Origin of the sequence: Rhodovulum adriaticum (genome assembly GCF_004345735.1) — a bacterium.
Taxonomy (GTDB): Bacteria; Pseudomonadota; Alphaproteobacteria; order Rhodobacterales; family Rhodobacteraceae; genus Rhodovulum; species Rhodovulum adriaticum.
Window position 1 is genome coordinate 1 of sequence record NZ_SLXL01000007.1, and the last position, 113,521, is coordinate 113,521.

The window sequence follows — 113,521 nt, forward strand, 5'->3', positions numbered from 1 at the left end:
AAGAGTGGCACAGCTTCCTCGAAGACTTCGTCGCCGAACCCGACATCATCGCCCGCGTCAAGGACCAGCCGCTGCGGTAAAAACCGGGGGCTTACGGCCCAAGCCTGTTTGCGCATGGGCAATGTCGCCTCGGCCTGCGCGCGAAATCTCTCGGCTTGGGCATGATGACCGTTCAACGGTAGAACTACAGCCACGGGCGTGAAGGCGGGCCCGAGCACCATGACGGGCACTTGCCGCGCTGCAAGTTCGGACAGGGCGGTGTTAGACCACATCAACCCAGGGCTAGCGGCCAGCACCGCCTCAATGTCCGCAAGGCCGATGCGTCCCGCTTCGGTTCCGCCTTCATCGACCGCGAGAAACCCGCGGCGCTTGTGCACGGCAAGCCCCGTGCGGCTCAGTTCCACAATGCGTCCAACCATGACGACCTCCTTTTGGTGGAGCCCGACAGGCTGGCCTGATGATCAGATCACTCCGTGCGGCACGATCCTCACCCGCCCCAATTCATCAACGCGTACCCGTCGCGCACGGCGTTTCCGCAAAACATCATAGGCCACAGCTTCCCATCCTTGTTCTCCGTCGCGTTGCTTGTCGCGATCGCTGAAGGGGATAGCAAGGTTTGCGCCGACCAAACGCACATTCTTGTTGGTGGGGCTGTCTGGAATGGAGCGAACAACCTTGATCGTGTTCGTGCCAGGGATCACCGCCTTTTCCTTGGGATCCCACTGGAACAACTGCAAAGTGTCGTACTTGTAGAGTCGCATTATTAGGCGGGCTTCTGGGTAGACTTCTTTCCATTGCCTATCTTTGCAAGACGCGGCCTCCCAGACCCGCGTTCCATGGTGAAACCACCGCCCGTCCGGGCTTTCCAGAATGTCGACAAAGGCGTTCTCTCCGGGAATCAACCACTTGTAAGGTTCATTCTCGCGGGGGTGGCCCATCCTGCCATCAACCGGCATTGCTGTATTGTCCATAACTAGAAGTCGGATGCGCTGATGGCCCGTACGATCACTCCACTCCCTCAAAGCAGCTTCGCGCGCCTTTTTGTCATCGCGTTTGCCTTCAGTGGCATTCAGGAGCTCTTGTCGAAGCCGTTCGTCTCGGACTTGTCCGATTTCGTCCTTTGAGAGATCGATCACGGGCTTGCGTTTAACCAGGTTCCCTATTGTCCGAGCCGCTTGGTTCTCGGGATTGTCTTGGACAATCCCATAAGCGTTGTCTTCGTGAAGGCGTCCATTCACTGTGCTAGGAATGTGCTTCTCACCCCTCTCCCGTCGGGCCATTGCCTCGCGTTTCGTGATGGGCCGGTCCGGACGGTGGCTGACATTGAGCTTGGCAACCCTCGCCAGCACTTGATCGCGATATTCGGGGAACGGCTCGGGTGGGTCAGGAAGGAGGCGGTCTAGTTCTTCTGTCCCGTGCCGGCGCGCCTGGGTCTGTAACATCTGGATCGTGCGCCGGTCGATTACGCCAACTACAGCGGCATCGAGGGCGTGGTGGCGGTGATCGTCACGGGTTTTCGCGTTGTGGCCTGGAAGGTTTCGGAACCACCGTCGTCGCAGCATTGCTGTCATTCGCCCTGTAGGCATCCAGATGTTCGAGGTTCCGTCCTTCGGGAACAGCGCCTCGGCATAGGCGCGCACCACCTTTGCCAGATATCCGGTCGCGTGCAGTTGCCGGTCTTCGAAGCCCCTTTGCTCCTGCCACTTGTGCAGGGCTCCGGGCAGGAAACGCCACAGTTTCCTCGCCATCCCCGGCGCCCCCTTCACACGCTCGATGATAGCGTTAAGTTCCTCGCCTGACCAGGCGTCGCCGGGCGCGCGCTTGCGCTTAATCCGGTTTGCGGCACGGAAGCAGACGGTTTTGTTGGCAGGGCTGTCGTCGAACGTATCCTCGAAAGGCAGGATATGGTCAATCTCGACCTCGTCGGAGTGGAGTTGTGTAAGGCTGATGGGTTTGCCCGAATAAGGGCAAAGGCGGTCGGCAGGCGTCTTGCCCAACTCCTCCCAGAGGCGCATCCGCATGAACCGGTCGCCCGCTCGCGCCCGCGGGGCGAGGATGCCACCTTCCTCCAGCTCCTCGCGCCACGCGTCGTTGCGCTTTGTGTTCTTCCTGATCTCGGCGTCAATCTCGTTCAGTTCGCGCGCGGATTTTGCCATGTCGCGTGTGGTCTCGATCACGACCTGATCCGGCTTGCCGTAGCGGTCAATGAGAGCGTTCATGACCCGCCGAAACTGGCCTAGTGCGATGTGGACCGTCGGGTTTGCGATCTTACCGAACCTGATTTCGGGCGGATCGTCGGGATTTCCGGTACCTGTGCCGAGCATTCGCTGAAGAGCCGTTAGCTCGTAATATCGTGGCAGGCGCAGCAGCCCGGGATCGCCTTCCGATCGCAGGTCAGAATGGTGCAGGGCGACGCCATCGCCGAACAGACCACGCTCGCTAGCTCGCTCTATCGCAGCGCTGTAGACGATGACCTCCTCGCGCATTGCCTGAACAATCGCACGCGTGGCCCGCAGCCCGAGCATGAGGTGGCCGGGCGGGAGGGTGACCTTTTCAACATTTGCGGCGGCATCAGGAGCCAGCCCAACCCAGTTTTCCAGCCTGCCGCGCGTGCGCTCGGGATTTGCAGTGACCGCCAAGATCTTGAGCAATAGCAACCGGCGTCGTGGATCGATCTTGTGCCAGCTATCGGCCAGAGGAGCAGGGTTCTTTTTCGTGCCGACGGCGAGACGCGCTGCAGTGGCGTTGTGGGCAATCTCCTTCAGCCCGCCCTTTTCAAGATTGATCTCAGTTCCCGCGGGAATCTTCAATGTCCTTCGCAAGCCGGCCCACGTCAGCTTCTCGCCTGCCATCAGGTGGTTCATCAGAAGATCGCGCTTTTCCTGATCAAGAGGGAGCTCTCCCCTCTCGTCCAGAAACCGCATCATATTGAGTTGCTGGAGAATCAGGAATTCCTGCGCCAGCGGATGCCATTTCGGGAGGCGTTCATCGTCTGGAAAGAAGGTGCAGCGGCCTGGCTTTACGGGTTTCAGGGGCCGTTGGAAAAACAACGTGTCCCGAATCTTTTCTCGTGCCTCTTTGGTCAGATTGGGATGGTGCCGGGCCTGCATGCGCCAGATATGATCGAACTCGGCTTCAAGCATGGCGCGCGTCGGGTAGAAGTCATAGCTGATCTTGGCGCCCTCGCCTGCGGGCCTGATCCGAACGGGGTCGCCATTTCCATGACGCTCTGCGAGCCATGCGCCGTACGTTGGCGCGCCAGTGTCGGCCAGCTTCTCACGAAGTGCCTTTGCCGCATCCGCGATCTTGCCTGCGTCGTCCTCGTTCGTCCGATTGGCCTTGCGATTGCTCTTGAACCCTCTGTGCTTAGACATGTGCCAGATGGCTCGCCCGAGATCGTGCAGCTCTGCTCGGTCTCGGGCGACGCGATCGCGTGCGCGGTAGGGATCGATCCGGAAGAAGCGGGCGCGCCCTTCGACGTCGTCCGCTGGCGGCATCAGCCCGTGCGCCACGAGCCGCCCTTCCAGTTCGACTCCCCGCTTCTTTCTGCGGTCGATCTGCCGTCGTTGCTGGCGCGGATACCGACGTCCAAGCGCATTGGACTCGCGCGACTGAGGATCTCGGCCTGTTGGGAAGATGCGTGCTCCGAGGTCGAGCAGCTCAGTTGGGGTTCGGCCTTTGTCGTCTATGCGGAAGACTGCCCACCCGAGAGAACCAGAACCAATATCAAATGCAAAACGCTTCATAACGCACACACGATCACTTTAGACTTGTCATGGCATGTTACACTGAATTATTCTATAGCCCTAGCAGAAGAAGCGGCGTGGTCTTTCTCGCGATAAGGTTTAGACCACACCATAGGGGCAGGCTGCGGCCTGCCCCAATTCTTGAGATATTTAAAGAATGACAGGCTGTTAGCGCCGCTCGAGCGGGAATGCCATCTGGATCTGGACCTGGTCAGGCCGTGGCGGATGCTGATCTCTAAGAGCTTCTTGTATGCAATTCGGGGATTCCTCATGGGTCGGGAGCAGGGCTCCGAGACAACCTTGAGATGCTAAATCAGGCTGCCCGCGATGGGCCGCACTTGAAACCTTTCAATGGCGAACGGCCTTGCCGACCTCCACGACGTTCGTGGTTATCCTCAACAAGGTTGGCGCGAGTGACCCCAATCTACACCCGCGCCTCGTCCTGACACGCCGCAGGGCCATCCCGGTCCCTCCCGCTACCTTTTGTGCCCCTGCGACCGCCTGACACAGTTTTTTGCATTGTCAGCGTGTTGAAGGCCGCCTTTCGATGACCCATGTGGTTCGGCATGAAGTTGATCCTGAATACCACGCCCACCGCCCTGCGGTTGATAGGCACGCCGATACGCTGATCCGTTCCGGATCGGGTATCGGCTGCGCGGGATCACGACTCCCACACAGAAAATCGATCGAACCGAGTCGGGGGCAAAGCCCTGCGGGCGGTCTTGGAGCCGAGTGATTCTCGGGCCGGATGCGTCATGCGCGGTGAGATTTCTTGACGCCGATCCGGCTGGGACGCGTTTTCGCATCTTTTTTGCCGTGTGCGTCAGAAGGCGTTTGGGGCCGCAGATCCGGGAGTGGTTGTGGGGTGAGAAAAAGCGGGGGGCTATATCTATGGCTATCGGCACGTCCTTCCAAGAGCGAAGAGGTAAAGAATAGGCTATTTTCGCAAACATATGAAAAATATGGCGAAAAACTTTAAATGCCGAACATTTGGCGCTAAGTCCCGACAGCCGGTCGTGAAGGGACCCGGCGATCTGGACCAAGGCGCAGGCAAGCGCGCGAAAGGAGGATATCGATGACGAGTTAGAGCCGAAAAAGAAAACACTCGATCCGCTCCAACGGACCGAGTGCTTCAAAACCAGGGCAGGTCGGAACCAACCCCACTAAGCTGTTCGGGATATAGCAAATCCGGCTCCGGATTTCAACGCCGACTGCCCTCACAGACCGTTCACCCAGGTCCCGGATGCAACCGGGATCCGGGTGGCGTGTGCCGGATCACCGGCCTGCCGGATCGCGTCGCGGTCGGCTGCCACACGTCATCATTCCGGCGCGCTGACGATTTTTGCCGCCGCCCAATCCCGGGCGGCAGGCGGATTAATCTGATGAGGAGAACACCATGTCTCACAATCTGATCGAGGGCATTCAGCTGCCCGATCCCAGTCTCGCACAGCGGAAGGTGCCGTGGGGCACGCGGTTCCACTTCACCGGCCAGATCGTTCTCGGGGACGGTCCCGGCCGGGTCGTGCGGACCGAAAGCCATACCGAGTTCACTTGCTGCCTGTGCCTGGCGTCCCGCCCGGAAACTGCGAAGATCCATGAGCAGGTCGCGTTCGAGTGGCATGACGCCGATGGTGTTGTTCGGACCCATTACATCGACTTCCTCGTCGAGCAGACCGACGGGCAGCGGGTCGCCTATACCGTCCGGCCCGAAGCACGGGTTTCGGAGCGGTTTCTCGACGAGGTACGCCAGGTGGCACGGCAGATCCGTGCGAGCGGGTTCGCAAACGACCTTCGCCTGCTCACCGACAAGGATTTCGACCAGACCGAGCGGTTCAACGCCAAGCTTCTCCACTCGGTGCGGCAGCCCGACCCCGAGGCGGATGCAGCTGCACGGAAGATCGTCGGCGACCTGCGCGGGATCGCCCCGCTGGCGCGGCTCGCCGACGAAATCGCCCTGGAGGCGCGTGGCTTCCGCGCCCTCGTGCGCCTCATCCGGTCGGGCCATCTGCGGTTGGTGAACCATGAACGGATCCGCCCGGCTGCGCAGGTCTTCAAGGGAGGGCTTGTCTGATGGATATCGAATTCAACCCGGAAGGCGCGCGCTATGCCTTCGGTGCGTTCGACCGCATCACCATCAATGGCGAGGCCTGGCGCATGACCTACGAGAAGGAGGACGGCTATGTTCTCACGATGGTGGATGGCGCGCAGTTGTCCCAGGACTTCTCGCATGAACAGCTCAGCCGCCTGGGTAACATGGGGCGCATTCGCGTCGATCACCGCTACTATCACCCGGATTCTGCGGCTCGTCGCCTGAGGGTGGCCGCGCCGCTGATCGCGACGCTCGGCGAGATGCAGCGCGCGCGTCTGGTCAAGCGGAGCGCCTATGTGCAGGCGTTTCTCGAGCTGGAGCGGAAAGGTCTGCTCAAGCGCACCGATGCGTCCATCACGGCCAGCACGCTTGCCCTGAAAGGGACCGCGATGGGCTACGCGGCCCGGAACCTCAACCCTTCGGGCAAGGACAAGCCCGGTTGGTCCGCCAATCTCGCCAATGCGCCTTCGGCCCGTACCCTGCGTGCCTGGGTCAAGGCCTACGAGGAATTTGGTGAAGGCGGTCTTGTCGACGCCATGCACCGGAAGGGTAATCGCGGACGTCAGCTGGCCCCCGAGGAGCAGGGGCTGATGATGAAGGAGGTTCGCCGGTACCTCGGCGAAGAACGCCTGAGCCAGAAACAGGTCCATGAAAACGTTATCGGCGCCTTCACGGTGCACAATGCCGAGCGGCAGAAAGAGGGGCGTCCGCCCCTGACCATTCCCAGCCGGGAAACCGTGCGCCGTGCGATCCACAGCCTCGATGCCTACGCGGTCGAGCGGGCGCGGAAGGGGGAAGGTGCAGCGCGCAAAAAGTTCCGCCCAGTTGGTGCCGGGATCGAGTTGACCCGTCCCCTCGAGCGCGTCGAAATCGACGAGTGGACGATCGACCTGATCTCCCTCATGCACTCGACCGGGCTGGTCGACCTGCTGTCGGAGGAGGAGCTTCAGGCCCTGGGGCTGGACGGGAAGAAGAGCCGCTGGTTCCTGACCGTTGCGATGTGCGCGACGACCCGGTGCATCGTCGGGATGACGATGAGCCGTACTCCTGGCGCGGAGGCCGCGCTCCAGACCCTCGAGATGGTCGTCTCGGACAAGGGACGCTGGTCCGACGCCGTCGGGGCCCTTGGGTTCTGGAGCATGTCGGGGCTGCCCGAACTGATCGTTACCGATGCCGGCCGCGCCTTCAATTCGGAGCTCTTCAGGTTCGCCTGCAGTGATTTGGGTATCGCGTCGGAAATCACCGTGGCCGGCTTTCCCGAACTCCGGGGGCGGATCGAGCGCGTGTTCAACACCATGTCGATGCATCTGCTTCCGCGTCTCAGTGGCCGGACCTTCTCGGATGTCGCCACCAAGGGGGACAGCGACCCGGCCAAGCGGGCCGCGTTGACGGTCGAGGATCTGACCTTCGCCCTGGTCCGCTGGGTGGTCGATATCTATCACAACATGCCGCATGATGGCCTCGGCGGGGAAACCCCGGCCGCATGCTGGAAGCGTCTCGAAAAGCAATGGGGCGTTCAGCCGCCGCCGGACATGCGCCGCATGCGCCTGGTCTTCGGGCGCCGCATGGCCCGCGTTCTCGACAAGGAGGGCATCACCATCCTTGGGGTCCGGTACCATTCCGAACGCCTGGGGCAGGCCATGATCGCCAAGGGCCCGCACACCGTGCCGGTCCGCTGGCATCCCAAGGATATCGGGACGATCGAGGTCTGCCTTGGCAAGGAGTGGTTCGGGGTGCCCGCCGTCGAAGACGGGCTGGACGGTGTTCCGGCGCAGACCTGGATGACGGCCTGCCGCACCGCGCGCAGCCGCAAGCCGAAGGGCAAGCTGATCGAGCGTGAGATCGTGCACGCGGCGATCAAGGACATCACCCGGCGCAACGAAGGCGCGATGGCGCTGACCGGCCTTCTGGTCGAGGACTGGAGCCACGAGCGGATCGAGCGGGAGGAAAAGCGCCTGTTCATCGGCTTCGAGGTCGGCGACAGCCCCAAGCCCCGCAAGGCGGAAAACGGCGTTGGCAGCATCCTCCCCGACCCGGTGGAGCCCGCAGCTCCCGCCAAGGCAAAGGCCAAGCGGCCGGCGCCCCGCAAGCGCCGCAAGGGCGGTGAGACCGGTTTCTCGATCGAGGAGGACTGAGCGTGAAGACCCCTCGCGAAATCGAGCAAATCCTCGCCACCCTGCGGAACCTGCACATCAAGACCTCTCGGGACGCGGAATTCGCGTCCCACCTCGACCGGCTGCTGAAGCGCGATGTGGACGGCAATCTCCTGCCTGAGGCACGCCGTTTCACGCGGACCGGCGAAACCCGCGGCATCATGGTCGTCGATGGACCCGGGGGTGGAAAATCCACCCTCGTGGACCGCAGCCTGGCCCGCCATCCGGTGCTGGCGGGCACCGGGCGCGAGGCGCCGTTCTATCTTTCCGGCATCGTGCCCAGCCCTGCCACGTTCAAGTGCATGACCCTCGAACTGCTCGAGCGGAGCGGCTACCCGGAGGTGTCGGGGCGCCGGGAAGCCTGGAACATGTGGCAGGTTCTGCGCAACCGGCTGCGGATGCTGGGGGTATCGGTGCTCTGGATCGACGAGGCGCATGACCTCTTCTGCGCGGACCGGAACCTGATCTTGCGGGCCATCAAGACCCTGATGCAGGGCGAGCATGCCGTGATCGTGATCCTCTCGGGCACCGAGCAGCTGTCCGAGATCATCCGCAGCGACCCCCAGGTCAAGCGCCGGTTCTCCGCAATCCACCTGCCGCCCATCGCGTCCGAAGTTGATCGGGACCTCTTCACCTCGGTGCTGGAGGACTATTGCCGCCGCGCCGATCTGGAGCCCCCGGAAGAGGACGACATCATGGATCGGCTGTTTCACGGGGCGCGGTACCGGTTCGGCCGCTGCGTGGAATTGATCGTCGCGGCGATCGAACGGGCGCTCGAGGACGGGGCACCGCAGGTCGACGTGCAGGCCTTCGCGCAGGCCTGGGCCATGCAGGAAGGGTGCCCGCCAGACCGCAACATCTTCCTCGTGGAGGACTGGCGGGCGATCACGCTCGACGGTGAAGAGTCCCCCGCTGGGGTCCACAATCGCAAGCGGCGGGGGTGACCATGGCCCGGCTTTCCCCCTTCCTGCCTTTCGCCGAGGACGAGACCCCGCTTTCCTGGGCGGCGCGCCTGGCGGCGTTCCACACCGGGGGCCGGCTGGTCCCCTTTCTCAATGACCTCGGGATCGACCTCATGGCGCTCCGGGGCGGGGCCGATGACGCGATCACCCGCCTGTGCGAGATCGTCGGGCAGGACCCCGAACCGGTCCGTCGCAACAGCATCACCCGTCTTGGTAACCGTCGCTTCGGCCTGCGTGGCGAAGAATTCTACGCGGATATCACCGTGGGAAAGGCGACCCGCTTCTGCCCGGCCTGCCTGGCCGAGGACGAGGCGTCGGACCTGCCGCCGCACGCTGCCCGACGCTTGCGGCTGGCCTGGATGCTCGCGCCGGTGCGGACCTGCCCCCGGCATGGCCTGGCCCTGGTGGAGCGCAAGGCCGGGGCTTGGGACGACGTCACCCACGAGCTGCAGGCGCTGGTCCCCGAAACCGGCGCCGCCCTTGCCTCCCTGGCGAAATCCCGCCCGCCGCGCGCCCCGTCCGAACTCCAGTCCTATGTCCTCGCGCGCCTGGAAGGCGATGCTGGTCCTGCATGGCTTGATCGGCAGGGGATCGATCAGGTCGCCCGCGCCACCGAGATGCTGGGTCTTGTCTGCGCTTACGGCCCGAGACGGAAACCCGCGGACATGACACCCGATGACCGCGAGGCGGCGATCGCCGTAGCGTGGCCCCACATGCGGGACGGAGAGGAAGGGGTCTGCGCGGCGTTCCAGGACCTCCTGGATAATGCGATCGCCCGGGGCACGGCGCTGTCGTCGCGGCGGGCCGTGTTCGGCGGGCTCTACCTCTGGCTTTCCAGCAGCAACTTGCGCAACGATCCCGGCCCCATTCGGGACCTGCTGCGCGCATTCATTATCGAAAACATGGACTTGATGCCCGGCCAGAACCTGCTTGGCGAGGTGATCCTGCAGCCACGCAAATCGAGCATTGCAAGCATTGCCAAGACTGAGCTCGTCGATACGCGCACGCTTCGGAACCTGTTGGTTTCCAAAGGACTCATCAAGCCGGAAATGAAAGACGTCCCGGCCTGCTCGATCGTCCTCGACCATGATGTTGCCGTGCGGGTCGCCAAAGAGATTAAGGACGCGGTACCGGTGTCCGCCCTGCCGGATTATCTACGCGCATCACGGCCCATCGTGAGTTGTCTGGTTTCAATGCGCATTCTCGTGCCTCTCAGCGAGGCCGATGCCCGGGCGGTTGGGCGACTTGGAAAGGCGGTACACCTTCACGACGTCGAGGCGCTGATGGCGCGTCTTGCGCGGATCGGCCCGGAAGTCGAGGTTGCGCCCCCGGGGATGCTAACCCTCGCGAAATGTGCCGAAAGAATCCACAAGGAACTCAGGTTCATCCTGCCCGATCTGCTCGATGGCTATCTCCGGCGCGTCGTGCGACTGGCTGGCACCCGCGGGTTCGAGGGCATTCTCGTGGATCCGGAAGAGGTGAAAGCCGCCGCGGGCAATCTCAACTGGCCCGGCATGCTGGAGGCGGGGCCGTCGGAGACCGATCTTCCGAAAGACACGGCGATTTCTGCCTACCGGAACAGATATAGGGGAATCACCTCGGCTTTATAGGGGAATCACCTCGGCTTTGCTGAGCCGCCCGAACCCGCGCCTGACCCTTTCCCAGGCCCATATCTTTGCCGCCGCCATCTGGCGGCAATTTTTTTGAGAAAATCGATGGCAGACAACCGCGTGTAAAATGGAAGTTCTGATGGGTTCTGCGGGCTGGATTGATAAATAATCCATATAAATCAATTCCCTGTGCGCCGCCCTCTGGTGTGGATGGCAGCGTTTTCGTGGGTCGGACACTGTCTGTCCCACCCACCGAAAATCTGCCATTTCGGGGGTTATCTGCCATTTTGACACACGATTGCTTGCCACTGGCGCGCGTGCTTTCGAAAATATAACCTAAAAACAATGCCTTGCTGAATCGTGGCCTCGGGGCGCCCTTGGGCGCCCACCAGCCGGGCCGGGGCATTGACGGGCCGCCCCGCTCCTGCTTCCTCTCTGCCCAAGACCCGGGTCCTTTCACGAAACCACCGGCCGCCCCCAAGGCGGTCGCGCGGTGCCGTCGCGCTGGCGGCGGCACCGCGCTGCTGGAAAGGACATACCATGGCCCGAATTCCCTTCGTCGACGCCCGCCCGGGCAGAGAGATCCCCACCGCCCGCGAGGTGCGCGGCATGACGCCGATGGTGTTGTTCGGACCCATTACATCGACCTCCTCGTCGAACAGACCGATGGGCAGCGGGTCGCCTATACCGTCCGGCCCGAAGCCCGGGTGATCACGTCTTTCGTCAGGTGACTCTTCGTTCTTGCTCCGCCGCCTGTGCGACATAGAGCAGGGCGCGGCCCGCCCCGCTTTCCCCTGCTGGCTGTGATGCGCAGGGTGGGAATCTGGGCTTGGATGACCGGATCGCTGCACGGAAATCCCGGAACCGCCCACAAAGCAGGCGCCGTGTGCATTTTCTGTGCACGAGTGTCTGTGCTGATCCCGCCGGCGCAAGAAGCGCTTGCCGCCATGCGGATTTCGTCGCTACGGTTGGTTCAAACGTGATGACGGCAATTGGGCCCCTAGCCTCCTTCGGTGAGGCAAGGGGCCTTTTTTGTTGATCGGGTCGGGGGCAAGATGCACAAAGCTTCTCTACATCGGATCGGTCTACTCTTCTCGACCACGGGCCCCTACGCGGCGCTGGGCCGGTCCGCATGGGACGGCGCCTCGATGGCGATCGAGGAGATCAATGCCGAGGGCAGCGTTTTCATAGAGCCGGTGATACGCGATCCCAAGGGCGTTCCGAATCTCTATGAACAATGTGCGCTGGACCTGCTGCGCGAAAGCGGGGTGCGGCATATCGTGGGCGGGATCACCTCGTGGTCGCGCAAGGACATGATCCCGGTGCTGGAGCGGCACGGGGCGATGCTGTGGTATCCTTGCCCCTATGAAGGGTTCGAGTGCAACGACCATGTCGTCTATCTAGGCGCCTGTCCAAATCAGCATCTGGTGCCGCTCGTCGATCACGTTCTGCAGGACCGGCCCCGCCGTGCGGTGCTGGTCGGGTCGAACTATGTCTGGGGCTGGGAAACGCTGCGCGTCGCCCGCGAAAGGCTGGCCGCGGCCGGTGTGGACATCGCGGCAGAGCGGTTCGTTCCCTTGGGCGAAACCGAGTGCGCGCATCTGATACAGGAAATCGAGGCGTGCCGGCCGGATGTCATCGTCAACAGCCTGATCGGGCCCTCCAACCATGCCTTCATGCATCGGCTGGCCGCTTTGGGCCTGTCGGGGGCCGACTGCCAGGTGGTCAGCGCCAACCAGACCGAAGCGGATCTGGACGAACTGGGTGATGCCGCCGACGGCATGCTGTCGATTTCCGCGTGGTTCGAGGGGATCGAAACCCCTGAGAACATCGCTTTCCGCAGCCGGATCGCCCAGACCTTCGGGCCGGATTACCGGGCGTCTTGCAATTTCGCGACCGCCTACATGGCTATTCGGCTGCTGGCGCAAGGGATCGCTGAGGTCGGGAATGACGACCCGCGGGCGGTTTTCGACGCCGTATCCGGGCGCGAGCTGAACACGGTCCTGGGGCCAACCCGGATCGACCCCGTAACGCGTCACACCAGTCTTGTGCCGCGCATGGCAAGGCTACGCAACGGGACGTTCGAAATCATTCCCGGCAGCACGATCCAGGTGGATCCGGACCCCTACCTGACCCGCGTGCCCCCGCCCGGACCGAGGGAACGCAAACCCGACCTGAGGATCGTGTCATGACAGCTATGCTTGATCTGAACTTCACCGGTCGCCGCGCGGTGGTGCTGCACCCGACCGAAACCGTGCGCGCGCGGTTGGCCGCCCGCCTGGATGTGTTGGGTCTGACGGTCCAGGGCCATTGGCCGGACCTGCCAGAGGCCCCCATGGATGTCCTCTTCGTGGACATCGACATGGGGCATGACGCGCAATTGCCCTGGGAACCGGGACACGCGCCGACGCCGGTGATCGGCGTGGTCCGTTCCGAAAGCCCCGGGCGGCTGGCCTGGGCGCTGCGTCAGAACCTGGATGCCTTCCTGTCCGAGGCCGCGCCGGAACTGGTCTATTCGTCGCTGGTCATCGCCGCGGCCAAGTGGGCCGAGCGCCAGCGACAGCGCGAGCGCGATGCAGAGACCGCCCGCCGGGCCGGCATGCGCCATGTACTGGTGCAGGCGGTGATCGAAATCATGGCCTCCCACGATGTGGACGAGATGGGCGCGCTGAAGAAACTGCGGACCCTGGCCATGGTCGAACGCGTCGCCCTGGAAGACGCGGCCCTGCTGGTGCTGAACGCCCGCGGTGACCGTATGTCGGAAGGCCGGGCATGAGCGACGCAAGCATACCGGTTAAATCCGACCCGTCGCGCGGCGGCCGCGGTTCAGTCCTGGTCCGGCTGCTGCGCCGGCCGCGCTCGGCCTTTGCGCTGATCGTCATCCTGACGATGGTGGGGGCGGCCGTCCTGGCGCCGTGGATCATGCCCTATAATCCAAACAACCAGATGTTCGACGGCCTCAGCCTGGAGGGCGCGCCGTTGCCGCCCTCGTCGGAATTCTGGCTGGGTACGGACCTGTTGGGGCGCGATCTGTTTTCGCGGTTGATCCTGGGCACCCAGACCTCTCTGATCATCGGGGTTCTGGCGAATGGCATCGCCGTCCTGCTGGGCGCGACCGTGGGGATTACCGCAGGCTATTTCGGTGGTTGGATCGGCGGCATTCTGATGCGGTTCACCGACCTGATGATGGCCTTTCCCGCGCTGCTGCTGGCCATCGTTTTGGCCGCGATCTTCAAGCCCTCGCTGCTGATCGTGGCGCTGGTGATCGCGATGGTGAACTGGGTGCAGATGGCGCGCGTCATCTACACCGAGACCCGCAGTCTGGCACAACGCGAATTCATCGACGTGCAGCGTGCCATGGGTGCCTCGACCTTCCGCATCCTGGGCCGGCATATCCTGCCGCATCTGGTGTATTCGATCATCGTGTTCGGCACGCTGGGGATTTCCACCACCGTGCTCTTGGAGGCCACGCTCAGCTATCTCGGCGTCGGCGTGCAGCCCCCCACCCCCTCCTGGGGCAACATCATCTTCGAGAACCAGACCTATTTCGCGAACGCGCCCTGGCTGGTGTTCTTTCCCGGCATCGCCATCGTCCTGCTGGCGTTGTCGTTCAACCTGCTGGGGGACGCCTTGCGCGATACCCTCGATCCCAGACTGAAAGGGCGGCACTGATGTGGGCCTATGTCATCCGCCGCCTCGGGGAATCCCTGCTGATCCTGCTGGGGATCAGCCTGGTCACCTTCGCCCTGCTGTATCTGGTCCCGGCCGATCCAGCGCGCCAGATTGCCGGGCGCTCGGCCACCGCCGAAACGGTCGCGAATATCCGCGCGCAACTGGGCCTGGATCAGCCATTCCACATCCAGTATCTGCGCTATCTGGGCAATCTCCTGCAGGGTGATCTGGGTCGGTCCTACCTGCAACGCACAGAGGTTTCGGAACTGATCGCCGCGCGGATGCCGGCAACGCTGCTCTTGATGCTGGCGGCCATCGTGGTTGAACTGATCATCGGGCTGACCATCGGGGCCGTCGCAGCGCTGAAGCGCAATTCCGCAGTCGACCAGTCGCTGATGGTGTTTTCCTTCGTCACCATCTCGGCCCCGCAATTCGTGGTGGGCATCCTGCTGCTCTATGTCTTTGCGGTGCAGTTGGGCTGGTTCCCGATCGGGGGCTACGGCACCTTCGGCCACCTGGTGCTGCCGGCGATTACCATCGGGCTCTTGGGGACCGGCTGGTATTCGCGCATGATGCGCAGCTCGATGATCGACGTTCTGGCACAGGACTATGTGCGCACGGCGCGCGCCAAGGGGCTGGGCCGGTTGCGCATCATCCTGCGCCATGTCGCGCCCAACGCGATCCTGCCCATCATCGCCATGATCGGCATTGATATCGGGCTGTTCATGTCCGGCATCGTCGTCGTGGAAAGCGTTTTCGGCTGGCCCGGTATCGGCCAGCTGGCCTGGCAGGCGATCCAGCGCGTGGACATTCCCATCATCATGGGGGTCACGCTGGTGTCGGCCTGTTTCATCGTTCTCGGGAACCTGCTGGCGGACCTTATCGCGCCGCTGGTGGACCCGCGGATCAAACTGAAATGACCAACAGGAGAGGAAGACCCATGAGAAAGACGCTTGCCACAAGTTTCCTTGCACTGACCGTGGCCGCAGGCCCGGCCCTGGCCCAGGACTTCACCGAGGCCAAGCAGGGCGGCTCGATGATCGTCACCTACAAGGACGACGTCTCCACGCTGGACCCGGCCATCGGCTATGACTGGCAGAACTGGTCGATGATCAAGTCGCTGTTCGACGGGCTGATGGACTATGAACCCGGCACGACCGAGCTGAAGAAGGATCTGGCCGAGGATTACACGATTTCCGACGACGGGATGACCTACACCTTCAAGCTGCGCGAGGGCGTCACCTTCCACAATGGCCGCGAGATGACGGCCGAGGATGTGAAATACTCGCTGGACCGGGTGACCAACCCCGAAACCCAAAGCCCCGGCGCAGGCTTCTTCGGTTCGATCGAAGGGTATGACGCGATGGCCGCGGGCGAGGTCGACAGCCTGTCGGGCGTGACCGTGATCGACCCCTACACCGTCGAAATCAAGCTATCGCGTCCCGACGCCACCTTCCTGCACGTGATGGCGATCAACTTCTCCTCCATCGTGCCCAAAGAGGTGGTCGAGGATTACGGCCCCGATTTCGGCAAGAACCCCGTGGGCACCGGCGCGTTCTATCTGGAGGACTGGACGCTGGGCCAGTCGCTGACCTTCGCCCGCAACACCGACTACTGGAACGAGGGGCTGCCCAAGCTGGACCAGATCACCTTCGAGATCGGGCTGGAACCCATCGTCGCGCTGCTGCGCCTGCAACAGGGTCAGGCCGACATTCCCGGCGACGGCATCCCGCCCGCCAAGTTCCTGGAGGTCACCTCGGACCCCGCCTACACGGATTTCGTGATCGAGGGCGGGCAACTGCACACCGGTTACATCACCATGAACGTCAACATGGCCCCCTTCGACAACGTCAAGGTGCGCCAGGCGGTGAACATGGCGATCAACAAGGACCGCGCTGTGCGCATCATCAACGGCCGCGCGGTGCCCGCCAACCAGCCGCTGCCGCCCACCATGCCCGGCTATGCGCCCGACTACGAGGGCTATGCCTACGACCCCGAGGCGGCCAAGGCGCTGCTGGCCGAGGCCGGCTTCCCCGACGGGTTCGAGACCGAGCTTTACGTCTACAACACCGACCCCAACCCGCGGCTGGCGCAAAGCTTCCAGCAGGATCTGGCGGCCATCGGGATCGACGCGGAAATCCGCAGCCTGGCCCAGGCCAACGTCATCGCCGCCGGTGGCGAGCCGGATCAGGCGCCGATGATCTGGTCGGGCGGCATGGCGTGGATCGCGGACTTCCCCGATCCGTCCAACTTCTACGGGCCGATCCTGGGTTGCGACGGCGCGGTGCCGGGCGGCTGGAACTGGTCGTGGTACTGCAACAAGGAACTGGATGCCCTGGCGGTCGAGGCCGACGCGATGACCGACCCGGCCATGGCAGAAGAGCGCGAGGCCAAGTGGCGCGATATCTACCTCGCGATCATGGAGGACGCGCCCTGGGTGCCGGTCTTCAACGAGCAGCGCTTCACCATGCGTTCGGCCAAGCTGGGCGGCCCGGACTCGATCTTCGTCGATCCGGTACACGTGCCGGTCAACTACGACTATGTGTATTCGACCGATGTGCAATAACTGCGACTACACCATCCATGGTCGCAACCATCATTGCGGGTGGGATCGTTCGATCCCGCCCGTGGCGACCATCGCGCCGGGCGAAAGCGTGCATTTCGAATGCCTCGACAGCTCGGGCGGGCAATTGTCGAAGAACAGCACCACGGCCGATCTGGCCACCCTGTCTTTCGACAAGATCAACCCGGTCACGGGCCCCGTCTATGTGGACGGGGCCGAACCGGGGGACATCCTGAAGGTGCAGATCGACGGGTTCACCCCGTCGGGCTGGGGCTGGACGGCCAACATCCCGGGTTTCGGCCTGCTGGCCGACCAGTTTCAGGATCCGGCGCTGAATGTCTGGAACTACGACCCCGATACGCTGGCGCCCGCGCTTTACTGCGGGATCGCAAGGGTTCCGCTGAAACCCTTTGCGGGCACCGTCGGACTGGCCCCGGCCGAACCCGGGGCGCATTCCGTGATCCCGCCCCGGCGCATCGGCGGAAACATGGATATCCGTGATCTGGCCGCCGGCAGCACGCTTTACCTGCCGGTCGAGGTTGCGGGGGCGCTGTTCTCCATCGGGGACACACACGCCGCGCAGGGCGACGGAGAGGTCTGCGGCACCGCCATCGAAAGCCCGATGAACGTGTCGCTGACCATCGACCTGATCAAGGACCAGCCGCTGAAATTCCCGCGCTTCACCACGCCGGGGCCGGTAACGCGGCATCTGGATTCCAAGGGCTACGAGGTGACGACGGGGATCGGGCCGGACCTGATGGCCGGGGCGCGCGACGCGCTGTCGGGCATGATCGACCTGCTGTGCGCCACGCAAAAGCTGAGCGCGGTGGAGGCCTATATGCTGTGCTCGGTCTGTGGCGATCTCCGGATTTCCGAGATCGTGGACCAGCCCAACTGGGTGGTCTCGTTCTACATGCCAAGGGTTGTGTTCGAATGACGGCTGACAGGGACAACGCCGGGCGCGAAGAGACATCGCGCCCGGTTCTCAGCGTTCAAGGGCTGACCATTCAGGTGGCCACCCCCGAAGGCCCGAAACCCGTGGTGCAGGATCTCAGCTTTGATCTGCGGCGCGGGGAAACCCTGTGCCTTGCGGGCGAAAGCGGTTCAGGCAAGTCGATGACGGCGCTGGCGATCATGGGGCTGTTGCCCCAGCCGATGGCCCGGATCGCCAGCGGCTCCATCCGGTTGGCCGATGGCAGCGAACTGGCCGGGCGGGGCGAACGCGATTTCCGCGATATCCGCGCCAATCGCATCTCGATGATCTTTCAGGAGCCGATGACCTCGCTCAACCCGGTGATGACCATCGGCCGACAACTGACCGAGGTCTTGCTGGAACACCGTGCCTGCACCCCGGCCGAGGCACCGTCCCGCGCCCTGGACCTGCTGCGCGATGTGCGTATCACCGATGCCGAGACGCGGCTGAAACAATACCCGCACGAATTGTCCGGCGGCATGCGCCAGCGCGTGATGATCGCCATTGCGCTGGCCTGCAACCCCGAGATCCTGATCGCGGACGAACCCACCACCGCGCTGGACGTCACCGTTCAGGCCGAGGTGCTGGAACTGATCCGCGTGTTGCAGCGCGAACATGGCACGACGGTCCTGATGATCACCCACGACATGGGCGTCGTTGCCGAAATGGCCGACCGGGTCATTGTCTTGCGTCACGGTCGGCAAGAAGAAACCGCCCCGGTGCGCAACCTATTCGCCGCGCCGCAGACTGAATATTCGCAAGAGCTGCTGGATGCCGTGCCTCGCCTTGGCCAGGCGCCCGCGCGCCCGGCACCCGAGCGCAGCCGCGATGTTGTGGACGTGGCCGAACTCTGCGTGCGGTTCCCGATGCGCGGCGGCCTCCTCAATCGTGTCACGGCCCAGGTCCACGCGGTCGAGGGCGTCAGTTTCCGCATCAGCCCCGGCGAAACGCTGGCGCTGGTGGGCGAATCCGGCTGCGGGAAATCGACCATCGGACGGGCGCTGCTGGGGCTGGTGCCCTGGCAAGGCAGCATCCGGATCGACGGGCAGCAAACGGCCGGCTTGTCGCCCAAGGGGCTGAAGCCGATCCGGCGCGATATTCAGATGGTGTTCCAGGATCCGGGCGCCTCGCTGGACGCCCGCATGACCGTTGGGCACCAGGTGGCAGAGCCGCTGGTGATCCACGGGCTGGCCTCGGGCAGCGAGTTGTGGGACCGGGTCGAAATGTTGTTCCGGCGTGTGGGGCTGACGCCCGACCAGATGGACCGCTACCCGCACGAGTTTTCCGGAGGTCAGCGCCAGCGGATCTGCATCGCCCGCGCGCTGGCGCTGGGCCCCAAGGTGATCGTCGCCGATGAAAGCGTGTCGGCGCTGGACGTATCCGTACAGGCCCAGGTGCTGGACCTGCTGCGCGAGTTGCAAGAGGAGGAGGGCCTGGCCTATCTGTTCATCAGCCACGACATGGCGGTGATCGATCAGGTCGCCGACCGCGTTGCCGTGATGAACCTGGGCCAGATCGTCGAGACGGGCAGCCGCGACCAGGTGCTGCGCGATCCCGCGCATGGCTACACCCGCCGTCTGCTGTCGGCGGTGCCGATCCCCGATCCCGAACATACGCGCCCGCCCGTGCTGCCCCGCGAGGGCGAAGTGGGCTCGCCCGTCTGGCCGCTGGGGCAGGGCCCCGCGCGTCTGCCGATGGCGGAAATCGCACCGGGCCACTGGGTTGCGCAGGGCGCGCCCCTGAAGGTTGCCTGAGACACGACCGGAGAGAACGATGACCTGGAAAACCGCCTACCGATCCTTCTACTACGAAACTGCGCCGGAGCCCGAGGATATCGTCCTGCCGCCCGCCGAAACCGCGCTGTTGGTGATCGACATCCAGAACACCTATCTGGAACCCAAGGACACGCCCGAGGAAAACACCCGCTGGCAGCCGTTTTTCGACCGGATGAACAGCATCGTCATCCCCAACACACGCGCCTTGCAGGACTGGGCGCGGGGCAAGGGGATTGAGGTCATCCACGCCCGCATCGCCTGCCTGAAAGAGGATGGCCGCGACCGCTCGCTGTCGCAGAAGAAGCCTGGGTTCAACTACCTGCTGCTGCCCAAGGACCGCGCGGACAGCCAGATCGTGGATGCCGTCGCCCCGATGGATGACGAGATCGTGGTGACCAAGACCACCGACAGCGCGCTGACCGGCACCAACCTGCGGATGGTCCTGCACAATATGGGGATCAGGAACGTCATCGTGGCGGGCATCTTCACCGATCAGTGCATCTCGTCCAGCGTGCGCAGCCTGGCCGACGAAAGCTTCAATTTGGTGGTGGTCGAGGATTGCTGCGCGGCGGCGACGGACGCCCTGCACCGGCACGAGCTGGAGGTCATCAACATGATCTACTGCCACGTCGTCAGCAGCGAAGAGGTGAAGGAATTTGTCGCGGGGCAACTCTGAGAGTTCCCGCATCCGGCGGTGTGCGGACATATTGATCCTGCATGCTGGATCGGTCTATCGCTTCAACTTAGATGCCCTTCCGCCCCGGTCGGAGGTGTTGCTTGACGCAAGAGGGGCCCCGCCCCTGGTCAGACAGACGGAGAGACCAATGCTGAGAAAACCCATATTGGCGACACTGATTTTTGCCGGCGGCGCAACCGCCGCGATGGCCGAAGAGGTCAAGCTGGGCCTGCAACCCTGGCTGGGCTACGGTCCGCTCTGGGTGGCCGAGGAAAAGGGCTTTTTCGACGCCCATGGTGTGGACGTGGCCCTGTCGAACTTCAACTGGGACCAGGACATGACCGCGGCGCTGGCCTCGGGTAATCTCGACGTGGTGGCCGCCGCCACCAATACCGCGATTGCCAGCTTCAACCAGGGCGTCGACCAGAAGGGGTTCCTGGTCATGGACCTCTCGTTCGAGGCCGACGCGATCATGGCCGGCGAGGCCGTGGAATCGATCGCCGACATGAAGGGCATGAAGGTCGCGTTCGAGACCGGGGCGACCTCTGACCTGCTGATGAACTACGCACTCAAGGTCAACGGGATGAGCATGGACGACATCGAACACGTCCCGATGGGGGCATCCGAGGCCGGGCTTGCCCTGCTCTCGGGGCGGGTCGGTGCCGCGGTAACCTACGAGCCCTACATCTCGGCCGCGCTGAACAAGGTCGAGGGCTACAAGGTGGTCTATACGGCGGCCGAGAAACCGGGGCTGATTTCCGACGTTCTGACCGCGCGCGGCGACTGGATCGCGGACAACCCGGAAACCGTCGAGGGCATCATCCGCGCCTGGAACGACGCGGTGACCTTCATCCGCGAGAACCCCGAAGAGGGCGGCGCGATGATCGCCAGGGCCGTGGGCAGCCCGATGGAGGAATTCACCCCCGCCTTCGAGGGCGTGCGCCTCTACAACGTGGCCGAGAACGCGGCCTTTGTCGCGGGCGATTTCGGCGACACGGTACGCGAGATCGCGGAGATCATGAAGGCGACCAACCCCGACGAGATCACCACGATCCCGTCGCTCGATGACATCATGATCACCGGCCCGCTGATGAATGTAGCCGGCGAGTAAACCCTCCGGGGTCCGTGGCAGCTGTCGCGGGCCCCTCCCCTTTGCGCGACAGAGACATGCCGATCCAAGACCAACGCAAGGCCGGCGCGGGCCGCTACCTGCGCCTGCGCCGTGACATTCCCGACTGGCTGTTCACTTCGGCAGGCGTGATCTTTCCCGCCCTGCTGATCCTTGTGTGGTGGGCTGTGACGGAATTGGGCCTTGTCCGCCCGCTGTTCCTGCCGGGGCCGGGCGACGTTCTGGCCGAGGGGGTACGCCAGGCACGCGAAGGCATCCTGTGGGCCGATGCCTCGGTCAGCATCTACCGCATCCTCGCCGGATGGCTGACGGCGACCGTCCTGGCCGTGCCCATCGGCATCTTGATGGGCAATTTCCGCCTGATCGAGGGCGCGCTTGAGCCGCTGATTTCCACCATCCGCTACATGCCGGTGGTGGCGCTGATCCCGCTGTCGATCCTCTGGGCCGGGATCGGGGACGGGCAGAAGATCCTGATCCTGTTTCTGGGCACCTTCTTTCAGCAGGTGTTGATGGTGATGGACAACGTGAAGACCATCGACATGAACCTGATCAAGGCAGGTCAGACGCTGGGCTTTTCCAACCGGGAAATCCTGGTGCGCATCATCCTGCCCGCCGCCGCGCCGGGTATCTGGGACACGCTCAGGATCACCATCGGCTGGACCTGGACCTATCTGGTGGTGGCCGAACTGGTCGCCGCGAACGAGGGTCTGGGCCGGCGGATCATGGATGCCCAGCGGTACCTTGCAACCGAAACCATCCTGTTCGGCACACTCTTCATCGGGTTCCTGGGTTTCCTGACCGACTATTTCTTCAAGCGCACCGGGCGGGTTCTCTTCGCCTGGAACCGGCAGAGGGGCTGATGGGCGCGCTTTTGACACTCGACGGGGTTGGCAAGACCTTCGATGTCGACGGCAAGCCCGTCGCTGCCGTGGACAGTGTGGATCTGGCCATCGCCGAGAACGAATTTGTTTCGATTGTCGGCAGTTCGGGCTGCGGGAAATCGACCCTGTTGAACATCGTCGGCGGACTGGAAGAGGCAACCGCCGGCGAGGTGCGCATCGCGGGCAAGCCCGTCACCGGGCCGGGGCGCGACCGGGGCTTTGTCTTTCAGGGCTATTCGCTGTTCGAGTGGAAGACGGTCGCGGGCAATATCCGCTTCGCGCTTGAGAAGAGCCGCCTGAGCCGCGCCGAAAAGGCCGAGAGGGTCGAGCATTTCATCGACGCGGTCGGCCTGCGCGGGTTCGAGAATGCCTATCCGGGACAGTTGTCGGGCGGCATGCGCCAGCGGGTAGCGATTGCGCGCGCCTTGGTCTACCGGCCACGTATCCTGTTGATGGACGAACCCTTCGGCGCGCTGGATGCCCAGACGCGGGGGATGATGCAGGAATTGCTGCTGCGGGTCTGGGGCGATCACAAGGTCACAGTGCTGTTCGTGACCCATGACGTGGACGAGGCCGTGTTCCTGGCCGACCGGGTCGTTGTGTTGGCCAGCCGCCCGGGCCGGATCAAGCGCGAAATCCGCGTCCCGCTTGCGCGCCCGCGCCCCTATGACATCGTCGCCGATCCCGGCTTTGTCGCAATCAAGCGCGAAATCCTGTCCGATATCCGCGAGGAAACTCTGAAATCGATGCAGCTGGCACTAGGTTCTACAGAAAGGTCGCTCTACTGACCTGTTTCGGGGGCCTTCCGGCTCGCCAGCGTGATCGCCAGGTCGGCCAGCGCGCCCTCCAGCGCCGGGACAAGGTCGGTGCTGTCGTCCACGGTGCCCGCGTCCGTGTTGATCTGGAAGGCGACCGTCACGCCGTGATCGGCATAGTGGCGCAGGCTGGCGACATAGCCGGGGATCCAGCCGCCATGGCCATAGACCGGCCCGCGCGGCGTCTTTGCATAGATCGCGACGCCGGCCCCGTATCGGATGCTCGGCGTCTCTGGCGCGACCAGCACGCCGTCCAACAACCGGTCGAGATAGGGGGCCTCTAGCGCCGTTCCACCGAACAGCGCCTGCCCCCAGCGTGCCAGATCTGGCGCGGTAGAGGCCAGGCCGCCCCCGGTCCATTCCACTGCTGGATCCCAAACCAGCCACCCCGCCGCATCCGCCGTCCGAACCGGCAGGCCGAACGGGTTGCCCGGGACGGTGTAGCCGACGGCCAGCCCGGGAATGTCCGGCCGGTCCGAGGGACGTGTTTCCCGCAGCGCCAGCGGGTCGAGCAGCCTTTCGTGCAACACATCGTAATAGGGCCGCCCGGTCACCCGCTCGATCACCAGGCCCAGCAGGATGTAGCCGGTGTCGCTATAGGCCCAGCCGGTTCCGGCCTCGAATAGCGGCGCGCGCCTCAGGACGAAGGCCAAAACCTCCTCTGCGGTGAAGGCCGATCCTTTGTCCGCGATCCGCGCCGCAAGGGCGGTCTGGAACTCGGGCAGATGCGGATGGTCGGGCAGGCCTGATTGGTGACGCAGCAGGTGCCCGATCGTGATCGTCGCGGCATTCGGCAAATCGTCGAACCACGGCCGGTCGCCCATGTGATCGGCCAATAGATCGGCCCGCGACAGGTGCCCCTCGGCCTCCAACGCCAGAACCGTGGCGGCGACGAAGCTCTTGCCGATACTCGCCGCCAGCATGGGCGTTTGGGGTGTCATCGCGCGGCCCGCCTCGACATCGGCCAGCCCGCTGGCGGCCGTGATCAACCGCGCGCCCGGCAAGGCAATCGCGGCCGTCGCGCCGGGGAAACCATAGCGATCCCGGAAGCCGTCAAGGATCGCCGCCAGCTCGGCCGCCGGATCCTGCGCCGCCGCCGGGGCCACCGTGAGCAGGCAAAGGCCAATCGCGGTCAGCAGGCGTCGCACACGCATCTCCGTCACCCTGCGGCAGGGCGCGGCACGACCTCGGTCGCCGCGCCCGTGCGGGAAAACAGGCTGTCGCGGCGCCACCAGACGATCCCCGCCGCAACGGCCAGCAGGATCCAGGTGTCCCAGGGCTGGGCGTCGGGCCAGAACGGGTTGATCAATTGCCAGTGGAACAGCATCGGCAACAGCAGGCTGCCCCGCGCGCTGTTAAAGATTGGCGTGACCAGGATCGCCAGCGTCACGTTGCCAATGAAGAACGGCAGGAAGGCCCAGTCCGCGAACACCACGCCGGCGAGGTAAAAGGCCGGCAGGTGCCAGATCCCCCAGGTCGCCCCGATCAGCGCACCAGCCCAGATCGGGGCCATGTGCCGTTGCAGGATCGGCTGGGCCAGGCCGCGCCAGCCCAATTCCTCGACCGGGCCGAGGAACAACATCATCCCCATCAGCGCCAGCATCGGCCCGGCGCCCTCGGGCGGCAGGGGCGCCAGCACTGGCCCGCCCTTGATCAGCGACCCGGCGACAAAGACCAGCGGCACCCCGACAAGGATGATCAGCCACCAGACCGGGGCACAACGCCACAGCAGCAGCCGCGACAGAAAGGCCCGCAGCCCGCGCCACCCGGTCCGGACAACGATCAGCGTGACCGCGGAAATGGCCGGTGCCCAGGTGGCCAGGAAAAACAACGGGTGCGCGCCGCTGATCTGGCCAAAGGTCGCGGCCATGGTTTCGGGAAACAGGATGTAGCTGCCGACGATACCCCAGGTCAGGGCGAAGGTTCCCAATACGAAGGGCAACAAGACCCAGCTCGGCATGTCCTGGGGGATTGCCTGCGATGGTCGCGTCATGTCCGTTACTCGCGTGAATGCTCTTGCCTGCATCCTAAACGGTCCGGTGGGCCGGGTCGCGCGGTTTCGCCGGGTCAGCGGCTCTGGGTCGCTGCCCGGACGAACGGGGACATGTTGCGGGCGCCCCTACTGTCGCACCGCCGATCTGGCCGCCACCCTAGTCCTGCATGGCAGCCGCGTCATGCCAGGCTCCGCCGTTTGCGCAGCAGCTTGAACGCGGGCAGGAAGATCAGGATCAGCGCGATCACCGTGATCGGCCCGGCAATCGGCCGGGTAAAGAAGATCGACGGATCGCCCGACGACAGCAGCAGCGACTGGCGCAGGGTCGGCTCGGCAATCGGGCCCAGGACGATGGCCAGAACGGCGGGGGCCAGCGGATAGTCGAACTTGCGCAGGAAGAACGCGCCAAGCCCGAAGATCACCATCAGCCAGACATCGAACATGTCCCGCGTGGCCGCGTAGCCGCCCGCGATGGACAACACGAAGATCATCGGCGCGAGGATCGTGAAGGGCATCCGCAGCATCCAGATGAACAGCGGAATGAAGGCCAGGTTGATCAGCACCGCCGCCACGTTCGATACGTAGAACGACCCGATCAGGCCCCAAACGAATTCTGTCTCTTCGACGAACAGGCGCGGCCCGGGCACAAGGCCCCAGATGACCATGCCACCCAGCAGGATCGCGGTGGTGGGCGAGCCGGGAATGCCAAGCGTCAGCATCGGCAGCATCGCCCCGGTGGAGGCAGAGTTGTTGGCGGCCTCGGGCGCGGCCACGCCGCCGGGGTGGCCCTTGCCGAAATCCTGCGGCTTGCGCGAGACCATCTTGGTCACGCCATAGGCCATCAGCGACCCGGGCGTGGCGCCCGCCGCAGGCAGCACCCCCACGAAAAAGCCCAGGAACGACCCGATTGTTGTGCCCTTCCACCCGCGGCGCACCGCGTCCTTGGTATCGGCGGCCACGCCCTTGGCGGTAATCTTGGGCGTGGTGGCCGTGACCTCGCCGCGGGTCTGTTCGATCGTCCAGAGCATCTCGCCGATGCCGTAGACGCCGATGGCCAGCACAAGAAAACCGATCCCCTGCAGAAAGCCGGTGTGGTCGAACAGCACCAGGCGCGGCGCGCCCGAGATCGCGTCGAACCCGATCGACCCCAGAACAAGGCCCAGACAGATCGAGAAGATCGTCTTGGGGATATCGTCGCCGCCCAGGCCCACAAAGGTCGCAAAGGCCAGCAGCATCAGCGCAAAAATCTCGGGCGGGCCAAAGGACAGCGCGACACTGGCCAAAAGCGGGGCGAACAGCGTGAACAGAATGTTGGCGACGGTGCCCCCGACGAAAGAGGCCAGCGCCGCGGTCACCAGTGCAAGGCTGGCCCGCCCCTGCATCGCCAGCGGCCGCCCGTCAAAGGTTGTCGCCACCGCAGTCGATGCGCCCGGAATACCCAGCGTCACCGAGGATATCGCCCCCCCGTACATCGCCCCGTAATAAAGCGCGGCCAGAAAGATGATCGCCGATCCCGGCGGCACCAGAAAGGTCACCGGCAGCAGGATCGCCACCCCGTTGACCGAGCCGAGACCCGGCATCGCACCGATGAACAGCCCAAGCGCGACCCCGACCAGGATCAGGAACAGATTCAGCGGCTGGACCGCAACGAACATACCATCGGCAAGAAGGCCCAGAACTTCCATGTCACACGTCTTCCCTGATCGAACCGGCCGAAAGGCTCAGTAGATGATTTCGTAAAGGACGTTGAAAACGGGGTCGGTGAAGGGCATCCCCTTGGGCATCGTGATCTGCATCGCGCCTTCGAAGAAGAAGAACAGCGTGACCGGCGTGATCAGCGCGATCGGCAGCGATACCCGCCAGCGATGCCGGCCCAGATATCGCATGTAATACAACAGGAACGCGGCGATGGCCCCGTACATCGAGATGACGTTCACCAGCCCGACAAAGGCGACGATCCCCCCGCCCACCAGCAACACCATACGCCAGCCGACCGCATCCAGCAGCGGTTCGTCCGAACGCGAGGCCGGGCTTGTCTGCCGCCACCAGTTGAAAGCGATGGCACCGCAGCAGATCAGCATGATCCCCGAAAGCCAGAACGGCCATGCCCCGCCGCCCGGCCCCTCGCCCGCGATATAGCCGATCGGCAGTTCCGTACTCTTCCACATCAGATACAGCGACAGGAGGGCCAGAAGGCCCGCGGTCACGATTTCGCCCTTGCGCATCTGCCCCTCCCCTTGTCAGCCGTGACGATGCCGCCCGGGTCTTACTCGCCCATCGCGGCCAGCAGCGCCTTGTGGTTTTCGACCTGCGTGGTCCAGTAGGCGCGCTGCTCATCCGCATCCATCCACAGCGGCGAAAGGCTTTCCGAGGTCAGGTAGCCCTGCCATTCCTCGCTTTCGTAGATCGCGGTGAACAGATCGCCGTAGTAGGCCGCCGCAGCGTCGGACATGCCGGGGGCGCCGACCACCGCGCGCTGGTTGTAGTAAGAGAAGTCGTGGCCCTTCTCCTTCAGCGTAGGCACGTCGGGATAGGCCGGCATCCGTTCGTCCGAGAAGGCCAGCAGCGGAACGAAATCCCCAGCCTCATAGAAGCCCTTGGCCTCGGCCGGGTTGTTCACGGTGGCCATGATCTGCTGGCCGGCCAGATCCTTGGCCACGGCCCCGCCGCCATCATAGGGGATGTACTTGATGTCCAGGCCATAGGCGTTGGACATGTAGGCGATGACGATGGAATCCTCTTGCCCCTTGCCGGTGCCGCCCATCACGTAGTCGCCATCGGCGGCCTTCACCGTTTCGACCCACTGTTCGAAGCTGGTGATGCCGCTGTCCTTGTGCACCCACAGAACGAAGGGATCGACCCCCATCATCGCCACGGGCGTAAAGGTCTGGATGTCGATCCCCAGGTTCGGCTGCCGCAGCGGCGTCGTGAAGAACGAGTTGAGCGTCACCAGGATCGTGTAGTCGGGGTCGTTCGTCCCGCTGACATGGATCAGCGCTTCGGCGCCCGACCCGCCGCCCTTGTTGTTGGGCACCAGCGGACGCGTGGTCATGTCCTTCTTCTCGGCGACCGACTGGATGAACCGCGCGATCTGGTCCGCGCCGCCACCGGGCCCGGCCATGATCACGAAGTCGATCGGTTTTCGGGGCTTCCACTCCTGCGCAAGCGCGGACAGGGGCGAAAACGCCACAAGGCCGGCAAGTGCCAGGCCGACGAAATTACGTTTCGTAATCGACATCGAAGTCCTCCTCCACTTTTTGTGCCCGCCGTTTCCTATCCGCCTCCCCAGACAGACCTCCCTTTGGCGGGCCAGTTGGTAACTAAATTTCACCAATCCCTTTTCAAGAAAAATTTACTGTCGCAGTGCAGCATCCCGCCGCAAGAAACCGTTTCAATGAACCAGAACGACCGGGATTTCAGCTTTGTCCACAACCGTTTGGGTATTCCCCCCGAACAGCGTTTCGCGTTCGTGGCTCTGGCCGTAGGCGCCCATCACCAGCAGGTTCGCGCCCAGGTCGACGGTCTTTTCCAGTAGGGCCGCGCCGGGATTGCGCCCCTCGAAGCGGAGAGCCTGGGCGGTAATGCCGCGCAGGGCGTAATACTCGACCAGTTCCTCGGTCGTCGCACCGTGGGGTTCGCCCTTGCCGCCGGTCAGGATCGTGACCGCATCGGCGGCCTTGGCGAAATCCAGGGTCAGCGCCACCGCGCGCGCGGCCTCTAGCGACCCGTTCCAGCCGATCGCGATACGCGCGCCGAAATCCTTGGGCACCTCGCCCGCGCGCGGGCACATCAGCACCGGGCGCCCGGTCCGAAAAAGCCCTGATTTCAAAGAGTTGCTGCCGACATTGCGATCCCTGTCAGGCTTGGCCACCACGACCAGATCGGCCAGGCGCCCGTTATGCTTGATGACATCGGCCATCCGCCCGTCCTCCTCGACGAATTCGACCGTCGCGGTATCGCCGTGCGGGGGGTCGGTTTCCGACAGGCCAAGTTCCAGCGCAAGCTGGTGCAATTCTTCGCGCACGTGCTGTTCCTGTTGGTCGGCCAGTTCCTGCGCCTGCTTCAGAAACGTATCGCGGGCAAAACTGGGCAACGGCACGCCATAGGGCAGCATATCCTCTGGCTGTGCCCGGCAATGGACGACCACCACATGTGACCGATGCCGCCTGGCCAGCTCCGCCGCGTGGCCCAGGACCGTTCCCGACATGCCGTCCCCGCGCACAGGAACCAGAATCTTGCTCAGCATTATGACGCTTCCCCCCTGTTGCACGCCCTTCAGGGGCGCGCCCGTGATGTCCGCCGGATCCGGGCCGATCCTCCCTATCGGCCCAGCCCTAAGATCATGCCGCCCGCGCCAACGGGCACGGCGCCTAGCCGTACAGCCCCGCGACGCGCGCGCGCAGTTGCACCAGCGCAAGCACCGTGTCGATGGTGGGCGTCGGCGTGCCCGTCACCCGCCCCAGTTCCTGAACCGAGCCGACCAGCGCGTCGATTTCCATCGGGCGGCCCATATCCAGATCCTGCAGCATAGAGGTCCGGTGCGCCCCCACAGCCGCGCCGCCGTCGATCCGGCGGTCCACGTCGATGGGGAATTTCACACCCAGCTTTTCGGCGATTTCCTGGGCCTCCAGCATCATGTTGCGGGCCACCGCGCGCGTGCCGCCATCGGTGCACAGCACGTCCAGCGTAGCATGGGTCAGCGCCGAGATCGGGTTGAAGGACAGGTTCCCCCACAATTTCACCCAGATCTCATCGCGCAGCTTGGGCCGGACAGGCGCCTTCAGCCCCGCCGACGCCAGCGCCTTGGACAGTGCCATCGCACGATCCGATTTCGACCCGTCCGGTTCACCCAGCGAAAAGCGGTTGCCCTCGATATGCTTGACGACGCCCGGCTCGATCACCTCGGCCGCCGGATAGACCACGCAGCCCAGCACCCGGTCGGGGCCAAAACCGTTCCATTGCGCATCGCCCGGATCGACCGAATGCAGGCGCGTGCCTTCGTAGTCGCCGCCGATCTTGTGGAAATACCACCACGGCACACCGTTCACGCCGCTGACGATGGTCGTGTTCTCACCGATCAGCGGCTGCATCTTGTCCACCACCGGCGGCACCGAATGCGCCTTGAGCGTGACGATCACGTAATCCTGCGGCCCCAGGTCCGCCGCGTTGTCCGAGGCAGTGACAGGCACGGTGACCTCGCCCTCTTCCTCGATCAGACGCAGGCCGTTTTCCTTCATCGCGGCCAGGTGCGGCCCCCGCGCCACCAGCGAGACATCCGCCCCCGCCTGTGCCAGCTTGGCGCCCATATAGCCGCCGATGGCCCCGGCGCCGAAAATGCAGATCTTCATCTAGACCCCTCCCTTCGTCCTGCGGGAGAGCCCCGCAGGCCGGTCCGGTTTCCCTTGTCGCGGCGTCGGTCAGCCGGTCTTTTCGACAAGGCCCAGTTTCTCTGCCAGGCCGATACGTTGCAGCTTGCCCGTCGCGCCCTTGGGGATTTCCTCAAGGATCACCACCTTGCGCGGCACCTTGAAATCGGCCAGCCGCTCGGCCGCGAAATCGCGGATCTCGCGTTCGCTCGCCTCGGCGCCCTCGCGCAGGACGATGGCCGCGGCGATTTCCTCGCCCAGCTTGGCATGGGGCAGCGCAAAGGTCAGCGCCTGCGCCACCGCCGGGTGATCGGACAGAACGCCGTCAACCTCCAGCGGGCTGACCTTTTCGCCGCCGCGGTTGATGATCTCTTTCAGGCGGCCGGTGAGGGTCAGATACCCCTCTTCGTCGAAACTGCCCTGGTCGCCCGTGCGGAACCAGCGCTTGCCCTCGGCCTCGAAGAAGCTCTTGGCGTTGGCGTCCGGGTTGCCCTCATAGCCCGGCGTGACGTTCGGGCCGGAAATCACCACCTCGCCGATGGCATCGCCCGGCAGCAGGGTCGGCGCGACCTCGTCGGCGACGCGCACCTCGGGCCCGGCGGGCACGCCCACCGCACCGGGTTTCTGGGCGCGCGGCGGCAGCGGGTTGGAACACATCTGGTGCGCGGCCTCGGTCATGCCGTACCCCTCGATCACCGGCGCGCCGAAGGTTTCGGCCAGCTTGGTCATCACCGGCCCCGGCAGCGAGGCCGAGGAGGAGCGCAGGAACCGCAGGCGCGCGCCCTCGATGATTTTGGCATTGCGGCCCGCGCGCGCCAGGATCGCCTGATGCATCGTCGGCACGGCGGTATACCAGGTCGGGTCGGAATCGCGCAGCCAGCCAAAGAATTTCAGCGCGTCGAACCCCGGCGCGCACCACACCTGCCCGCCTGCACCCAACGAGGAAATCACCGCCGCGACCAGCCCGTGGATGTGGAACAGCGGCATCACGTTCATGCACCGATCCTGGGGCGTCAGCGCCAGCGAGGCCGCGATGTTGTGCGCCGAGGCCGCGACGTTCGACTGCAACAGCGGCACGATCTTGGGGCGCGAGGTCGTGCCCGAGGTATGCAGGATCAGCGCCACGTCGTCCGGGCCCGGCGCGCCCTCGGGCGCGGCGGCGCCGGTGTCGCCTTCGGCGCTCAGCGTAAAGCTGCCGGCCGGTGCGGCGGGATCGAAGGACAGGCGCAGCACGGTCAGGCCGAACCGCTTGGCCGCCGCAAGCGCGGGGCCGTCATACCCCTCGGCCAGGATGATGGCCTTGGCTTTCAAATCTTCGAGGTAGAAGGCGAACTCATCCTCGCGATAGGCCGGGTTCAGCGGCGCGGTCGTCGCCGCCTGCGCCACGGTGACGAAGGCCGTGGCCATTTCCGGCCCGTTCGGCAGCACGATCGCCACACGGTCCGCGGCCCCCACGCCCGCCGCGCGCAGGGCCGCGCGCGTATCATCGGCAAGGCTGCGCAGCCCCCCATAGCTAAGCCATTCCCGGTCCGGCGCGCCGATGGCCTGCGCCGCGTCGGGATGGGACGCGATCAGGCCCTTGATAGTGTCCGACATGTCTTTTCTCTCCTCCCTCTGTTCCCACGCGCCGCCCTCTTCCCGGGCAGGCCCGCAAGTCCCGGCATTTCTGCCGCCGTTTCCCCCTGTACCGGGGCGCGCCTGCGCGCTTGCGCAGCCTCCTCCGCGTTCAACTTTCGTTGATATAGCGGCAAGACAGGTCAGAGCAAATTCCATCGCAACCGCGCCCTGTGCGGGGCGGGCGCATCGTCGCCCGGCGGCTGACGACACGCGCCGGGCCTGGGCCGGTTTCCATTGGCACGCCCGGACCTGCACTGTATCGTTTCAGGCGGAGGACAGATGGCCGACGAAATAACCACAGGTCTGGTTGCCGAAACCGCCGAATTCTCTGACGCGGCATGGTCGGATGTGCTGTCGGCCGTCGATCGGACCTATACGGAACTCGTCGGCTATCAGGAACGCCTGGAACGGCAAAACGCCGAGCTGGAAAAGATGCGCTCGTTCCTGGCGTCTATCCTGGCCTCGGTTTCGGACGTTCTGGTCGTCGTGTCCCGGCATGGCGATATCGAGAAGGTTTCCCAGTCGGTCGCGGCAATGACCGGGCGGGACCGCGCCACGCTGGCCGGGCAGACGGTGGTCGGACTGTTTGCCCAGGCGGACCGTGCCGCGTTGATCGAGGGCATGCAGCGCGCCGCCGTGAATCGGGCGCCCGAGACCATCGAAATCGCCCTGAATGCCAAGGACGGAACCAGCCCGCTGGAATTGTCGATCAGCCCGCGCCTGGATGAACGCGGGCGGGTCAGCGGCCATGTGCTAACCGGCCGTCCGCTGGGCGAATTGCGGCAGGCCTATGCAGACCTTGCGCACAGCCATGACGAGCTGAAAGCCGCCCAGACCCTGTTGGTGCGGAACGAGAAACTGGCCTCGCTCGGTCGTCTGCTGGCCGGTGTCGCGCATGAGCTGAACAACCCGATCAGCTTCGTCTATGCCAATGTCCACGCGCTGGAACGCTATGCGGCCAAGCTGGAAAACTACTTTGACAAGGTTCAGGCCGGGGCGCCCCGGGCCGACCTGGTCAAGCTGCGCGAAGAACTGCGCCTGGACCGCGAAATCGGCAACATGCGCGAGGCCGTCGCCGGTGCCCGCGACGGGGCCGAGCGGGTGCGCGACATCGTCGAGGATCTGCGCCGCCTGTCCTCCGAAGGAACGGGCGAGGTGATCGCCTTCGACCTGGTGGAAACCGCCAGTGTCGCGGCCAGCTGGGTGCTGCGCGGGACCAAACGCGATGTGCAGGTCACCTTTTCCGGCGAATCCAACCTGATTGTCGAGGGCCGGCCGGGTCATATCCAGCAGGTCGTGATGAACCTGGTGCAGAACGCCCTGGACGCGCTGGAAACCGAGGAACAGGGCCATATCGAACTGTCCGCGGCGCGCGCGGGGGGATTTGCCGTGCTTTCGGTTGCCGATAACGGCCCCGGCGTGCCCGAGCCGTTGCGCCAATCCATCTTCGACCCGTTCTTCACCACCAAGGCGGTGGGCAAGGGCACGGGGCTGGGCCTGTCGATCAGCCACAAGATCGCGCAGGAACATGGCGGCGATCTGCGGCTTTGCCCCGAACAGGATGGAACCTGTTTCCAGATCGCCCTGCCCCTGCCAAAGGATCCGGCATGAACATTCTGTGGCTACAGGCATCGGGCTGCGGCGGGTGCACGATGTCGCTGCTCTGCGCAGAGGATCCCAATGTCATTGACCTGCTGGAGGGGGCGGGCCTGCGCTTTCTCTGGCATCCCGCGCTGAGCCTGGAGACCGGCGGCGAGGTGCGCGCCTTGCTGGACCGGATCGCGATGGGCGAGGTGGCGCTGGATATCCTTTGCGTGGAGGGCGCGATCGCCCGGGGGCCGCGTGGCACGGGGCGGTTCCAGATGCTGTCGGGCACCGGGCGGTCGGTTCTGGACTGGGTCCGGCAACTTGCGCCCCTGGCCCGGCACGTGGTCGCGGTGGGCAGTTGCGCGGCCTTCGGCGGGGTCACCAGCGCGGGCGAAAACCCCTCGGACGCGGCGGGCCTGCAATACGAGGGCACGCATCGCGGCGGGGTGCTGCCCGCCGCCTTTCGCCCAGGCGGCGGCTTGCCGGTCATCAACATCGCGGGATGCCCCACGCATCCCGACTGGGTGACCGAAACCCTGATGCTGCTGGCGCAGGACGCGTTGGGCGCGGACGATCTGGACGCGCTGGCCCGGCCGCTGTTCTTTGCACAGCACCTTGTCCACCACGGCTGCCCGAAGAATGAGTTCTACGAATACAAGGCCTCAGCCACCCAGCTCTGCGAAATGGGCTGCATGATGGAGCATCTGGGCTGCGTCGGCACCCAAGCGGTGGGCGATTGCAACATCCGGCCCTGGAACGGATCGGGCAGTTGCACGCGCGGCGGCTACCCTTGCATTTCCTGCACCGCGCCCGAGTTCGAGGAACCCAAGCACGCCTTTACCGAGACCCCCAAGGTTGCGGGCATCCCCGTGGGCCTGCCCTCGGACATGCCCAAGGCGTGGTTCATGGCGCTGGCCTCGCTGTCCAAGGCGGCAACGCCAGAGCGTTTGTCGAAGAACGCGGTTGCCGACCGGGTTGAGGTCGTCCCCTCACCGAGGAAACCGAACGGATGACGCAAGGCCGCCTGATCGTTGGGCCGTTCAACCGGGTCGAAGGCGATCTGGAGGTGCATCTGGATCTGGCCGATGGCGCGGTTGCCCGCGCCCGGGTCAACGCGCCGCTCTATCGCGGGTTCGAACGAATGCTGATGGGCCGCCCGCCATCGGACGCGCTGACGCTGACACCGCGGATCTGCGGGATCTGCTCGATCAGCCAGTCCGCCGCCGCCGCCCGCGCGCTGGCCGATGCGGGCGGGCACGCCCCCGCACCACAGGGCGCGGCGATGGCGGCGCTGATCCACGCGGTGGAAAATGTCTCGGACCACCTGTTCCATTTCAACCTGTTCTTCATGCCCGATTTCACCCGGCCCGTTTACGCGGATCGCCCCTGGCACGGGCAGGCGGTCGAACGCTTCACCGCGCAGACCGGCGGCGCGCAGCGCGCCGCGATAGGGGCCCGCGCGGCCCTGATGCATATCCTGGGGCTGATGGCGGGCAAATGGCCCCACACGCTGGCGATCCAACCCGGCGGCGTCACCCGCGCCCCCGGCGCCAGCGACAAGGTCCGCATCCTGGCCAGCCTGACCGCGTTTCGCCGTTACCTGGAGGGCACGGTATTCGGCGGCCCGCTGGAAGACTTCGCCGCGCTGTCCACCCGCGACGCCCTGCTGGGCTGGGACCGGGGCGATGCGGGCCTGTTCCTGCGCATCGCGGCCGATCTGGACCTGGACCGATTGGGCCGCGGCGCGGGGCGCTATCTGTCCTTCGGGGCCTATCCGGATGCGGGCGGCCATGCCTTTGCACCGGGTATCTGGCGCGATGGGGCCCGCGCGCCGCTGGATCTGGCCGACATGGTCGAGGATCTGTCCCATGCCTGGATGCTGGGTCCGGCCAGCCATCCCGCCGACGGGCAGACCCTGCCCGACGAGGACATGCGCGCGGACGCCTATAGCTGGTGCAAGGCGCCCCGGCTGGCGGGCGCGCCCATGGAAACCGGGGCGCTGGCGCGGCAGGTGATCGACGGCCACCCGCTGGCCCGCGATCTGGCGGGCGGCGGCGTTCTGGCGCGGGTGGCCGGGCGGCTGCTGGAACTGGCCCGCAGCCAAGCGGTGATGGAGGATCTCGCCCGCGGGATCGATCCCGCAGCCCCCTTCATGGACCCCGCGCCAGAGGTTCAGGACGGGCACGGCGTGGGGCTGGTCGAAGCCGCGCGCGGCGCCCTGGGCCATTGGGTGCGGATAGAGAAGGGGCGCATCGCAAGCTATCAGATCGTGGCGCCGACCACCTGGAACTTCAGCCCCCGCGATGCGCAGGGCCAGCCCGGCCCGCTGGAGGCCGCCCTGGTCGGGGCCCCGGTGCAGCCCGGCGAAACCACGCCGGTCAGCGTTCAGCATATCGTGCGCTCTTTCGATCCCTGCATGGTCTGCACGGTGCATTAGGCGATGCAGGGCCTAGAAATCCGGGTGCGGGGCCAGGTGCAGGGCGTGGGGTTTCGCCCCTTCGTCTGGCAACTGGCCCAGGCCCATGGCGTGCGCGGCGCGGTCTGCAACGACGCCCATGGGGTGCTGATCCACGCAACCGGCGCCGATCTGGGGGCGTTTCAGACGGCCCTGTCGGACAGGGCGCCGGCGCTGGCCCGGGTCGATGCGGTAGAGGCACGGCCCTACACCTTTGATACGGCACCCGAGGGTTTCACGATCACCCCCAGCCGCGGCCAGGGGGCCGAAACCCGTGTCACCCCCGATGCCGCAACCTGCCCGGCCTGCCTGGCCGAAATCCGCGCGCCCGGGCGGCGGCAGGGCTATGCCTTTACCAACTGCACCCATTGCGGGCCACGCTTCACGATCCTGCAACGGCTGCCTTACGACCGGGGGCAGACCACGATGGCGCCGTTTACGATGTGCCCGGCCTGCCGCGCGGAATACGAAAACCCCGCCGACCGCAGGTTCCACGCCCAGCCCATTGCCTGCCCCGCCTGCGGCCCGCGCCTGTGGGTGGAGGTGGACGCAGCGGAACAGCCGGGCGACCCGATTGCCGGGGCAGCACAGGTACTGGCCAGCGGGGGCATCGTCGCGATCAAGGGGCTGGGCGGGTTCCATCTGGCCTGCGACGCGACGAACGAGGCCGCCGTCCAGACCCTGCGCACGCGCAAGCGCCGCCCGGCCAAGCCCTTTGCCCTGATGGCGCGCGAGGGGGATCTGACCGATTTCTGCGCCCCCACCCCGGCCGATCTGGCGCTGATGCGGGACGCCGCCGCGCCCATCGTGCTGGTGCGCGGCACGGGCGCGTTGCCCGACGCCGTCGCGCCGGGGATGAACCGGCTGGGCGTGATGCTGCCCTATACCCCGCTGCATCACCTGTTGCTGGATGCGGTGGAACGCCCCCTTGTGATGACCAGCGGGAATCTGTCGGGCGAACCGCAGGTCATCGGCAATGCCGAGGCGCGGGAAAAACTGTCCGCCTTTGCCGATGCCTTCGTGATGCATGACCGCGCCATCGCCCGGCGGCTGGACGACAGCGTGGAACGCGCCGAGCCGCCGATGGTGCTGCGCCGCGCGCGGGGGCGGGTGCCGGGCACGTTGCCCTTGCCCCCGGGGTTTGAGGATGCACCACAGATCGTCGCCTATGGCGGGCAGATGAAGGCCGCGATCTGCCTGATCAAGAACGGGCAGGCGCTGTTGGGCCACCATCTGGGCGAGCTGGACGAGGCGCTGACATGGGAGGCCTTCGTGCAAGCGGACCGCGATTATGCGGCGCTGTTCGATCACCGGCCCGAAATCGCGGCCTGCGACCTGCACCCCGATTTCCGCGCAACGCAACATGCCCAGACGACCGGCCTGTCGGTCGCGCGGGTGCAGCACCATCACGCGCATCTGGCCGCCTGCCTGGGCGAAAACGGCTGGCCGCTGGACGGCGGCCCGGTGGCGGGGATCATCCTTGACGGGTCGGGCCTTGGCCCCGACGGCACGGTCTGGGGCGGCGAGGTGTTGCTGGGCGACTACAGGGATTTCACGCGGTGCGCATCGCTGACACCCGCCCCCCTGATCGGTGGCGACCGCGCACAGGCGGACCCCTGGCGGAACGCGCTGGTCCGTCTGGACGCGGCGGGCCTGGGGGATGCGGCAGAGCGTCTGTTCCCCGATGCGCCGCTGGCACTGGCCCGGCAGGCGGCGGCGGCGGGGTTGAACGCGCCCTCATCCTCCTCGGCCGGGCGGCTGTTCGATGCGGTGGCGGCCTGCCTGGGGCTGTGTCCGATGGGGCAGAGTTTCGAGGGCGAGGCCGCGATGCGGCTGGAGGCGCTGGCAGAACAGGCATTGGGGGAAACCGGCTATGGTTTTGCGGTGACGCAGCGCGAACTCGACCCCGCCCCGGTGTTCCGGGCGATCCTTGCCGATCTGGACGACGGCACCGCCCCGGCCCGGATCGCGGCGCGGTTTCATGCCGGGCTTGCCCAGACCTTTGCCGATGCGGCCCGCAAGCTGGTCGAACGCAGAGAGGCCCGTGCCGTCGCCCTGTCGGGGGGGTGTTTCCAGAACGCGCTGCTGCTGGAACAGGTGACCGCGGCACTGGGCGACATCCCGGTCCTGACCCACCGCCTGACCCCCGCGAACGATGGCGGGCTGGCGCTGGGGCAGGCGCTGGTCGCCGCAGCCCGGCACATCGCGCCCCCGGAAAGCGGCTGACCGCTGCCTTGTGCTGCTGACAATCGAAAAACCGGCGGCACAGATTCGAGATTTCCCGATATCGGACCTAAACCTCTGCCAGATAATGACTTTACGCCAGTTTGACCGCGCTGGCCTTTTCCTTTGCGCGGCATATGCGGCATCTGCTTGCATACTCTGGGATACTGAATCCGCCCGCGCGCCAAGGGTGCCCGGGCCATGCCAGGGAGGACCGTCTTGTCCGAAATCGAAACCTTCTACGAGGTCATGCGCCGACAGGGGATCACCCGGCGCAGCTTCATGAAATACTGTTCGCTCACGGCGGCGGCGCTGGGTCTTGGCCCCAGCTTCGTGCCGAAGATCGCCCATGCGATGGAAACCAAGCCGCGCACGCCGGTGATCTGGGTGCACGGGCTGGAATGCACCTGCTGTTCGGAGAGCTTTATCCGCTCGGCCCATCCGCTGGCCAAGGATGTCGTTCTATCGATGATCAGCCTCGATTATGACGACACGCTGATGGCCGCCGCCGGGCATCAGGCAGAGGCCGCGCTGGAAGATACGATCCAGAAATACCGGGGCAACTACATCCTGGCCGTCGAGGGCAACCCGCCGCTGAACGAGGACGGGATGTTCTGCATCGTCGGCGGCAAGCCCTTCGTGGAACAGCTGCGCCACGCGGCCAAGGACGCCAAGGCGATCATCAGTTGGGGCGCCTGCGCGTCTTATGGCTGCGTGCAGGCCGCCGCGCCCAACCCGACGCAGGCCACACCCGTGCACAAGGTCATCACCGACAAGCCGATCATCAAGGTGCCCGGCTGCCCGCCGATTGCCGAGGTGATGACCGGCGTCATCACCTACATGCTGACCTTTGACCGGCTGCCAGAACTGGACCGCCAGGGCCGGCCCAAGATGTTCTATTCCCAGCGCATCCACGACAAATGCTATCGCCGCCCGCATTTCGACGCGGGCCAGTTCGTGGAAAACTGGGACGACGATTACGCGCGCAAGGGCTATTGCCTGTACAAGATGGGCTGCAAGGGCCCGACCACCTACAACGCCTGTTCGACCGTGCGCTGGAACGAGGGCGTCAGCTTTCCGATCCAGTCGGGCCATGGCTGCATCGGCTGTTCCGAGGATGGCTTCTGGGATCAGGGCGGGTTCTATGACCGGCTGACCAGCATCAATGCCTTCGGGGTAGAGGCGAATGCCGACAAGGTCGGCTTTGCCGCCGCGGGCGCGGTGGGCGCGGGCATCGCCGCCCATATCGCCGCCAGCGCCCTGAAAAGCGCCCAGCGCAAGAAACAAGAAAACGAGGAGGTCTGATCCATGACCGTGACTCCGAACGGCTTCGACCTCGACAATACCGGCCAGCGCATCGTCGTGGACCCGGTGACCCGCATCGAAGGCCACATGCGCTGCGAGGTGAACGTGGACGACGAGGGCGTCATCCGCAACGCAGTCAGCACCGGCACGATGTGGCGGGGGCTGGAGGTGATCCTGAAAGGCCGCGATCCGCGCGACGCCTGGGCCTTTACCGAGCGCATCTGCGGCGTCTGCACCGGCACGCACGCGCTGACATCGGTGCGGGCGGTGGAGGACGCGCTGGGGATCACCATCCCCGACAACGCGAATTCCATCCGCAACATCATGCAACTGAACCTGCAGGTGCATGACCACATCGTGCATTTCTACCACCTGCACGCGCTGGACTGGGTGAACCCGGTCAACGCGCTGCGCGCCGACCCCAAGGCCACCAGCGAGTTGCAGCAGGCGGTTTCACCCTCTCACCCGCTGTCCAGCCCCGGCTATTTCCGCGACGTGCAGAACCGGCTGAAAAAGTTCGTGGAATCCGGCCAGCTGGGCCTGTTCAAAAACGGGTACTGGGACAACCCGGCCTATAAACTGCCGCCAGAGGCGGACCTGATGGCCACCACCCACTACCTGGAGGCACTGGATCTGCAAAAAGAGATCGTGAAGATCCACACGATCTTCGGCGGCAAGAACCCGCACCCGAACTGGCTGGTCGGCGGCGTGCCCTGCCCGATCAATATCGACGGCACGGGGGCGGTCGGCGCAATCAACATGGAGCGGCTGAACATGGTCAGCTCCATCATCGACCTGTGCACCGAGTTCGTGAACAACGTCTACCTGCCCGATCTTGTCGCCATCGGCGGCTTCTACAAGGACTGGCTGTATGGCGGCGGGCTGTCGGGGCAATCGGTGCTGGCCTATGGCGACATCCCCGAGAATCCCAACGACTTTTCGGCCGATCAGTTGCACCTGCCGCGCGGCGCGATCATCAATGGCAACCTCAACGAGGTGTTCGATGTCGACGTGCGCGACCCTGAACAGGTGCAGGAATTCGTCGATCATTCCTGGTATTCCTATGGCGAACCCGGCAAGGGTCTGCATCCCTGGGACGGCGTGACCGAGGCGAACTTCGAGCTGGGCCCGAACACCAAGGGCACGAAGACCAATATCGAAGAGCTCGACGAGGCGGCGAAATATTCCTGGATCAAGGCGCCGCGCTGGAAGGGCCACGCGATGGAGGTGGGGCCGCTGGCGCGCTACATCATCGGCTATGCCAAGGGGCACGAGGACATCAAGACCCAGGTCGAGGGGCTGCTGCGCACCATGGACCTGCCGGTGTCGGCGCTGTTCTCGACCCTGGGCCGCACCGCCGCCCGCGCGCTGGAGGCGGAATATTGCGCCCGGCTGCAAAAGCACTTCTTCGACAAGCTGATCACCAATATCCGCAACGGCGACAGTGCGACCGCCAATGTCGAAAAGTGGGAGCCGAAGACCTGGCCGAAAGAGTGCAAGGGCGTCGGCATGACCGAGGCCCCGCGCGGCGCACTGGGGCACTGGGTGCAGATCAAGGACGGACGCATCGACAATTACCAATGCGTCGTGCCCACCACCTGGAACGGCAGTCCGCGTGACAGCGCCGGCAATATTGGCGCCTTCGAGGCGGCGCTGATGAACACCAAGATGGAGCGGCCCGAAGAGCCGGTCGAAATCCTGCGCACCCTGCACAGCTTCGACCCGTGTCTTGCGTGCTCGACCCATGTCATGTCGCCCGACGGTCAGGAAATGACCTCGGTCAAGGTCCGCTGAGGGAGGAAATAGCGATGAAGAAACTGATCCTTGCCGCGGCGCTGGCCGCGAGTGCCGCGCCCGCGCTGGCCCATACCGGGCACGGGGCCACCTCGGGGCTGGTGCACGGCCTGATGCACCCGATCTTTGGGCTGGACCACCTGCTGGCGATGCTGGCGGTGGGCCTGTGGTCCGGCTTCGTGTTCTCGCGCAATGTCTGGGCGGGGGCGGCGGCCTTTATGGGGGCGATGGTGGCCGGGGCCGCCATGTCCTGGTCCGGCGTGCCGATCCCGGGGGTTGAGGGGCTGATCGCCGCCTCTGTCCTGGTCTTCGGGGCGTTGACGATCTTTGCCCATGCCGGGCAGGCGCGCGTGATGACCGGGCTGTCGCTGGCCGCGATCGCGGGCTTTGGCCTGTGCCATGGCCACGCCCATGCAACCGAGGCCAGCGGCGCGGCGATGGCCTATCTTGCCGGTTTCCTGCTGTCGACCGGCGCCCTGCACCTGGCGGGCATCCTGATTGCCCGTGGCGTTGCCGGGGCGCGGGGGGCACGCGCGATGCGCGGGGCGGCGGGCGCTGCCATCGCCGCGTCGGGCGCCTGGCTGGTTTCGGGCTGAGGGCGGTGCCATGACCGACACCCGCACAAGCATCCACATCCCCAACCCGGATGCGCCCACCCCGCTGGAGGCCGCGCGCCTGACCGGCGGGGCCCGCCCCGAGGACATCGAAAGCCTGCGCATGCAGGCCGCCGTCTATGTCTACGAGGCGCCGGTGCGCATCTGGCATTGGGTGAACGCGGCGGCGATCACCGTGCTGATCGTGACCGGCTACCTGATCGGCTCGCCCCCGCCCACGATGGAAATCGCCGAGGCCACCCACCAGTTCTATTTCGGCTATATCCGCTTTGCCCATTTCGCGGCGGGCATGATCCTGACGGTGGCCTTCCTGGGGCGGATCTACTTCGCCTTCATCGGCAACCGGCATTCGCGGCAGTTGTTCTACCTGCCGGTCTGGCGCCTGCGCTGGTGGCGTGAGTTGCTGTTCGAGGCGCGCTGGTACGCGTTTCTGGAGAAAGAGCCGAAGAAATACATCGGCCATAACCCGCTGGCCCATTTCGCGATGTTCACCTTCATCACGCTGGGCATGACCTTCATGATCATTACCGGCTTTGCGCTTTATGCCGAGGGGGCAGGTCAGGACTCGATCTACTATGCGCTGTTCGGCTGGGTGATCGAGATGGTTCAGAACACCCAGCGGCTGCACACGCTGCATCACCTTGGGATGTGGGCGATAACCATCTTTGCGATCATCCACATCTACGCCGCCATCCGAGAGGACATCATGTCCCGCCAGTCGATGATTACCACGATCATTTCGGGCTGGCGCACCTTCAAGGACGACCGGGTGGAATAAGGTGCCGATTTCGACTGCCGGAAGGGGGCGTGGCCGCAGGCTGCGCCCTTTTTCGTTTCGGACAAAGGGAAACCGATTCCGAGGGATACCGGAAAGAAAGCTTCCGATTTGGCGCCCTTTGTATGCCGCGGAATGCGATAATTTCAAAGCAAAACCAATGTCTTATAGATTTTTACCGCCGCAGGCAGGTTCTTCGCTTACAGACCCGAATGCAAATCTTACTGTCGAGTCACTAGGGATACGAAAACAACGCTGCCAGCAGCGGTTCAGGGAGGGACCATGCCAGCCGCGCGAATGGACTCTGTGCTCGTTCTGGGAATCGGGAACGTCTTGTGGGCGGATGAGGGGTTCGGCCCCCGCTGCGTCGAGGCGCTTGCCGCGAGCCATGCCTTGCCGCCCTCGGTGCGCCTGCTTGATGGCGGGACGCAAGGGCTTTACCTGCTGCCCTTCATCGAGGCGGCCGACGCGCTGCTGATCTTTGACGCGGTGGATTACGGGCTGGCGCCCGGCACCCTGAAGATCGTGCGCGACGACGAGGTGCCCGCCTTCATGGGCGCCAAGAAGATGAGCCTGCACCAGACCGGGTTCCAGGACGTGCTGGCCACGGCGGCCTTCAAGGGCTGTTCCCCGGCCCGCATGACCCTGATCGGCTGTCAGCCCGAGGAGTTGGAGGATTACGGCGGCGGCCTGCGCGACAGCGTGGCCGCCCAGATCGCCCCGGCGCTGACCGCTGGCATCGCGGAACTGGCGGGCTGGGGGATCGAGGTGCGCCCCGGCCGGACCGAAACCGGCGATCTGGCCGACCCATCGATCCGGCGCGGGGCCTACGAATCCGGCCGACCGTCCGAAGAGGTCGCCTGCCGCCTGGGCGACGCGCGGTTCTTTCCGGGGGGAAGCGACTGATGTGCGTCGGGCTGCCCCTGCGGATCACCGCCATCGACGGCATCGCCGCGCGCGCGACCGATGGCGAAACCGAAACGGTGATCGACCTGTCGCTGACCCCCGATGCGCGGGCGGGCGACTGGGTTCTGACCTTCCTTGGCGCCGCGCGCGAGGTGATCGACGCGGACGAGGCCGAAAAGATCGCCGCCGCGCTGGAGGGCCTGCGCGCGGTGATGGCCGGTGGCAGCGCTGGCGATGCCTTCGCCGATCTCGACGCCCGCGAACCGCGCCTTCCCCCCCACCTGCAGACCGCGCTCGACGCCGGCCAGACCCAAGGGTAACGCCATGACCCATCCCCTGATCGACAGACTGGAAACAGAGTTCGGCTGGCCGCGCCTGTCCACGATGGCGGGCGCCCGTGCCTTCATCGCCCGACCCGGCGCCCATTGCCTGTTCGTGCCCGGCGATCCCGCGCGCAACCTGGAAACCGCCGATGCGGCGGTGATCCTGCCGGAATTGCGGGCCGCGTTCCAGAACGCCTTTGACTGCGCCATCGTGGACAACGCGATAGAGGCCGAAGTGCGCGAAACCTGGCGCGCCCTGAAAACCCCCGGCTTCCTGTTTTTCCGCGAGGGCGCCTATCTGGGCGACATCCAGAAAATCCGCGACTGGGACGACTACCTGGCCCGCGTGTCGCACATCCTGTCGCTGGCCGCCGCCTGAGGAGGGCACCATGGTTTCCAACTTCCACCTGCCCCCCACCGGCTTTGGCCCCGGCTCGCAACCGTCAGAGGAGGAAGCGGGTTACCTGCCGCTGCCCTCGGGGATGCGCACCTATTCCCCCACCCTGCCCGAGGTGACCGAGGCCGAGGCCCAGGCCGTTGCACCCGCGCTGGCCCTGCTGGAACGGATCGCGGCGGCGTGCGAGGCCAGCGCCACGGGGCAGGACGGCGCAAGCCTGCAACTGGCCGACCTCGCGCCCGATGTCCGCCGCCTGGTGGCCGAAACGCTGGGACAGGGCGAGGTGTCGATGAAGATCGGCGGGCGGCCCGCCGTCGCGGTGCAGGAAAGTGTTTTCGCCGGGGTCTGGCAGGTGCTGGGCAGCGGCGTGGATCGGGTGGAAATCGGCCCTGTGCCCGCCCGCGCGCTGGCCGCGTTCGACCCGGTGCGCGCGCCGCAGGGGCCAAACGCACCGCAATTTCCCGGCGTGGTCAACGCCCCGGCCCTGCTGGTGGAGCTGATGGACAAATCGGCCAGCTACCGGCCCGGTCAGGCGCCCCATGTAATCAACCTCACCCTACTGCCCCATACCGAGGCTGATCTGGCATGGCTGGATACCGCGCTTGGGCAGGGATCGGTGACGATCCTGTCGCGCGGCTATGGCAATTGCCGGGTGACAGCAACGGCCACGCCCCATGTCTGGCGGGTGCAGTTCTTCAACTCGATGGACACGCTGATCCTGGACACGTTCGAGGTGACCGAGATGCCCGAGGTCGCCCTTGCCGCGCCCGAGGATCTGGCCGACAGCGCCGCGCGCCTGCGCGAGGTGATGGAGGCGATCCGATGACCGCGCCGCGTTTCGAGGGCAGCTATCTGGGCGCGGCCGACCGGATCAGCCCCGCCGCGATCATGGAATGCAAGATCTGCTGGACGGTCTACGACCCCGCCGAGGGCGATGACTTCCGCCAGATCCTGCCCGGCACGCCCTTTGCCGCCCTGCCCGGCGACTGGACCTGCCCCACCTGCGACGCGCCCCGCGACCAGTTCATGGTGCGCGAGGATCCCGGCGCGCAGGACGGCTGTTCGCCCGCCCATATCGCGCACCTGACCGAGGCGCTGACCGCCGATTTCCGCGAAATCTGGCACGCCAAGATGCGCGACGTGCCGCTGGTCAACAAGTCCCTGCATGTCGAGGCCGTGGGCTTTGCCCCCCATCAGGGCCGCCCGCTGGGCGTGCTGGTGGCGCCGTGGTTCATGAACCTGATCCTGCTGCCCGCCGAGGGCGAGGATTGGTCGGACCTGGTGCCGGGCGCGAAAGAGGCGATCGACTTTCCCTCGGGCAGCTATGAATTCATCCACAACGTCCGGCCGATGGTGGGGGGGTACAAGGCGTGCTCGCTGTTTTCGCCGATGTCGGATTTCGCCAGCCAGATGCAGGCGGTCGAGGTTGCCCGTGCGGTGATGGCAGAGCTGTTCAAGGCAGAGAACCGCGCTGAAACCGACCGCACCGCCGAAATCCGCGCCACCCGCGAGGCAGAGCTGGCCGCCGCCGAGGCCGCCGAGGCGGCGCCGCCCGCCGAACCGACCCGGCGCGCGGTGATCTCGGCGGGCCTTGCCCAGGGGCCGGGGCGCGCATCGGACGAATGACCCTGGCCGCGCTGCATATCGCCCTGACACCGGACGGCGCGCGGATCACCCCGCCCGCGGCCCTGGGGGTCGAGGCCATGCTGCTGGGCCGCCGGGCCGAGGACGCCGCCGCGCTGTTGCCCCGGCTGTTCAACCTGTGCCGGGTGGCGCAGGAAACCGGCGCGCGGATGGCCCTGGACCTGCCCGTGCCCGCCGATACGGCACAGGCCCTGACCCGGGAAATCCTGCGCGAACACCTGATACGGGTCTGCGTGCTGTGGCCCCGGCGGCTGGGCCTGCCCCCTGCCCCGTTACCCGCCCCGGCGGATGTGCCCGGTGCGGTCTTCGGCCCCGCGGGGCGCCTGCCCGACCCGGACGGGCTGAAGGACTGGATGGCCTCGGGCGGCGGGGTTGCGCCCGTGTTCGACGCCATCGCGCGGGCCTTTGGACCGGGCGAGGCGGTGGCCGACCTGCCTGCCCCCACGCCAGAAACGCTGTGCCGTGGCGTTGCACAGGAAAACACCCCGTGGAACCGGCACCGGGACAGCGCCTTGCTGCACACAGCCGAACGCCGGTTCGGGCGCGGCCCCCTCTGGCGCGCGCTGGCCCGCCTTGTCGATCTGGACGCCTGCGCGCGCGGGGCGCTGGATCTGGCCCCCTCCCACATCAACGGTGTCGCCTATGTCCCCGCGGCGCGGGGCACCTATGCGGTATCGGCGCGGGTGACCGGCGGCCACATCGCGGCGTTCACCCGGCACACGCCCACAGACCAACTGCTAGCCCCGGGCGGCGCGCTGGAACAATCCCTCGCCACCCTGCCGCCGGCCAAGACGCACCTGGCCCCGCTGATGGTCGATATCCTGGATCCCTGCCTGCCGGTGCAGATCGCGGAGGCCGCCGATGCATGAGATGTCACTGTGCGAGGGGATCCGCGGGATCGTCGAGGATCAGGCCCGCGCCCATGGCTTTGCCCGCGTAAACACCCTGCGGCTGGAAATCGGCCGCTTTGCCGGGGTGGAAAAGGACGCGCTGGCCTTTGCCTTCGACGTGGTGATGCGCGGCAGCCCGGCCGAGGGCGCGCGGCTGGAGATGATCGACCTGCCCGGACGGGCCATGTGCTACGATTGCATGGTCGAGGTGGAAATCGAAGAGCGGCTTGCCCCCTGCCCGCGCTGCGGCGGCGGCAAGCTGATGCCCGTGGCGGGCGACGAAATGCGGATCAAGGACATGGAGGTTGTGTGATGTGCACGGTTTGCGGATGCGGAACGGCGACAGTCGAGGGCCACAAGCACGGCGAGGGGGACGCGCATTCCCACAGCCATGACCACGCGCACGGGCATGGGCATGGGCACCACCACCATCACCACGGCCCGAACGGCGATCTGCATTTCGGCACCGGCGCGGCGGGGACCGCGGTGGCGGGCGTCAGCCAGTCGCGTCTGTTGGAGATCGAGACCGACATCCTGTCCAAGAACGACGCCTATGCCGATGGCAACCGGCGGGTGCTGCGGGCACTGGGGGGGTATGCGGTCAACCTTGTGTCCTCGCCCGGCTCGGGCAAGACCACGCTTCTGTGCAAGACGATTGAAATGCTGGGCGAACACCCCCTTGCGGTGATCGAGGGCGACCAGCAGACCAGCAACGACGCCGACCGCATCCGCGCCACGGGTGCCAAGGCAATCCAGGTCAACACCGGCAAGGGCTGCCATCTGGACGGCCACATGGTCGGCCACGCGATGGACCATCTGGACCTGCCGCGCGGCGCCCTGCTGTTCATCGAAAACGTGGGCAATCTGGTCTGTCCCGCCGCATTCGATCTGGGCGAGGACGCCAAGGTTGCGATCCTGTCGGTGACCGAGGGCGAGGACAAGCCGTTGAAATACCCCGACATGTTCACCGCCGCGCGGCTGGCGATCCTGAACAAGGTGGACCTTGCCCCCCATTGCGACGCCGATCTGGACGCGTATGAGGCCAACCTGCGTCGCATCAACCCGCAGATAGAGGTGCTGCGCGTTTCCGCCCGAACGGGCGAGGGCATGGCCGACTGGCTGGACTGGCTGCGCGCGCAGCTTGCCGCCAAGGCCGGCGGGGCGGCCGCGTAATGGCGGGGGCCGCCTCTCAGCCCGCTGTCCTGCTTGTCGATGACGAGCCGCATTCGCTGTCGGCGATGCGGATGGCGCTGGAGGATGATTTCGAGATCCTGACCGCACCCGATGCGGGCGCGGCCCGCCGCGTGCTGGAACAGGAATGGGTGCAGGTGGTGATCTGCGACCAGCGCATGCCAGGCCAAAGCGGCGTGGATTTCCTGGCAGAGGTGCGCGAAAGCTGGCCGGAAACCGTTCGCCTGCTAATCACCGGCTATACCGACACCTCGGCGATGATCGCGGCGATCAACGATGCCGGCATCCACCAGTTCCTGACCAAGCCCTGGCACCCGGACCAGTTGCTGATCGCCACACGCAATGCCGCCCGGCTGTTCAGCCTCGCCCGCGAGAACGAGCGGCTGGCGCTGGAAATGCGGCTGTTGGCCTCTACCGCCGAGTCGCGCATCGAAAAACGGCGCAAGAAGCTGCGTGAGGGGATGGGCTTCGAAACGGTGCTGCGCGCGCCTGCCTCGCCGATGAACGCGGTGGTGCAGGTCGCCCGTCAATTCGCCAGTTTCGACGTGCCCGTTCTGTTGAGTGGCGAGCCGGGCACAGGCAAGGCCCAGATCGCGCGGGCAATGCATTTCGGCTCTCTCCGGTCGGACAAACCGTTCTATGAGCTGGGCCTTGCCGGCATGCCAGAGGATCTGGCCACGCTTGAGCTGATGGGCGCAAAGCGGGGCGTTTTGCCCGGCGCGGTGGCGCGGGCCGGGCTGTTCCAAAAAGCCGATCGCGGCACGCTGTACCTGGGCGGGATCGAAACCGCCACGCCCGGGCTGCAACTGGCGCTGCTGCGGGTGTTGAAAGAGGGCACCTTTGCCCCCTTGGGCGGGCAGGAAAAACTGACAACGAACCTGCGGCTGATCTGCGGCGCGGGGCGCGATCTGCGCGACCTCGTGGCCGAGGGCAGTTTCCGCTCGGATCTGTTCTTTGCGCTGGCGGCGGGCGAGATTGCGGTGCCGCCCTTGCGCGCCCGCCGCGGCGACGTGGCGATCCTGGTCGAACTGGGATCGCAGCATGGCAAGCCGGTGCACGGGCTGGACGAACCGGCGCTGGAATTCCTTGAAAACTATGACTGGCCCGGCAACCTGCGCGAATTGCGCAACGAGGTGACGCGCATGCTGATCTTTGCCCAGGACAGCGTGCTGGGGGCGGATCTGATTTCCCGCCACATCCTGCAAGCCCCCCCGTCGGAGGAGGGCGCAGACCGTTCCGCCGAGGCGGCGCTGACCGCAGAGGGCACGCTGAAGGACCGGGTCGAACTGATGGAAATGCGCATCCTGCGCGAAACCCTGACCCGCCACCGCTGGAACAAAAGCCGCGCGGCGGCGGAACTGGGCCTGTCGCGCGTGGGCCTGCGCGCCAAGCTGGACCGCTACGGCATCGCAGACCCCGCGACGAAGGCCGAACAGGAGGACTGAACGATGTGCCTTGGCATTCCCGGCCAGATCGTGGCCATCACCGACGAGGCGCGCATGATGGCGCTGGCAGAGGTGTCCGGCGTCCGGCGCGAGGTCAACGTGGCCTGCATCCTTGACCGCCCCATCGCCGACCTGGTGGGCGAATGGGCGCTGATCCATGTCGGCTTTGCCATGGCGCGGATCGACGCGGACGAGGCCGCCAAGACCCTGCAGGCCCTGCACGATCTGGGCGAGGCGCAAGAGGCGCTGGAGGCCATGGAAGAGGGCGCCAAGGCGCTGGAGGTCGGGCAATGAAATACGCAACCGAATTTCGCGACCCCAAGGCCGCCCGCGCCGTGCTGGCCCGCATCGCAGCACTGGCCGACCGGATCGGTGCGACCCGCGAAAACCCCGTGCACATCATGGAAATCTGCGGCGGGCATACCCACGCGATCTTTCGCTATGGCCTCGACAAGCTGGTGCATGAGGGGGTGGAGTTCATTCACGGCCCCGGCTGCCCGGTCTGCGTGTTGCCGATGGCCCGCGTGGACGAATGCGTTGAAATCGCCGAGCGGTCCGAGGTGATCTTTACCACCTTTGGCGACGCCATGCGGGTGCCCGGAACGCGGAAATCGCTGATGCAGGCCAAGGCCGACGGCGCCGATATCCGCATGGTCTATTCGCCGCTCGACGCGCTGGAACTGGCCCGCCGCGATCCCGGGCGCGAGGTAGTATTCTTCGGGCTGGGGTTCGAGACCACCACGCCATCGACCGCCCTGGCGATTCAGCAGGCCGCGCGTGAGGGGCTGACCAATTTCAGCGTGTTCTGCAACCACATCACGGTACCCGAGCCGATCAAGGCGCTGCTGGACGATCCCCACATGGTGCTGGACGGGTTCATCGGGCCCGGCCATGTCAGCATGGTGATCGGCACGCACCCCTACGATTTCATTGCACAGGACTATGGCAAGCCCATCGTGGTTGCCGGGTTCGAACCGCTGGACCTGCTGCAATCGGTGCTGATGGTCCTGACCCAGATCGCCGAGGGCCGGGCAGAGGTCGAAAACCAGTATGCCCGCGTGGTGCCCGAGCACGGCAATCCGGTCAGCATCGCCGCGATGGCCGATGTCTATGAACGCCGCCCAAGTTTCGAGTGGCGGGGACTGGGGGAAATCGACGCCTCGGGCCTGCGCATCCGCCCGGCCTATGCCGCCTATGACGCCGAGGAAAAATTCGGCGTGGGCTATGCCGCCGGGCCGCGCCAAGTGCCCGAGCCCGAGGGCTGCGCCTGCGGGCAGGTTATGACCGGCCGGATCAAGCCCACCGCCTGCCCGCAATTCGGCAAGGGCTGCACGCCAGAAATGCCCCTGGGCGCGCTGATGGTCAGTTCCGAAGGGGCCTGTGCGGCCTATTGGCAATATGGCGGTGCCCGCGCGACGGAGGCGGCGGAATGAACGACATGGCCAGACCCGCCCGCCTGCGCGATACCCGCGTGACCCTGTCCCATGGCGGCGGCGGGCGTGCGATGCGCGACCTGATCGACGAGGTCTTCGCCAGCGCCTTTCGCCCCGACGGGATGGAGGATCAGGCCCGCCTGACCAACGCCGCCCTGGCCGAACCCGGCGCGCGGCTGGCGATGACCACCGACAGTTTCGTCGTCACGCCGCTGGAATTTCCCGGCGGCGATATCGGCACACTGGCGGTTTGCGGCACAGTGAACGACCTGGCCGTGGGGGGCGCAAAACCGCTGTGGCTGTCGGCGGCCTTCATCATCGAAGAGGGGACCGAGATCGCGCTGCTGCGCCGTGTGGTCGCCTCTATGGTGGCAGAGGCCGAAAGGACGGGCGTCCGCATCGTCACCGGCGATACCAAGGTGGTCGGGCGCGGCGCGGCCGATGGCCTGTTCATCACCACAACCGGCGTGGGCGTCATCCCGCCCGGCCGCGATCTGGGCGCCAACCTGATCCGCCCCGGCGACGTGGCCATCGTCAACGGTGTCTTGGGCGATCATGGCGCGACGATCCTGGCAGCACGGGGCGATCTGGCGCTGTCCACCGATCTGCAATCGGATTGCCAGGGGCTGGGCCACCTGATGGAGGCGGTGATCGCCGCCGCCCCCGACACCCGCGCCGCCCGCGACGCCACCCGCGGCGGCCTGGCCTCTGCCCTGAACGAAATGGCCCAGGCCGCTAGCGTCGGGATCGAGATCGAAGAAACCGCCCTGCCGCAACGGGCCGAGGTCGCGGGCATGTGCGAAATCCTTGGGCTCGACCCGCTGTACCTGGCCAACGAGGGCACGCTGGTGCTGTTCGTCCCCGAGGACCAGGCCCAGGCGGCGCTGGCTGCGATGCGCGCCCGCCCCGAGGGCGCAGAGGCTGCCATCATCGGCCGCGCCCTGGGCGATCACCCCGGACAGGTCCGCATGCGCACGGCCTTTGGCGGCAGCCGTATCGTCGATATGTTGGTCGGGGAACAGTTGCCGCGGATCTGCTGACCCAGGCAGCTGCACCTTGTCGCCGCATCGATTCCGCCGACCTGTGGCCTGCCCTTGCCAAATTGTTTCCGCGAACCTGACGATCGCCCCGGCCTGCGCCCATCGTGACGGCAAAACCCCGAAACAGTCTGTTTCCCGGGCGCCAAAAGCAACTGTGGCATTTGTGTGGCATTCTCTTGTCAGCACCCCGGCGCTGCCGGGATCGGGTCGCAGCACGTCCAGGGGGAAGCAGGATGAGCGACAAGATCGCACCGAGGCGCATGATCCCGCGGCCCACGGATGGGGGGCCGTGTTCCCCGCGGGCGGACCAGCCCGGGATATCACCCGCCAAATTGCTGTTCGACAAGCTGTTCGCCGCCCTCGCCCTGCTGGCGTTGGCCCCTGCCATGGCGGTGATCGCCATCCTGCTGCGCCTGAGCGCCCCCGGCCCCGTGCTGTGCCCCCATACCCGCATCGGCAAGGATGGCCGCGCCTTTCGCTGTTTCAAGTTTCGCACGATGCGCAAGGGTGGCAATGCCCGCTTGGCCTGGCAGGCAGAGTTCCGGGCAGAGGGACCAAAGAACCCGACACTTGACCAGCCCGCCCGCGCGCACCGCATCGGACGCTTTCTGCGCCGCACCGGACTGGACGAGCTGCCGCAATTCTGGAACGTGCTGATCGGCGACATGTCGGTGGTCGGTCCGCGCCCGATCTTTGCCGAAGAGGCGGTTAAATACGGCCGCCATTTCACCGAGTATTGTGCTGTTCGCCCGGGCATCACCGGGGCCTGGCAGGTCAGCGGGCGCCGTGGTGACGGCTATGCCGAACGCATCGCGCTGGACAGCGACTACGTGCGCAATGCCAGCTTTCTCGACGATCTCCGCATCATGCTCAGGACCGTTGGCGTGGTCCTTGGCCAGCGCGGCGCCATGTAGGACCGATCCATGCCCCAACTGACCACATCGGGCGATGCCGCCGACAAGATCGCGGCCCTGCGCCGGAAAAGCCACCTGGTCGCCGAGGTCTACACTGCCCCGCGGCCATCACGTGCCGATCGCGCCCCCCGCGCGAACCGGCCTGGCAAACTGCGCATCGTGGTTGCGATCCCCTCGGCGCAGCGGCCCGGCATCCTGTCAGATACCGTGCGCGCCATCGCCCGGCAGGACCGGCTGCCCGACCGCGTGGTCCTCAGCCTGGGGGCAAGCGAGGATCTCGGCGATCTGAACCCGTCCACCCTGCCCTTTCCGCTGGAAATCGTGCGGGGCAGGGGCGGCGCAACGGCCCGGCGCAACCAGATCATCCGCATCCTGCGCCGCGACGAAATCATGGTGCTGCTGAGCGACGATTTCCTGATGGCCCCCGACTATCTGCGGCGCACCCTGGACGTGTTCGAGCGTTATCCCGACATCGCCATGACCACGGGCACAGTTCTGGCCGACGGCATGCACGGCCCCGGTTTCAGCCATGAAAAGGGTCAGGCCCTGCTGGCAAGGCGTCTGCAAAGCCCCGCCGCGGACCGTTTGCAGCCTGTCTTTTCCGGCCACGGGTGCAACTCTGCGATGCGGGCGTCGGTCATCCTCGACCGGGGCCTGCGCTTTGACGAAAGTTTCCCGCTTTACGGCGGGCTGGAGGATCTGGATTTCTCACGCCGCATCGCCGCCCATGGCCGGTTGGTCAAGGACAATGCCGCACGTGGCGTGCATCTGGGCACCAAGACCGGCCGCCCCCCCGGCATGCTGCTGGGCTATTCGCAGGTCATCGCCCCGCTTCACCTGCTGAAAAAGGGGACCATGACACGGCGCCAGGCCGTGGCGATGATCGCACGCGATGCGCTGTCGAACCTTTTCCGCGCGATCCACCCGCCCGCCTGGGCCGATTTCCGCGGGCGCCTGCGGGGAAACCTGCGCGCGGTCAGGGATCTATTGCAAGGGCGCGCATCCCCCCAACGGATGCTGGACCTCAAGCCCTGAACGGGCCGGCGCGCATCCCGCGCACCGGCCCGTCCGTTCCGATGGGACACGGCGCCCACCCTGCCAATCGTTGCGCGCCCGCCTTACCAGGCCCGGTGGCGCGACAAGTCCTCCGCGATCTCTGCGGCGAAATCCAACGCGCCCGCGCGCGGGCGGGTGATCAGGCTGACCCCCACGAACAGCGCAGTGCTGACCCCGCCGACCGTGAAGGGCAGCAGCGGGTTGAACACGCTGACCCCTTGCAGGATCGCCATCCAGACCGCAACGGCCGCCCCGCCCAGGATACCGGCCAGCGCCCCCGCCGCGGTGCCCCGCGACCAGAAGAACGCCCCGATGATCGGGGGCACCGTGACCAGCAGACCCGCCGCCGACAGCGCCGCCAGCTGATCCACGATTTGCGCCTTTTGCAGGGCGAAATAGCTGGCAAACAGGATCACACCCACGATCACGATACGCCCGGCCAGGATTTGCAGCCCGTCATTGGACACGCCCTCGCGCCGGATGAAATCGCGGGCGATCATCGCCCCCACCGCCAGCGCGATGGAATCCAGCGTCGAAACCGCCGCCGACAGGATGCCCAGGATCAGCAACAGCGCCACCCAGACCGGCACCACCCCCGAGGTCAACAACGCAGGCGTCGCCATCGAGCTGTTTTCCAGCCCCGGCACCAGTTGCAGCGCGGCAAAGCCCCAGGCCACCGCGATCAGCGTAAACACAAAGCCAAAGCCCAGCACCCACAGGATCATCCGCCGCATCGCGCGGAAATCGCGCAGAACGAACAGCCGCTGGCTGACCTGCGGGTTGGACAGCGCGAAAAAGAACCACGGCACCGCCAGCGCGACGAAGGTCGGCAAGCTCCACAATCCCGATCCGGGCACGCCCAGCCAGGCGCCGTGATCGGTCGCCAGCCCCTGCGCAAAGGTCGACCAGCCGCCAAGCGCCGACACGGCAAACCCGACCGCCAGCACACCAGAGACCAGCATCACAACCGACAGCACCGCGTCGGTCCACGCGACCGAACGCAGCCCGGCCAACACTGCCCAGAACATCGCCAGCGCCGCGCCCGTGGCCACCGCGCCGAATAGGCTGATGCCGCCATCCGTGACCCCCGACAACAACAGGCCGATCCCCGCCATCTGCGTCGTGCAGTAGGGCAGCAGGAACACCAGGCTGACCACGGCCATGAGACGCGCCACCATCCGGCACCCGTAACGCGCGCCGATCATCTCGGCCGGGGAAATGAACCCCCAGCGGCGCGCCACCAGCCAGAAGCGCGGCGCAAAGATCACCAGCAGCGACAGCCCGGCGAAATAGATCAACTCGAACCCGAGGGCGCCCGCGCCGCCGCGATAGGTCAGCCCGGTCAGCACCACCAGCATGAAGGCCGAATAGGTGGTCGCGGCATAGGACAGGCCCGCGACCATCCCGCCGACATCGCGCCCGGCGATGTAGTAATCGCCCGCGGTGCCCGTGTTGGCGCGGGCCGCGCGCAGCGCGATGGCAAAGCCCAGGGCGGTGAACAGGCCGATCGCGGCCCAGACAAGCAGCGGCGCGATCATGGCTCTGCCCTCCAGCGCAGGACGGCCAGCGCGATCAGGGCGATCACGGCCAGCCCGAAGCCCGCCCAGAACAGCAGAACGGCAAAGCCCGGCGCGGCCCCGGCCAGGGCGCCATAGGGCACAGCGATTCCGGCCAGGATCAGGACGGCCATCGCCACGATCCAGAAACGCCGCCCCGCGGGCGGGCGGGTAACCTCTTCACGCATCCGGGTGTCCTCCCTCGATCTCTACAGATACAAGCGACGGTCCATAGACCTTTTGCGACATCCGCTCAAGGTTGACTGACCGTGAGGCGGCGCTTTGTCCCGCCCCGTCTGGCGCGGGCAGCGGGACCGCACCGTCCGCGCATCGCTGTAGGGGGGCGGGCGGCGCCGTGCTATCCTGACAGACAGGAGGGCCCGCCGATGATCAGTGCCGACGATATAGAGGACATGACCGACCTGACGACCGAAGAGATCGCCGCCATCGCCGAACACGACCACATCCCGCCGCTGGATGCGGCACTGCTGGGGGATTACCTGATGCACCTGCACCACGGGGGACAAAAGGTGCAGGCGATGATCTGCGAAGATATCCGCACGGCGCTGCACGCCGATGACGTGCCCCATGCGCGGGCGCTGTACGCCGTGCTGCACGGGTTTCTGAAGGCACACCCAGAGGCGGTGCGGGGGTCGGAGTAGCCCGCCCCCGGTGCCTCAGACCTCGGGCAGGCCGCGCATGCCCTGGGTGCGGGCGCGGGTCTGGAACGGGTCGTCGCCCTTGATCTTGCGCGAAACGATATAGGCCGCCGGCCAGGCCAGGATAGCACCGATCACGGCGCCAGTGCCCACCGCGGCCCAGTTGTAAAAGCCCAGCGAGAACAGGGCGATGACGATAAAGCCGGTGATGACGGCGCCGGTGACCGGGGTCAGCATGATGCTCAGTCGGTCCATAGGATCCTCCCTTGGTTTCATGAAGCAGGGAGGATACGTGCGGCGGGATGTCGTGGATCAAATGGGGGCATAACGAGGGCGTGAGGCGGCCGACGCTTGGTGATTTTACGAAGGGCAGCGCCCGGCCCGACGGGGAGGGCGCTGCCCGGCGTGAACGCCGGGCGGGAAATATGTGCCATAGGGTGGGTGAAACCCACCATGATGGTTTGGAAAACGGATCGGTGGGTTGCACCCATCCTACGGGTGCTGAGGCATACCCCACTATTTTTCATTTTTCGCGCGCGCCGGACCTAGCTTTCTCTCCTAGCGCTCTGAGCGCATGACGTTCCACAGCGATTTCCTCCCGGCGCGAACGCAACTCGTCCAGCTCTGATATCAGACGCGCGTTCTCATGCTCAAGATATTGAAGCTTCTCTGACCTGTTTCTAAGGGCCCTTTCAAGAATGAGGCCTTGATCGGAGTCAAAACCTCCGCGCGCAAGCCTTCTATCCATTGCAGCAAGCTGAGCTTGAAGTGATGAGACTGCATCAAATAGGCGAGAAATATAGACGCTCTCTTTATCTTCGCTTGCCGCAAATGAGGTCATATCGACACTGAAGCTTAGCGGCGTTACAAGCTTAAAATTTTCTCCTTCAATAGCATCTACTTGGTTGCCGATCTCTTTCCGCGCTTCATCAGCACTATCCAAGTCAGTATGATCTAAATGGATGGTACGAAACCCGGCGATATCAAAAGGAATTTGCTCTCCACTTTCAATAATCTGAATGAATGGCTTATTCAATGCGTGTCGCACCGCCAGCTCATAAAAAACATTTGGATTATGACCTGACAGGTCCGCAACAACCAAATCAGCCTCGCGAATCTTGTCGATCACTTGAGTGGTAATCATGCCCGGATCCGCGATATGATCCGCTCTTACCACCGAATAGCCACGCTCCTCTAGTGGCGGCCTTATAACATGCTTTAAGACCTTATCGGCCCGCCTTCTAATATCACCGCCTTCCGCTCCGATTGGCGATATAATAAAACAACTTTTCTTTGAGGGCGCGTGTTTTATCCGCTTGTCTGTCATCGATTTAGCCCCTCGCTATAGACATAACATAGGGACGCTACCATAAGAGCCAAAAAGTTCTAGCCGCTTCCGTGCTCGGAGGTTGCCTCGGGCGTTCGTCGCTGAAATCGCTTCACCGGGGCGATTTCACCTCGGCCAAGGCCGGGGTTGCGCCTCAATCATCCATCTTCAACGCATTGATAAACGCCGCCTGCGGGATCTCCACCTTCCCGAACTGGCGCATCTTCTTCTTGCCCGCCTTCTGCTTTTCCAACAGCTTCTTCTTCCGCGTGGCGTCGCCGCCATAGCATTTGGCGGTCACGTCCTTGCGCAGGGCGGCCAGGGTTTCGCGCGCGATCACGCGGCCGCCGATGGCCGCCTGGATCGGGATCTTGAACATGTGGCGGGGGATCAGATCCTTCAGCTTTTCGCACATGGCCCGGCCGCGCATTTCCGCCCGGTCGCGGTGAACCATGGTCGACAGCGCGTCCACGGGTTCGTCATTCACCAGGATCTGCATCTTGACCAGGTAATCCTGGCGATAGCCCGACATCTGATAGTCAAAGCTGGCATAACCCTTGGTCACCGATTTCAGCCGGTCGTAGAAATCGAACACCACCTCGTTCAGCGGCAGGTCATAGACCACCATCGCCCGCGTGCCCGCATAGGTCAGGTCCAGCTGTTCGCCCCGGCGATCCTGGCACAGTTTCAGCACGTCGCCCAGGTATTCGTCGGGCACCAGGATCGTGGCCTTGATCCGCGGTTCCTCGATATGGTCGATATGGGTCAGATCGGGCATGTCGGCGGGGTTGTGCAATTCCTGCATCTCCCCGTCCTTCATGTAGACGTGGTAAATCACGCTGGGCGCGGTGGTGATCAGGTCGATCCCGTATTCCCGTTCCAGACGGTCGCGGATCACCTCCAGGTGCAGCAGGCCCAGAAACCCGCAGCGGAAACCGAAACCCAACGCGGCCGAGGTTTCCATCTCAAAGCTGAAGCTGGCGTCGTTCAGGGCCAATTTCTCGATCGCGTCGCGCAGATCCTCGAATTCATTAGAATCCACCGGGAACAGGCCGCAGAACACCACCGGCTGCGCGGGTTTGAAGCCCGGCAGAGGCGTTTCCACCCCCTTCTTCTCGGTCGTGATCGTGTCGCCGACGCGGGTGTCGCGCACCTGTTTGATCGACGCGGTCAGGAACCCGATCTCGCCCGGGCCCAGTTCGGCGATGTCCTGCATGGCGGGGCGGAAGACACCGATACGGTCCACCGGATAAACCCCGCCGGTTTTCATCATCCGAATGCGCATGCCCTTTTTCAGCACGCCGTCGATGATGCGAACCAGCACGACAACGCCCAGGTAGGAATCGTAATAGCTGTCCACCAGCATCGCCTTCAGCGGCGCGTCGCGATCGCCCTCGTGCGGGGGCGGCAGACGTTTTACGATGGCCTCCAGCACGTCGGGGATGCCGATGCCGGTCTTGGCGCTGATCTGTACCGCGTCGGTCGCATCGATGCCGATCACGTCCTCGATCTGCTCGGCCACACGGTCGCAATCGGCGGCGGGCAGGTCGATCTTGTTCAGGACCGGCACAATTTCGTGGTCGGCCTCAATGGCGGTATAGACGTTCGCCAGCGTCTGCGCCTCTACCCCCTGGGTGGCGTCCACAACCAGCAGCGAGCCCTCTACCGCACGCATGCTGCGCGACACCTCATAGGCAAAGTCGACGTGACCGGGCGTGTCAATCAGGTTCAGCACATAGGTCTGGCCGTCCTTCGCCGGATACTCGATCCGGACGGTGTTGGCCTTGATGGTGATGCCCCGCTCCCGCTCGATATCCATCGCGTCGAGAAGCTGTTCCTTCATGTCCCGCTCTGCCACCGTTCCGGTCAACTGGATCAGCCGGTCGGCCAGCGTGGATTTACCGTGGTCGATATGCGCCACGATGGAGAAGTTGCGGATATACTTGAGCTCGGTCATGGGCGGGATATGCGGCGGTTTTGGGGGCCGGTCAATGGGTGTTTGGCGTGTAGGGTGGGTGACAACCCACCGCCCGTGCCACAGATCCAGCCTGCCCTTCCGACGCAGAACCGAGGGGGGCCGCCTACCGCGCCCCTACTCCCGCACGATCAGCACGGAAATCTTGGCATAGCGCGCCACCCGGGCCGAATTCGGCCCCTGAAAGCGGTCGATGATGTCGGGCTTGTGCGCGCCCATCACCACCAGATCGGCATGGGACCGATCCGCCGCGTCCAGCACCATTTCATAGACGCTGCCCACCTCGACGATGTGCTGCACCTTGCCGAAATCGGGCAGCACACGCGCGACAAAGGCATGCAACTGGTCGTTGGCGGCGCGCACCGCCTTTTTCATCGTGCCCTCTTCGAAATAAGATCCCACGATGGACATCCCGTAATCGGGGATCACGGTCACCACGCTGAGGGTGGCGCCGTAGAACCCGGCCAGTTCGGCGGCGCGTTTCAGCACCTTGGCATCTGCCTCGGCGTGTTGCAGGTCGACGGCGCAAAGGATGTGCCGGGTCATGCGGGGGCCTCCTGGGGCTGGCGGCGCTTGCGCCGCATTTGCAGGGCAAAGACCCCGCCCACCAACAGGAAGGCGGGCAGGTAGAACACTTCCTTGGGCATGCGGTCGGCGGCAATCTCGATCTCCACCACCTGCCAGTCGAAATCGATGCCCAGCTGTTCGGACGGGCCGCCAAAGGCCAGGTTGTCGACGTAAAGCGCGCCGTCCTCTTCGCGGAACTCGATCCCGGCATTCTGCTGCAAGCGGGCCGCCCCATCCCCGCCCGCCGCCCCAAGCGGCAGCAGATAACGGGCATCCACTGCGTTCCCCATCAGATCCTCGCCCACGAAACGCACGCGCAGCGATTCCTCTGCCGGGACGGTGGCGGCCAGATCATAAAGCGCCGATCCGGGCCGGGTTTCAAACTCTGGCGAGATCTGGTTCAGGAAATACCCCGGCTGGAACAGGGTAAAGGCCGCCAGCAGCAGCGCCGCGCTTTCCCACAGCCGCGATTTCACCATGAAATAGTTCATCGTCCCCGCCGCGAACAGCAGCATCGCGATCAGCGCCACGATAAAGACGAACACCGCCTGCACCGGCCCCACGTCGATCAGCAGCAGGTCGGTGTTGAAGATGAACAGGAACGGCAACAGCGCCGTGCGGATCGAGTAGAAGAACGCCTGGAACCCGGTGCGCAGCGGATCGCCCTTGGAAATCGCCGCCGCGGCAAAGGACGCCAACCCCACGGGTGGCGTCACGTCCGCCATGATCCCGAAGTAGAAGACGAACATGTGCACCGCGACCAGCGGCACGATCAGCCCGGATTGCGCCCCCAGTTCCACCACGACCCCCGCCATCAGCGAGGACACGACGATATAATTGGCGGTCGTCGGCAGCCCCATCCCGAGGATGATCGAGATCACCGCAACGAAGAACAGCATCGCCAGCAGGTTTCCGCCCGACAGGAATTCAACGAATTCCGCCATGACCTGGCCGATGCCCGTCAGCGTCACCGCGCCCACGATGATGCCCGCAACGCCCATGGCCGCGGCCAGGCCGATCATGTTGCGCGCCCCGATCACCAGCCCGTGGGCGATGTCTGAAACGCCCTCGCGGACATGTCTTGCGAACTCTCCTTCGCGGCGGAAGAACGCCTTGAGCGGGTTCTGCGTCAGCAGGATCACCAGCATGAACACCGTCGACCAAAAGGCGGACAGCCCGGGCGATTTCCGCTCGATCATCAGCATGTACATCAACAGCAGGATCGGCATCAGGTAATGCAGCCCGGTTTTCAGGATCTCGCGCGCGGGGGGCAGATGCTGCATGGAATCCAGGTCCATCGGCAGATCGGGCTGTTGCGCGGCGAAACGGACGGCGGCCACATAGGCAACCGCCATCAGCGCCAGAATCCCCCAGATCGACGCCCCGCCCAAGAGGGCCCGGGCCGCATCGACCGTCAGACCGCACAGCCACAACAGACCGCCGGCCAGGACGATGGAAATCGCAATGATGAAGATCGCGCCGAGGATGAACTTGACCGGGTTCATCCGCGAGGTGCCGGTCATCCCCATCTTCAGCGCCTCAAGATGGACGATATAGACCAGTGCGACATAGGAAATAGCGGCCGGAACAATCGCCGTCTTGACCACCTCGACATAGGAAATGCCGACATATTCCGTCATCAGGAACGCCACGGCCCCCATCACCGGCGGCGTCAGCACCCCGTTGATCGAAGAGGACACTTCGACCGCGCCGGCCTTGTGCGAGGGAAAGCCGACCTTCTTCATCAGCGGGATGGTGAAGGTGCCGGTCGTCACGACATTGGCGATGGACGACCCCGAAATCAGCCCGGTCGCGGCCGACCCGATCACCGCCGCCTTGGCCGGGCCGCCGCGCAGGTGCCCTAGGGCGGCAAAGGCGAGTTTGAGGAAATAGTTGCCCGCGCCCGCCTGGTTCAAAAGCGCGCCGAACAGCACGAACAGAAAGACAAAGCCCGAGGAAACCCCCAGCGCGACGCCGAAAACACCCTCTGTCGTCAGCCACATGTGGCTCATCGCCTTGGACAGCGACGCGCCTTTCCATTGCACGACATCGGGCAGGCCGGACCAACTGCCGAAGAAGACATAGGCCAGGAAGAACAGAGCCACCGCCATCAGCGGAATGCCAAGCGAGCGGCGCGCCGCCTCCAGCAGCAGGACCAGGCCCGCAACGGCAACCGTGATATCCAGCGTATTGGGCAGGCCTGAGCGTGCGGCCACCCCGTCATAGGCATACCATTGGTACGAGGCCGCAGCGGCCCCGATCAGCGCGATGCCCCATGTAAACCAGGGGATGCGCGTCCGCGGCGATGACTTGAACGCCGGAAAGGCGAGAAAAGCCAGCAACACCGCAAAGCCCAGGTGAATGGCCCGGGTCTGGGTATCGTTCCAGACGCCAACCCCCAGCGCGAAGGGCAGCGGAGAGGCAATCCACAGTTGGTATAGCGACCAGAAGAGCGGGATATACCACAGCGCGTTGCGCCCGAAGGCATCCCGCGGCTGGCGTCCCCCGGTATCGGCATCCGCGACGAAATCCTCCAGCGACTCGTCGGTCACCGCCTGGCTTTTCTCGGACATGCTGCCCCCGGTGTTGCAATCAAAGGGAAAATGCCCCCGGCACCACTACGGGCGCCGGGGGTTGAATGCGTTTAGCAGGGGCCGGGTTATTTCCAGCCGCGCTCTTGGTAGTATTTCATCGCGCCGGGGTGGATCTCGGCGCTCAGCGCGTCCTTGATCATCTCTTCCTCGGTCAGGCGCGAGAAGGCCGGGTGCAGCTTCTTGAAGTCCTCGAAGTTTTCGAAGACGGCGCTGACAACGGCATAGACCACCTCATCCGGCGTCTCGGCCGAGGTCACGAAGGTCGCCTTGGGGCCCCAGGACGGGATGTCGTCGGGGTTGCCGGGATACATGCCGCCCGGGATCGTCGCCTTGGCATAGGCCGGGTTGTCGGCCAGCAGCGCGTCGATCGCCTCGCCTTCCAGCGGCAGGATACTGATGTCGCAGGACGAGGTCGCCTCTTGGCTGGAGCCGTTGGGCAGGCCCGCGGCCCAGATCGCGGCATCGATCTTGCCGTCGCACAGCGCAGCCGACTGTTCCGAGGATTTCAGCTCGGCCGCCAGGGCGAAATCGTCGGCGGACAGCCCGGTGTATTCCATCAGCGTTTCGGCCAGAACACGGGTGCCCGAGCCGGGGTTGCCGATATTGATCTTCTTGCCCTTCATGTCATCCGGGCCAGCGATGTCCGCATCGGCACGGGCCATCACATGCAGCGGCTCGGGGTGGACCGAGAACAGCGCGCGCAGCCCTTCATAGGCCCCGTCATCGGCAAACGCGCCGGTACCGGCGATCGCGGCGGCCTGCACGTCCGACTGCACCACGCCAAAGTCCAGCTCGCCCGCGCGGATGGTGCGGGTGTTGTAGACCGACCCGCCGGTCGATTCGACCGAGCAGCGGATGCCGTGATCCTTGCGGTCCTTGTTCACCAGACGGCAGATCGCGCCCCCGGTGGGGTAGTACACGCCGGTCACGCCGCCGGTGCCGATGGTGATGAACTGGTTGGCCCATGCGGACCCCGCAGTCGCCACGCTCAGCGCCAGAACGGCACCGCCCAGTTTCAGCTTGTTCATCATGGTTTGTTTACTCCCTGTGCTTTTATGGGGTCTTGACTGACCACGGGAAACCTAGCCCCCGCAACCGCGTCGAACAGCCCCCTTTGTCAGGACCGCACGCAGACGCGCCGCCCCCGACGAGTGGCGGCAAGTCTTTCGGCTGCGATTGTCATTGTCAACGTGCCAGGGCGGTGCTTTAGTTTTCGGATCAACGCGCGCAGGCCAGAGTGATACCAAACCCCGACCACCCGAACGGACCGCACCGTTGCCCCCACGGCGCAACGGACGCCCGGGTTCCTGCGCGCCCAACGCCCTGCCCCCTTTAAGAAAGCCCATGCCATGGCGGCCTCTCATGTCTTTCCGCGCAACTGCCACGCCCCCCTGCCCGTCGCGACCAGCGGCGAGGGCTGCTTCCTGATCGATGCCACGGGCAAACGCTATTTCGACGGTTCGGGCGGCGCGGCGGTGTCCTGCCTGGGGCATTCGAATCAGCGGGTGACCGACGCGATCAAGGCACAGCTTGACCAGTTGGCCTTTGCCCATACCGGCTTTTTCACCTCCGATCCGGCCGAGGCGTTGGCGGATTTCCTGATCGCCCGCGCGCCGGGGGATCTGGACCGCGTCTATCTGGTCTCTGGCGGGTCAGAGGCAACAGAGGCCGCGATCAAGCTGGCCCGCCAATACCATGTCGAACGGGGCGAACCGCAGCGCCGCCACCTGATCGCCCGGCGGCAAAGCTATCACGGCAACACCCTGGGCGCGCTGGCCGCAGGCGGCAACGCCTGGCGGCGCGCGCAGTTCGCGCCGCTGCTGACCGACATGCACCACATCGCGCCCTGCTACGAATATGCCGAACGCGCCGAGGGCGAAACGCTGGAGGCCTACGGCCAGCGCACCGCCGACGAGCTGGAGGAGACAATCCAGCGTCTGGGCCCGGACACGGTGATGGCCTTCATCGCCGAACCCGTGGTCGGTGCGACCCTGGGCGCCGTGCCCGCAGTGCCCGGGTATTTCAAGCGCATCCGCGAAATCTGCGACCGCCACGGCGTGCTGCTGATCCTGGACGAGGTGATGTGCGGCATGGGGCGCACCGGGCACCTGTTCGCCTGCGACGCGGACGGTGTCGCCCCCGACATCCTGTGCATCGCCAAGGGTCTGGGCGCAGGATACCAGCCCATCGGGGCGATGCTGGCCTCGCGCAGGATCTACGACACCATCGCGGACGGCTCGGGCTTTTTCCAGCACGGGCATACCTATGTAGGCCACCCGGTCGCGGCCGCCGCCGGCCTGGCCGTGCTGCAGGAAATGGCCGATCACGACCTTGTCGCCCGCGTGAACCGCATGGGCCAGAGCGTCATGCAAGAGGGATTGACCCGCCATTTCGGACAGCACCCCCATGTGGGCGATATCCGGGGCCGCGGCTTCTTCTGGGGGGTCGAACTGGTGGCCGACCGTGCGTCGAAAACCCCCTTCGATCCGGCCCTGGGCGTTGCGGGCAAGCTGAAACGCGCCGCGATGGACGAGGGGTTGATCTGCTACCCGATGGCCGGCACCCGGGACGGGCAACAGGGCGACCACGTCCTGTTGGCGCCCCCCTTCATCGCCACCGAGGACGAATTGGAAATGGCCTTCGCCGCGCTGTCGCGGGCGCTGGACCGGGTTCTGCCCGCCACCGCCTGACCGGGCCTACATTTCGACCTGCTGGGCAACGCCGCGCGCCTGGGCCAATTCCACAGCGCGCGCGGCGACCGCCAGATCCTGCAGCCCCACGCCGGTCCCGTCGAACAGGGTGATCTCCTCTGCCGACTGCCGGCCCGGCGCCGCCCCGATGATGACCTTACCGATCTCGGTGATGTCGCTTTCCGCAATCAACCCCTCTGCCACGGCGTGCTGTGCCTCGCCGATGCTGACCGATTGCGCGATCTCGTCGGCAAAGACGCGCGCGCGCGCCAGCAGGGCGGCCTCCACCTCCTGCTTGCCCTTGGTATCGGTGCCCATGCAGGCAATATGGGTGCCGGGGCGGACATGCGCCGCCAACAGGCTGGGCGCAAAGCTGGAGGTGATGGTGACGATCACATCGGCCTGCGCGCCCAGCTCTTCCAGCGACACCGCCTCGAAGGGCAGGCCCAGTTCCTCGGCGGTTTCGGCCAGGCGCGGCAGCATCTCCGGATGCAGGTTCCACCCCACGACCTTGTCGAAATCGCGCTGCCGAACCGCCGCCCGCATCTGAAAGGCCGACTGATGCCCGGCCCCGATCATCCCCAACACCCGCGCATCCGCGCGTGCCAGATGCCGGATCGACACCGCGCTGGCCGCTGCGGTGCGCAGCGCCGTCAGCAGGTTACCGCCCACCAGCGCATGCGGCTGCCCGGTATCGGCATCGAACAGCACCACGGTCGACTGGTGGTTGGTCAGCCCCTTGTCCGCGTTCCCCGGCCAATACCCACCCGATTTCAGCCCCAGCACCAGCCCGGCCCGGTCGAACCCCGACTTGAAGCCATAAAGCGCATCGGCATGACCGATTGCCTCACGGATCACCGGGAAGTTATAGGCATCCCCCCGCGCCATGGCCCCGAACACGGCCTCGACCGCCTCGAAACTGTCTTCTGCCGAAATCAGCCCGGCAATCTCGCGCTCCGGCACGATGATCATCGCTGCCCCTCCTGATCACTCATCGCGGGCCACGGGGAACCACGCCCCCGCGCCCGTTCTGCTTTGGTCGAAATATCCTGCCAGAGGCAGTCGCCCGACGGGCGGCTTTCCTCAATAGGCCTTGCCGCGGGCCGAGACGGGCCAGACGGCCTCTACCTTGTCGCCGCGCAGGCCGACATACCAGTCGTGCACGTTGCAGGTGGGGTCGCAATGGCCGGGAACCAGCTTCAGCTTGTCGCCGACTTTCAGCTTGCCCTCCGGGTCTGCGACCACGCCATGTTCGTCCGAACATTTCACATATTCAACATCGTCACGGCCATAGATGACCGGCAGCCCGCTATCCACGGATTGCGCCTTCAGCCCCGCATCGACGATCGCCTTTTCGGGTTTCGCATGGCTCATGACCTGGGTCAGCAGGAACAGCGCGTTTTCCCATTCGCCCTTGTCGATCCGGTTGCCATCCTTGTCGAGGATCCGCCCGTAATCGGCGTCCATGAAAGCATAAGATCCGCATTGCAGCTCGTTATAGACCCCCGAGGCGCTCTCAAAATAATAGCTGCCGGTGCCCCCGCCCCCGACGATGTCGCACTCCAGCCCTTGCGCCCTCAGGCCCTCGACCGCGTCGCGCACCATGGCGATGGCGATATCGACCTTGGCCTTACGATCCTCATAATTGTCCATATGCTGCATTGCGCCCTGGTAGGCCTGAATGCCGGCAAACTTCAGCCCCGGCGCTGCGTCGATGGCCTTGGCGATCTCGACCACGGCGGGCGTGGTGGTCACGCCGCAGCGCCCGGCGCCGCAGTCGATCTCGACCAGGCATTCGATCTGGGTGCCGTGCTTTTGCGCCGCCGCCGACAGATCGGCCACGTTATCCACATCGTCCACGCAGCAGATCGTGCGCGCGCCCAGCTTGGGCATCCGCGCCAGCCGGTCGATCTTGGCCGGGTCGCGCACCTGATTGGACACCAGCACGTCCTTGATGCCACCGCGGGCAAAGACTTCGGCCTCGGATACCTTTTGGCAGCACACACCGCAGGCGCCGCCCAGCTTTTCCTGCAACTTGGCCACGTCCACCGACTTGTGCATCTTGCCGTGCACCCGGTGGCGCATGCCATGGGCACGGGCATAATCACCCATCTTCTTGATGTTGCGTTCCAGCGCGTCCAGGTCCAGCACCAGGCAGGGCGTCTGCACGTCAGCCGCATCCATACCGGGCAGCGCAGGCACGTCAAAGCCCACTTCGAGGTTGTCGAGACTGGTCATGTCTTTCATGTCGTCCTCCTGTTTCGGGCTCAGCCGGCCATCCAGGGCAGGCGATCGAGATCCACATTGCCGCCGGTGATGATCACGCCGACCCGCTTGCCGCGGAACGCTTCGGGGTATTTCAGGATGGTCGCCAGCGGCACCGCGCAACTGGGTTCCATCACGATCTTCATCCGCTGCCAGGTCAGTTTCATCGCGTCGATGATTTCCTGTTCCGACGCGGTAAAGATGTCGGTCACGTAGTTGGACACGAAGTGCCAGGTGTTTTCCTTCAGCGGCACCTTCAGCCCGTCGGCCACGGTCACGGGGGCATCGTCGGCGATGATGTGCCCGGCCTTCAGGCTGCGGCAGGCGTCGTCGGCCTGCTCGGGCTCGGCGGCATAGATCTGCACGTCGGGGGCGATGTTCGACAGCGTCAGGCAGCAGCCCGAGATCATGCCACCGCCCCCGATAGGCGCGATCACCGCGTCCAGCCCGTCGGTCTGTTCCATCAACTCGCGCGAACAGGTGCCCTGCCCCGCGATCACGCGCAGGTCGTTGTAGGGATGCACGAATTCGGCGCCCGTGCGTTCCTGGACCTCCGCGAACACAGCCTCGCGCGACGTGGTCGAGGGCTCGCATTCGGTGATCTGGCCACCGTAGCCGCGCACGGCGGCTTTTTTCGCCTCGGGCGCGGTGCGCGGCATCACGACATGGCAGGGGATGCCACGCCGCCCGGCCGCATAGCTCAGCGACAGCGCGTGGTTACCAGAGCTGTGGGTCGCCACGCCCTTTTTCGCCTTGTCGTCATCCAGGCCAAAGACCGCGTTACACGCCCCGCGCACCTTGAAGGCGCCGGCCTTTTGAAAGTTCTCGCATTTGAAAAACAGCTCGGCACCGGTCAACTCGTTGAAATAAGACGAGGTCAGAACCGGGGTACGATGGATATAGGGCGCGATCCGCCGGTGGGCTGCAACCACGTCGTCGAAGGTAGGGATCATGCTGGCCATGTCTTTCATTCGGCTTTGACCTCCGGGTGACAGACCGGCCGGACAACCAGCCGGACAACGCCGCGCGCGGGGCGATATGCGTCACCCGTGCTGCAACAAATTTGCTCAGACTGATAAGGTAGCGCCGCGCTGTCAGATCTCAATTTTTTTGAAAACATTTTTCAAAAACGGCAGGTGCGCGGAAAAACACCTTGCAGCAAGAGGTTGCCTTTTTCATCATGTGAAAAAGTATTTCAAATTCAGGAAATCCATGACAGACAGCACTGCCCCTGCCCCGCCGGAACGCCGTGCGCGCGGGCGGCCGCGCGCCTGGACCGACACCAGCGAACAGAATGTCATCAAGGCGCTGGATCGCGGCATCGCCGTGCTGGAACGCCTGGGCGAAATCGGCGGGTGCACCCTGTCGGAACTGGCCGCCGCGCTGGACCAGCCCGCCGCCAGCATCTACCGCGTGCTGTTCACCCTGGAAACGCGGGGCATGGTCGAATTCGATGCCGACAGCCAGACCTGGAACATCGGCGCCGGGGCCTTTCGCATCGGGTCGCGCTTCCTGCGCCGGTCGTCCCTGGCCGAACAGGCTCGCCCCGCCCTGCGCGCATTGATGGAGGCCACGGGAGAGACCGCAAACTTGGGTGTCGAACGGCACGGCCAGGTGTTGTTCCTTAGCCAGGTGGAAACCCATGCCGCAATCCGGGCCTTCTTTCCGCCGGGCACGCTGTCGCCGATGCACTCCTCGGGGATCGGCAAGGCGCTGCTGGCGCAGATGCCGCCCAGCCGGGTCGAGGAAATCGTGAAACGGCACGACTTGGCGCGCTTTACGCAGACCACCCTGACCGATCCGCAGGCGCTGGCCGCCGACCTGGCCGCGACCCGCGCCCGGGGCTATGCCATCGATGACGAGGAAAAGAATGCCGGCATGCGCTGCGTCGCCGCCCCAATCTTCGACATGCATGGCGAGGCGGTGGCCGGGGTGTCGGTCTCTGGCCCCGCGCAACGGCTGCCACAGGCCGCCCTGCCCGATCTGGCACAGGAGGTGATGCGCGCCGCCCGCCAGATCACGCAAGGCATCGGCGGCAACACCGGCGCAGGCGCGGGGTAACGGGCCGTAAGGGAACCTTGCACCAACTGCCAGCCGAGGTAAGTAATACTTATGGCAACCCCAACGCTGAAACAGCTCCGTTATTTCGAGGCCGTGGCCCGGCACGGTCATTTCGGCCACGCCGCCGAGACCTGCGCCATCTCGCAACCCGCGCTTTCCATGCAGATCAAGGAGCTGGAGGCGACCCTGGGCGCGCCCCTGTTCGAGCGGGGGCCGCGGCATGTGCGCCTGACCGGCTTTGGCGAAGAGGTGCTGGCCCGGTCGCGCGACATCCTGCGCGCGGTGGACGACCTGCAGGAAATGGCCCGCGCCGCCCAGGACGAGGTCAGCGGCCGGATGCGGCTGGGCGTGATCCCCACGGTCGCGCCCTATCTGCTGCCCGCGCTGATGGGGCGGTTGATGGCCAGCTATCCGGGGCTGGACCTGCGCGTGCGCGAAACCGTCACCCCGCGCCTGCTGCAAGAGATGGAGGCCGGCGCGCTGGACGCGGCGATCGTGGCCTTGCCGATTTCGGAACCCGCCCTGGCAGAGGTACCGCTTTTCACCGAGGAATTCGTGCTGGTCCGCCCCGCGGCAGAGGCCGGTGCGCCGGTCCCCCGCGCCGAAACCCTGCGCGAAATGCGCCTGCTGCTGCTGGAAGAGGGGCATTGCTTTCGCGACCAGGCCCTTTCGTTCTGCGCCGCGCCCGCGGCGCGCCCCCGCGAATTGCTGGATGGCAGTTCGCTGTCGACGCTGGTGCAGATGGTCGGCGCGGGCATGGGGGTGACGCTGATCCCCGAAATGGCCGTCCCGGTCGAAACCCGCTCGGCCGATGTGTCGATTGCCCATTTCCAGACGCCCCGCCCGCAACGGACCATCGGCATGATCTGGCGCAAGACCAGCCCGCTTGCCTGCCGTTTCCAGCGGATCGCCGACACGGTGCGCGACACCGCCCAGGCACTGAACCTGACAACGGCAGAGAACACGGCGGCGTGATCTTTCCAACAGACCGCATCTGGCGCAACGATCTTTCGGGCGATTGATTTTTCCCGCCCAACCTGCGATTTCCCCACCGATAGACCGTCAGCAAAGGACACGCCCCATGCCAGCCCTTCGTTCCCGCACCTCCACCCATGGCCGCAACATGGCCGGCGCCCGCGGCCTGTGGCGTGCGACAGGTATGTCGGACGAGGATTTCAACAAGCCGATCATCGCGGTGGTCAACTCCTTCACCCAGTTCGTGCCGGGCCATGTGCATCTGAAGGATATGGGCCAGCTTGTCGCGCGCGAGATCGAAAAGGCCGGCGGCGTGGCCAAGGAATTCAACACCATCGCGGTGGATGACGGCATCGCCATGGGCCATGACGGGATGCTGTATTCCCTGCCCTCGCGGGAACTGATCGCGGATTCGGTGGAATATATGGTCAACGCCCATTGCGCCGACGCGATGGTCTGCATCTCCAACTGCGACAAGATCACCCCCGGCATGCTGATGGCGGCGATGCGGCTGAACATCCCCGCCGTCTTTGTGTCCGGCGGCCCGATGGAGGCCGGCAAGGTCATCCTGGACGGCACCGAAAAGGCACTGGACCTGGTGGACGCGATGGTGGCCGCTGCCGACGACCGGGTCAGCGACGAGGACGTGATGACCATCGAACGCTCTGCCTGCCCGACCTGCGGGTCGTGTTCGGGGATGTTCACCGCCAACTCGATGAACTGCCTGACCGAGGCGTTGGGCCTGTCGCTGCCCGGCAATGGCTCGACGCTCGCCACCCATGCCGACCGCCGCCGCCTGTTCGAAGAGGCGGGCCACCGCGCAGTTGAACTGTGCAAGCGCTACTATGAAAACGACGACGAAACCGCCACGCCGCGCGGCATCGCCACGCGCGCGGCCTTTCTGAACGCGATGACGCTGGACATCGCGATGGGCGGCTCGTCCAACACCGTCCTGCACATTCTGGCCGCCGCCAAGGAAGGCGGGGTCGATTTCACCATGGATGACGTGGACGCCCTGTCGCGCAAGGTGCCCGTGCTGTGCAAGGTCGCCCCGGCCAAGGACGACGTGCATATGGAGGATGTCCACCGCGCCGGGGGCATCATGGCGATCCTGGGCCGGCTGGATGCGGCGGGCCTGCTGGACCGCGACGTTCCCACCGTCCACACCCCCACCCTGGGCCAGGCGATCGATACCTGGGACATCAGCCGAGGCGCGGATGAGGCGGCAAAACTCTTTTTCCGCGCAGCACCCGGTGGCGTGCCCAGCCAGACCGCCTTTAGCCAGGATCGCCGTTGGGAAAGCCTGGACACCGACCGCGAAACCGGCGTGATCCGCGACGCACAGCACGCCTTTTCCCCCGATGGCGGGCTGGCGGTGCTGTCGGGCAATCTGGCCCCCGATGGCTGCATCGTGAAAACCGCCGGTGTGGATGACAGCATTCTGGTCTTTTCCGGCCCGGCCCGCGTGTTCGAAAGCCAGGACGCCGCGGTCAGCGCGATCCTGACCGGCAAGATTTCGGCCGGCGACGTGGTGGTCATCCGCTATGAGGGGCCCAAGGGCGGCCCGGGCATGCAGGAAATGCTGTACCCCACCAGCTACCTGAAATCCAAAGGCCTGGGCAAAGCCTGCGCGCTGGTCACCGATGGCCGCTTCTCGGGGGGCACCTCGGGGCTGTCCATCGGTCACGTTTCGCCCGAGGCCGCCAGCGGCGGCACCATCGGCCTGGTGCGCGAGGGCGACACGATCCAGATCGACATCCCCAACCGCACCATTCAACTGGCCGTGGACGAGGCCGAACTGGCCGAACGGCGCAAGGCGCAAGATGCGGCGGGCTGGAAACCGGCAGAACCGCGCAAACGCCGCGTGACCTCGGCGCTGAAGGCCTATGCCGCGATGGCCACCAGCGCCGCCGAGGGCGCGGTGCGCAAGGTGCCTGATTTCGACTGATACGGCCTGCCGCGTCACGCGCGCGTGGCGCGCCTGTCGGGAAATGGTGCACCTAAAGGGAGCAAGCTCGAACCTCCTGTTCCAAGAGTTGTTGGCTTGGGAGCAAAGGCTAAAGGAAATGCCGAACTGCAGCAGATTGGACGCAACGGCTTTGCATGGTACCCGATGACGGTACCGCCTGTGCTCACGTCGCCGAGGGTGGCAAGCAGAAGTCCGCTGCACTCGCGAGCCGGCCCCATCTCTATTATCAAAGCCGCCATTCACTGTTAGCAAGACACGCTCTTGAAGCCAGGACGGAGGAGTGTATTGTTGTTGCCCAGCTCGCCCTTTAGCTGTGCGTGCGGGGCAATACAAGATGGGAGTTAAGGGTGGTTTTTAAGCGGACTCGGCAAAGGCAGGAGATTTCAGAAAATCCAATCGAGTTGTTCCGATCGTTATCAAAGCGATCTTTTTCCACAGAAATGCCGCACCAGAGGGCGATAATTGAGTCATATATGGCTGACGCTCTCGAGAAGCCAGATGTTGCGCTTCAGTTGCCAACAGGTAGCGGAAAAACTCTTGTAGGGGTGATGATCGGTGAGTGGCGGCGGCGTAAACTGAACGAAAAGGTGGTTTACCTATGCCCCACGCGCCAACTCGTTCATCAAACTGCGGAGCAGTGCGCTAACAAGTTTGGTTTGGACGTGGTTAAGTTTGTAGGGCAGAAATCGAAATATTCTCCCATTGACGCCGCCCAGTATCGTCAAGGGAAAAAGATCGCGATTACGACATACAATAGCTTGTTTAACACTAACCCATTTTTTAATGATGCCGACACCATCATTGTAGATGACGCTCATACTGCCGATAATTATATTAGCAGCATGTGGTCATTGGAGGTTGATAGTAGGGAGAAGTCGCACAGGCCCCTTATCAGGGCCATCGCCAGCATACTGAAGCCCCATATTGGAAAGCTCGACTACTCAATCCTGTGCGGTGACATCTCGTCTTTCGCCGATGTTGGGTGGGTCGACAAGATTCCTACTCCAGTAATGCTAGCGGTGAAGGATGATCTGATCGAAGTTATTGATGAAAACGTCGAAGAGATTGGCCTTCATTTCTCATGGAAAATGATTCGGGAAAACTTGAATTCGTGCCACATTTATATTGGCTTTGGCGGGCTTCTTATGCGTCCGATCATTCCCCCCACATGGTCGTTTCCTGCATTCGAAAACGCCAAGCATCGACTTTTCATGTCTGCTACGCCCGGGGAGGGCGGTGATCTTGAGCGCCTTACGGGTCGCGAAAAGATTTACAGGCTGCCAGCGCCAGTTGGCTTCGATCTCGAAGCCGTGGGTCGGCGCTTCTTTATGTTCCCAGGGATGTCGTTGGATGCCGAAGAAATTGACGAACTTCGCCTAAAGTTGATGGAACGTGCGGGCCGTTCGGTAGTCCTTACGCCCAGCGGGAAAGTGGCAAAAAAGATCGAAGAAGCCGTCGAAGATGGCCTTGGCTATTCAGTCTTCGGCTCTGATGAGCTCGAGCACTCGAAAGGAGACTTTGTCAATCAGGAAAAGGCGGTCGCCATCCTTGCTGGCCGATATGATGGAATTGATTTTCCAAAGAAGGAGTGCAGACTTCTGTTTATTGAAGAGCTTCCCAAGGCAGCAAACTATCAAGAGAGATTTTTTCAAAAGAAAATGGGGGCAGAGCTGCTCCTCAGTTCGCGCATTCAAACTCGTGTGCTGCAGGCAATCGGCCGCTGCACGCGCAGCATCGAAGACTATTCCGTTGTGGTTGTGAGCGGTGGAGAACTTCAAGATTACCTTTCCGCGGTGGATAGGCGCGAGTTTCTTTATCCCGAGTTCCAAGCCGAAATTGAGTTCGGAGTGGAAGAGTCAATAGACGTTGAGCAGGAAGAGTTTCTTGCAAAATTTGACGCATTCTGGGAGCATGATGACGACGGGCTTTGGGGAGAAATCGAAGATGATATTCGGCAACTCACGAAGGCGAAGTCCAGAAACCCATTCCCCGCCACTGAAGATCTCGAACGAGCAGTTCCGTTCGAAATAGCCTACCAAAGGGCCTTGTGGAAATCAGATTATCCTGCCGCGCTCGAGAGTGCAAAGCGAGTGCTGGCAGCATTGGAAGATCCAGATCTGAGGGGATATCGTGCTTTGTGGCATTATCTTGCAGGATCGGCGGCGCTTCTTGCTGGCAAGGGTGGAAACTCCATGATGGAAAAGGTGGCCCAAGAGCAATACAATCAGGCGATGAAGGCGGCCAAGCACCTGCCATGGGCATCTTCGTTGCTGCCTCCGGAAAAAAAGGACCCTGAGGTCTTGGACGTTGATGAAAACCTCCAAGATCAGGTTGAAAAGATCGAAGCCACACTTGTTCGAATGGGTACTTCGAGCGATAGGAAATTTGCGAAGGCTGAGAAAAAGATCCTTGAAGGCTTGCAAGAAACGAAAACCTTCGAAAGCTCTCAGGTGGAATTGGGGCGACTGCTCGGTTTCACTGCGGATAACAACGAAACCGATGCAGCTCCTGATCCATGGTGGATTGGGAAGTCTAAAGGCATTGTGTTCGAAGATCATGCTGACGGCGAGAGCGGCACTGTATTCGGAGCGGTAAAGGCGAGGCAGGCCAACGGGCATCCAGCGTGGCTTCGGGACAACGTCGATTACGCAAGTGAATGCGATATCCTCGCCGTAATCGTGTCCCCCGTAAGTAAAGCGGGTGATGGCGCCTTCCCCCACCTTAGGTCGGTCGCCTTTTGGGACTTGGACGACTTCAGGCGCTGGGCTCAAGAGGCATTGGCGGCTTTGCGCGGATTGAAGAGCTCCCTCCCGGGCGCCGGCGATATGCTTTGGCGAGCCGAAGCAGAAAGAGTTCTTGATGAGAAGGGTCTTTCAATGGCACGCCTGCGGGAACGTCTCGAAGCCCGGATGGCCCATGACGTTCTCGAGCGCCACAGCGCCAAGTAATTTTGGGATATCAGCCCTGCCCCAGTGAGAGATCACTTGGATCAGCATTGTATGAGGTTTCATTGTCATCGATTGCGCGCGTGCCGCGGACGCGAGCTTTGTCGGGTTGCTTTGCAGCAACAGTAGGCAGGGTGAACGTTTGGTGAGGGCCGTTAAACCCGCCGATACCAATGTTCGGCTGGCGATTGGTTGTGGTGCGAGTATTCAATTTCTTTGAACTCCCCCGCGTCAACTGCCTTGCGAAACTGTGTTCCCAGTGCTTTCCGCTGACCTGAGGTGCCGACCTTTTCGAAGTCCTTGTTTCCCCCAAATAGCGTGCGAAGAGAAAACAACTGGCCTCTTTCCAAGGTCGAGACCCACCGCATGATTTCTTCTCTCAGATCGTCGCGCATGGCTACCCTTCCAACTTCACTGGTGGTCACGAGCAGATTAGGGTGAACGTCCGCTGTGTGGAAGCTGCGAGGCAGCGAGTTCTCAATCGCGGAACGACGGCTTTGGGCCGAACTGCGACAATGAATCCTATGCGGCGGGCTAAACGTGCCTTTGTGATGCGCGCCAGTGGCTTGAGCCGCAGTGCCTTCCTCTCTCAAACGAGTCGAACAAAGTAGTCAAACGTGGTGATTCGGTGGAGATCTTCGGCTCTCTTTGTCACTAAGCCTGACATTGTGCTTTTTGCCTAGATCTATGTTGTGCCTTTTTCCAGAAATGATTGAGGTTAAGTCTTGAAATCCACGGCAAGCCATTCTGTGATGTGCTTTTTCTCACCGCCCTTAATGTGCTGATTTCCAGCGTAGTGGCTTTGTGAATTGTCACTTACTCTTACCTTTCCAGCAAAGGAAAGTTCGAACTAATGTCCTGTTATGGCTCGGATTTATTCGAACCCGAGCGATACTGCATAGAAATATGAGGAGAGTTCGAAGATGAAAAACGACACGACAGACAGCAACGTGGTGGACTTTCAAGATATCAAGAAACGGCATTTCACCTACGTAAGGCCGCCGATGGATTTGCGCGCCTGTGAAATTGACCTGCACCGTCTTCCCTTGTCCCCAGAACAGCGGGATCAGTTCCTTGAGGCGCTTTGGTCGATCATTCTGGCCTTCGTCGACCTCGGGTATGGGGTTCACCCGACTCAGCGCGTCTTTGTCCCGAAGGAGAGCGCCTCAGGAATCGTGGCAGAGTTGGGCGAAGTCCTGCAGGAAGCGGCCTGATAGGTTTTTCACTCAAGCCAAAAAACTTGGGCGCTGCCAGCGCGCTGTCGGTGCCCAGTCGTAACACAGAAGCCTTTTCAATTGATGGAGACATTAATGCCGTCTGAGACGTCACAGAGGTGCCTGATCTATGTTCGTGTTTCATCGGCCAAGCAGGTAGCGGAGGGGACCGGCCTTTCCAGTCAAGAGCAGAGCTGCCGCTCGTACGCGAAAGCTCGCGGGTACGATGTTGCTGAAGTGTTTACCGACATCATTTCCGGGACAGTAGGTGAGCGACAGGGTACAAAATCCTTGCTCTAATACTTGAAGAAAAACCGTCGCGAGAGCTTCGTGGTCGTCGTTGACGACATTGACCGTTTTGCCCGTGATGTTTCGGTCTTCACGGATCTGCGAAAGCAGATCGAGAGCGCGGGGGCGCGCCTTGAGAGTCCCAAGTTCGAGGTCGGACAGGACGCGCATTCCAGCTTTGTCCTCAAGCTGCGTGTTCTGCTTGGGGAACTGGAGGCAGGCAACAACCGCGAGCGTGCGCAGGGTCGGGTCCGCTCTCGCCTTGAGATGGGCTACTGGACCTTCGCAGCGCCATGGGGATACCGCTACGAGAAGACTGCGGCGCACGGCAAGATTCTAGTGCGCGACGAACCACTTGCATCGATAATTGCCGAGGCGCTTAACGGGTATGCCACTGGTCGGTTTCAATCTCAGGCAGAAGTAAAGCGCTTCCTCGACTCGAAAAGGGAGTTCCCAAAGGATTACAGAGGGAAGGAAGTAAGCGTCGACCGCGTCTCGAAGATCATCAAGAATTTGCTGTATGCTGGATATCTGCAGCGCCCTGAGCGTGGAATCCCACTGACGCCTGCCTTTCATGAAGCACTGATCACTTATGACACCTATCTTATAAACCAGCACAAGTTGAGACAGGCAGCCGTCGCACCGGCGAAGAAGAATATCGATAGGGATTTTCCGCTGCGTGGATTCCTGGTGTGCGAGACCTGCGGGCGCAAACTGACATCTTGTTGGTCGCAGAGCCACACCGGTCGAAGGTACCCTTACTACCTTTGTCAGTATCGTGGCTGCCCGGAAAAAGGAAAATCGACCCCGAGGCATCAGTTGGAGGGGCAGTTCGAAGCTATCCTGCAGTCGTTGGAACCAAGCAAGGAAACCTTCGATGTCGCTGAAAGAATGTTTAAAACCGCATGGAAGCAGCAAGGCCAGAATGCGCAAAAGGAGGCCCGTCGCCTGAAACAGCGATCAACACAGATCGACAAGTAGGTATCGGACCTACTCTCACGAGCGGTACAAACCAAGAATGACGACATTGCGAGCGCTTACGAACGAAAGGTCGCCGAACTTCAGGCAGAGAAGGCGATAGTCGATGCCGAGGCCCTCAGGATTAGCGTCCCGGTGCATTCGTTTGAGGAAATGTTCGAACTCTCGATGGGGTTCTTGGCAAGTCCCTATGAAATATGGGAAAAGGGCGGCTTCGACCTGCGGAGAACTGTACTCAGGCTGGTGTTTGCTGCTCCGCTTGAGTACAGCCGAAAAGACGGTGTTCGAACCCCAGAAACCACCTTCCCCTTCAAGGCCTTACGCTTTCTTGAAGACTCGAATTTGAAGATGGTGCGGGCGGCGGGACTCGAACCCGCACGGGCCAGGCCCTAGCGATTTTAAGTCGCTTGTGTCTACCGTTCCACCACGCCCGCGGGAACGCTGTCTTGCCTACCGCCGCGACGCGCGAAAGACAATGCGTCCGGCGCCTACCCCGGCGGGGCAAAGGCGCTGTCCTTCACCGCCTCCATCGCGACATAGGTGGAACTGTTCGCCACGTACGGCAGGGCCGAAATGCGGTCCGCCATCACCGCGCGATAGCTGGCCATGTCGGCCGTGCGCACCTTTAGCAGGTAATCGAACCCGCCCGCGATCATGTGGCATTCCTCGATCTCGGGGATGGCGCGGACGGCGGCGTTGAATTCCTGCAACGCGGCCTCGCGCGTGTCCGAAAGCCGCAATTCGACAAAGGCCACATGCGCCAGACCCAGCCGGATCGGGTTCACCATGGCGCGGTAGCCGGTGACGATGCCGCGTGCCTCCAGACGGCGCAGGCGGGCCTGGGTCGGCGTCTTGGACAGACCGATCCGGCGGGCCAGTTCGGCCACGGGAATGCGCCCCTCGCTGGCCAGGACATGCAGAATCGCGCGGTCGTGGCGATCAAGCGGTTCCGGATCGTTCGGCATGAAAACCTCAGGATATTTGGTCTGATCGCCCGGCAAAACCAATCAAGATGGACGATCAGGCGCGGTATATGCAGGTATACTGGGCCAAATCCAGGGGAATTGCCATGACCGAAACGCTTGCCGCGCTGCGCGCCCGCATCGACGACACCGCCTATGCGCCCGAGGGGCCCGTGCTGCGCGACCTGTTGGCGGGCTGCGCCCTGTCGCCCGCCGACCGCGCCGCCATCAGCACCGAGGCCGCCGCCCTGGTGCGCGAGATCCGCGCCAAGGACCGCCCCGGCCTGATGGAGGTTTTCCTGGCCGAATACGGCCTGTCCACCGAAGAGGGCGTCGCCCTGATGTGCCTGGCCGAGGCACTGTTGCGCGTGCCCGACGCCGAAACCATGGACGCGCTGATCGAGGACAAGATCGCCCCCAGCGACTGGGGCCGGCACCTGGGCAAATCCGCCTCGCCGCTGGTCAATGCCTCGACCTGGGCGCTGATGCTGACGGGCCGCGTTCTGGACAAGCCCGAACCGGGGCTGGCCGCCACCCTGCGCGGCGCGGTGAAACGGCTGGGCGAGCCGGTGATCCGCACCGCCGTGGGCCGCGCCATGCGCGAGATGGGCCGCCAGTTCGTGCTGGGCGAGGATATCGACGCCGCCATGGACCGCGCCGCAGGGATGGAGGCCAAGGGCTATACCTATTCCTATGACATGCTGGGCGAGGCCGCGCGCACCGATGCCGATGCCCGCCGGTATCTGGATGCCTATGGCGCGGCGATCGCCCGAATCGCCCAGGCCGCCACATCGGACGACGTGCGCGCCAATCCGGGGATCTCGGTCAAGCTGTCGGCCCTGCATCCCCGGTATGAGGTCGCGCAGCACGACCGGGTGATGGCGGAACTGACCCCGCGGCTGCTGCAACTGGCATTACAGGCGCGCGAGGCCAACATGGGCCTGAACATCGACGCCGAAGAGGCCGACCGCCTGTCCCTGTCGCTGGACGTGATCGAAACCGTGCTGGCCGATCCCCGCCTGGCGGGCTGGGACGGCTTCGGCGTGGTGGTGCAGGCCTATGGGCAGCGCGCCGGGCTGGTGCTGGACTGGCTGCACGCGCTGGCCGCAAAGCACGACCGCCGGCTGATGGTGCGGCTGGTCAAGGGCGCCTATTGGGACACGGAAATCAAGCGCGCGCAGGTGGCGGGGGTGGACGGCTTCCCGGTCTTTACCCGCAAACCTGCGACCGATGTCAGCTATATCGCCAATGCGCGCAAGATGCTGGGCATGACCGACCGCATCTATCCGCAATTCGCCACCCATAACGCCCATACGGTGGCCGCGATCCTGCAAATGGGCACGGATCGGGGCGCGTTCGAGTTTCAGCGCCTGCACGGGATGGGCGAATCCCTGCACGACCTGGTGATGGCGAAACATGACGGCACCCGCTGCCGGATCTACGCCCCGGTGGGCGCACATCGCGACCTGCTGGCCTACCTTGTGCGGCGACTCCTGGAAAACGGGGCCAATTCGTCCTTCGTCAACCAGATCGTGGATGAGGATGTGGCCCCCGAAGAGGTCGCCGCCGATCCCCTGACCCAGGTCGAGGCGCATCAGGACGCGCCCGAACACCCCGCGATTGCCCGCGCGCCCGCGCTGTTCGGGCCGGGGCGGCGCAATTCGCGCGGCTGGGATCTGGCCCATGCCCCCGACCTGGCGGAAATCGAGGCCGCCCGCGCCCCCCATCGCGGCGCGCGCTGGCAGGCCGGGCCGCTGATCGCAGGCGATGCCGCGCCCGGCCCCGCCTGCGGCGTGGTCAACCCCGCCGATCCGGGCGACGTGGTGGGGCAGGTCCGCCCGGCATCGGACGCGGACGTGGACGCCGCCCTGGCCGCCGCGCGCCCCTGGGATGCCCCGGTGGACGACCGCGCGGCCGTCCTGCGCCGCGCCGCCGACCTGTACGAGGATCACTTCGGCAAAATCTTTGCCCTAGTCGCGCGCGAGGCGGGCAAGACCTTGGCCGACGCCGTGGGCGAGCTGCGCGAGGCAGTGGATTTCCTGCGCTTCTACGCGGATGAGGGCGCGGCCTCCGACGCGCCAGCGCGGGGGGTGTTTGCCTGCATCTCGCCCTGGAACTTTCCGCTGGCGATTTTCACCGGACAGATTGCCGCCGCGCTGGCCGCGGGCAATGGCGTGCTGGCCAAACCGGCCGAGCAGACACCGCTGATCGCCCATCTGGCGGTGACGCTACTGCACCGGGCGGGCGTGCCGCGTGCCTGCCTGCAACTGCTGCCCGGCGACGGCGCGACGGTGGGGGCGCGGCTGACCTCGGACGCGCGGGTGGGGGGCGTGGCCTTCACCGGCTCAACCGAAACGGCGCGGCTGATCCGGGCGGCGATGGCCGATCACATGCCCCCCGGCACGCCGCTGATCGCGGAAACCGGTGGGCTGAACGCGATGATCGTGGACAGCACCGCGCTGCCCGAACAGGCGGTGGCGGATATCCTGGCCTCCAGCTTTCAATCTGCCGGGCAACGGTGTTCGGCCCTGCGGTGCCTGTATGTGCAAGAGGACATCGCCGAAAGCTTCCTGACGATGCTGCAAGGGGCGATGGCGGAATTGCGGTTGGGCGACCCGTGGGATCTGTCCACCGATGTCGGCCCGCTGATCGAGGCGGCCGCCAAGGACGATTTCACCGCCCATATCGACCGCGCCCGCACTGCGGGACGGCTGTTGTGGCAGGGCGATGCCCCCCCGGCGGGCCATTTCCTGTCGCCCACCCTGATCCGCGTGGACGGCATCGCCGCGTTGGAGCGGGAAATCTTCGGCCCGGTGCTGCATGTCGCCACCTTCCGCGCCGAAGAGATCGACAGCGTGATCGACGCGATCAATTCCAGCGGCTACGGCCTGACCTTTGGCCTGCACAGCCGGATCGACGACCGCGTGCAGCATGTGGCCGAGCGGCTGCATGTCGGCAACCTTTACGTCAACCGCAACCAGATCGGCGCCATCGTGGGCAGCCAGCCCTTTGGCGGCGAGGGGTTGTCGGGCACGGGCCCCAAGGCGGGCGGCCCGCATTACCTGGCCCGGTTCCGCGCCCGCCCGGTCGCCCCGGTGAACGAGGCCGCCCAAGGCACGGCGAACGCGGCCGGGCTGGCCATGGCGCTGGCTGCGGCGGTCCCGGCGCAGGGGCCAGAGGCCCGCGCCCTGCCCGGCCCCACGGGCGAATCCAACCGGCTGACCACCCTGCCCCGCCCACCGATCCTGTGCCTTGGCCCCGGGCCGGGGGCGGCCGCGTCACAGGCCCGCGCGGTCCGCGATCTGGGCGGCGCGGCGGTCGAGGTCACGGGCGAGGTATCCCCCGACCTGCTGGAAACGCTCGCCCCCCTAGGGGGCGTGCTGTGGTGGGGGGATGCGGACACGGGCCGCGCCTATGAACGGGCCCTGGCCCGGCGCGCAGGCCCGATCCTGCCGCTGATCGCGGGCCACCCCGACACCGCCCACGCCCGGGCCGAGCGGCATTTGTGCATCGACACCACAGCCTCGGGCGGGAACGCGGTGCTGTTGGCCGAGGTGGGTTCCGCTTGACCGCGGGCGGGGACCGGCTAGCGTTGGCCCATGTTCCCGCTACGCGATCACAACCCATCGGAACGAACACCCTACGTCACCTATGCGCTGATCGCGGTGAACGTCATCGTGTTCCTGTCCTATTGGCCGCTGTTTTCCGACCCGCCGGGGCTGGAAAGCTTCTTTTTTCGGTGGGGGCTGGTGCCCGCGGCGCTGTCGGCCGGGCAGCAACCGGCGGGGCTGGTCACCTCTATGTTCCTGCATGGCGGGCTGCTGCACCTTGCCGGGAACATGCTGTTCCTGTGGATCTTCGGCGACAATCTGGAAGACGAGATGGGGCACACGGGCTTTGCCCTGTTCTACCTGGCCAGCGGGCTGGCCGCCGGGCTGGGGCAATACCTGTCCGCCCCCAATTCGCTGGTGCCGATGGTGGGGGCCTCGGGCGCGATTGCCGGGGTGATGGGGGGCTATCTGCTGCTGTTCCCACGGGCGCGGGTCGATATCCTGTTCATCTTCGTCTTCATCTTCAAGGTGATCCCGGTCCCGGCCTGGCTGATGCTGGGGGCCTGGTTCGGGTTGCAGGTGCTGGCCGGGTCCGGCGCCGATGCGGCCGAGGCCGGCGTCGCCCACTGGGCGCATGCGGGCGGTTTCGTTGCCGGGCTGGTGCTGACGCTGCCGCTGTGGCTGCGGCGCGGGGGCACCGCATACTGGGCGCGCAACCACGGTCACCCGCCGCACCCCGAAATCGCCTATCGCCGCAGCCCAATCCCCACCGTCCGCAGACGCCGATGACCCACCGCCTGACCTGCCATTGCGGCGCGATCGAGATCGAAGTGGACCTGCCCGAGGGCGCGCTGGAAAACGCGACGCGCTGCGACTGTTCGTTCTGCCGCAGGCGCGGCGCGATCATGGCCGGCGTGCCGCTGGATGCGCTGCGGATCGTCAAGGGCGCGGATCACATCGCCCTGTATCAGTTCAACACGATGACGGCGGAACACCACTTCTGCCCGACCTGCGGGATCTATACCCACCACCGCCGCCGCGCCAATCCCAACGAATACGGCATCAATGTCGGCGCACTGGAGGGCATCAACCCCCGCGACCTGGGCGCGGTGCGCTGGTCGGACGGGGTGCACCACGTCTGTGATCGCAAGTAGCCGTCAGGCGCCCCGGATGATGCGCGCGAACTGGTCGTAGATATTGCCGTTGGCCACCATCACGTCGCCATGTTCCAGCGGCTGGTGGCCTTCGCGCACAGGGCCGACGAAACCGCCCGCTTCGCGCACCAGGATCAGGCCGGCGGCGATGTCCCAGGCGTTGAGTTCGCGTTCCCAATACCCGTCGTAGCGCCCGGCCGCGACATAGGCCAGGTCCAGCGCGGCGGATCCCCAGCGGCGCACACCGGCACAGACCGGCATCAGGCGGGCCAGATCCTGCATCGTGGCGGGCAGCGTCTTCTTGTGGCCGAACGGGACGCCGGTGGCGAAGATGCACTCGATCATTTTGCCCCGGCCCGACACGCGCAGGCGGCTTTCGTTCATCCAGGCCCCGGCGCCCTTCTCGGCATAGAACATCTCGTCCTTGGCGGCGTCGAAGATGACACCGGCCACGACCTCGCCCTTGTGTTCCAGGGCGATGGACACCGCCCAGTGCGGCAGCCCGTGCAGAAAGTTGGTGGTGCCGTCCAGCGGGTCGACGATCCAGCGGCGGGTGGGATCCTCGCCCGGTTCCTCGCCGGTTTCCTCGCCCACCCAGCCATAGTTGGGCCGAGCGGTGCGCAGCTCGTCGCGGATGATCTTTTCGGCGGCCATGTCGGCGCGGGACACGAAATCGCCCGCCCCCTTCATCGAGACCTGCAGGTTTTCCACCTCGCGGAAATCCTTGACCAGGCTGCGGCCCGCCTTGCGCGCGGCCTTGATCATGATGTTGAGATTGGCGCTGCCTTGCATGCGTGTTCTCCTTGGCTTGCGGGCGCCATACACGGGGCCGCGCCCGGTGCCAAGGGGGGGACGCCGACCGGCCCCGATTGCCGCCCGGGCGATGCGGCCGCGCACCGCACGCATTTCGCCCGGGCTTGCGCCCGGGCGACCCGCCGGGGGGCGCTGCCCCCCGGACCCCCTGGGGTATTTGGACCAAGAAGAAGGGAAGCGGGCACGCCCTGCCCCGCCGGAAGGTCAGCCCACGCGCTGAAGCTTCACCGGCTCGCTGCGGGCGAGGCGGATGAAATGGGCCATGTAGGGCTTGGCTGCGTCCTCTTGGCGGGTGGCGGCGTAGATGCGGCGGGTCAGCCCGGTTTCGGTCAGCGGGCGAACGGCCAGCTCGCTGTTGGCGCGGGCCTCGCGCACCACCCAGTCAGGCAGTACCGTCACCCCCCGACCCGAGGCGACCAGCATCAGGATCACAGCCGTCAGTTCCACCGGGCGGACGGCCAGCGGCTCTACCCTGGCGGGGCCCAGAAGGCCGGTAAAGACGTCCAGCCGCGAGCGGTCCACCGGATAGGTCATCAGCGTTTCGCCGCGGAAATCCTCAGCCTCGATGTAGGGCTTGGCGGCCAGGGGATGGCTGGCCGCGCAGACGAAAACGGGCGCATAGTCGAAAAGCGGCGCGAAGGCGATGCCGGGCAGATCCTCGGGGTCGGAGGAAACAACCAGGTCCACCTCTTCGCGGGCCAGGGCGGGCAGCGCCTCAAACGACAGACCGGGGCGGATATCGACATCCACCTCGGGCCAGGCCTTGCGAAAGGCCTCCAGCACGGGGAGCAGCCAGTCGAAACAGGCGTGGCATTCCAACGCGATATGCAGGCGCCCGGATTTACCGGATTTCAGGCCTTCGAACTCGGCCTGCAGCGCGGCGATTTCCGGCAGCACCCGTTCGGCCGCGCGCAGCAGGCGCAGCCCCGCAGACGACAGTTTCAGCGGCTTGGTGCGGCGGACGAACAGTTCCATGCCGACCTGATCCTCCAGGCCCTTGACCTGGTGGGACAGCGCCGATTGCGTGATGTTCAGCCGATCCGCCGCCCGGGCCAACCCGCCCGCGTCATGGATCGCCTTGATCGTGCGAAGATGACGAAGTTCGAGGTGCATATTGTCGCGATTTTCATATTCATCTTGAGAAGTATGAGTTTGTTTCACAGATTGCCCTGTGCGACAAGCATCAAAATGCCGAATCCGTCCGGAGAGTCAGCCATGTCCGCCCCCCGCGTCTCGTTCGAGTTCTTTCCGCCGCAATCGCTGGAGGCCAGTTTCCGCCTGTGGGAAACGGTGCAGGCGCTGGCCCCGCTGAAACCGGGCTTTGTCTCGGTGACCTATGGCGCGGGCGGAACCACGCGAAAGCTGACCCACGATGCGGTGGAAACGATCCACAAGCATTACGGGCTGAACGTGGCCGCCCACCTGACCTGCGTCGAGGCGACCCGCGCCGAAACGATGGAGATCGTGGAAAGCTATGCCGAGGCCGGGGTGACCGAGATCGTGGCCCTGCGCGGCGACCCGCCCAAGGGGCACGGCAGCTTTACCCCGCATCCCGACGGGTTCGCCAATTCCTGCGAGTTGGTGGCCGCGCTGGCCGAAACCGGCAAGTTCAAGATCCGCGTCGGCGCCTATCCCGACCCGCACCCGGAATCGAAGGGGCCCGGCAGCGATGTGCGCTGGCTGAAGAAGAAGTTCGAGGCGGGCGCATCCTCGGCCATCACGCAGTTCTTCTTCGAGGCCGAAACCTTCTTCCGCTTCCGCGATGAATGCGAGGCCGAGGGGATCGACGGGTCGAAGATCATCCCCGGCATCCTGCCGATCGAGAAATGGGCCGGTGTGCGCCGTTTCGCAGAACGCTGCGGCGCGCATATCCCGACCTGGGTGGATGACGCCTTTGAAAAGGCACAGCGCGACGGGCGCGAGGCGCTGCTGGGCCAGGCGATGGCGACGGAACTGTGCAGCCAGCTGATGGACGGGGGCGTGCGGGATTTCCATTTCTACACCCTGAACAAACCGCACCTGACCCGCGACATTTGCCACGCCCTGGGGGTGCAGCCCGAGGGGCACCTCGAAAAGGTCGCTTGAAAGCACCGCCCCGGCCGCACGGCCGAGGGCATGAACGGCGCCCTGCCCTTTGACCGGGACCGGCTGATCGCGATGCCGGGCCTTGATTACCTGCGCGCCACGATGGATGGCCGGATCGCCACGCCGCCGATCTGGAGCCTGATGGGGCTGGACCTGGTGCAGGTGGACCCCGGCGCCGTCGTCTTTCGCGGCACGCCGGGGCCAGAGCATGGCAACGCCACTGGCACGGTGCATGGCGGCTGGTACGGCACGCTGCTGGATGCGGCGTTGGGATGCGCCGTGATGACCGAGGTGCCCGCCAGCGCCAATCACGCGACACTGGAATACAAGGTCAACATCACCCGCGTCGCCCGCGCCGGTCAGATGCTGGAGGCCCGAGCCCATGTGCAGCATCACGGGCGGCGTACCGGCGTGGCCGTGGCCGAGGTGCGCGGGGTCGAGGATGGCAAGCTTTACGCCACCGGCTCGACCACCTGCATCGTGCTGGAGGGCGGCTAGAGGTCGCCCGCCAGGTGCGCGTCCAGATCCGCCAGCCGGTCCTGACCCCAGAACCGTTCATCCCCGTCCGTGATGTAAAACGGCGATCCGAACACGCCGCGTGCGACGGCCTCTTCCAGGTTGGCGGCATAGGTTTCCGCCCCGGCCAGCAGGCCACGGTCGGCCAGCGCGGGATCGAACCCCGCCGCGGCGAGGCAATCGCGGATCACTGCATCCTCTGCCACGTTGCGTTCCTCGGCCCAGCAGGCGCGCATCAGCCCGTGCACCAACCCGCCCAGATCGCCGCCGCCCTCGGCCTGGGCGGCGATGATCGCGTAGGAGGCGGGCGCGGCATTGGCCGGGAAATGCGCAGGCTTCAACACCACGGGCAGGTTCTGTTTCGCCGCTTGCCGGCGGATCTCCTGCATGCGGTAGAGCTGCCGCCCCTCAAACCGCTGGGCCGGGGGCGTACCGCCTGTGCGTGCAAAAAGCCCCATGATATCAACCGGCTTGTAGGTTATGCCCGCCCCGTGGCGCGCCGCGATCCGCTCTAGCCCCGTGCCGGCGAGGTAGGAAAAAGGTGAAATCACCGTAAAGAAGTAGTCGATATGAGCCATGCGGGCGCCCCCCTTGCCTATCGTGGTTTTCAAGACCGTAACCGGGTGTTAAGCGCTGTCAACGTCACCGCACCGTCACGAATCTGCCTTCCCGGGAAATGCAGCCATGCACAACATCCATGAACCGAAACTGATTTCGGGCAACGCCAACCCCCGCCTTGCCGCCGCGATCGCCCGCCGGATGTCGATGCACCGGGGCATTTCGGTCGACCTTGTCAATGCGCGGGTCGAACGGTTCAACGATCAGGAAATCTTTGTCGAGGTGTTCGAGAACGTCCGCGGCGAGGACATGTTCGTGATCCAGCCGACCTCGAACCCGGCCAACGACAACCTGATGGAACTGATGATCATGGCCGACGCGCTGCGCCGGTCGTCCGCGGCGCGCATCACCGCCGTTATCCCCTATTTCGGCTACGCCAGGCAGGACCGCCGCACCAAGGCGCGCACGCCGATCAGCGCGAAACTGGTGGCCAACCTGCTGACCGAGGCCGGGATCGAACGGGTGCTGACGATGGACCTGCATGCCGCGCAGATCCAGGGCTTCTTCGATATTCCGGTGGACAACCTCTATGCGGCGCCGATCTTTGCCCTGGATATCGAGCATCATTTCCGCGGGCAGATGGACCACCTGACCGTGGTTTCGCCCGATGTGGGCGGGGTGGCCCGCGCGCGCGAGCTGGCGCAGCGCATCGAATCCGGGCTGGCCATCGTGGACAAGCGCCGGGTGCGTCCGGGCGAAGTGGCCGAGATGACGGTGATCGGCGACGTGAAGGATCAGATCTGCATCATCGTGGACGACCTGTGCGACACCGCCGGCACGCTGTGCAAGGCCGCCGACAAGCTGATGGAAAAGGGCGCGGCCGAGGTGCACGCCTATATCAGCCACGGCGTGTTCTCTGGCCCGGCTGTGGAACGGATCACCGGGTCACAATTGAAATCGGTCGTGGTGACGGATTCGATTCAGGCCAACGAAACGGTACAATCGGCGCCGAATATCCGCATCGTGCCCACTGCGCCGATGTTCGCCCAGGCCATCATGAATATCTGGCAGGGCACCTCGGTCTCGTCGCTGTTCGAGCACGCCACGCTGGCCCCGATCTACGAAGGGCTGTACACGCCGGTCTGACCTCAGACCGGCGCCGCGCTGGCGGGTCGCTCAGGACAGATCCCAGTCGTCCGGCCCCGCCAACGGCCCCAGGGCCATCCAGTCCGCGCGGATGCGGGCCACGCGCGTATCCGCCCAGGTCTTGAACACCAGGTCAAACCCCTCGCAGGTGATATTCTCGGCGGCGATATCGGCCCGCTGGTTTGTCGTCTGGTCCAGATCCCACATGGTGATGCCGACCGTCACGCTTGGCGGGCGCACGAACGGTTCGGAAAAGCGGACCTGGCGATGTGCGACGCGGCGCCCGGTGCCCGTCCACATGATGCCATCGCTTTCGAAATCCGAGAACATCAGAACGCTGCCTTGGTCGATCCCCAGCAGTCGTGCCTCGATCTTCTTCATATTGCCAACCTCGTCGCCCCTGTCGGTGCCAAGAAATGGCGGCGAAATTAGGGCAAACAGCCCATATGCCAAAAGGCCCCGCACTGGCGGGGCCTTGGTCGCGTATCGTGCGGGCTGGGCCCGGTCAGCCTTGCGGCTCCAGCCCCATATGGGTGCCCATCGCCACCATATCGGCCAGCATCCGCGCCGAGGCGTCAACCAGATCCGGGTGCGCCTCTTCGTGGGCTTTGCGGGCCTCGGCCACCATCTCGTCGATCATGGCCTGGGTCACCTCTTCGACGGGGTGCGAGCGCTCGGCCAGCACCGTGGTGCTTTCGGCCGTGATCTCGGCGAAACCGCCGGTGACGATATACTTCTGGCTGCCCTTCTCGGTCACCACCTCCAGAACGCCGGGGCGCAGGGTGGTGATGAGGGGGGCGTGGTTGGGCATGGCGGTCAGATCGCCCTCGAAGCCCGGAATGACAACCTGGGTTGCCTTTTCCGAGGCCACGCGACGCTCGGGCGCCACTAGGTCGAATTGCATCGTGTCGGCCATGGTGCCTCCTCAAATGGGGGCGCCGGACGGGATCGCCCGGCGCCGTCAGCCCGATCAGGCCGCGTCGGCCGCCATCTTCTCGGCCTTGGCGATCACGTCCTCGATATCGCCGACCATGTAGAAGGCCGCCTCGGGCAGGTGATCGTATTCGCCGGCAACGACCGCCTTGAACGAGGCGATGGTTTTCTCCAGCGGCACCTGGATGCCGTCCGAGCCGGTGAACACCTTGGCCACGTCGAAGGGCTGCGACAGGAAGCGCTGGATTTTCCGGGCGCGGGACACGGTCAGCTTGTCCTCTTCGCTCAGTTCGTCCATGCCAAGGATCGCGATGATATCCTGCAGCGACTTGTAACGCTGAAGGATGCCCTGCACGTCACGGGCCACCTGGTAATGCTCTTCGCCGACGATCGAGGGATCGAGGATCCGCGAGGTGGAGTCGAGCGGGTCAACGGCCGGATAGATGCCCAGTTCCGAAATCGCACGCGACAGAACGGTCGTGGCGTCGAGGTGGGCAAAGGTGGTGGCCGGCGCGGGGTCGGTAAGGTCGTCCGCGGGCACGTAGACGGCCTGGATCGAGGTGATCGAGCCCTGCTTGGTCGAGGTGATGCGTTCCTGCATCGCGCCCATGTCGGTGGCCAGGGTCGGCTGGTAGCCCACCGCCGAGGGGATGCGGCCCAGAAGCGCCGACACCTCGGACCCCGCCTGGGTAAAGCGGAAGATGTTATCGACGAAGAACAGAACGTCGGTGCCCGAGGCATCGCGGAACTGTTCGGCCAGCGTCAGGCCGGTCAGGGCGACGCGGGCACGGGCCCCCGGCGGTTCGTTCATCTGGCCGTAGACCAGCGCCACCTGCGATTCCGACAGGTTGTCGGGCTTGATGACGTTGGATTCGATCATCTCGTGGTAAAGGTCGTTGCCCTCACGGGTCCGTTCACCGACACCGGCGAAGACCGAGTAGCCCGAGTGCACCTTGGCGATGTTGTTGATCAGTTCCATGATCAGAACCGTCTTGCCCACGCCGGCGCCGCCGAACAGGCCGATCTTGCCGCCCTTGGAGTAGGGGGCCAGCAGGTCGATGACCTTGATGCCGGTGACCAGGATTTCCGACTCGGTCGACTGGTCGGCGAATTCCGGGGCGGGCTGGTGGATGGCGCGGGTTTCCTTGGCCGTGACCGGGCCCTTTTCGTCGATCGGCTCGCCGATCACGTTCATGATGCGGCCCAAGGTGGCATCGCCCACCGGGATCGAGATCGGCGAGCCGCTATCCTTGACCTCCTGGCCGCGAACCAGACCCTCGGTCGCGTCCATCGCGATGCAGCGAACGGTGGTTTCGCCCAGGTGCTGGGCAACCTCGAGAACCAGGCGTTTGCCGTTGTTTTCGGTTTCCAGCGCGTTCAGGATTTCGGGCAGGTGATCGTCGAACTGAACGTCGACGACGGCGCCGATCACCTGGGTGATTTTGCCTACAGCAGTTGCCATGTGTCGTTTCTCCGGTTCCGTTAGAGCGCCTCGGCGCCCGAAATGATTTCGATGAGTTCCTTGGTGATCGCAGCCTGACGCGAGCGGTTATACTCGACCGTCAGCTTGTCGATCATCTCGCCGGCGTTGCGGGTGGCGTTGTCCATGGCGGACATGCGCGCACCCTGCTCCGAGGCGCCGTTTTCAAGGAGCGCGGCAAAGATCTGGGTGGCCACGCCGCGCGGCAGCAGCTCGGCCAGGATCTCGCCCTCGGTCGGCTCGTAATCGTAAAGCGTGCTGGCATCCTCGGCCGTGTCGTCGAACACCGCCGGAATGATCTGCTGCGCCGTCGGAACCTGGCTGATCACCGACTGGAAACGGCTGAAGAAGATCGTCGCCACGTCGAACTCGCCCGCATCGAAGCGGCCGATGATGTCCTTGGCGATGTCCTGCGCGTTGGAATAACCCAGACGCTTGACCTCGCTCAGGTCGACATGCCCGACGAAGTGATCGCCGAACTCGCGCTTGAGCTGATCGCGGCCCTTGCGGCCGACGGTCAGGATCTTGATCGTCTTGCCCTGCGCGGACAGTTCCTTGATCTTCGTCCGGGCCAGCTTGACGATCGAAGAGTTGAAGCCGCCGCACAGGCCCCGCTCGGCGGTCATGACCACCAGCAGGTGCACCTGTTCGGAGCCGCTGCCGATCAGCAGCTTGGGCGCATTGGCCGCCCCGGTGGCCGAGGCGGCAAGCCCCGACATCACCTTTTCCATTTGCTCGGCATAGGGCCGGGCGCTCTCGGCCGCGTCCTGGGCACGGCGGAGCTTGGCCGCCGCGACCATCTGCATGGCCTTCGTGATCTTCCGCGTGTTTTTCACGCTTCCGATCCGGTTTTTCAGGTCCTTGAGGCTAGGCATATGTCGCGGTCCCGCTCAGGTTCAGGCGAAGGTCTTGGCGAATTCGTCGAGGACGGCCTTGATCTTGTCCTGCAGCTCGCCTTTCACCTTGCGGTCATTGTTGGTGATGTCGTCCAGCAGGTCCTGGTGCTTGGAGCGCAGGAAGGACAGCAGGTCGGCCTCGTAGCGGGTCACGTCCTTGACGGCGACGCCGTCCAGGTAACCGTTGGTGCCGGCGAAGATGACGCAAACGATTTCCGCGTTGGTCAGCGGCGAGTATTGCGGCTGCTTCATCAGCTCGGTCAGGCGCGCGCCGCGGTTCAGCAGCTTTTGCGTCGCCGCGTCCAGGTCGGAACCGAACTGGGCAAAGGCCGCCATCTCGCGGTACTGGGCCAGTTCCAGTTTGACCTTGCCAGCCACCGATTTCATCGCGTCGGTCTGGGCCGAACCGCCCACACGCGACACCGACAGGCCGGTGTTCACGGCCGGGCGGATGCCCTGATAGAACAGGTCGGTTTCCAGGAAGATCTGACCGTCGGTGATCGAGATCACGTTGGTCGGGATAAAGGCCCCGATGTCGCCGGCCTGGGTTTCGATGATCGGCAGGGCGGTCAGCGAGCCCGCGCCGTGATCCTCGTTCATCTTGGCCGAACGTTCCAGCAGGCGGGAGTGCAGGTAGAACACGTCGCCCGGGTAGGCTTCACGCCCCGGCGGGCGGCGCAGCAGCAGCGACATCTGACGGTAGGCAACGGCCTGCTTGGACAGGTCATCGTAGATGATCAGCGCGTGACGGCCGTTGTCGCGGAAGTATTCGGCCATCGCGGTCGCGGCGTAGGGTGCCAGGAACTGCATCGGCGCGGGGTCCGAGGCGGTGGCGGCCACGACGACCGAATAGGCCATCGCGCCGGTTTCTTCCAGTTTCTTCACCAGCTGGGCGACGGTGGACCGCTTCTGACCCACGGCGACGTAGACGCAGTAGAGCTTCTTGCTCTCGTCGTCGCCGGCGGCGTCGTTATAGACCTTCTGGTTCAGGATGGTGTCCAGCGCCACGGCGGTCTTGCCGGTCTGGCGGTCACCGATGATCAGTTCCCGCTGGCCGCGGCCGATCGGGATCATGGCGTCCACCGATTTCAGGCCGGTGGCCATCGGTTCGTGCACCGATTTACGCGGGATGATGCCCGGCGCCTTGACGTCGGCGACGCGGCGCTCGGTGGCCGCGATTGGGCCCTTGTTGTCCAGCGGGTTGCCCAGGCCGTCAACGACGCGGCCCAGCAGCGCGTCGCCGCAGGGCACGTCCACGATGGCGTTGGTCCGCTTGACGGTGTCGCCTTCCTTGATCTCGCGGTCAGAGCCGAAGATCACGATACCGACGTTGTCGGCTTCCAGGTTCAGCGCCATCCCCATGACACCGCCGGGAAATTCGACCATTTCGCCGGCCTGGATGTTATCGAGGCCATGGACCCGCGCAATACCGTCACCGACCGAGAGCACGCGGCCCACCTCGGCGACCTCGGCCTCCTGGCCGAAGTTCTTGATCTGCTCCTTGAGGATCGCAGAGATCTCAGCTGCTTGGATACCCATTTATCCGACCTCTTTCATGGTGTTCTGGAGTGCATTGAGCCGCGCGCGGATCGAGGTGTCGATCATCTTCGAGCCCAGTTTGACAATCAGGCCGCCGATCAGGCTTTCGTCCACGGCGGCGGTGATCTTGACGTCCTTGCCGGCACTGACCTTCAGCGCGGCGGCAAGTTTCTGTTTCTGCGCCTCGGTCAGCGGGCTGGCCGAAACCACCTCGGCGGTGACCTCGCCCTTTTCCTCGGCGATCAGGGCGCGCAGCGCTGCGGTCAGCTGCGGCAGCGCGAACAGGCGGCGCTTGGTTGCCATCAGGCCCAGCGTGTTCGCGGTCATCGCGGACAGCCCCATCTTGGGCGCAAGCGCGGCAACCGCGCGGCCCTGGGCATCGCGGGTGTAGACCGGCGACGAGATCATGGCGCGGAAATCCGCGCTTTCGGCCAGCGCGGCATCAAGCAGCGCAACGTCGGCCTCAAGCGTGGCGAGGTCCTTGGCTTCCTTCGCGATCTCAAACAGAGCGGTGGCATAGCGCTGGGCGATGCCGGACGAAATCGATGCTGGTTCGGACACGTCAACCCTTCCGATGTCTGTAGCCCCTGGCGTGCCGCAGAATACGGACGGGGCAGATCAAGCGGCGCACCCGGCCGGGCACGCTCCGAAATCGGCGTGGGTGTAGCAGAGCCGGGATAACCTCGCAACCGCCTTGGACACCCTAATGTGACCCGGTGTGACGCAAGCCACGCATCGGGCTGTCATCGTCCCCAGCAAAGCCACCCGGTCGCATGGCGCGCCCCCCCCGCCAACGGGCGCCGAAGCCCTTGTCCGCTTGGGTTCAGGCGGGTTCGGCGCCGGCGGCGGGCAACCCTTCCAGCACGCGCAGCGGTCGCGACAGCCCCTCGCGCACAGGCGAGCCGGTCGGCCGGTAAACCCGCTTGCTTGCCTCAACCAGCAGCACGCCGCCCGCGAACTGGGCAGACATGCGCTGGCCCGCGGTTTCCCACATGCCCGCGCTGCGCAGCCAGAATCGCCGGTCCGAGGGGGGCGCGAACAGCGCGGCAAGGTTGCGCTGCGGCTCAAATCCATGGGCGCGCAACTGGGCCTCCAGCTGGCCGGGGCTATATGGCCGGCCAAAGCCAAAGGGGGTGCGGTCGCGCCGCGCCCACAGGCCGGAACGGTTGGGCACGATGAACAGCGCCCGCCCCCCCGGCCCCAGCACACGCGCCGATTCCTCCAGCACCGACGAGGGATGTTCGCTGGTCTCAAGCCCGTGCAGCAGAACCAGCTTGTCCACGAATCCATCGGCCAGCGGCCAGGCGGTTTCCTCGCACAGGGCCGAGACATTATCGCCCCCCGGCGGCCAGGGCATCACCCCCTGCTGCCCCGGCATCAGCCCGATCACCCGGCGCGCCTGCCCCATGAACGGACGCAAGAGCGGCACCGCAAAGCCGAAGCCCGCCACCGTCTGCCCCTTGGCATCGGGCCACAGCTGGACCACCTGGTTACGGATTGCCCGCTGGGCCACGCGCCCCAGATTGGTACGGTAGTAAAAGTTTCTAAGGTCCAGAACGTCCAGATGCATTGCCGCGCGCCTTGCCGTGGGCGAAGGTTTCCGGAGCCAAAGATACAAGAGAGGAGCCAGAAAGCCATGCCCCTTGAGATCGTTGTCGTCCCATGCCTGTCTGACAATTACGCCTATCTCGTCCACGACCCCGTCGCGGGGGCGACCGCCGTTGTCGACACCCCCGACGCCGCCCCGATCCAGGCGGAACTGAAGGCCCGGGGCTGGAAGCTGACCGATATCCTGCTGACCCATCACCATCAGGACCATATCGCGGGCGTCGCCGCCCTGCGCCGCGACTACGGTGCGCGCGTCGTCGGCGCGGCAGCCGACGCACAGCGCCTGCCGCCGCTGGACCTGGCCATGCGCGACGGCGACGGCGTGGTCGTGGGCAGCGAAAAGGGAACCGTTCTGGACGTGTCGGGCCATACCCTGGGCCACATCGCCTATCACTTTCCCGACAGTGAGGCGGTGTTCACCGGCGACAGCCTGATGGCCCTGGGCTGCGGGCGCCTGTTCGAAGGCGACGCCGCCACCATGTGGGCCAGCCTGTCGAAACTGGCCGCCCTGCCCCCGTCCACGCAGGTCTATTCCGGGCACGAATACGCGGAAGCCAACGCGCGCTTTGCCCTGACGGTGGAACGGAACAACCCCGCCCTGCAGGCCCGCGCCGCGCAGATTGCCGCCGCCCGCACCGAGGGGCGCCCCAACGTGCCCGTGCGCCTGTCCGAGGAACTGGCCACCAACCCCTTTCTGCGTGCCAAGCTGGCGAAGGTGAAACAGGCCATCGGTCAACCCGGCTGCGCGGATGTCGATGCCTTTGCCGAAATCCGCGCCCGCAAGGATCGGTTCTGAGCCGGGCCGCGTGCCGAAAAACGGGGCACTGCCCACGCGCCGGGGCACTTGTGATCAGAAAAAACTTGAAGCGGGGCGGTAAAAGCCAAAACTTAATTACAAGACGCCATGCTTGGGGCCGCAGTCGGGCCTTGGGCGAACGAGGAAAGGAGCACGCAAGGTGCCGTCGTTTTCGAATACACTCGAGCAAGCCATTCACGCCGCTCTCGCGCTGGCCAATACCCGCCGGCACGAACTGGCAACGCTGGAACACCTGCTGCTGGCGCTGATCGACGAACCCGACGCGGCCAAGGTCATGCAGGCCTGCTCCGTCGATCTGGACGAGCTGCGCAAGACGCTGACCGATTTCATCGACGAGGAGCTTTCGACCCTCGTCACCGATATCGAAGGGTCCGAGGCCGCGCCCACCGCCGCCTTTCAGCGGGTCATCCAGCGCGCCGCGATCCATGTCCAAAGCTCTGGCCGGACCGAGGTGACCGGGGCCAACGTGCTGGTCGCGATCTTCGCCGAGCGGGAATCCAACGCTGCCTATTTCCTGCAGGAACAGGACATGACGCGCTATGATGCGGTGAACTTCATCGCCCATGGCGTGGCCAAGGATCCCTATTTCGGCGAACAGCGGCCGATCACCGGCGCCAGCGAGTTCGAGGGCGAAGGCGCATCGCAGACCGCCACCCCGTCCGAGGACGAAGGCCGCGATTCCGCCCTGGCGAAATACTGCGTGGACCTGAACGCCAAGGCCACCAAGGGCGACGTGGACCCGCTGATCGGCCGCAGCCACGAGGTGGAGCGCTGCATCCAGGTGCTGTGCCGCCGGCGCAAGAACAACCCGCTGCTGGTGGGCGATCCCGGCGTCGGCAAGACCGCCATCGCCGAGGGGCTGGCGCGCAAGATCGTCAACGGCGAAACCCCCGAGGTGCTGTCCGAAACCACGATCTATGCGCTGGACATGGGCGCGCTGCTGGCTGGCACCCGTTATCGCGGCGATTTCGAGGAACGGCTGAAGGCCGTGGTCACGGAGCTGGAGGAACACCCCGACGCGATCCTCTTCATCGACGAGATCCACACGGTGATCGGCGCAGGCGCGACCAGCGGCGGGGCGATGGATGCCTCCAACCTGCTGAAGCCCGCGTTGCAGGGCGGCAAGCTGCGCTGCATGGGATCGACCACCTACAAGGAGTTCCGCCAGCATTTCGAAAAGGACCGCGCCCTGTCGCGCCGGTTCCAGAAGATCGACGTGACCGAACCCTCGGTCGAGGATGCGGTGAAGATCCTGGAAGGGCTGAAGCCGTATTTCGAAAAGCATCACGATGTCAGCTACACCGCGGACGCGATCAAGGCGGCGGTGGAACTGTCGGCGCGCTATGTCCATGATCGCAAGCTGCCGGACAAGGCCATCGATGTGATCGACGAGGCCGGCGCCGCCCAGCACCTGCTGGCAGAGGAAGAGCGCGCCAAGACCATCGACACCGGCGAGATCGAAAACGTGGTCGCCAAGATCGCGCGCATTCCCCCGAAAAACGTCTCCAAGGACGATGCCGAGGTTTTGCGCGACCTGGAAACCACGCTCAAGCGCGTCGTGTTCGGCCAGGACAAGGCGATCGAGGCGCTGTCCTCGGCGATCAAGCTGGCCCGCGCGGGCCTGCGCGAACCCGAGAAACCCATCGGCAACTACCTGTTCGCCGGCCCGACCGGCGTGGGCAAGACCGAGGTCGCCAAGCAACTGGCCGACAGCCTGGGCGTGGAACTGCTGCGCTTCGACATGTCGGAATACATGGAGAAACACGCGGTCAGCCGCCTGATCGGCGCGCCCCCGGGCTATGTCGGTTTCGACCAGGGCGGGCTGCTGACCGACGGCGTGGACCAGCACCCCCATTGCGTGCTGCTGCTGGACGAGATCGAGAAGGCGCACCCGGATGTCTACAACATCCTGTTGCAGGTGATGGATCACGGGAAACTGACCGACCACAACGGCCGGACCGTCGATTTCCGCAACGTGATCCTGATCATGACCTCCAACGCGGGGGCGGCGGAACAGGCCAAGGCGGCTGTCGGCTTTGGCCGCGATCGGCGCGAGGGCGAGGATACCGCCGCGATCGAGCGGACCTTCACGCCCGAGTTCCGGAACCGTCTGGATGCGGTGATCTCCTTCGCGCCGCTGCCGAAAGAGGTCATCCTGCAAGTGGTCGAGAAATTCGTCCTGCAGCTTGAGGCCCAGTTGATGGACCGCTCGGTCACCATCGAACTGACCCGCCCGGCGGCCGAATGGCTGGCCGACAAGGGGTATGACGACCGGATGGGCGCCCGCCCCCTGGGCCGCGTGATCCAGGAACACATCAAGAAGCCGCTGGCCGAGGAATTGCTGTTCGGCAAGCTGTCGACGGGTGGCGTGGTCAAGGTGGGCGTCAAGGACGGCAAGATCGACCTGCGCATCACCGAACCCGAAAAGCGCCGCCTGGGGTCCAAGAAACCGCCCCTGCTGACCGCCGAATAAACCAGCGGTCCGCATTGGGTCTGACGATCCGCCCCCGCAGCCCACACGGTTGCGGGGGCATTTCATTGGGGGCCTATTGTTCGGTCAGCTTCAACTCGATCCGGCGGTTCTGGGCGCGGGCCTGCACGCTGTCGCCCTCGGCTACCGGCTGATACTCGCCAAAACCAGCGGCGGCCAGCCGCTCGGGCGGAAAGCCCAGATCCTGCACCATGTAACGCACCACCGACAGCGCCCGCGCCTGGCTGAGTTCCCAGTTATCGGCGTAATCCGCCCCGTCGGCCAGGGGCACGTCGTCGGTGTGCCCGTCAACCCGCAGGATCCAGTCGATTTCGTCGGGGATCTCAACGGCCACCTCTCGCAGGATATCCACCACATTGGCGATCTGCGCCCGGCCGCCCTCGGCCAGGTCGGCCTTGCCCGGTTCGAACAGCACCTCTGACGAGAACACGAACCTGTCGCCGACCACGCGCACGCCCTCGCGCCCGGCCAGCAGGCGGCGCAATTCGCCAAAGAATTCGGAGCGGTAGGTTTCCAGCCGCTTGGCCTCTTCGGCCAGGCGGCGGGCCTCTTCCTCCAGCCGCCGGCGTTCGGCCTCTTCCAGTTCGGCGCGGGCGCGTTCCTCGGCGGCGGCGCGGGCCAGCGCGGCGTTCAGCCGGTTGCCCAGCGACTCGATCTGCACCTGCGCCGCCGCATCGCGCGCGGCGGATTCGTCCAGCAGCGCCTGCAAGCTGCCCAACTCGGCACGCAACGCGGCCAACTGCTGGTTCAACAGCGCCACCTTGCGCTGACTTTCGGCCGATTGCGCCTGGGTTTCGGACAGCGCGGCCTGCGCCTGCGCCAGCAGCGCCGCGCGATCCTGGGCCAGGGCGCTGCTTTGCTCGGCCGCTTGCTCCGCTTCCATCCGGGCGGCAACGGCCTGGGCCAGGCGGCGGGCGATCTCGTCCCGGTCGCCGATTTCCGTGCGCAGGGCCTCCAGCTCGGCGCGGGCCTGGGCCAGATCCTCCCGCGCTTGGGTCAGCGCCTGCGCCAGGTCGGTGCGCGCGGCCTCGGCCCGCGATTGCGCGGTCAACGCATCCCCACGGGCGGCCTCTGCTGCCTGCCGGGCGTCCTCGGCCCGCGATTGCGCGGCCAGCGCGGCGGACAGCTTGTCGTTCAGCCCCTCTCGGGCGGCCTCGGCGGCGGCCAGCAGGGTCAGGGTTTCCTCGGCGCGTTTGCGCTCTTCCTCCAGCGCCAGGGTCATGGCGGTCAACTCGTCCTCGGCGCCCCGCAGACGGTCGCGCAAGGCCTGGGCGGCCGCGGCCTCTGCCAGGCGGGCGGCTTCTTCCTCGGACAGGGCGGTTTGCAGGTTGTCCACCTGTTCGGACAGGGCGGCGCGGGCTGCTTCGCCCTCGGCCTGCTCGGCGCGCAGATCTGCCACCAATGCCTCCAGCGCCTCGCGGCGGGCGGCGGCCAGGCGGGCGGCCTCGGTCTGGGCGTCCATCTCTGCCCGAACAGAGGCCAGCGCCGTTTCCAGCCGCTGCTGCTCGGCCTCCAGCGCGCTGCGGGCGGCATCCAGCGCGGCGACCTCTGCCTGCAGATCCTCGCCCCGCTGGCGGGCGGCGTCGCGTTGGGCCAGCAGGCGGCTGACCTGGCCCTCGAAATCGTCGATGGTCGCCCGCGCCGCCGCCAGATCGTCGGCCTGGGCAGCCACCCGCGCCTGCAACGACCCGATCAGCGCCTCGCGTTCCTCGGCGCGGGCGCGGGCATCTTCCAGCGCGGTGTCCAGGGTGCCCACCTCCTCTTCCAGCGCGCTGGCGCGGCGGCGTTCCATCCCCAGGGCATCGGCCAGCGCGGCCAGTTCGGAATTGAGTTGGGAAAGTTCCGTTTCCTGCCCGGTGATCGTATCGCGCAGCATCACCTGCACGATCATGAAGATCGACAACACGAACATCAGCACCAGCAACAGCGCCGTCATCGCGTCCACGAACCCCGGCCAGATAGAGGCCTGGAATCGCTGCCCGCTGCGCCGGCTCAGCGCCATGGCCTAGCCCCCGCGCGTGTCTTGCGGGGCAAGACGCGCCAGCGCCCGGCCCAGATCGGCCAGGTCGCCGCGCAGGTCGGTCACGGTTTCCTGCCGCCCGGCGGCGATTTCCTCCAGGATGCGCAGCAGTTGCACATCGATCGAACGCAGGCGCATCCGCACCTCGGCATCAGCCAGCGACCCCTCTTCGCCCATGCGCGCCTCGATCGCGGTGGCGGCGCGTTCCTGCCCCTCGGCCACGCGCGCCAACGCCTCGGTCAGAGTGTGGCTGTCGCCGCGCTGCGCCTCCATCGCGGTGCCCAGGGTTTCCACCGCATCGGCCAGCGCACCGACCCGCTGTTCCAGCGCGCGGCGTTCCGCATCGGATCGTTCGAACAGATCGTGCAGGCCCGCCATCCGGTCGGCCAACTGATCCAGCGTGGCAGCCAGCAGCCCGGCCTCACCGCCGGTTTCGCCCTCCTCCTCGCCCGAGGAAAAGCCAAGCCGCGTGATCGTGGACAGCCATTCCTCCAGTTCCTGGTAGAAACGGTTCTGGCCGTGCCCCACGAAAAGTTCCAGCAACCCCACCACCAGCGACCCGGCCAGCCCCAGCAGGGAGGAGGCAAAGGCCGTGCCCATGCCGCCCAACTGTGCCTCCAGCCCGCTCATCAACCGGCCAAAGACCTCAACCCCGCCCTCGCCCTCTTGCGGGGCAAGCGAGCGGATGGTTTCGACCACCGCCGGAACGGTCGTGGCCAGCCCGTAGAACGTGCCCAGAAGGCCCAGGAAAATCAGCAGGCTGGTGATGTAGCGGGTGATGTCCCGCGCTTCCTCGATCCGGGTGGCGACGGATTCCAGGATTGACCGGGCCGAGGCCGCGCCGATCTGCATCCGCTTGCCCCGCTTGCGCAGCAGCGCGGCCAGCGGCGCCAGCAGCCGCGGCGCCCGCGTGGCCGAGGCCCCGTCGCGACCGGCCGCAAAATCCTCGATCCAGCGGACCGAGGCGATCAGTTGCGCCGCTTGCAGGAAACAGGCCAGCAGCCCGACCACAAAGACGAACAGGATCACGCCGTTCAGATAGGGGTTGGCCAGAAAGACCGGCGCCACCTGCGGATAGGCGATATAGGCCCCGGCCGAGAACAGCGCCACGGCCAGCAGCATCAGCAGCACCTGGCGCAGCGGTCGGGAAAACTGCGGCGTGGCCTCGCGGTCGGTCATGTCCATGAAAGGGGTCCTGACGCGCTTGTTCCTTGCGCGGGACACTAGGCCAAGCCCGCCGCCCGGACAACATTCAATCCCGTGACAGCGCCCGCACCCGGTTCACCAGCCACGCCATATCGGGATCGTCGATGCCCAGTTCGGCCAGGTGGGCAGCGGTGTTGAACAGGTATTCATCGTTCGGCCCCATGCCGCCGCGGGCGCGGGCGATGATCTGCGCCTGATCCTCCAGCGGCAGGCCGCCGCAATACTGGACGTGCTCGGGGTCGATGACATAGGCCAGCACGGGCATCGGGCCGTCGGCCTCGACCTCCAGCTCCGTTTCAAGGTAGGCCGAGGAAATCAATTCCCGCTCGCGCAGATAGGCCAGCGACGCCGCTTCGGTGCCCGGTTCGGCGCGCAGCGCCACCCCATCGCAGGCGGCCCCCGCCATCGCGTCCAGCGCCAGCACCAGCCCCGGCGCCGTTTCTGTGCCCCGATGGTGGATAGAGCGCATGCAGAAACTGCGATGCCACCCCTCCAGCCGGGCAAGCCGACGCTCTGCCACCGGGAAACCGGGGTTCCACAGCAGCGATCCGTATCCGAAGACCCACAAGTCGCGCATCCGTCTGGTCCTTTCTGACTGCCCCCTGTAAACCTGATCGCGGCGCAAAGCGAAAGGGGCCGGGATGCGCGTTCTGCTGGGACTTGTCACGCTGTTGGCGGTGATCTGGGCGGGCTACTGGGCGCTGGCCGCGCGCGGGCTGGAAACCGGCCTGTCCCGATGGGTAGAGGCACGCCGGGCCGAAGGCTGGGCCGCGGATTACGCCGGGCTGGCCGTCACGGGCTTTCCCGCACGGTTCGACACCGCCTTTACCGGGCTTAGCCTGGCCGACCCGGAAACCGGGCTGGCGTGGTCGGCACCGCATTTTGCCTTCACCGCCGCCAGCCACCGCCCGCAAGCGATCACCGCGATCTGGCCGCCCAGCCAGCAGATCGCCACCCCCCGCGAAAAGATCGCCGTGAACGCGGCCCTGATGCAGGGGCGGCTGGAATTTCGCCCCGGCCCGGCGCTGGCCCTGATCGGGGCGGATTACCGGTTCGAGGATCTGCGCCTGACCTCTACCGCGGGCTGGATGGCGGCGGCGGGCCGGGCCGATCTGACCTCGGCGGCGGTCGAGGGGCAGGCAGATGTGCAGATGATCGACCTGCAGGCCCAGGCCATGCGCCCGCCCGCCCGGCTGCTGGCGCGGCTGGACCGGGCCGGGGTGTTGCCCGACGTGTTCGACCGCTTGGCGATGCGCGCGACGCTCAGCTTCGATGCGCCTTGGGACCGTCGCGCGGTCGAGGATCGGCGCCCGCAGATCACGCGGCTGGACCTGGACAGCCTGGATGCGAAATGGGGCGACCTGGAACTGCGCGCCGCCGGTACGCTGGAGGTGGACGCCCAGGGCCTGCCGCAGGGCACGCTGACCCTGCGCGCCACCAACTGGCGCGAAATGGTGGAAATCGCCCGCGCCTCGGGCCAGCTGCCTGCGGGGGTTGCCGACAACCTGACCCGCGCGCTGGCCTTTCTGGCGGGGCGGTCGGGCCGCCCCGAAACGCTGGACATCCCCTTGCGCTTTGCCGGGGGCAGCACATGGTTGGGGCCCGTGCCCGTAGGCCCGGCGCCGGATTTCACGATCCGCTAGGGTCGCTTATCCGCGCGGCTTGGCCCGGCGGGTGGGCGCGGCCTGTGTCGGATCCTCGGGCCAGGGGTGCCTGGGATAGCGGCCGCGCATGTCCTTGCGCACATCGGCATAGCTATTGGCCCAGAAGCCGGGCAAATCCATCGTCACCTGAACCGGACGGCGCGCGGGCGACAGCAGCGTAATCCGCAGGGGCAGGCGTTTCGGCCCGATCACCGGGTGCACGGTGACGCCGAACATTTCCTGCAGGCGCACCTCAATCCCCGGGGCCTCGCCGCTGTAGTCGATGGGCACCTTGCTGCCCAGCGGGGTTTCGAAATGGGCGGGGGCCAGCCGGTCCACGATTTGCTGCTCGTCCCAGTCCAGCGCGGCGCGCAACGCGGGCAGCATGTCGAAGCGGCGCCACTCCTCTGCGGTTTTCACGCCGTTCAGATGCGGCAACAGCCAATCGTCCAGCCGCCCCATCAGCCCATCGTCGGAAAAATCGGGCAAATCCGCCCCCTCGGCCCGCAGCATTTCCACCCGCGCCTGAAACCGCCGCGCGGCATCGGACCAGGACAGGCCAAGGGCGCGCACGCCGTCCAGCATGGCGGTTGCCACGGCATCGGGCGGGGCATCCTTCCATTGGCGGTCATCCAGCACCAGCGCGCCGAAGCGTTCCTGCCGCCGGGTCCGCACCCGGTTTTCACGCCGCGACCAGGCGCAGACATCGTGCCAGCCGATGGCATCCCCATGCACCGCGCGCAGCTCGCCCTCGGACAGGGCGGCGGCCAGGCGAATGCGCGCCTCGCGCGGGTCGCCATCCAGATCCAGCGCCACCAGCAGCCGCTGCCCGGCCAGCGGGTCGCCGGGGTCCAGCGCCGCCCCCTTGCCCCCCGACAGGACATAGCGCGGATCGTCCCCCTTGCGGCGCAGCCCCACCCGGTCGGGATAGGCCAGCGCGGCCATTTCCCCCGCGCTGATCGGGCGGGGGATGTCGGGCGCGCGGGCGGCCAGCCGCCTGGCCTCTGCCCGGATGCGGGACAGCGCACCCCGGTCGGGCGGCACGGGCAGGTTGGCGCGCGGATCGTCCAGCGCGCGCAGCCGCAGGGCCAGATCGCTGCCCGCCCCGCGCAGCGGGTCGCGGTCCTGCACCAGCGCGGCCAGCGGCGCGGCCTGCTTGCCTGCCACGGCCAGCATGTGCCCCAGCCGCGGATGCACCGGCAGCGCGGCCAGCGCGCGACCATGATCGGTGATGCGCCCTGCCCCGTCCAGCGCGCCCAGTTGCCCCAGCAACGCGCGCGCCTCGGCAAAGGCGCCTGGATTGGGCGGCGTCAGAAAGGCCATATCGGCAGGGTCTGCTGCCCCCCACAGCGCCAGTTCCAGCGCAAGGCCTGTCAGGTCGCCGGCCTCGATCTCGGCCGGGGGGAAAGCGGCCAGCGCGCCCTCCTCCCCCTTGATCCAGAGGCGATAACAGGTGCCGGGCGCAACCCGGCCCGCCCGGCCCCGGCGCTGCTCGGCCTCGGCCCGGGTCACCCGTTCTGTCACCAGCCGGGACATGCCCGAATTGGGATCGAACCGCGCCCGCCGCGCCCGGCCCGCATCGACCACCACCCGCACATCCTGAATCGTCAGCGAGGTTTCGGCGATAGAGGTCGCCAGCACCACCTTGCGCCCCTGCGGCGCCGGTGCAATCGCGGCGCGCTGCTCGGCAAAGGGCAGCGCGCCGTATAGCGGGTGGATATGGCAATCGGGCGGCAGCCGCCCGTCCAGCGCCGCGGCTGTGCGGCGGATTTCGCCCTCGCCCGGCAGAAAGACCAGCACGCCGCCCTGCGTTTCAGCCACAGCCTCCGCGATCAGGTCGGCCGTCGCATCGGGCAGGCGGGCACCCTTGGGCAGGGGTTTGTCCAGCCACCGGGTTTCCACCGGATAACTGCGCCCGGCAGAGGTGACGACAGGCGCATCGGCCATCAGCGCGGCCACCGGCGCAGCATCCAGCGTGGCCGACATCACCAGCACGACCAGATCGTCGCGCAGGGCCTCGCGCAGCTCCCATGTCAGGGCCAACCCCAGATCGGCGTTCAGGGACCGTTCGTGAAACTCGTCAAAGATCACCGCCCCCACGCCCGCCAGTTCGGGGTCGGACTGGATCATGCGGGTCAGGATGCCCTCGGTCACGACCTCGATCCGGGTGCCTTTGCCCACCTTGGTTTCACCGCGAATGCGATAGCCGACGGTCTGGCCCACCGCCTCGCCCAGGGTTTCGGCCATCCGTTCGGCGGCGGCACGCGCGGCCAGGCGGCGCGGTTCCAGCATCACGATACGGCCCTGTACCAGCCCGGCGGTCAGCAGGGCCAGCGGCACGCGGGTCGTCTTGCCCGCGCCGGGCGGGGCCTGCAACACGGCGCGGCGGGCGCGTTGCAGCGCGTCCAGCAGCCCCGGCAGGGCGTCGTCGATGGGCAGCGTGGTCATGGCCCGGTTTATGGGCGAAACCGTCCGCCCCCGCCAGAGGGGTGGACACCCCCGCGCGCACGCGGCAAGACGGTCCGGCCCGCAAGGACCGGAGGAGCCGATGCAGACAGACGAGCTGGCCGAACGCATATGCAAGGGCGAACGCCGCGCGCTGGCCCGTGCGATCACCCTGGTTGAAAGCGGCCGGGCCGATCACCGGGAACAGGCACAGGCGCTGCTGGACCGGCTGACACGCGCGCCGGGCCAGGCGCTGCGGATCGGTCTGTCGGGAACGCCCGGGGTGGGCAAGTCCACCTTCATCGAAAGCTTCGGCATGATGCTGACCGGCCAGGGGCACAAGGTGGCGGTGCTGGCGGTCGATCCCTCCTCGGCGCGCTCGGGCGGGTCGATCCTGGGCGACAAGACGCGGATGGAACATCTCAGCCGCGATCCCAACGCCTTTATCCGGCCCTCGCCCAGCCAGTCGGCCCTGGGCGGCGTGGCCCGCCGCACGCGCGAGGCGGTTGCCCTGTGCGAGGCCGCCGGCTTCGACATCGTGCTGATCGAGACCGTGGGCGTCGGCCAGTCCGAAACCATGGTGGCCGAGATGACCGACCTGTTCATCCTGCTGATGGCCCCCGCCGGCGGGGACGAGTTGCAGGGCGTCAAGCGCGGCATCATGGAAATGGCCGACCTGATCCTGGTCAACAAGGCCGATGGCGATCTGAAACCGGCGGCCGAACGCACGCGGGCCGATTACGCGGGCGCCCTGCGCCTGCTGCGCCGCCGCCCGCAAGACCCCGAGGATTTCCCCAAGGCGATCTGCGTGTCCGCGGTGGCGCGCAGCGGGCTGGACCAGGCCTGGCAGGAAATGCAGACGCTGGCCGACTGGCGGCGCGACCACAGCCATTTCGACCGGCGCCGCGCCGAACAGGCGCGCTACTGGTTCGGGGAAGAGGTCCGCCGCGGCCTGCTGGCCCGGCTGGAAGAGGATGCCGAGGCCCGCGCGCGCATGGCCACCCTGGGCGAACAGGTGGCCAAGGGCGACCTGACCGTGGCCCGCGCCACCGCCCAGATGCTGGCCACGCTGGGGGTGCATCGGTGAAACCCTTTCTGGTGCTGCAACTGCGCCCCGAAACCGAGGCGTCCGACGACGAATTCGCGGCAATCCTGCGCAAGGGCGGGTTGACCCCCGATCAGGCCCAGCGCATTCGCCTGGACCAGGGACCGCTGCCCGAAGGGTTGTCGCTGGACACCTATTCCGGCGTGATCGTGGGCGGGGGGCCGGGCTGTGTGTCGGACCCGGCCGACCGGAAATCCTGCATCGAGGCCCGGATCGAGGATGCGGTGATGGGATTGATGCCCGAGATCACCGCACGCGACCTGCCCTTCATGGGGTGTTGCTATGGCATCGGGATCCTGGCCCATCACCTGGGCGCGCCGGTCACGAAAGAGCGGTATTCCGAACCCGTGGGCGCCACCACCTGCGTCCTGACGCAAGCGGGCCGCGACGATCCGCTGTTGGCGGGCGTGCCCGACAGTTTCCGCGCCTTCGTCGGCCACAAGGAGGCGGTGCAGGCGCTGCCCGCGGGCTGTGTGCACCTTCTGGCCTCGGAACCCTGCCCCTACCAGATGATCCGGTTCGGGCAGAACGTCTATGCCACCCAGTTCCACCCCGAAGCCGACAGCGACGGGTTCGAGGTGCGGATTCGCATCTACAAGGATCGCGGCTATTTTCCGCCCGAAACCGCCGCCGATCTGGTGGCGATGTGCCGGGCCGAGGACGTGCATGTGCCCGAGGGGATACTGCAACGCTTCGTGACGCGCTATGCGCGGGATTAAGGCGCGATGAATCGCTTGACGCCCCCCGCGATTGCCCTTAGTAGACCCGGACGGAATTCGCGGCGCTGCCCCGGGCGGCGCCGATTGCATTATTCGAGACAAGGAAGAACCCCATGTCGCGCGTCTGCGAACTGACCGGAAAAGGGCCGATGGTCGGCAACAATGTCAGCCACGCCAACAACAAGACCAAGCGCCGGTTCCTGCCGAACCTCAACGACGTGACGCTGATCTCGGACACGTTGGGCCGGTCGTTCAAGCTGCGCGTGTCGTCCTCGGCGCTGCGCACGGTGGACCACCGCGGCGGCCTGGACGCGTTCCTGGCCCGCGCCAAGGATGCGGAGCTGTCCGACAAGGCGCTGAAGATCAAGAAGGACATCGAAAAGGCCCAGGCGACCGCCTGATCCCCTTCGGTTTCCGAAATGCAGGCCCCGCGTGGTTTCACGCGGGGTTTTTGCGTTTCGGGACGCTCCCGCCCCCGGTCGGCGCGGGCAGGCCCGCTTGTCCGGCGTTGGGCCGGGCCGCGCCCGCGATGCGGGCGCGGGTGGGTATTTGGACCAAGAAGAACGGGCACGCGGGGCCTTGGCCCCCGGTCGCGCGCGGCCTAGAACGGACGGCGCGCGACAAGGGAGAGGAGCGAAGATGGGTTTGAAACAGGGAATCATCGGCGGGCTGATTGCCCTTGGGCTGGCCGGGCCGGCCCTTGCGGGCGAGATCGCGATCACCGACCCGTATGCGCGGGCCTCGACGATGATGTCGAAATCCGGTGCGGCCTTCATGGTGATCGAAAATGCGGGGACGCAAGACGACCGGCTGGTCGCGGCGACCTCGGACGTGGCGGCCAAGGTGGAGCTGCACACCCACGAGGAAGACGCCAACGGCGTGATGCGCATGGTCGAGGTCGAGGAGGGTTTCGCCATTCCCGCAGGCGGGCAGCATGTGCTGGCGCGCGGCGGCGATCATGTGATGTTCCTGGGTCTGACCCGGCCGCTGGAACAGGGCGACATGGTGTCGGTCACGCTGACCTTTGAAAAGGCGGGCGAGATGGTAGTCGAGGTGCCGGTAGATCTGGAACGCGGCGCGGCCGGGGCCATGGGCGCGATGGGCGGCCACATGAAGATGGGCGACTGACCACGCCCTATTCGCCCAGCATTTCGGCCACCCAGGCCGGGACGATGGCCGAGGCGCGCCCGTGGCGGGCCTCGGCGAAATCGGTGACGGTTTCGGACGGTTCCAGGTTCAGCTCCAGCGTGTGTGCGCCCGCGCGGGCGGCATCCTGCACGAAGGCCGCCGCCGGATAGACGCTGCCCGAGGTGCCGATCGCGACGAACAGATCGGCGGCGCGCAGGGCGTCCCAGATCGCCTCCATGTGATAGGGGAATTCCCCGAACCAGACGATATCGGGCCGCGTGGCGGGGGCAGTGCAGGACGGGCACTGATCGCCCGCGCGCATCCGGGACGGCGCGTCCCAGGTTTGCCCGCAGGCCGCGCAGCGGGCGCGGGTGATCGACCCGTGCATGTGCAGCACCGCCTGGCTGCCCGCGCGTTCGTGCAGGTCGTCGATTTTCTGGGTGACGATCAGCACCTCGCCGGGGCGGGCGGCCTGCAACCGGGCCAACGCGGCATGGGCGGCGTTTGGGATGGCCTCGGCCGCGTTCTTGCGGCGGGCGTTGTAGAAATCGTGCACCAGCGCGGGGTTGCGGGCAAAGCCCTCGGGCGTGGCGACCTCGGACAGGTCATAATTCTCCCACAACCCGCCCGCATCGCGGAAGGTGCCCAGCCCGCTTTCGGCCGAAATCCCGGCCCCGGTCAGAATCACGATCTTGGTCATCGCCGCCTCCTCGGCTATCAGTTTGCGCAAAGGAGGCCCGCATGACCACCCGTATCCTGTTCGTCTGTCTTGGCAATATCTGCCGCTCGCCCACGGCCGAGGGGGTGTTTACCGCCCTGGCCGAACAGGCGGGCGTGGCGGTGGACATCGACAGCGCCGGGACGGGCGGCTGGCATGTGGGCGATCCGCCCGACGCCCGCGCCCGGGCAGAGGCCGCGCGGCGTGGTTACGACATCAGCGGCCTGCGCGCCCGTCAGGCCCGGGCGGAGGATTTCGAGCGTTTCGACCTGATCCTGGCGATGGACCGGGCCAACCATGCCGCGCTGGAACGGATGCGGCCCGCGGGCAATGAAACGCCCGTGCGGCTGTTCCTGGATTACGCGAACAGCCCAAGGGACGAGGTGCCAGACCCCTATTACGAGGGTGGGTTCGATCTGGTTCTGGACCTGATCGAGCAGGCCTCGCGCGGGTTGCTGGAGCAGATCGCCCGCTAAACCCGCCCAAGTGCCCAGGCAAAGGCGTGGCGCAGATGGGCCTCTGCCCCCTCTTCGACGATCCGCCCATGGGCCATGACGATCCGCTGCGGTTTCCAGCCCAGGACCGCGCGCAGGGCGTGAGCGGCGGCGGCCTTGTCGCGCCAGGTCCATTGCGCATCGCGCGGGGTCTGTCCGCCCGGCGCCTGGGTGGCCGCGATCCAGGTGGCCAGCCGCATGAAGGGGGACAGGCGCGCGGGTTCGAAATTCTCGATCAGGTCGGTCAGGATCTGCGTGGCCGAGGGGATGTAAAAGAACACCACCTCGCGCAGGAAGGCATGACCGGGGATCAGTTTCTGGCGCAGGGTGTCGGCCCAGGCGGGCGGCGCGGTATCGCCTAGCGGTTCATGGGGCGGGAAGCGCAGGCCGTGGCGCGCCGCACGGCGGGCCACGCCGGGGGCGGCATGCACCTGGGCCGCCGGGTAGCGCGCGGCCCAGGCGGGCAGATAGGCGTAATGCAGCGCGTTGGGCGCCACCAGATGGGTAACCGGTCCCAACGCGTCGATTTCATCCAGCAGGCGTTCATCGGGTGCGATGGGCGAATGCATCCAAAGACCACCACCGGACAGCCGCACCACGACCATCCGGGTGGGAAAAGGCATGCCGTAGAAACGGATCGCCGGACCATCGGCCACCCACAGACCGGGGGCCAGCGGTTTCAGCGTGTCCAGCGGCGTATACAGCCCGCCGCCCCCCATCGGGTCAGCCGCAATAGGCCTCGGCCGTCTTGCCGAAGCGTTTGTAGCGCTGCCAGAATTCCGCATCGCTGGCACGGTCGGACTGGCGCACGACCTGCGCCTCGTGCGGTTCCACGAAGAAGCGGACGGCGCGGCGCTGGTCCCCCTGGCTGAGGGTCAGGTCGGCGGCCTGCTGAATGCAGGCGCACAGGCCACGGGTCGCGCCCGGCCGGTCAGAGCCCAGGCAGGCCCGTTCGATCGGGCCGGCGGCCACAGGCGTGGCACAAACGGCCAGCACGGCCGCGGTCAGAATGGTCTTCATCGGTCTGCCTCGTTCCAACGGCCTGGGCGGTTTGCCCGCTCTGTCGGCCACATGAAAAACAGCCTCTATCATGCCAGAGGCGCATGATTCTTTCAATCTTGGGACTGTTTTGCCGGGCGATTTCCGATGGTCAGGCGGTTTGCACCAGATGTAGCGTCACGGCCGCAAAAAACACCAAACTGGCCACCAGAACGAAGACATGCCAGATCGTGTTGTGGAACCGCAGGCCCCGCCATAGGTAGAACACCATCCCCACAGTGTAGAGGATGCCACCCGTCACGATCAGCCCCAGCACCAGCGGCGACAGCGTTGCAAACAGGCTCCACCCCGCGACGGCACCGGCCCAGCCCATCGCCGGGTAAAGCGCCAGGTTGACCGCTCGGAACCGATAGGGGGCCAGCACGCGCAGACCCGTGCCCGCCATGGCCGCCGCCCACAGCCCGGCAACCAGCCCGGCCCCCTGCCCCCCCGACAGCAGGGTAAAGGGCGTGTAGGTGCCGGCGATTTTCCAATAGATCGCGGAATGGTCCAACCGGCGAAAGATCGGGGTCCAATCGGGATGCTGAACCATGTGATACAACGCCGAAAAACCGATCATCGCAGCCAGTGCCGCCCCATAGATCGCCAGCCCGGCCAGCGCGGCGCCGCTGCCATGCAGCACCAGCCCAAGACCAATCAGGACGGGAACGCCGATTGCAACGACACCCAAGCCAATGAAATGGACGATAGCATCGCTCAGCCGTTCGGCGCGGGAATAGGCGGGGTATTCAATGGACATGGGACAAGCCTATCCCATTTCCCCGCCGCCGCCAAATCACGCCCGCGCGCGCGGCCTCTGGCCAGAGCGGCCCGGCTGCGCTAGAAATCACACACGACAGGGGCGTCCGGATCATCCGGGCTGAGAAGTACCCTTTGAACCTGAACCAGATCATGCTGGCGGAGGGAGTCGCGGATGCCTTGCCCGGCCGGGCGCGCCGTCCCGTCATTCCTGCCGCCTCGTCGGAAGGAGCAAGGAATGACCGACTGGGGCAGCCACCTTTCCACCATGCGCGCACAGGCGCCGCTGGTGCTGAACATCACCAATTTCGTGGCCATGAACGTGATGGCGAACGTCTTGCTGGCGGTCGGCGCCTCGCCCGCCATGGCCCATGCCGAGGAAGAGATCGCCGAGATCACCGCCCTGTCCGGCGCGCTGACGATCAATTTCGGCACCGCCGACGCATCGTGGATGCGCGGGATATTCAAGGCGGTGGAAACTGCGCAGGCCCGCGATATCCCCTGGGTGTTCGACCCGGTCGCCGTGGCGGTCAGCCAGTTGCGGCGCGACACCGCCGCGCGCCTGCTGGAAATGGGGCCCGCGGTGGTACGCGGCAATGCCTCTGAAATTCTGGCGATGGCGGGTCAGGGCGATGGCGGCAAGGGCGTGGATGCCACCGATGGCGTGGCCGAGGCCGAGGCCGCCGCGCGCAGCCTGGCCAATCGCAGCGGCGCGGTGGTCGCCGTCACGGGGCCGGTGGATTTCGTCACCGATGGCGACCGGGCCTATCGCGTGGCGGGTGGGCATCCGCTGATGCCGCAGGTCACCGCCCTGGGCTGCGCCTTGACCGGCGTTGTCGGCGCCTTCTTGCCCGGCCAGCCCCGGCTGGAGGGGACCGCCGCCGCGCTGGCCTGCTACGCGACTGCGGGCGAACGCGCGGGGGCAGGTGCGGCCGGGCCGGGCAGTTTCGCCGTGGCCTTCCTCGACGCGCTGGCCGCGCTGACGCCTGCGGACCTGACTGCGGCGGCACGGGTGACCCCGGCATGAACCTGTCGGTCTATTTCGTCACCCCCGATGGCGCCGACGACGCGCTGGTGCTGGCCGCCCTGCGCGGCGGCGCCACCGCGATCCAGCTGCGCGACAAGACCGCCACCGATGCCGAGATGACGGCCCAGGCCCGCCGCCTGATCCCGCACCTGACAGCGGTCGGCGTGCCGCTGATCGTCAACGACCGGGTCGAAGTAGCCCGCGCCGCCGGGGCCGCGGGCCTGCATATCGGCCAGGGCGACGGCGACCCGCGCGCAGCCCGCGCCGCAATCGGGCCGGACCGTATCCTGGGCCTGTCGGTCGAGGAGGCCGCCCACCTGACGGCGATGCCCCCGGGCGTGGTCGATTACGTGGGCCTGGGGCCGGTGCGCGCCACCGCGACCAAGCCCGACCACGCCGCCCCCATCGGGTTGGACGGGCTGGCCCGGCTGACCGCCGCCGCCCCTGTGCCCGCCGTGGCCATCGGCGGGGTAAACGCCGCGGACATCCCCGCGATCAAGGGCTGCGGCTGCGCGGGCATCGCCGTGGTTTCCGCCATATCCGCCGCCCCCGATCCCCTGGCCGCAACCCGCGCCCTGGCCACCGCATGGAGCAC

102 protein-coding genes, 1 tRNA gene, 1 pseudogene and 1 riboswitch (1 of these 105 cut by a window edge) are annotated in these 113,521 nt (G+C 65.5%); of the genes and pseudogenes, 62 read left to right on the forward strand and 42 right to left on the reverse strand.

Features of this window, described 5'->3' with window-relative positions; all coding sequences use genetic code 11:
- Both EV656_RS10325 and cas9 read right to left on the reverse strand, forming a co-directional pair.
- A partial coding sequence (locus tag EV656_RS10325) for a CRISPR-associated endonuclease Cas1 (RefSeq protein WP_341799020.1) occupies positions 1-419 on the reverse strand: 419 nt, incomplete at its 3' end.
- 42 nt (positions 420-461) lie between these two features.
- Positions 462-3,746 (reverse strand): type II CRISPR RNA-guided endonuclease Cas9, encoded by a 3,285-nt coding sequence (gene cas9, locus EV656_RS10330; RefSeq protein WP_132603351.1) that lies wholly within the window; start codon positions 3,744-3,746, stop codon positions 462-464.
- A gap of 1,396 nt (positions 3,747-5,142) precedes the next feature.
- On the opposite strand from cas9, the gene EV656_RS10335 reads away from it, so the two are divergent.
- From EV656_RS10335 to EV656_RS10405, 15 genes are all read left to right on the forward strand, one after another.
- Positions 5,143-5,817 (forward strand): PDDEXK family nuclease, encoded by a 675-nt coding sequence (locus EV656_RS10335; protein WP_132603355.1) that lies wholly within the window; start codon positions 5,143-5,145, stop codon positions 5,815-5,817.
- A complete protein-coding gene (locus tag EV656_RS10340; protein ID WP_132603358.1) occupies positions 5,817-7,970 on the forward strand; it encodes a Mu transposase C-terminal domain-containing protein in 2,154 nt (717 codons plus the stop codon). The genes EV656_RS10335 and EV656_RS10340 overlap by 1 nt, the downstream gene beginning before the upstream one ends.
- A 2-nt stretch (positions 7,971-7,972) precedes the next feature.
- Positions 7,973-8,932, forward strand: a complete 960-nt coding sequence (locus EV656_RS10345; RefSeq protein WP_132603361.1) for a TniB family NTP-binding protein — start codon at positions 7,973-7,975, stop codon at positions 8,930-8,932.
- 2 nt (positions 8,933-8,934) lie between these two features.
- Positions 8,935-10,560: a TniQ family protein gene (locus tag EV656_RS10350; protein WP_132603364.1), complete on the forward strand. Its 1,626-nt coding sequence runs from the start codon at positions 8,935-8,937 to the stop codon at positions 10,558-10,560.
- 1,055 nt (positions 10,561-11,615) lie between these two features.
- Positions 11,616-12,752 (forward strand): transporter substrate-binding domain-containing protein, encoded by a 1,137-nt coding sequence (locus EV656_RS10355; RefSeq protein ID WP_132603367.1) that lies wholly within the window; start codon positions 11,616-11,618, stop codon positions 12,750-12,752.
- Entirely contained in the window at positions 12,749-13,336 is a 588-nt protein-coding gene (locus EV656_RS10360) for an ANTAR domain-containing response regulator (RefSeq protein ID WP_132603370.1), read from the forward strand. The genes EV656_RS10355 and EV656_RS10360 overlap by 4 nt, the downstream gene beginning before the upstream one ends.
- Complete coding sequence (locus tag EV656_RS10365; RefSeq protein WP_132603373.1) at positions 13,333-14,232, forward strand: ABC transporter permease; 900 nt, start codon at positions 13,333-13,335, stop codon at positions 14,230-14,232. Before EV656_RS10360 ends, EV656_RS10365 begins: the two co-directional genes overlap by 4 nt.
- The gene (locus EV656_RS10370) at positions 14,232-15,152 is read left to right on the forward strand and encodes an ABC transporter permease (RefSeq protein ID WP_132603376.1); all 921 of its coding nucleotides are present in this window, start codon (positions 14,232-14,234) and stop codon (positions 15,150-15,152) included. Before EV656_RS10365 ends, EV656_RS10370 begins: the two co-directional genes overlap by 1 nt.
- Positions 15,153-15,172: 20 nt before the next feature.
- Positions 15,173-16,798: an ABC transporter substrate-binding protein gene (locus EV656_RS10375; RefSeq protein WP_132603379.1), complete on the forward strand. Its 1,626-nt coding sequence runs from the start codon at positions 15,173-15,175 to the stop codon at positions 16,796-16,798.
- Complete coding sequence (locus tag EV656_RS10380) at positions 16,788-17,732, forward strand: acetamidase/formamidase family protein (protein ID WP_132603382.1); 945 nt, start codon at positions 16,788-16,790, stop codon at positions 17,730-17,732. The genes EV656_RS10375 and EV656_RS10380 overlap by 11 nt, the downstream gene beginning before the upstream one ends.
- A complete protein-coding gene (locus EV656_RS10385; RefSeq protein WP_132603385.1) occupies positions 17,729-19,522 on the forward strand; it encodes an ABC transporter ATP-binding protein in 1,794 nt (597 codons plus the stop codon). Before EV656_RS10380 ends, EV656_RS10385 begins: the two co-directional genes overlap by 4 nt.
- A 19-nt stretch (positions 19,523-19,541) precedes the next feature.
- Positions 19,542-20,219 carry a cysteine hydrolase family protein gene (locus EV656_RS10390; protein WP_132603388.1) on the forward strand — a complete coding sequence of 226 codons (678 nt, stop codon included), beginning with the start codon at positions 19,542-19,544 and terminating at the stop codon, positions 20,217-20,219.
- Between the two features lie 166 nt (positions 20,220-20,385).
- A complete protein-coding gene (locus tag EV656_RS10395; RefSeq protein WP_243695699.1) occupies positions 20,386-21,330 on the forward strand; it encodes an ABC transporter substrate-binding protein in 945 nt (314 codons plus the stop codon).
- 56 nt (positions 21,331-21,386) lie between these two features.
- Positions 21,387-22,208, forward strand: a complete 822-nt coding sequence (locus EV656_RS10400; RefSeq protein ID WP_132603394.1) for an ABC transporter permease — start codon at positions 21,387-21,389, stop codon at positions 22,206-22,208.
- Positions 22,208-23,017: an ABC transporter ATP-binding protein gene (locus tag EV656_RS10405; protein WP_132603397.1), complete on the forward strand. Its 810-nt coding sequence runs from the start codon at positions 22,208-22,210 to the stop codon at positions 23,015-23,017. Before EV656_RS10400 ends, EV656_RS10405 begins: the two co-directional genes overlap by 1 nt.
- Here the strand turns inward: EV656_RS10405 and EV656_RS10410 are convergent.
- The 8 genes from EV656_RS10410 to EV656_RS10445 all read right to left on the reverse strand — a co-directional run bounded on the left by EV656_RS10410 (position 23,011) and on the right by EV656_RS10445 (position 31,999).
- Positions 23,011-24,198: a serine hydrolase domain-containing protein gene (locus EV656_RS10410; protein WP_132603399.1), complete on the reverse strand. Its 1,188-nt coding sequence runs from the start codon at positions 24,196-24,198 to the stop codon at positions 23,011-23,013. The two genes, EV656_RS10405 and EV656_RS10410, sit on opposite strands and share 7 nt — an antisense overlap.
- Before the next feature lie 5 nt (positions 24,199-24,203).
- Positions 24,204-25,037: a CPBP family intramembrane glutamic endopeptidase gene (locus tag EV656_RS10415; protein WP_132603402.1), complete on the reverse strand. Its 834-nt coding sequence runs from the start codon at positions 25,035-25,037 to the stop codon at positions 24,204-24,206.
- A gap of 179 nt (positions 25,038-25,216) precedes the next feature.
- Positions 25,217-26,722: a tripartite tricarboxylate transporter permease gene (locus EV656_RS10420; protein WP_132603405.1), complete on the reverse strand. Its 1,506-nt coding sequence runs from the start codon at positions 26,720-26,722 to the stop codon at positions 25,217-25,219.
- Between the two features lie 36 nt (positions 26,723-26,758).
- Positions 26,759-27,262, reverse strand: coding sequence for a tripartite tricarboxylate transporter TctB family protein (locus tag EV656_RS10425; protein ID WP_132603408.1), 504 nt, complete (start codon positions 27,260-27,262; stop codon positions 26,759-26,761).
- A gap of 41 nt (positions 27,263-27,303) precedes the next feature.
- Positions 27,304-28,275 carry a Bug family tripartite tricarboxylate transporter substrate binding protein gene (locus EV656_RS10430; RefSeq protein ID WP_132603411.1) on the reverse strand — a complete coding sequence of 324 codons (972 nt, stop codon included), beginning with the start codon at positions 28,273-28,275 and terminating at the stop codon, positions 27,304-27,306.
- Positions 28,276-28,428: 153 nt separating this feature from the next.
- Positions 28,429-29,283, reverse strand: coding sequence for a universal stress protein (locus tag EV656_RS10435; protein WP_132603414.1), 855 nt, complete (start codon positions 29,281-29,283; stop codon positions 28,429-28,431).
- 124 nt (positions 29,284-29,407) lie between these two features.
- Positions 29,408-30,385 carry a 2-dehydropantoate 2-reductase gene (locus EV656_RS10440; RefSeq protein WP_132603417.1) on the reverse strand — a complete coding sequence of 326 codons (978 nt, stop codon included), beginning with the start codon at positions 30,383-30,385 and terminating at the stop codon, positions 29,408-29,410.
- A 69-nt stretch (positions 30,386-30,454) separates the two neighbouring features.
- A complete protein-coding gene (locus EV656_RS10445) occupies positions 30,455-31,999 on the reverse strand; it encodes an acyl--CoA ligase (protein ID WP_132603420.1) in 1,545 nt (514 codons plus the stop codon).
- A 300-nt stretch (positions 32,000-32,299) separates the two neighbouring features.
- Between EV656_RS10445 and EV656_RS10450 the strand changes: the two genes are divergently transcribed.
- From EV656_RS10450 to EV656_RS10555, 22 genes are all read left to right on the forward strand, one after another.
- Positions 32,300-33,631 (forward strand): sensor histidine kinase, encoded by a 1,332-nt coding sequence (locus tag EV656_RS10450; protein WP_132603423.1) that lies wholly within the window; start codon positions 32,300-32,302, stop codon positions 33,629-33,631.
- Positions 33,628-34,620 (forward strand): NADH-quinone oxidoreductase subunit B family protein, encoded by a 993-nt coding sequence (locus EV656_RS10455; RefSeq protein WP_132603426.1) that lies wholly within the window; start codon positions 33,628-33,630, stop codon positions 34,618-34,620. Before EV656_RS10450 ends, EV656_RS10455 begins: the two co-directional genes overlap by 4 nt.
- Complete coding sequence (locus tag EV656_RS10460; RefSeq protein WP_132603429.1) at positions 34,617-36,044, forward strand: nickel-dependent hydrogenase large subunit; 1,428 nt, start codon at positions 34,617-34,619, stop codon at positions 36,042-36,044. Before EV656_RS10455 ends, EV656_RS10460 begins: the two co-directional genes overlap by 4 nt.
- Before the next feature lie 3 nt (positions 36,045-36,047).
- On the forward strand, positions 36,048-38,288 hold the full coding sequence (gene hypF, locus EV656_RS10465) for a carbamoyltransferase HypF (RefSeq protein WP_132603432.1): 2,241 nt from the start codon (positions 36,048-36,050) through the stop codon (positions 38,286-38,288).
- Positions 38,289-38,504: 216 nt separating this feature from the next.
- A complete protein-coding gene (locus EV656_RS10470) occupies positions 38,505-39,590 on the forward strand; it encodes a hydrogenase small subunit (RefSeq protein ID WP_132603435.1) in 1,086 nt (361 codons plus the stop codon).
- Positions 39,591-39,593: 3 nt separating this feature from the next.
- A complete protein-coding gene (locus EV656_RS10475; protein WP_132603438.1) occupies positions 39,594-41,384 on the forward strand; it encodes a nickel-dependent hydrogenase large subunit in 1,791 nt (596 codons plus the stop codon).
- A gap of 14 nt (positions 41,385-41,398) precedes the next feature.
- On the forward strand, positions 41,399-41,980 hold the full coding sequence (locus EV656_RS10480) for a HupE/UreJ family protein (RefSeq protein ID WP_132603441.1): 582 nt from the start codon (positions 41,399-41,401) through the stop codon (positions 41,978-41,980).
- 10 nt (positions 41,981-41,990) lie between these two features.
- On the forward strand, positions 41,991-42,776 hold the full coding sequence (gene cybH, locus EV656_RS10485) for a Ni/Fe-hydrogenase, b-type cytochrome subunit (RefSeq protein ID WP_132603444.1): 786 nt from the start codon (positions 41,991-41,993) through the stop codon (positions 42,774-42,776).
- A 279-nt stretch (positions 42,777-43,055) separates the two neighbouring features.
- On the forward strand, positions 43,056-43,679 hold the full coding sequence (locus EV656_RS10490; RefSeq protein ID WP_165918993.1) for a HyaD/HybD family hydrogenase maturation endopeptidase: 624 nt from the start codon (positions 43,056-43,058) through the stop codon (positions 43,677-43,679).
- Positions 43,679-43,999, forward strand: coding sequence for a HypC/HybG/HupF family hydrogenase formation chaperone (locus EV656_RS10495; protein WP_132603447.1), 321 nt, complete (start codon positions 43,679-43,681; stop codon positions 43,997-43,999). Before EV656_RS10490 ends, EV656_RS10495 begins: the two co-directional genes overlap by 1 nt.
- Positions 44,000-44,003: 4 nt before the next feature.
- Positions 44,004-44,381: a thioredoxin domain-containing protein gene (locus EV656_RS10500; protein WP_132603450.1), complete on the forward strand. Its 378-nt coding sequence runs from the start codon at positions 44,004-44,006 to the stop codon at positions 44,379-44,381.
- 10 nt (positions 44,382-44,391) lie between these two features.
- Positions 44,392-45,225, forward strand: coding sequence for a hydrogenase expression/formation protein (locus EV656_RS10505; protein ID WP_132603453.1), 834 nt, complete (start codon positions 44,392-44,394; stop codon positions 45,223-45,225).
- Positions 45,222-46,025: a [NiFe]-hydrogenase assembly chaperone HybE gene (hybE, locus tag EV656_RS10510; protein ID WP_132603456.1), complete on the forward strand. Its 804-nt coding sequence runs from the start codon at positions 45,222-45,224 to the stop codon at positions 46,023-46,025. Before EV656_RS10505 ends, hybE begins: the two co-directional genes overlap by 4 nt.
- Entirely contained in the window at positions 46,022-46,912 is an 891-nt protein-coding gene (locus tag EV656_RS10515; protein WP_132603459.1) for a HupK protein, read from the forward strand. The genes hybE and EV656_RS10515 overlap by 4 nt, the downstream gene beginning before the upstream one ends.
- Positions 46,905-47,246 carry a hydrogenase maturation nickel metallochaperone HypA gene (gene hypA, locus EV656_RS10520; protein ID WP_132603462.1) on the forward strand — a complete coding sequence of 114 codons (342 nt, stop codon included), beginning with the start codon at positions 46,905-46,907 and terminating at the stop codon, positions 47,244-47,246. The genes EV656_RS10515 and hypA overlap by 8 nt, the downstream gene beginning before the upstream one ends.
- Entirely contained in the window at positions 47,246-48,106 is an 861-nt protein-coding gene (hypB, locus tag EV656_RS10525) for a hydrogenase nickel incorporation protein HypB (RefSeq protein ID WP_132603465.1), read from the forward strand. Before hypA ends, hypB begins: the two co-directional genes overlap by 1 nt.
- Positions 48,106-49,569, forward strand: coding sequence for a sigma-54-dependent transcriptional regulator (locus EV656_RS10530; protein ID WP_132603468.1), 1,464 nt, complete (start codon positions 48,106-48,108; stop codon positions 49,567-49,569). Before hypB ends, EV656_RS10530 begins: the two co-directional genes overlap by 1 nt.
- A gap of 3 nt (positions 49,570-49,572) precedes the next feature.
- Positions 49,573-49,863, forward strand: a complete 291-nt coding sequence (gene hypC, locus EV656_RS10535) for a HypC/HybG/HupF family hydrogenase formation chaperone (protein WP_132603471.1) — start codon at positions 49,573-49,575, stop codon at positions 49,861-49,863.
- Positions 49,860-51,002: a hydrogenase formation protein HypD gene (gene hypD / locus EV656_RS10540; protein ID WP_132603474.1), complete on the forward strand. Its 1,143-nt coding sequence runs from the start codon at positions 49,860-49,862 to the stop codon at positions 51,000-51,002. The genes hypC and hypD overlap by 4 nt, the downstream gene beginning before the upstream one ends.
- Positions 50,999-52,042 carry a hydrogenase expression/formation protein HypE gene (hypE, locus tag EV656_RS10545; protein ID WP_132603477.1) on the forward strand — a complete coding sequence of 348 codons (1,044 nt, stop codon included), beginning with the start codon at positions 50,999-51,001 and terminating at the stop codon, positions 52,040-52,042. Before hypD ends, hypE begins: the two co-directional genes overlap by 4 nt.
- 233 nt (positions 52,043-52,275) lie before the next feature.
- On the forward strand, positions 52,276-52,956 hold the full coding sequence (locus EV656_RS10550) for a sugar transferase (RefSeq protein WP_242469021.1): 681 nt from the start codon (positions 52,276-52,278) through the stop codon (positions 52,954-52,956).
- A 9-nt stretch (positions 52,957-52,965) separates the two neighbouring features.
- A complete protein-coding gene (locus EV656_RS10555; protein ID WP_132603480.1) occupies positions 52,966-53,991 on the forward strand; it encodes a glycosyltransferase family 2 protein in 1,026 nt (341 codons plus the stop codon).
- 83 nt (positions 53,992-54,074) lie between these two features.
- On the opposite strand, the gene EV656_RS10560 is transcribed toward EV656_RS10555, so the two are convergent.
- Positions 54,075-55,550, reverse strand: coding sequence for a sodium:solute symporter family protein (locus EV656_RS10560; protein WP_200276561.1), 1,476 nt, complete (start codon positions 55,548-55,550; stop codon positions 54,075-54,077).
- Positions 55,547-55,756 carry a hypothetical protein gene (locus EV656_RS10565; RefSeq protein WP_132603483.1) on the reverse strand — a complete coding sequence of 70 codons (210 nt, stop codon included), beginning with the start codon at positions 55,754-55,756 and terminating at the stop codon, positions 55,547-55,549. Before EV656_RS10565 ends, EV656_RS10560 begins: the two co-directional genes overlap by 4 nt.
- Before the next feature lie 198 nt (positions 55,757-55,954).
- Here EV656_RS10565 and EV656_RS10570 point away from each other — a divergent pair, with 198 nt between their 5' ends.
- The gene (locus tag EV656_RS10570; protein ID WP_132603486.1) at positions 55,955-56,230 is read left to right on the forward strand and encodes a hypothetical protein; all 276 of its coding nucleotides are present in this window, start codon (positions 55,955-55,957) and stop codon (positions 56,228-56,230) included.
- Between the two features lie 15 nt (positions 56,231-56,245).
- On the opposite strand, the gene EV656_RS10575 is transcribed toward EV656_RS10570, so the two are convergent.
- The 6 genes from EV656_RS10575 to EV656_RS10600 form a co-directional block, all read right to left on the reverse strand.
- Positions 56,246-56,482 (reverse strand): hypothetical protein, encoded by a 237-nt coding sequence (locus EV656_RS10575; RefSeq protein WP_132603489.1) that lies wholly within the window; start codon positions 56,480-56,482, stop codon positions 56,246-56,248.
- Positions 56,483-56,750: 268 nt separating this feature from the next.
- A complete protein-coding gene (locus EV656_RS10580; protein ID WP_132603492.1) occupies positions 56,751-57,554 on the reverse strand; it encodes a hypothetical protein in 804 nt (267 codons plus the stop codon).
- 154 nt (positions 57,555-57,708) lie between these two features.
- Complete coding sequence (gene lepA, locus EV656_RS10585; RefSeq protein WP_132603495.1) at positions 57,709-59,511, reverse strand: translation elongation factor 4; 1,803 nt, start codon at positions 59,509-59,511, stop codon at positions 57,709-57,711.
- A gap of 135 nt (positions 59,512-59,646) precedes the next feature.
- The gene (locus EV656_RS10590; protein ID WP_132603498.1) at positions 59,647-60,075 is read right to left on the reverse strand and encodes a universal stress protein; all 429 of its coding nucleotides are present in this window, start codon (positions 60,073-60,075) and stop codon (positions 59,647-59,649) included.
- Positions 60,072-62,669 (reverse strand): TRAP transporter permease, encoded by a 2,598-nt coding sequence (locus EV656_RS10595; protein ID WP_132603501.1) that lies wholly within the window; start codon positions 62,667-62,669, stop codon positions 60,072-60,074. Before EV656_RS10595 ends, EV656_RS10590 begins: the two co-directional genes overlap by 4 nt.
- A gap of 86 nt (positions 62,670-62,755) precedes the next feature.
- Entirely contained in the window at positions 62,756-63,721 is a 966-nt protein-coding gene (locus tag EV656_RS10600) for a TAXI family TRAP transporter solute-binding subunit (RefSeq protein ID WP_132603504.1), read from the reverse strand.
- 318 nt (positions 63,722-64,039) lie between these two features.
- Between EV656_RS10600 and EV656_RS10605 the strand changes: the two genes are divergently transcribed.
- Positions 64,040-65,380, forward strand: coding sequence for an aspartate aminotransferase family protein (locus tag EV656_RS10605; protein ID WP_132603507.1), 1,341 nt, complete (start codon positions 64,040-64,042; stop codon positions 65,378-65,380).
- A gap of 6 nt (positions 65,381-65,386) precedes the next feature.
- Here the strand turns inward: EV656_RS10605 and bhcD are convergent, their stop codons facing one another.
- From bhcD to bhcB, 3 genes are all read right to left on the reverse strand, one after another.
- A complete protein-coding gene (gene bhcD / locus EV656_RS10610) occupies positions 65,387-66,352 on the reverse strand; it encodes an iminosuccinate reductase BhcD (protein ID WP_132603510.1) in 966 nt (321 codons plus the stop codon).
- A gap of 111 nt (positions 66,353-66,463) precedes the next feature.
- On the reverse strand, positions 66,464-67,627 hold the full coding sequence (gene bhcC, locus EV656_RS10615) for a 3-hydroxy-D-aspartate aldolase BhcC (RefSeq protein WP_132603513.1): 1,164 nt from the start codon (positions 67,625-67,627) through the stop codon (positions 66,464-66,466).
- Between the two features lie 20 nt (positions 67,628-67,647).
- Positions 67,648-68,616, reverse strand: coding sequence for a beta-hydroxyaspartate dehydratase BhcB (gene bhcB, locus EV656_RS10620; RefSeq protein WP_132603516.1), 969 nt, complete (start codon positions 68,614-68,616; stop codon positions 67,648-67,650).
- Positions 68,617-68,857: 241 nt separating this feature from the next.
- Between bhcB and bhcR the strand changes: the two genes are divergently transcribed.
- The 4 genes from bhcR to EV656_RS10640 all read left to right on the forward strand — a co-directional run bounded on the left by bhcR (position 68,858) and on the right by EV656_RS10640 (position 75,598).
- Positions 68,858-69,706 carry an HTH-type transcriptional regulator BhcR gene (bhcR, locus tag EV656_RS10625; RefSeq protein WP_132603519.1) on the forward strand — a complete coding sequence of 283 codons (849 nt, stop codon included), beginning with the start codon at positions 68,858-68,860 and terminating at the stop codon, positions 69,704-69,706.
- Positions 69,707-69,757: 51 nt separating this feature from the next.
- Positions 69,758-70,681 carry a LysR substrate-binding domain-containing protein gene (locus EV656_RS10630; protein WP_132603522.1) on the forward strand — a complete coding sequence of 308 codons (924 nt, stop codon included), beginning with the start codon at positions 69,758-69,760 and terminating at the stop codon, positions 70,679-70,681.
- A 106-nt stretch (positions 70,682-70,787) separates the two neighbouring features.
- Positions 70,788-72,629: a dihydroxy-acid dehydratase gene (ilvD, locus tag EV656_RS10635; RefSeq protein ID WP_132603525.1), complete on the forward strand. Its 1,842-nt coding sequence runs from the start codon at positions 70,788-70,790 to the stop codon at positions 72,627-72,629.
- 461 nt (positions 72,630-73,090) lie between these two features.
- A complete protein-coding gene (locus EV656_RS10640) occupies positions 73,091-75,598 on the forward strand; it encodes a DEAD/DEAH box helicase (protein WP_274610542.1) in 2,508 nt (835 codons plus the stop codon).
- A gap of 152 nt (positions 75,599-75,750) precedes the next feature.
- Here EV656_RS10640 and EV656_RS10645 read toward each other — a convergent pair whose 3' ends face one another.
- Positions 75,751-75,990 (reverse strand): hypothetical protein, encoded by a 240-nt coding sequence (locus tag EV656_RS10645; protein ID WP_132603531.1) that lies wholly within the window; start codon positions 75,988-75,990, stop codon positions 75,751-75,753.
- A gap of 528 nt (positions 75,991-76,518) precedes the next feature.
- On the opposite strand from EV656_RS10645, the gene EV656_RS10650 reads away from it, so the two are divergent.
- From EV656_RS10650 to EV656_RS10660, 3 genes and pseudogenes are all read left to right on the forward strand, one after another.
- A complete protein-coding gene (locus EV656_RS10650; protein ID WP_132603534.1) occupies positions 76,519-76,809 on the forward strand; it encodes a hypothetical protein in 291 nt (96 codons plus the stop codon).
- A gap of 96 nt (positions 76,810-76,905) precedes the next feature.
- Positions 76,906-77,358: pseudogene (locus EV656_RS16800) on the forward strand (recombinase family protein); the annotation flags it as partial.
- A gap of 6 nt (positions 77,359-77,364) precedes the next feature.
- Positions 77,365-78,078 (forward strand): recombinase zinc beta ribbon domain-containing protein, encoded by a 714-nt coding sequence (locus EV656_RS10660; protein ID WP_242469023.1) that lies wholly within the window; start codon positions 77,365-77,367, stop codon positions 78,076-78,078.
- A 346-nt stretch (positions 78,079-78,424) separates the two neighbouring features.
- Here EV656_RS10660 and EV656_RS10665 read toward each other — a convergent pair.
- Positions 78,425-78,509, reverse strand: a tRNA-Leu gene (locus EV656_RS10665).
- A 54-nt stretch (positions 78,510-78,563) separates the two neighbouring features.
- Positions 78,564-79,040, reverse strand: a complete 477-nt coding sequence (locus EV656_RS10670) for an Lrp/AsnC family transcriptional regulator (protein ID WP_132603543.1) — start codon at positions 79,038-79,040, stop codon at positions 78,564-78,566.
- Positions 79,041-79,144: 104 nt separating this feature from the next.
- Between EV656_RS10670 and putA the strand changes: the two genes are divergently transcribed.
- Genes putA through EV656_RS10685 form a run of 3 tightly spaced genes read left to right on the forward strand, consistent with a single transcriptional unit; the run spans position 79,145 to position 83,742 of the window.
- On the forward strand, positions 79,145-82,606 hold the full coding sequence (putA, locus tag EV656_RS10675) for a bifunctional proline dehydrogenase/L-glutamate gamma-semialdehyde dehydrogenase PutA (protein WP_132603546.1): 3,462 nt from the start codon (positions 79,145-79,147) through the stop codon (positions 82,604-82,606).
- 30 nt (positions 82,607-82,636) lie between these two features.
- Entirely contained in the window at positions 82,637-83,377 is a 741-nt protein-coding gene (locus EV656_RS10680) for a rhomboid family intramembrane serine protease (RefSeq protein WP_132603549.1), read from the forward strand.
- Positions 83,374-83,742, forward strand: a complete 369-nt coding sequence (locus EV656_RS10685) for a GFA family protein (RefSeq protein ID WP_132603552.1) — start codon at positions 83,374-83,376, stop codon at positions 83,740-83,742. Before EV656_RS10680 ends, EV656_RS10685 begins: the two co-directional genes overlap by 4 nt.
- Before the next feature lie 3 nt (positions 83,743-83,745).
- Here EV656_RS10685 and EV656_RS10690 read toward each other — a convergent pair whose 3' ends face one another.
- Together EV656_RS10690 and EV656_RS10695 are read right to left on the reverse strand one after the other, a co-directional pair.
- Entirely contained in the window at positions 83,746-84,534 is a 789-nt protein-coding gene (locus tag EV656_RS10690) for an inositol monophosphatase family protein (RefSeq protein ID WP_132603554.1), read from the reverse strand.
- A 225-nt stretch (positions 84,535-84,759) separates the two neighbouring features.
- Positions 84,760-85,668: a LysR family transcriptional regulator gene (locus tag EV656_RS10695; RefSeq protein ID WP_132603557.1), complete on the reverse strand. Its 909-nt coding sequence runs from the start codon at positions 85,666-85,668 to the stop codon at positions 84,760-84,762.
- Between the two features lie 102 nt (positions 85,669-85,770).
- Here EV656_RS10695 and metF point away from each other — a divergent pair, with 102 nt between their 5' ends.
- Positions 85,771-86,640, forward strand: coding sequence for a methylenetetrahydrofolate reductase [NAD(P)H] (metF, locus tag EV656_RS10700; RefSeq protein ID WP_132603560.1), 870 nt, complete (start codon positions 85,771-85,773; stop codon positions 86,638-86,640).
- Positions 86,641-86,670: 30 nt separating this feature from the next.
- Complete coding sequence (locus EV656_RS10705) at positions 86,671-87,138, forward strand: PaaI family thioesterase (RefSeq protein ID WP_132603563.1); 468 nt, start codon at positions 86,671-86,673, stop codon at positions 87,136-87,138.
- Here the strand turns inward: EV656_RS10705 and EV656_RS10710 are convergent.
- Positions 87,135-87,734 (reverse strand): 2-hydroxychromene-2-carboxylate isomerase, encoded by a 600-nt coding sequence (locus EV656_RS10710; protein ID WP_132603566.1) that lies wholly within the window; start codon positions 87,732-87,734, stop codon positions 87,135-87,137. The genes EV656_RS10705 and EV656_RS10710 overlap by 4 nt on opposite strands.
- 106 nt (positions 87,735-87,840) lie before the next feature.
- On the opposite strand from EV656_RS10710, the gene EV656_RS10715 reads away from it, so the two are divergent.
- Positions 87,841-88,860 carry a ribose-phosphate pyrophosphokinase gene (locus EV656_RS10715; protein ID WP_132603569.1) on the forward strand — a complete coding sequence of 340 codons (1,020 nt, stop codon included), beginning with the start codon at positions 87,841-87,843 and terminating at the stop codon, positions 88,858-88,860.
- Positions 88,861-88,890: 30 nt separating this feature from the next.
- Here EV656_RS10715 and EV656_RS10720 read toward each other — a convergent pair whose 3' ends face one another.
- From EV656_RS10720 to EV656_RS10750, 7 genes are all read right to left on the reverse strand, one after another.
- Positions 88,891-89,241 carry an H-type lectin domain-containing protein gene (locus EV656_RS10720; RefSeq protein WP_132603572.1) on the reverse strand — a complete coding sequence of 117 codons (351 nt, stop codon included), beginning with the start codon at positions 89,239-89,241 and terminating at the stop codon, positions 88,891-88,893.
- A gap of 124 nt (positions 89,242-89,365) precedes the next feature.
- Positions 89,366-89,776 (reverse strand): F0F1 ATP synthase subunit epsilon, encoded by a 411-nt coding sequence (locus EV656_RS10725; protein ID WP_132603575.1) that lies wholly within the window; start codon positions 89,774-89,776, stop codon positions 89,366-89,368.
- 54 nt (positions 89,777-89,830) lie between these two features.
- Positions 89,831-91,255 (reverse strand): F0F1 ATP synthase subunit beta, encoded by a 1,425-nt coding sequence (atpD, locus tag EV656_RS10730; protein WP_132603578.1) that lies wholly within the window; start codon positions 91,253-91,255, stop codon positions 89,831-89,833.
- A gap of 20 nt (positions 91,256-91,275) precedes the next feature.
- The gene (locus EV656_RS10735) at positions 91,276-92,148 is read right to left on the reverse strand and encodes a F0F1 ATP synthase subunit gamma (RefSeq protein ID WP_132603581.1); all 873 of its coding nucleotides are present in this window, start codon (positions 92,146-92,148) and stop codon (positions 91,276-91,278) included.
- Positions 92,149-92,169: 21 nt separating this feature from the next.
- Positions 92,170-93,708: a F0F1 ATP synthase subunit alpha gene (gene atpA / locus EV656_RS10740; RefSeq protein WP_132603584.1), complete on the reverse strand. Its 1,539-nt coding sequence runs from the start codon at positions 93,706-93,708 to the stop codon at positions 92,170-92,172.
- Positions 93,709-94,269 carry a F0F1 ATP synthase subunit delta gene (locus tag EV656_RS10745; protein WP_132603587.1) on the reverse strand — a complete coding sequence of 187 codons (561 nt, stop codon included), beginning with the start codon at positions 94,267-94,269 and terminating at the stop codon, positions 93,709-93,711.
- 262 nt (positions 94,270-94,531) lie between these two features.
- Entirely contained in the window at positions 94,532-95,278 is a 747-nt protein-coding gene (locus tag EV656_RS10750) for a class I SAM-dependent methyltransferase (protein ID WP_132603590.1), read from the reverse strand.
- A gap of 66 nt (positions 95,279-95,344) precedes the next feature.
- On the opposite strand from EV656_RS10750, the gene gloB reads away from it, so the two are divergent.
- Positions 95,345-96,112: a hydroxyacylglutathione hydrolase gene (gene gloB, locus EV656_RS10755; RefSeq protein ID WP_132603593.1), complete on the forward strand. Its 768-nt coding sequence runs from the start codon at positions 95,345-95,347 to the stop codon at positions 96,110-96,112.
- Positions 96,113-96,272: 160 nt separating this feature from the next.
- Entirely contained in the window at positions 96,273-98,606 is a 2,334-nt protein-coding gene (gene clpA / locus EV656_RS10760) for an ATP-dependent Clp protease ATP-binding subunit ClpA (RefSeq protein ID WP_132603596.1), read from the forward strand.
- A gap of 73 nt (positions 98,607-98,679) precedes the next feature.
- Here the strand turns inward: clpA and EV656_RS10765 are convergent, their stop codons facing one another.
- From EV656_RS10765 to EV656_RS10775, 3 genes are all read right to left on the reverse strand, one after another.
- Complete coding sequence (locus EV656_RS10765) at positions 98,680-100,626, reverse strand: peptidoglycan -binding protein (RefSeq protein WP_132603599.1); 1,947 nt, start codon at positions 100,624-100,626, stop codon at positions 98,680-98,682.
- Between the two features lie 3 nt (positions 100,627-100,629).
- Entirely contained in the window at positions 100,630-101,829 is a 1,200-nt protein-coding gene (locus EV656_RS10770; protein WP_132603602.1) for a biopolymer transporter ExbB, read from the reverse strand.
- Between the two features lie 67 nt (positions 101,830-101,896).
- Positions 101,897-102,427, reverse strand: coding sequence for a gamma-glutamylcyclotransferase (locus EV656_RS10775; RefSeq protein ID WP_132603605.1), 531 nt, complete (start codon positions 102,425-102,427; stop codon positions 101,897-101,899).
- 64 nt (positions 102,428-102,491) lie between these two features.
- Between EV656_RS10775 and EV656_RS10780 the strand changes: the two genes are divergently transcribed.
- Positions 102,492-103,493, forward strand: coding sequence for a DUF2125 domain-containing protein (locus EV656_RS10780; RefSeq protein WP_132603608.1), 1,002 nt, complete (start codon positions 102,492-102,494; stop codon positions 103,491-103,493).
- Positions 103,494-103,499: 6 nt separating this feature from the next.
- Here EV656_RS10780 and hrpB read toward each other — a convergent pair whose 3' ends face one another.
- Positions 103,500-105,941 carry an ATP-dependent helicase HrpB gene (gene hrpB / locus EV656_RS10785; RefSeq protein WP_132603611.1) on the reverse strand — a complete coding sequence of 814 codons (2,442 nt, stop codon included), beginning with the start codon at positions 105,939-105,941 and terminating at the stop codon, positions 103,500-103,502.
- Positions 105,942-106,041: 100 nt separating this feature from the next.
- Between hrpB and meaB the strand changes: the two genes are divergently transcribed.
- The 4 genes from meaB to EV656_RS10805 all read left to right on the forward strand — a co-directional run bounded on the left by meaB (position 106,042) and on the right by EV656_RS10805 (position 108,890).
- Entirely contained in the window at positions 106,042-107,025 is a 984-nt protein-coding gene (meaB, locus tag EV656_RS10790) for a methylmalonyl Co-A mutase-associated GTPase MeaB (protein WP_132603614.1), read from the forward strand.
- Positions 107,022-107,762 (forward strand): glutamine amidotransferase, encoded by a 741-nt coding sequence (locus EV656_RS10795; protein WP_132603617.1) that lies wholly within the window; start codon positions 107,022-107,024, stop codon positions 107,760-107,762. Before meaB ends, EV656_RS10795 begins: the two co-directional genes overlap by 4 nt.
- Positions 107,763-107,875: 113 nt before the next feature.
- On the forward strand, positions 107,876-108,163 hold the full coding sequence (gene rpmB / locus EV656_RS10800; protein ID WP_132603620.1) for a 50S ribosomal protein L28: 288 nt from the start codon (positions 107,876-107,878) through the stop codon (positions 108,161-108,163).
- A 238-nt stretch (positions 108,164-108,401) separates the two neighbouring features.
- Positions 108,402-108,890: a copper chaperone PCu(A)C gene (locus EV656_RS10805; RefSeq protein WP_132603623.1), complete on the forward strand. Its 489-nt coding sequence runs from the start codon at positions 108,402-108,404 to the stop codon at positions 108,888-108,890.
- A 7-nt stretch (positions 108,891-108,897) separates the two neighbouring features.
- Here EV656_RS10805 and EV656_RS10810 read toward each other — a convergent pair whose 3' ends face one another.
- The gene (locus tag EV656_RS10810) at positions 108,898-109,590 is read right to left on the reverse strand and encodes an NAD-dependent deacylase (RefSeq protein WP_132603626.1); all 693 of its coding nucleotides are present in this window, start codon (positions 109,588-109,590) and stop codon (positions 108,898-108,900) included.
- Between the two features lie 41 nt (positions 109,591-109,631).
- Between EV656_RS10810 and EV656_RS10815 the strand changes: the two genes are divergently transcribed.
- Complete coding sequence (locus EV656_RS10815) at positions 109,632-110,084, forward strand: low molecular weight protein-tyrosine-phosphatase (protein ID WP_132603629.1); 453 nt, start codon at positions 109,632-109,634, stop codon at positions 110,082-110,084.
- Here the strand turns inward: EV656_RS10815 and EV656_RS10820 are convergent.
- The 3 genes from EV656_RS10820 to trhA all read right to left on the reverse strand — a co-directional run bounded on the left by EV656_RS10820 (position 110,081) and on the right by trhA (position 111,900).
- Entirely contained in the window at positions 110,081-110,821 is a 741-nt protein-coding gene (locus EV656_RS10820) for a DUF4336 domain-containing protein (RefSeq protein WP_132603631.1), read from the reverse strand. The two genes, EV656_RS10815 and EV656_RS10820, sit on opposite strands and share 4 nt — an antisense overlap.
- 4 nt (positions 110,822-110,825) lie before the next feature.
- Positions 110,826-111,122, reverse strand: coding sequence for a hypothetical protein (locus EV656_RS10825; protein ID WP_132603634.1), 297 nt, complete (start codon positions 111,120-111,122; stop codon positions 110,826-110,828).
- 130 nt (positions 111,123-111,252) lie between these two features.
- The gene (gene trhA, locus EV656_RS10830) at positions 111,253-111,900 is read right to left on the reverse strand and encodes a PAQR family membrane homeostasis protein TrhA (RefSeq protein WP_132603637.1); all 648 of its coding nucleotides are present in this window, start codon (positions 111,898-111,900) and stop codon (positions 111,253-111,255) included.
- 88 nt (positions 111,901-111,988) lie between these two features.
- Positions 111,989-112,084, forward strand: a riboswitch (TPP riboswitch).
- Positions 112,085-112,137: 53 nt separating this feature from the next.
- Here trhA and thiM point away from each other — a divergent pair.
- Both thiM and thiE read left to right on the forward strand, forming a co-directional pair.
- The gene (gene thiM / locus EV656_RS10835; protein WP_132603640.1) at positions 112,138-112,926 is read left to right on the forward strand and encodes a hydroxyethylthiazole kinase; all 789 of its coding nucleotides are present in this window, start codon (positions 112,138-112,140) and stop codon (positions 112,924-112,926) included.
- Positions 112,923-113,521, forward strand: the 5' portion of a protein-coding gene (gene thiE / locus EV656_RS10840) for a thiamine phosphate synthase (RefSeq protein WP_132603643.1). 7 nt of this gene lie beyond the right edge of the window; the window shows 599 of its 606 coding nt (coding positions 1-599); its start codon is at positions 112,923-112,925; its stop codon lies beyond the right edge, outside the window. The genes thiM and thiE overlap by 4 nt, the downstream gene beginning before the upstream one ends.

Excerpts from the sequence above, each read along its gene's own strand:
- EV656_RS10450 (WP_132603423.1), top strand. The coding sequence starts at position 32,300 with ATGGCCGACGAAATAACCACAGGTCTGGTTGCCGAAACCGCCGAATTC.
- EV656_RS10670 (WP_132603543.1), bottom strand. The coding sequence starts at position 79,040 with ATGCCGAACGATCCGGAACCGCTTGATCGCCACGACCGCGCGATTCTG.
- EV656_RS10340 (WP_132603358.1), top strand. The coding sequence starts at position 5,817 with ATGGATATCGAATTCAACCCGGAAGGCGCGCGCTATGCCTTCGGTGCG.
- EV656_RS10650 (WP_132603534.1), top strand. The coding sequence starts at position 76,519 with ATGAAAAACGACACGACAGACAGCAACGTGGTGGACTTTCAAGATATC.
- EV656_RS10475 (WP_132603438.1), top strand. The coding sequence starts at position 39,594 with ATGACCGTGACTCCGAACGGCTTCGACCTCGACAATACCGGCCAGCGC.
- EV656_RS10455 (WP_132603426.1), top strand. The coding sequence starts at position 33,628 with ATGAACATTCTGTGGCTACAGGCATCGGGCTGCGGCGGGTGCACGATG.
- EV656_RS10390 (WP_132603388.1), top strand. The coding sequence starts at position 19,542 with ATGACCTGGAAAACCGCCTACCGATCCTTCTACTACGAAACTGCGCCG.
- EV656_RS10570 (WP_132603486.1), top strand. The coding sequence starts at position 55,955 with ATGATCAGTGCCGACGATATAGAGGACATGACCGACCTGACGACCGAA.
- hypF (WP_132603432.1), top strand. The coding sequence starts at position 36,048 with ATGCAGGGCCTAGAAATCCGGGTGCGGGGCCAGGTGCAGGGCGTGGGG.
- EV656_RS10780 (WP_132603608.1), top strand. The coding sequence starts at position 102,492 with ATGCGCGTTCTGCTGGGACTTGTCACGCTGTTGGCGGTGATCTGGGCG.
- putA (WP_132603546.1), top strand. The coding sequence starts at position 79,145 with ATGACCGAAACGCTTGCCGCGCTGCGCGCCCGCATCGACGACACCGCC.
- ilvD (WP_132603525.1), top strand. The coding sequence starts at position 70,788 with ATGCCAGCCCTTCGTTCCCGCACCTCCACCCATGGCCGCAACATGGCC.
- EV656_RS10750 (WP_132603590.1), bottom strand. The coding sequence starts at position 95,278 with ATGCATCTGGACGTTCTGGACCTTAGAAACTTTTACTACCGTACCAAT.
- EV656_RS10445 (WP_132603420.1), bottom strand. The coding sequence starts at position 31,999 with ATGTCGGACACTATCAAGGGCCTGATCGCGTCCCATCCCGACGCGGCG.
- bhcR (WP_132603519.1), top strand. The coding sequence starts at position 68,858 with ATGACAGACAGCACTGCCCCTGCCCCGCCGGAACGCCGTGCGCGCGGG.
- EV656_RS10775 (WP_132603605.1), bottom strand. The coding sequence starts at position 102,427 with ATGCGCGACTTGTGGGTCTTCGGATACGGATCGCTGCTGTGGAACCCC.
- EV656_RS10735 (WP_132603581.1), bottom strand. The coding sequence starts at position 92,148 with ATGCCTAGCCTCAAGGACCTGAAAAACCGGATCGGAAGCGTGAAAAAC.
- EV656_RS10820 (WP_132603631.1), bottom strand. The coding sequence starts at position 110,821 with ATGGGGGGCGGCGGGCTGTATACGCCGCTGGACACGCTGAAACCGCTG.
- EV656_RS10355 (WP_132603367.1), top strand. The coding sequence starts at position 11,616 with ATGCACAAAGCTTCTCTACATCGGATCGGTCTACTCTTCTCGACCACG.
- EV656_RS10660 (WP_242469023.1), top strand. The coding sequence starts at position 77,365 with ATGGGCTACTGGACCTTCGCAGCGCCATGGGGATACCGCTACGAGAAG.
- EV656_RS10555 (WP_132603480.1), top strand. The coding sequence starts at position 52,966 with ATGCCCCAACTGACCACATCGGGCGATGCCGCCGACAAGATCGCGGCC.
- EV656_RS10530 (WP_132603468.1), top strand. The coding sequence starts at position 48,106 with ATGGCGGGGGCCGCCTCTCAGCCCGCTGTCCTGCTTGTCGATGACGAG.
- EV656_RS10515 (WP_132603459.1), top strand. The coding sequence starts at position 46,022 with ATGACCCTGGCCGCGCTGCATATCGCCCTGACACCGGACGGCGCGCGG.
- EV656_RS10690 (WP_132603554.1), bottom strand. The coding sequence starts at position 84,534 with ATGCAAGGCAGCGCCAATCTCAACATCATGATCAAGGCCGCGCGCAAG.
- EV656_RS10415 (WP_132603402.1), bottom strand. The coding sequence starts at position 25,037 with ATGACGCGACCATCGCAGGCAATCCCCCAGGACATGCCGAGCTGGGTC.
- metF (WP_132603560.1), top strand. The coding sequence starts at position 85,771 with ATGTCCGCCCCCCGCGTCTCGTTCGAGTTCTTTCCGCCGCAATCGCTG.
- EV656_RS10360 (WP_132603370.1), top strand. The coding sequence starts at position 12,749 with ATGACAGCTATGCTTGATCTGAACTTCACCGGTCGCCGCGCGGTGGTG.
- hypC (WP_132603471.1), top strand. The coding sequence starts at position 49,573 with ATGTGCCTTGGCATTCCCGGCCAGATCGTGGCCATCACCGACGAGGCG.
- cas9 (WP_132603351.1), bottom strand. The coding sequence starts at position 3,746 with ATGAAGCGTTTTGCATTTGATATTGGTTCTGGTTCTCTCGGGTGGGCA.
- bhcB (WP_132603516.1), bottom strand. The coding sequence starts at position 68,616 with ATGAAAGACATGGCCAGCATGATCCCTACCTTCGACGACGTGGTTGCA.
- rpmB (WP_132603620.1), top strand. The coding sequence starts at position 107,876 with ATGTCGCGCGTCTGCGAACTGACCGGAAAAGGGCCGATGGTCGGCAAC.
- EV656_RS10420 (WP_132603405.1), bottom strand. The coding sequence starts at position 26,722 with ATGGAAGTTCTGGGCCTTCTTGCCGATGGTATGTTCGTTGCGGTCCAG.
- EV656_RS10550 (WP_242469021.1), top strand. The coding sequence starts at position 52,276 with ATGAGCGACAAGATCGCACCGAGGCGCATGATCCCGCGGCCCACGGAT.
- bhcD (WP_132603510.1), bottom strand. The coding sequence starts at position 66,352 with ATGATCATCGTGCCGGAGCGCGAGATTGCCGGGCTGATTTCGGCAGAA.
- EV656_RS10720 (WP_132603572.1), bottom strand. The coding sequence starts at position 89,241 with ATGAAGAAGATCGAGGCACGACTGCTGGGGATCGACCAAGGCAGCGTT.
- EV656_RS10630 (WP_132603522.1), top strand. The coding sequence starts at position 69,758 with ATGGCAACCCCAACGCTGAAACAGCTCCGTTATTTCGAGGCCGTGGCC.
- EV656_RS10370 (WP_132603376.1), top strand. The coding sequence starts at position 14,232 with ATGTGGGCCTATGTCATCCGCCGCCTCGGGGAATCCCTGCTGATCCTG.
- EV656_RS10575 (WP_132603489.1), bottom strand. The coding sequence starts at position 56,482 with ATGGACCGACTGAGCATCATGCTGACCCCGGTCACCGGCGCCGTCATC.
- atpD (WP_132603578.1), bottom strand. The coding sequence starts at position 91,255 with ATGGCAACTGCTGTAGGCAAAATCACCCAGGTGATCGGCGCCGTCGTC.
- EV656_RS10480 (WP_132603441.1), top strand. The coding sequence starts at position 41,399 with ATGAAGAAACTGATCCTTGCCGCGGCGCTGGCCGCGAGTGCCGCGCCC.
- EV656_RS10595 (WP_132603501.1), bottom strand. The coding sequence starts at position 62,669 with ATGTCCGAGAAAAGCCAGGCGGTGACCGACGAGTCGCTGGAGGATTTC.
- lepA (WP_132603495.1), bottom strand. The coding sequence starts at position 59,511 with ATGACCGAGCTCAAGTATATCCGCAACTTCTCCATCGTGGCGCATATC.
- EV656_RS10705 (WP_132603563.1), top strand. The coding sequence starts at position 86,671 with ATGAACGGCGCCCTGCCCTTTGACCGGGACCGGCTGATCGCGATGCCG.
- bhcC (WP_132603513.1), bottom strand. The coding sequence starts at position 67,627 with ATGAAAGACATGACCAGTCTCGACAACCTCGAAGTGGGCTTTGACGTG.
- EV656_RS10385 (WP_132603385.1), top strand. The coding sequence starts at position 17,729 with ATGACGGCTGACAGGGACAACGCCGGGCGCGAAGAGACATCGCGCCCG.
- EV656_RS10380 (WP_132603382.1), top strand. The coding sequence starts at position 16,788 with ATGTGCAATAACTGCGACTACACCATCCATGGTCGCAACCATCATTGC.
- meaB (WP_132603614.1), top strand. The coding sequence starts at position 106,042 with ATGCAGACAGACGAGCTGGCCGAACGCATATGCAAGGGCGAACGCCGC.
- hypD (WP_132603474.1), top strand. The coding sequence starts at position 49,860 with ATGAAATACGCAACCGAATTTCGCGACCCCAAGGCCGCCCGCGCCGTG.
- EV656_RS10770 (WP_132603602.1), bottom strand. The coding sequence starts at position 101,829 with ATGGACATGACCGACCGCGAGGCCACGCCGCAGTTTTCCCGACCGCTG.
- EV656_RS10710 (WP_132603566.1), bottom strand. The coding sequence starts at position 87,734 with ATGGCTCATATCGACTACTTCTTTACGGTGATTTCACCTTTTTCCTAC.
- hrpB (WP_132603611.1), bottom strand. The coding sequence starts at position 105,941 with ATGACCACGCTGCCCATCGACGACGCCCTGCCGGGGCTGCTGGACGCG.
- EV656_RS10400 (WP_132603394.1), top strand. The coding sequence starts at position 21,387 with ATGCCGATCCAAGACCAACGCAAGGCCGGCGCGGGCCGCTACCTGCGC.
- trhA (WP_132603637.1), bottom strand. The coding sequence starts at position 111,900 with ATGTCCATTGAATACCCCGCCTATTCCCGCGCCGAACGGCTGAGCGAT.
- EV656_RS10600 (WP_132603504.1), bottom strand. The coding sequence starts at position 63,721 with ATGATGAACAAGCTGAAACTGGGCGGTGCCGTTCTGGCGCTGAGCGTG.
- atpA (WP_132603584.1), bottom strand. The coding sequence starts at position 93,708 with ATGGGTATCCAAGCAGCTGAGATCTCTGCGATCCTCAAGGAGCAGATC.
- EV656_RS10495 (WP_132603447.1), top strand. The coding sequence starts at position 43,679 with ATGTGCGTCGGGCTGCCCCTGCGGATCACCGCCATCGACGGCATCGCC.
- EV656_RS10815 (WP_132603629.1), top strand. The coding sequence starts at position 109,632 with ATGACCACCCGTATCCTGTTCGTCTGTCTTGGCAATATCTGCCGCTCG.
- EV656_RS10725 (WP_132603575.1), bottom strand. The coding sequence starts at position 89,776 with ATGGCCGACACGATGCAATTCGACCTAGTGGCGCCCGAGCGTCGCGTG.
- hypA (WP_132603462.1), top strand. The coding sequence starts at position 46,905 with ATGCATGAGATGTCACTGTGCGAGGGGATCCGCGGGATCGTCGAGGAT.
- EV656_RS10350 (WP_132603364.1), top strand. The coding sequence starts at position 8,935 with ATGGCCCGGCTTTCCCCCTTCCTGCCTTTCGCCGAGGACGAGACCCCG.
- gloB (WP_132603593.1), top strand. The coding sequence starts at position 95,345 with ATGCCCCTTGAGATCGTTGTCGTCCCATGCCTGTCTGACAATTACGCC.
- EV656_RS10335 (WP_132603355.1), top strand. The coding sequence starts at position 5,143 with ATGTCTCACAATCTGATCGAGGGCATTCAGCTGCCCGATCCCAGTCTC.
- EV656_RS10410 (WP_132603399.1), bottom strand. The coding sequence starts at position 24,198 with ATGCGTGTGCGACGCCTGCTGACCGCGATTGGCCTTTGCCTGCTCACG.
- EV656_RS10805 (WP_132603623.1), top strand. The coding sequence starts at position 108,402 with ATGGGTTTGAAACAGGGAATCATCGGCGGGCTGATTGCCCTTGGGCTG.
- EV656_RS10605 (WP_132603507.1), top strand. The coding sequence starts at position 64,040 with ATGGCGGCCTCTCATGTCTTTCCGCGCAACTGCCACGCCCCCCTGCCC.
- EV656_RS10365 (WP_132603373.1), top strand. The coding sequence starts at position 13,333 with ATGAGCGACGCAAGCATACCGGTTAAATCCGACCCGTCGCGCGGCGGC.
- EV656_RS10810 (WP_132603626.1), bottom strand. The coding sequence starts at position 109,590 with ATGACCAAGATCGTGATTCTGACCGGGGCCGGGATTTCGGCCGAAAGC.
- EV656_RS10435 (WP_132603414.1), bottom strand. The coding sequence starts at position 29,283 with ATGCTGAGCAAGATTCTGGTTCCTGTGCGCGGGGACGGCATGTCGGGA.
- EV656_RS10490 (WP_165918993.1), top strand. The coding sequence starts at position 43,056 with ATGCCAGCCGCGCGAATGGACTCTGTGCTCGTTCTGGGAATCGGGAAC.
- EV656_RS10680 (WP_132603549.1), top strand. The coding sequence starts at position 82,637 with ATGTTCCCGCTACGCGATCACAACCCATCGGAACGAACACCCTACGTC.
- EV656_RS10640 (WP_274610542.1), top strand. The coding sequence starts at position 73,091 with ATGCCGCACCAGAGGGCGATAATTGAGTCATATATGGCTGACGCTCTC.
- hypB (WP_132603465.1), top strand. The coding sequence starts at position 47,246 with ATGTGCACGGTTTGCGGATGCGGAACGGCGACAGTCGAGGGCCACAAG.
- EV656_RS10715 (WP_132603569.1), top strand. The coding sequence starts at position 87,841 with ATGCACAACATCCATGAACCGAAACTGATTTCGGGCAACGCCAACCCC.
- EV656_RS10685 (WP_132603552.1), top strand. The coding sequence starts at position 83,374 with ATGACCCACCGCCTGACCTGCCATTGCGGCGCGATCGAGATCGAAGTG.
- EV656_RS10580 (WP_132603492.1), bottom strand. The coding sequence starts at position 57,554 with ATGACAGACAAGCGGATAAAACACGCGCCCTCAAAGAAAAGTTGTTTT.
- EV656_RS10430 (WP_132603411.1), bottom strand. The coding sequence starts at position 28,275 with ATGTCGATTACGAAACGTAATTTCGTCGGCCTGGCACTTGCCGGCCTT.
- EV656_RS10765 (WP_132603599.1), bottom strand. The coding sequence starts at position 100,626 with ATGGCGCTGAGCCGGCGCAGCGGGCAGCGATTCCAGGCCTCTATCTGG.
- EV656_RS10375 (WP_132603379.1), top strand. The coding sequence starts at position 15,173 with ATGAGAAAGACGCTTGCCACAAGTTTCCTTGCACTGACCGTGGCCGCA.
- hybE (WP_132603456.1), top strand. The coding sequence starts at position 45,222 with ATGACCGCGCCGCGTTTCGAGGGCAGCTATCTGGGCGCGGCCGACCGG.
- EV656_RS10825 (WP_132603634.1), bottom strand. The coding sequence starts at position 111,122 with ATGAAGACCATTCTGACCGCGGCCGTGCTGGCCGTTTGTGCCACGCCT.
- cybH (WP_132603444.1), top strand. The coding sequence starts at position 41,991 with ATGACCGACACCCGCACAAGCATCCACATCCCCAACCCGGATGCGCCC.
- EV656_RS10425 (WP_132603408.1), bottom strand. The coding sequence starts at position 27,262 with ATGCGCAAGGGCGAAATCGTGACCGCGGGCCTTCTGGCCCTCCTGTCG.
- EV656_RS10695 (WP_132603557.1), bottom strand. The coding sequence starts at position 85,668 with ATGCACCTCGAACTTCGTCATCTTCGCACGATCAAGGCGATCCATGAC.
- EV656_RS10460 (WP_132603429.1), top strand. The coding sequence starts at position 34,617 with ATGACGCAAGGCCGCCTGATCGTTGGGCCGTTCAACCGGGTCGAAGGC.
- EV656_RS10405 (WP_132603397.1), top strand. The coding sequence starts at position 22,208 with ATGGGCGCGCTTTTGACACTCGACGGGGTTGGCAAGACCTTCGATGTC.
- EV656_RS10440 (WP_132603417.1), bottom strand. The coding sequence starts at position 30,385 with ATGAAGATCTGCATTTTCGGCGCCGGGGCCATCGGCGGCTATATGGGC.
- hypE (WP_132603477.1), top strand. The coding sequence starts at position 50,999 with ATGAACGACATGGCCAGACCCGCCCGCCTGCGCGATACCCGCGTGACC.
- EV656_RS10565 (WP_132603483.1), bottom strand. The coding sequence starts at position 55,756 with ATGCGTGAAGAGGTTACCCGCCCGCCCGCGGGGCGGCGTTTCTGGATC.
- EV656_RS10505 (WP_132603453.1), top strand. The coding sequence starts at position 44,392 with ATGGTTTCCAACTTCCACCTGCCCCCCACCGGCTTTGGCCCCGGCTCG.
- thiM (WP_132603640.1), top strand. The coding sequence starts at position 112,138 with ATGACCGACTGGGGCAGCCACCTTTCCACCATGCGCGCACAGGCGCCG.
- EV656_RS10645 (WP_132603531.1), bottom strand. The coding sequence starts at position 75,990 with ATGCGCGACGATCTGAGAGAAGAAATCATGCGGTGGGTCTCGACCTTG.
- EV656_RS10500 (WP_132603450.1), top strand. The coding sequence starts at position 44,004 with ATGACCCATCCCCTGATCGACAGACTGGAAACAGAGTTCGGCTGGCCG.
- EV656_RS10560 (WP_200276561.1), bottom strand. The coding sequence starts at position 55,550 with ATGATCGCGCCGCTGCTTGTCTGGGCCGCGATCGGCCTGTTCACCGCC.
- EV656_RS10590 (WP_132603498.1), bottom strand. The coding sequence starts at position 60,075 with ATGACCCGGCACATCCTTTGCGCCGTCGACCTGCAACACGCCGAGGCA.